We start from the raw sequence: 115,343 nt of genomic DNA, 5'->3' as shown, positions 1-115,343 counted from the left end.
TTATCTCCCTTAATCAAACTTCATTCGCGTGGCTTTCAGGTTCACTATCGCCAGCGCACCCACCAGCAGGAAGATCAGCGTGGCAATCGCCGCCGCCAGACCGAAGTCCTGACCACCGCCGCCTTCAAAGGCGATACGGTAGGTGTAGTTAACGAGCAGGTCGGTATAACCGGCTGGCGTGGTGGTGCCAAGACGATCCGGGCCGCCGTTGGTCAACAGTTGAATCAGCACGAAGTTGTTAAAGTTAAAGGCGAAGCTGGCGATCATTAGCGGTGTGAGCGGCTTAATCAGCAGCGGTAGCGTAATCTTAAAGAAGTTCTGGAACGGACCTGCGCCATCCATTGCGGAGGCTTCATACAGATCGTCCGGAATCGCTTTCAACAAGCCCATGCAGAGGATCATCATGTACGGATAACCCAACCAGGTGTTGACGATAATCAGCATCGTCCGTGCAGTGGTCGGATCGCTGAACCAGGCGGGCTTCACGCCAAACAGCGCGCTCAACATCATGTTGATTTCACCAAAGCTCTGGTTGAACAATCCTTTGAAAATCAAAATTGAAATAAACGATGGCACCGCGTAGGGCAGAATCAGCAGGACACGATAGACAGCTTTGCCGCGCAACGCTTCCCACTGCACCAGACACGCCAGCACCATGCCGACCGCCACCGTTAAAAAAACGGTGATAAGTGAGAACACCACGGTCCAGACGAAAATTGCGAGGAACGGTTTTTGGATCCCTTCGTCGGTGAAGACGCGGGTAAAGTTTTTCCAGCCAGTAGTCACGGTATAGCCCGGACTGAGTTTTTCGTCACCCCAGTTGCCGTCAGCAGTGATGGACTGGTAAAAACCAATCTGGTCGTTTGGACGATATTTTACGCCACTCTGATTATTGGTCAGCGTACCGTCATCGCCTAATGTGTACAGCGGCTGAGTGCCGGAGAACTGGCGCAGGGAGCTCATCATCACTTTGTTACCATCCGGCAGAATGGCGGTAATGTTGCTCAGGGCTTGACGATTCTGGGTAATCACGCGCAGATTCGCACGCTCGCCTTCAGGCTGCGTGGTGCTTTCTTTCAATTGCAGTTTTTGCTCGTCGCCAAATTTGAAAGCGTCTGAGAGATAATTTTTGCCGGTTTCACCGTCGGTGAGCGCCAGTTGCCACTCATCACCCGCGGGATAAAGACCAAAGTTATAGGTTTTACCTGCCTGCCATGAGCGGTCCAACAGAACTTCCTGAGCGCGTTCAAAGGTAAGCTGGTTGGTGCTGCTGTAGTTGGTGAAGGCGATGGCGATGGTGCAGACCAGAGGGAAGAGGACGAATAGCCCCATCCCGGCCATTCCCGGATAAACATAGCGCCAGGCGTAGGCTTTACGATTGGCGAAAATATAGAGTCCCGCTGAACTTAAAATCAGCGTGGTAATGGCGAACAGGTATTCCCCTTGTGCGTACATTAAAACAACAAGGTAACCCACCAGCAGGCCGAGCAGACCTAACACTGACCATTTCAGCGCGTCGCTTTGCCACCAATGTTTCTTTTTAATGACATCCATGGGGTTCTTCCTCATTCCAGGACGGATAAAGCGTTCACGCCGCATCCGGCAACAACTGCCTGATGCGACGCTGGCGCGTCTTATCAGGCCTACATACGTTTCGGTTTCGTAGGCCGGATAAGGCGTTTATGCCGCATCCGGCAACAACTGCCTGATGCGACGCTGGCGCGTCTTATCAGGCCTACATACGTTTCGGTTTCGTAGGCCGGATAAGGCGTTACGCCGCATCCGGCAACAACTGCCTGATGCGACGCTGGCGCGTCTTATCGGGCCTACATACGTTTCAGTTTCGTAGGCCGGACAAGGCGTTTACGCCGCATCCGGCAATCAATGCCTGATGCGACGCTGGCGCGTCTTATCGGGCCTACATACGTTTCGGTTTCGTAGGCCGGATAAAGCGTTCACGCCGCATCCGGCAATCAATGCCTGATGCGACGCTGACGCGTCTTATCAGGCCTACATACGTTTCGGTTTCGTAGGCCGGACAAGGCATTTACGCCGCATCCGGCAATCAATGCCTGATGCGACGCTGACGCGTCTTATCGGGCCTGCATACGTTTCGGTTTCGTAGGCCGGACAAGGCGTTTACGCCGCATCCGGCATTTCAGGCATTACTTAGTGATACGACCCTGTGCATCTTTCAGCGCGTCATCAACGGATTGACGACCGCTGGCTGCATTGATTACTGCGGTACGCACGGCATACCAGAAGGCGGACATCTGCGGGATGTTCGGCATGATTTCACCGTTCTTGGCGTTATCCATGGTGGCGGCAATGCGTTGATCTTTCGCCAGCTGATCCTGGTAAGACTTCAGCGCCACTGCGCCCAGCGGTTTGTCTTTATTCACCGCTTCCAGACCTTCGTCAGTCAGCAGATAGTTTTCGAGGAACTCTTTCGCCAGCTCTTTGTTCGGACTGGCAGCGTTAATGCCTGCGCTCAGCACGCCAACGAACGGTTTGGATGGCTGTCCTTTAAAGGTTGGCAGCAGCGTCACACCGTAGTTCACTTTGCTGGTGTCGATGTTGGACCACGCCCACGGACCATTAATGGTCATCGCAGTTTCACCTTTGTTAAAGGCTGCCTCTGCGATGGAGTAGTCAGTATCCGCATTCATGTGTTTGTTTTTAATCAGATCAACCAGGAAGGTCAGACCCGCTTTCGCGCCAGCGTTATCCACGCCAACGTCTTTCACGTTGTATTTGTCGTTTTCATACTTGAACGCGTAACCACCGTCGGCAGCAATCAGCGGCCAGGTAAAGTACGGTTCTTGCAGGTTGAACATCAGCGCGCTCTTACCTTTCGCTTTCAGTTCTTTATCCAGCGCTGGGATCTCTTCCCAGGTTTTTGGCGGGTTCGGCAGCAGATCTTTGTTATAAATCAGTGATAACGCTTCAACTGCAATTGGGTAAGCAATGAGTTTGCCGTTAAAACGTACGGCATCCCAGGTGAACGGATAAATCTTGTCCTGGAGCGCTTTGTCCGGGGAAACTTCAGCCAGCAGACCTGACTGGGCGTAGCCGCCAAAGCGGTCGTGCGCCCAGAAGATGATGTCCGGACCATCGCCAGTTGCCGCAACTTGAGGGAATTTCTCTTCCAGTTTATCCGGGTGCTCAACGGTGACTTTAATTCCGGTATCTTTCTCGAATTTTTTACCGACTTCAGCGAGGCCGTTGTAGCCTTTATCGCCGTTAATCCAGATTACCAGTTTACCTTCTTCAATTTTGGCGAGAGCCGTGGCGGAAAACATCATCGTCGTTAATGCGGATAATGCGAGGATGCGTGCACCTGTTTTTATTTTCATAATCTCTGGTCCTTGTTGGTGAAGTGCTTGTGAAAACACCTATACGGACTCTAGTTTCTTTATACGGCAACCTCTTTCCATCCTCCTTGCCCCTACGCCCCACCTTCGCTTTGTGTGATCTCTGTCGCAGAAACAGCAGTATTGCGGGTTGGCGCACATAAAATCGCCATGATTTTTGCAAGCAACTTCACGAATTTCCGTACTTTTCATCGGATTAGTATGCAGATGCCTTCTTCTCGTCCTCCCGCCTCCTCCCCCATAAAAAAGCCTGGGGGTGGAGGATTTAAGCCATCAGTCGATCAAGCATAGTCACCGCATCATGAATGTTGCTGTCGATGACAGGTTGTAACGAAGGGAGAAGGGCATGGCGAGCGTACAGCTGCAAAATGTAACGAAAGCCTGGGGTGAGGTCGTGGTATCGAAAGATATCAATCTCGAGATCCACGAAGGCGAATTTGTGGTGTTTGTCGGGCCATCTGGCTGCGGTAAATCAACGTTACTGCGCATGATTGCCGGCCTTGAGACAATTACCAGCGGCGACCTGTTCATCGGTGAGAAACGAATGAACGACACCCCGCCAGCCGAACGCGGCGTTGGGATGGTGTTCCAGTCCTATGCGCTCTATCCCCATCTGTCTGTGGCAGAAAACATGTCCTTTGGCCTGAAACTGGCGGGCGCGAAGAAAGAGGTGATCAACCAGCGCGTTAACCAGGTGGCGGAAGTACTGCAACTGGCGCACTTGCTGGACCGCAAACCGAAGGCACTCTCCGGCGGGCAGCGTCAGCGAGTGGCGATTGGTCGAACGCTGGTGGCCGAGCCAAGCGTGTTTTTACTCGATGAACCGCTATCTAACCTTGATGCTGCGCTGCGTGTGCAGATGCGTATCGAAATCTCCCGCCTGCATAAACGTCTGGGCCGCACGATGATCTACGTCACCCACGATCAGGTCGAAGCGATGACGCTGGCCGACAAAATCGTGGTGCTGGATGCCGGGCGCGTGGCGCAGGTCGGGAAACCCCTTGAACTGTATCACTATCCGGCAGACCGCTTTGTCGCAGGTTTTATTGGTTCGCCGAAAATGAACTTCCTGCCGGTAAAAGTGACTGCCGTTGCAATCGATCAAGTCCAGGTTGAGCTGCCGATGCCAAATCTCCAGCAAGTCTGGCTTCCGGTTGAAAGTCACAACGTCCAGGTCGGAGCCAACATGTCACTGGGCATTCGCCCGGAACATCTACTGCCAAGTGATATTGCCGACGTCATCCTTGAAGGTGAAGTTCAGGTCGTCGAGCAACTCGGCAACGAAACCCAAATTCATATCCAGATCCCTTCCATTCGTCAAAACCTGGTGTACCGCCAGTCTGACGTGGTGTTGGTAGAAGAAGGTGCCACATTCGCTATCGGCCTGCCGCCAGAGCGTTGCCATCTGTTCCGTGAAGATGGCACTGCGTGTCGTCGACTGCATCAGGAGCCGGGCGTTTAAGCACCCTACAAAAGACACAAAACCTGTGAAAGGTGATGTGAAAAAAGAAAAGCAATGACTCAGGAGATAGAATGATGATTACTCTGCGCAAACTTCCTCTGGCGGTTGCCGTCGCAGCGGGCGTAATGTCTGCTCAGGCAATGGCTGTGGATTTCCACGGTTACGCTCGTTCCGGTATCGGCTGGACAGGGAGCGGCGGTGAACAACAGTGTTTCCAGACTACCGGTGCTCAAAGTAAATACCGTCTTGGCAACGAATGTGAAACTTATGCTGAATTGAAATTGGGTCAGGAAGTGTGGAAAGAGGGCGATAAGAGCTTCTATTTCGACACTAACGTGGCCTATTCCGTAGCACAACAGAATGACTGGGAAGCTACCGATCCGGCCTTCCGTGAAGCGAACGTGCAGGGTAAAAACCTGATTGAATGGCTGCCAGGTTCTACCATTTGGGCGGGTAAGCGTTTCTACCAACGCCATGACGTTCATATGATCGACTTCTACTACTGGGATATTTCTGGTCCTGGTGCCGGTCTGGAAAACATCGATGTTGGCTTCGGTAAACTCTCTCTGGCCGCAACCCGCTCTTCTGAAGCTGGTGGTTCTTCCTCTTTCGCCAGCAACAACATCTATGACTACACCAACGAAACCGCGAACGATGTCTTCGACGTGCGTTTAGCGCAGATGGAAATTAACCCAGGCGGCACGTTAGAACTGGGCGTCGACTACGGTCGCGCTAACCTGCGTGATAACTATCGTCTGGTTGATGGCGCATCGAAAGATGGCTGGTTATTCACCGCTGAACATACTCAGAGCATCCTGAAGGGCTTTAACAAGTTTGTTGTTCAGTACGCAACTGACTCGATGACCTCGCAGGGTAAAGGTCTGTCGCAGGGCTCTGGCGTCGCGTTTGATAACGAACACTTTGCCTACAACATCAACAACAACGGTCACATGCTGCGTATCCTCGACCACGGTGCGATCTCGATGGGCGACAACTGGGACATGATGTACGTGGGTATGTACCAGGATATCAACTGGGATAACGACAACGGCACCAAGTGGTGGACCGTCGGTATTCGCCCGATGTACAAGTGGACGCCAATCATGAGCACCTTGATGGAGATCGGCTACGACAACGTCGAATCCCAGCGCACTGGCGACAAAAACAATCAGTACAAAATCACTCTTGCACAACAATGGCAGGCTGGCGACAGCATCTGGTCACGCCCGGCTATTCGTGTCTTCGCAACCTACGCCAAGTGGGATGAGAAATGGGGCTATGACTACAACGGTAGTTCCTCTTCCAACCCGAACTACGGTAAAGCCGTTCCGGCGAACTTCGAAGGTGGTAGCTTCGGTCGTGGTGATAGCGACGAGTGGACCTTCGGCGCCCAGATGGAAATCTGGTGGTAATAACAAAGCGTAGGCCGGATAAGGCGTTCACGCCGCATCCGGCATAAAAACACGTTGTCATTATCTATAAGGGGCGCAAGCCCCTCTGATTATCGGTTTAGCGCGCTATTGCCTGGCTACCGCTGAACTCCAGATTTTGAGGTGAAAACAATGAAAATGAATAAAAGTCTCATCGCCCTCTGTTTATCAGCAGGGTTGCTGGCGAGCGCGCCTGGAATCAGCCTCGCCGACGTCAACTACGTACCGCAAAACACCAGTGACGCACCAGCTATTCCATCCGCCGCACTACAACAATTAACCTGGACACCCGTCGATCAATCCAAAACTCAGACTACCCAGTTAGCGACTGGCGGCCAACAGTTGAACGTTCCTGGTATCAGCGGCCCGGTTGCGGCATACAGCGTTCCGGCAAACATTGGCGAACTGACCCTTACGCTGACCAGCGAAGTGAACAAACAAACCAGTGTATTTGCGCCGAACGTGCTGATTCTTGATCAGAACATGGCTTCATCAGCTTTCTTCCCCAGCAGTTATTTCACCTACCAGGAACCCGGCGTCATGAGCGCAGATCGTCTGGAAGGGGTGATGCGCCTTACGCCAGCGTTGGGGCAGCAGAAACTGTATGTTCTGGTCTTTACCACGGAAAAAGATCTCCAGCAGACGACGCAACTGCTCGACCCGGCTAAAGCCTATGCCAAAGGTGTTGGTAACTCGATCCCGGATATTCCAGACCCGGTTGCTCGTCATACCACAGATGGCTTACTGAAACTGAAAGTAAAAACCAACTCCAGCTCCAGCGTGTTGGTAGGACCACTATTTGGTTCATCCGCTCCAGCTCCGGTTACGGTAGGTAACACGACGGCACCTGCCGTGGCTGCACCCGCTCCGGCACCGGTGAAGAAAAGCGAACCGATGCTCAACGACACGGAAAGTTATTTTAATACCGCGATCAAAAACGCTGTCGCGAAAGGTGATGTTGATAAGGCGTTAAAACTGCTTGATGAAGCTGAACGCCTGGGATCGACATCTGCCCGTTCCACCTTTATCAGCAGTGTAAAAGGCAAGGGGTAATTACGCCCCACAGTGCTGATTTTGCAACAACTGGTGCGTCTCCGGGCGCACCTTTTTTTCTCTCCTCATGTAATTGTTGCTTTTTTGTTGCGCATTAGATCACTTAATATGCTTTACATCTCCCGTTATCGCTTTTCTGCGATACAATGCCTTTACGTTATGTAACGGAGAGTTCGGCATGTCACACCCCGCGTTAACGCAACTGCGTGCGCTGCGCTATTTTGCAGAGATCCCTGCACTGGAACCGCAACTGCTCGACTGGTTGTTGCTGGAAGATTCCATGACTAAACGTTTTGAACAGCAGGGAAAAACGGTGAGCGTGACGATGATCCGCGAAGGGTTTGTCGAACAGAATGAAATCCCCGAAGAATTACCGCTGCTGCCGAAAGAATCCCGTTACTGGTTACGTGAAATTTTGCTATGTGCTGATGGGGAACCCTGGCTTGCCGGGCGTACCGTCGTCCCTGTATCAACATTAAGTGGCCCCGAGCTGGCGTTACAAAAGTTGGGTAAAACGCCATTAGGACGTTATCTGTTTACATCATCGACATTAACCCGGGACTTTATTGAGATAGGCCGTGATGCCGGACTTTGGGGGCGCCGTTCCCGCCTGCGATTAAGCGGTAAGCCGCTGTTGCTGACTGAACTGTTTTTACCGGCGTCACCGTTGTACTAAGAGGAAAAAAATATGGAGTGGAGTCTGACGCAGAATAAGCTGCTGGCGTTTCATCGCTTAATGCGTACGGATAAGCCAATAGGCGCGTTACTGCTGCTCTGGCCAACGTTGTGGGCGCTGTGGGTGGCAACGCCGGGTGTTCCCCAACTATGGATTCTGGCGGTGTTCGTCGCTGGCGTCTGGCTAATGCGCGCCGCCGGGTGCGTGGTGAATGACTACGCTGACCGTAAATTTGATGGTCATGTGAAGCGCACAGCAAACCGACCGCTTCCCAGCGGTGCGGTTACGGAGAAAGAGGCGCGAACGCTATTTGTGGTGCTGGTGCTGATTTCGTTCTTACTGGTATTGACGCTGAACACGATGACCATTCTGTTGTCGATTGCCGGACTGGTGCTGGCGTGGGTGTACCCCTTTATGAAGCGGTATACCCATTTACCGCAAGTGGTACTGGGGGCGGCGTTTGGCTGGTCGATTCCAATGGCTTTTGCCGCTGTGAGTGAATCGGTGCCGTTAAGCTGCTGGCTGATGTTCCTTGCCAATATTCTGTGGGCGGTGGCCTACGACACGCAATATGCGATGGTCGACCGTGACGATGACGTGAAGATTGGCATTAAGTCCACCGCTATCTTGTTCGGCCAATACGATAAGTTGATTATCGGTATTTTGCAGATTGGTGTGCTGGTACTGATGGCGATTGTCGGCGAGTTAAATGGCTTAGGCTGGGGATATTACTGGTCAATTCTGGTAGCGGGCGCGCTGTTTGTATATCAACAAAAACTGATTGCCAACCGCGAGCGCGAAGCCTGCTTTAAAGCATTTATGAATAATAACTATGTTGGTCTGGTACTGTTTTTAGGGCTGGCAATGAGTTACTGGCATTTCTGATGATGTAAAAAAGCCGGATGATGGACTGCACCCCAAAAGTTGGACATCCGGCTTTTTTTCTGGACTGTCTTATGCGCTGCGCTTATCAGGCCTACACAACACATCGCAATTTATTGAATTTGCAGATTATGGTAGGACAGATAAGGCGTTTGCACCGCATCCGGTAATTCTCACTGATTACCCTTCGCCCTGCGTCGCGCTCTCAATCGTCAAACGTACATCGGACGTAATCAACTCCGCCAGCAACTGATATACCTTCATCGTTTCTGCCGGTTCGGCGTCGCCGCTGTCGCTGATATACCCTTCATCACGCAGTGTCAGCACCAGAGAACTGAACACCGCCTTGTCGAAGAACTCCGGCGCGTTGATGCCGTGCAGCACGGAGAGACGTTGCGCCACGGTGCGGCTCTCTTTCTCCAGCGTACCGCGGTTGATCGACGGGTTGGCGCTCAATAACCAGAAGGTAATCGCATAACGTTGCAGCGTTTCGCGCGCGCCTGCGGCCAGCAGCTGAAGCGTGCGGGAGTGCGCTGGATTGATATGCAACTCGTCATTTTGCAGTGTAATTAGCCCCTGACGTTGCATTTCATTCGCCAGTGCGTCAATCACGCCCGGTAACTCGTCGCGATCCCAGCGCAAGAACAGCTCTGCTTTCAGCATTGGATACAGCACATTGACGTGCTCCATCAATACGTCACGGGAGATGTGGCGATGCTGGGTGACAATTGCCGCCATCAGCGAAGGCAGCACCAACATATGCGCAATGTTGTTGCGATAGTAGGTCATCAACACCGCTTGCTCACGCGGCAGAATGATGATGTCGCCGATAGTGTCTTTCTCAACTTCAAACTTGTTCATCTGCAGCGCGTGGTCGATAAGCTCGCTGGCGCTGGCCGAAGGAACGGTAGAGTCCGTGGAGTAAGGCACGTTGCGCATCAAATCCAGGTAGCAGTTGAGTTGCTCGGTTAACTGCTCGCGGGTGAGTGAGCGCTGACGTGACGCCAGAAGTGCAGTACAGCACAGGTTCATGGCGTTTGCCGCACCTGCGTTGTTAATGCGTACCATCAGATCGGCAGCAATGTTATTGACTGTCGGCGTTAACCAGGCCGGACGTACTGCTTCGATTGGGTCGATGGATTCACGCCAGTCTGGCACGTGCTGGTTAAGGTAGGTCATCAACGGCATCGGTTCACCGAAATTGACGTAACCCTGGCCGAGATTACGCAGCTTGCTTAAACCGCGCAGCATCTGCGGCAGGCTCTCTTTCTCTTTCGTCGCGCCGCGCAGTTCTTTGGCGTAAGTACCCACTTCCATGACGTGCTCATAACCGATGTAGATCGGAATCAGCGTAATCGGACGCGTGCCGCCACGCAGCATCGCCTGAATGGTCATCGACAGCGTACCGGTTTTCGGATCCAGCAAACGCCCCGTACGGGAACGACCGCCTTCTACGAAGTACTCGACGGAATAACCACGGCTGAACAGTTCGCCGAGATACTCACGGAAAACGGTGGAATAAAGTTTATTGCCTTTAAAAGTACGGCGAATAAAGAACGCACCCAGACGGCGGAAAATCGGCCCGGCCGGCCAGAAGTTCAGGTTGATCCCGGCGGCGATATGCGGCGGCACCAGCCCCTGGTGATACAGCACGTAAGAAAGCAGCAGGTAGTCCATGTGGCTTCGGTGGCAAGGCACATACACCAGCTCATGACCGTCGTGGGCCAACTGGCGAACGCGCTCGGCGTTATGGACGTTGATGCCCTGATAAAGTCGGTTCCAGGTGAAGCCCAGAATACGGTCAGTCAGGCGGATCATCTCGTAAGAGAAGTTCGCCGCAATCTCTTCCATCAGTGCAATGGCATTCTGCTGCGCTTTTTCATGGGAGATTTTTTTGCTGCGCGCTTCATCTTCTACCGCTTTGGCAATGGCGCGGGAGGCGAGCAGCTTGTTAAACAGATCCTGACGAGCTGGCAGGCGCGGCCCCACAGCAGCCAGACGCTGGCGGGCAAAGTGCATACGCGCCACGCGCGCCAGTTTCTGAGCGATAGTTTTATCCGTGCCGTGTTCATCCGCCATACGGCGCAGCGAAACTGACGGAGAAAAACGCACAAAACTGTCGCGACCGAGCCATAGCACGGCGAAAAATTTCTGTACGCCGTTGAGCATGCGCAGCGGCGGGTTAACTTCACCTTTTTCACGCCCTGGCGCACGACCAAACATCACCGATACTGGCACCATTTGCACATCCAGATTCGGGTTGCTACGGTGCAGATCGAGATAGTCATGGAAAAGCTTAATAGACTCTTCTTTCGGTGTGTAATAGGTGAAAACACGCGGCCCGCCATGAATAAACACATAGCGCGGCAGTAACGTGCCGTCTATCTCCAGCGGCTCTAATGGGTCAGGCAGGTCGTGCGCAAGGCACTGGGCGCGCAACGTCAGCAAATCCGCTTTTGAGTTGTACGGTAAAACGTACATAATTGGACGAGAGGTATCGAGTCCCAGTTCCGGGGCAGGATCTGCCGGAATAGACTTGCTTTTTACCAGGATGCTTAATGGTAAATTCAGTAATTTGTAGTAAATTCGTGGCCAGCCGGACATAAACGATGTAAAGCCTCTGGTTAATAATGCAAATGCGCCGCAAGGATAGCAGAAAGTCATGGGAAATTCTGTGGTATCCGCTCATGTTTCGCGCGGCGTTACGCTAACCGTAATCTTCGGATTCAACGGTACACTGATATTGACGCTCATAATGTAAAAAGGTTCTTTCGATGGCCAATAATACCACTGGATTCACCCGAATTATCAAAGCTGCCGGCTATTCCTGGAAAGGTTTACGTGCCGCATGGATCAACGAAGCGGCATTCCGTCAGGAAGGCGTTGCGGTATTGTTGGCGGTGATTATTGCCTGCTGGCTGGATGTGGACGCGATTACCCGCGTGCTGCTTATCAGTTCCGTCATGTTGGTGATGATTGTGGAAATTCTCAATAGTGCTATCGAAGCGGTGGTTGACCGTATTGGTTCTGAATACCATGAGCTTTCCGGGCGGGCGAAAGATATGGGCTCTGCCGCAGTGCTGATCGCCATTATCGTCGCCGTGATTACCTGGTGCATTCTGTTATGGTCGCATTTTGGATAACTCTTCCAGAATTCGATAAATCTCTGGTTTATTGTGCAGTTTATGGTTCCAAAATCACCTTTTGCTGTATATACTCACAGCATAACTGTATATACACCCAGGGGGCGGAATGAAAGCGTTAACGGCCAGGCAACAAGAGGTGTTTGATCTCATCCGTGATCACATCAGCCAGACAGGTATGCCGCCGACGCGTGCGGAAATCGCGCAGCGTTTGGGGTTCCGTTCCCCAAATGCGGCAGAAGAACATCTGAAGGCGCTGGCACGCAAAGGCGTTATTGAAATTGTTTCCGGCGCTTCGCGCGGGATTCGTCTGTTGCAGGAAGAGGAAGAAGGGTTGCCGCTGGTAGGTCGTGTGGCTGCCGGTGAACCGCTTCTGGCGCAGCAGCATATTGAAGGTCATTATCAGGTCGATCCTTCCCTGTTCAAACCGAATGCCGATTTCCTGCTGCGCGTCAGTGGGATGTCGATGAAAGATATCGGCATTATGGACGGCGACTTGCTGGCGGTGCATAAAACCCAGGATGTGCGTAATGGTCAGGTCGTTGTCGCGCGTATTGATGACGAAGTTACCGTTAAGCGTCTGAAAAAACAGGGTAATAAAGTCGAGCTTCTGCCAGAAAATAGCGAGTTTAAACCAATTGTCGTTGACCTTCGTCAGCAGAGCTTCAGCATTGAAGGGCTGGCAGTTGGGGTTATTCGCAACGGCGACTGGCTGTAACATATCTCTGAGACCGCGATGCCGCCTGGCGTCGCGGTTTGTTTTTCATCTCTCTTCATCAGGCTTGTCTGCATGGCATTCCTCACTTCATCTGATAAAGCACTTTGGCATCTCGCCTTACCCATGATTTTCTCCAATATCACCGTTCCGTTGCTGGGACTGGTCGATACGGCGGTTATTGGTCATCTTGATAGTCCGGTTTATTTGGGCGGCGTGGCGGTTGGTGCAACGGCGACCAGCTTTCTCTTTATGCTGTTGCTGTTTTTACGCATGAGCACCACCGGGCTGACTGCGCAGGCTTATGGTGCCAAAAATCCTCAGGCATTAGCCCGTGCGCTGGTGCAACCGTTGCTGTTGGCGTTGGGGGCTGGGGCGTTAATTGCGCTGCTGCGTACGCCGATTATCGATCTGGCGCTGCATATTGTTGGCGGTAGTGAAGCAGTCCTGGAACAGGCGCGGCGCTTTCTTGAAATCCGCTGGTTAAGCGCACCGGCGTCGCTGGCGAATCTGGTATTACTTGGTTGGTTACTCGGCGTGCAATATGCCCGTGCGCCAGTAATTTTGTTAGTGGTCGGCAATATCCTCAACATTGTGCTGGATGTCTGGCTGGTGATGGGACTGCATATGAACGTGCGGGGCGCGGCGCTGGCGACGGTTATTGCGGAATATGCAACATTGCTGATTGGTCTGCTAATGGTGCGTAAAATCCTCAAACTACGCGGAATCTCCGGCGAAATGCTGAAAACTGCCTGGCGAGGAAACTTCCGTCGCTTGCTGGCACTTAACCGCGATATCATGCTGCGCTCGCTGTTGTTGCAACTCTGTTTCGGCGCGATCACCGTACTTGGCGCGCGACTGGGGAGTGACATTATCGCTGTTAACGCGGTTCTGATGACGCTACTCACCTTTACCGCCTATGCGCTGGACGGTTTTGCCTACGCGGTTGAAGCGCATTCCGGTCAGGCGTACGGTGCGCGCGACGGTAGCCAGTTACTGGATGTCTGGCGCGCAGCCTGCCGCCAGTCGGGGATCGTGGCGTTACTGTTTTCGGTGGTTTATTTGCTGGCAGGGGAACACATCATTGCGTTACTGACGTCGTTAACCCAGATTCAGCAGCTGGCCGACCGCTATCTTATCTGGCAGGTGATTTTGCCGTTGGTTGGCGTCTGGTGTTATCTGCTGGACGGCATGTTTATAGGCGCAACGCGCGCAGCCGAAATGCGTAACAGTATGGCGGTGGCCGCAGCAGGTTTTGCGCTGACGCTCCTTACGCTGCCGTGGCTGGGTAATCATGGTTTATGGCTGGCGTTAACCGTCTTTCTGGCGTTGCGCGGGCTTTCTCTGGCGGCTATCTGGCGGCGTCACTGGCGCAACGGTACCTGGTTTGTCGCAACGTGACGGTTAAAAATTCTGAATAAATAATCCTAAGCCAAATTCCTGACTACACTTAATCCCACGTTCAGAAGAAAAGTGAGCGTACACTCATTCACCACCTAACGATGAGGATTTGAATATGAATAAAGACGAAGTCGGCGGCAACTGGAAACAGTTCAAAGGTAAAGTGAAAGAGCAATGGGGCAAACTGACCGATGATGATATGACGGTCATTGAAGGTAAGCGTGACCAGTTAGTGGGTAAAATCCAGGAACGTTACGGTTACCAGAAAGATCAGGCAGAAAAAGAGGTTGATAGCTGGGAAAAACGCAATGATTACCGTTGGTAATTAATCCCTCCTGCCCGACGTGTACAAGGATGTACGCCCTCTTAGCGAGGTTTCTTTTTCACCTGAAGAGAGTGGTCATGATGGCACTGTTCAGGATGACGACACGCTTCCACTTCCACGCATGCCGCACAGAGCCCGTGTGCTTCAATCACATTATGCCGCAGGGCAAAACCCATTTTTGCCGCCAGCGTATGCATGATGTCTTCCACACCTTCCGCACATTCTTCTTTCACTGCGCCGCAGCGATCGCAAATAAACATGGCTGAAGTATGTGTAGGCTGATCGAACAGATGGCAGAGCACATAGCTGTTGGTGGATTCAACCTTATGCACAAAACCTTGTTCAAGCAGAAAATCGAGCGCGCGATAAACCGTCGGCGGCTTGGCTTGCGGTTCGGCTTCGCGCAGCAAATCAAGTAGATCGTAAGCGCTGATAGCCCCTTCTTGCAGGCTCATCAGGCGCAGCACTTCGAGACGTTGTGGAGTCAGGCGCACATTACGCTGCGCGCAGAGTTTTTCAGCCTGCGCCAATAACTCCTGCGTTGTGGTCTTTTCCATTGTGCACCTCGAAAGTGGGGTTAAGAATGTCCTTACTTTACCATAATTCTCACTTAAACGCCGACAACCGGGCGTCGAAGCTGCCACATTGCCTGATCGCATATTCGTTATGCTATAGTAGCGCCCCCAATTCACCAGATGCTTAAAAAATCGCCATGTCAGCAGAATCACAAACCGCTTATCCCGCATACCGTTTCTCTATTGCTCCGATGCTCGACTGGACGGACAGACACTGCCGTTATTTCCTGCGTCTGCTCTCCCGTAATACGTTGCTCTATACCGAAATGGTGACCACAGGGGCGATTATTCACGGTAAAGGTGATTACCTGGCATACAGTGAAGAAGAGCATCCGGTGGCGTTACAGTTGGGCGGTAGCGATCCGGCGGCGCTGGCGCAGTGTGCGAAGCTGGCAGAAGCGCGCGGATATGATGAAATCAATCTGAACGTTGGTTGTCCCTCTGACCGGGTGCAGAACGGCATGTTTGGCGCGTGCCTGATGGGGAATGCGCAACTGGTGGCTGACTGCGTAAAAGCAATGCGCGATGTAGTGTCGATTCCAGTGACGGTGAAAACGCGTATTGGCATTGACGACCAGGACAGCTATGAATTTCTCTGTGATTTTATCGACACTGTTTCCGGCAAAGGCGAATGCGAGATGTTTATCATCCATGCACGTAAAGCCTGGCTTTCTGGTTTAAGCCCAAAAGAAAACCGTGAAATACCGCCTCTCGATTATCCGCGCGTCTATCAACTGAAGCGTGATTTCCCGCATCTGACTATGTCGATTAACGGTGGCATCAAGTCACTGGAAGAGGCTAAAGCGCACCTGCAACATATGGATGGCGTGATGGTTGGGCGTGAAGCGTATCAAAACCCAGGCATTCTGGCGGCGGTGGATCGAGAGATATTTGGTTCCTCGTATACCGATGCAGACCCGGTGGCAGTGGTGCGCGCCATGTACCCGTACATTGAGCGTGAGCTTAGCCAGGGGACGTATCTTGGCCATATCACCCGGCATATGCTGGGGCTGTTCCAGGGGATTCCTGGCGCGCGTCAGTGGCGGCGTTATTTAAGTGAAAATGCCCATAAAGCGGGTGCAGACATTAATGTGCTGGAACACGCGCTCAAACTGGTGGCGGATAAGCGTTAACTTTTCACCAAAAAATAGTCAAATTCACCACGCCCTGCGCACCGTCGCGGGGCGTTTTGCTGTTAAATCAATAGATTATTTTTGGCATGATTCTTGTAAAGCCAGCAAGAGATTTCATTTTTGGGAGAACATCATGCTGGAACTACTTTTTGTGATTGGCTTTTTTGTCATGTTGATGGTCACCGGCGTTTCGTTGCTGGGCATTATCGCCGCGCTGGTTGTGGCGACGGCCATTATGTTCCTCGGCGGTATGCTGGCATTGATGATTAAGTTGCTGCCGTGGCTGTTATTGGCGATTGCGATAGTGTGGGTGATCAAGGCGATTAAAGCGCCAAAAGTGCCTAAATATCAGCGTTATGACCGCTGGCGTTACTAAGGGATTGTGCGGATGATCACAACCTCAGGTTTTATCCTTAGAACAAAATAGGAATTGATAATCAAATCTGTCACTATTGCGCGTCAAACAAATTCATCGAGCTGTACCCTACATACAGCCGAACTATAAAAAGAAAGGGCTTCCCAGGTGGAAGCCCTATTTCTTTTATGGAATCAACAAGCTGGAACCTTGCGTCGCCCGGCTTTCCAGAATCTCATGCGCACGCCGCGCATCCTTCAGCGGATATTTCTGATGTTCTGCGACATCCACTTTAATTACGCCGCTGGCAATCAACGAAAACAGTTCATTACTGGCTTCGGTTAACTCTTCCCGCGTGGTGATATAGCCTTGGAGGGAAGGGCGTGTCACATACAACGAGCCTTTCTGATTGAGTATGCCTAAGTTCACGCCGGTAACCGCGCCTGATGAGTTGCCAAAACTGACCATTAAACCCCGACGTTGCAGGCAATCCAGCGACCGTTCCCAGGTGTCTCTACCCACAGAATCGTACACCACACGTACTTTTTTGCCGCCGGTAATCTCTTTTAACCGTTCGACCAGATTCTCTTCGCGATAGTTAATCACCTGCCACGCGCCTGCTTTTAAGGCGCTTTGTGCTTTTTGCGCGCTGCCGACGGTGCCAATAAGTTTTGCCCCTAAGGCTTTTGCCCACTGACAGGCAATTAAGCCAACGCCACCCGCCGCCGCATGGAATAAGAACTGTTCATCCGGTTTGATTTCATACGTTTTGCGTAGCAGATAATAAACTGTTAAGCCTTTCAGGAATGATGCGGCGGCTTGCTCAAAAGAGATCGCCGCAGGCAGAATTGCGGCTTTATCGGCATTGACGTTATGCACAGAACTGTAAGCGCCTAATGCCGACTGCGCATAGACCACGCGATCGCCTGCTTTGATATGCTTCACGCTACTGCCGACTTTACTTACGATGCCAGCTGCTTCTGTCCCTAATCCACTGGGCAGTGATGGCGGCGGATAAAGGCCGCTGCGGATATACGTGTCGATAAAATTAATGCCAATGGCTTTATTTTCGACCTGGATTTCATTCTCTGCCGGATCGACAGGAGTAAACTCCACGGCTTGTAGTACTTCCGGGCCACCGTGCTTGTGAAATTCAATTCGTGTTGCCATGTGTCCTCCAGAACGTATCGTCAGGGTCTGCTTCATATGGTAAAGTTTCGACCCATTCTTTATCTCGGTAACTCCATTCACTATGGCAGGAAATAAACCCTTCAACAAACAGCAGGCTGAACCCCGCGAACGCGATCCACAAGTTGCCGGGCTGAAAGTGCCTCCGCACTCGATCGAAGCGGAGCAGTCGGTGTTGGGCGGTTTAATGCTGGATAACGAACGCTGGGATGATGTAGCCGAGCGTGTAGTGGCAGACGATTTCTACACCCGTCCGCACCGCCATATCTTTACCGAAATGGCGCGTTTGCAGGAAGGCGGTAGCCCGATTGATCTGATAACACTGGCGGAATCGCTGGAGCGCCAGGGGCAACTTGATAGCGTCGGTGGTTTTGCTTATCTGGCGGAACTGTCAAAAAATACGCCAAGTGCGGCGAACATCAGTGCTTATGCGGACATCGTGCGTGAACGTGCCGTTGTTCGCGAGATGATCTCGGTTGCGAATGAGATTGCCGAAGCCGGTTTTGATCCACAGGGGCGCACCAGCGAAGATCTGCTGGATCTGGCTGAATCCCGCGTCTTTAAAATTGCCGAAAGTCGTGCGAACAAAGACGAAGGGCCGAAGAACATCGCCGATGTGCTCGACGCTACCGTCGCGCGTATTGAGCAACTGTTCCAGCAGCCGCACGATGGCGTGACCGGGGTAAACACCGGCTATGACGATCTCAACAAAAAAACAGCCGGTTTGCAGCCGTCGGACTTGATCATTGTCGCGGCGCGTCCGTCGATGGGTAAAACGACATTTGCGATGAACCTCGTCGAAAATGCGGCGATGTTGCAGGATAAACCGGTACTTATCTTCTCGCTGGAGATGCCATCGGAACAGATTATGATGCGTTCTCTGGCGTCGCTGTCGCGTGTCGACCAGACCAAAATCCGTACCGGGCAGCTGGATGATGAAGACTGGGCGCGTATTTCCGGTACCATGGGCATTTTGCTCGAAAAACGCAATATCTATATCGATGATTCCTCCGGTCTGACGCCAACGGAAGTGCGCTCGCGCGCGCGTCGTATTGCTCGTGAGCACGGCGGCATCGGGCTTATCATGATCGACTACCTGCAACTGATGCGCGTGCCGGCGCTTTCCGATAACCGTACGCTGGAAATTGCAGAAATCTCCCGCTCGCTGAAAGCTCTGGCGAAAGAACTGAACGTGCCGGTGGTGGCCCTGTCCCAGTTGAACCGTTCTCTGGAACAACGTGCCGACAAACGCCCGGTCAACTCCGACTTGCGTGAATCCGGCTCCATCGAGCAGGATGCGGACTTGATCATGTTTATCTATCGTGATGAGGTTTATCACGAGAACAGTGATTTGAAAGGCATTGCGGAAATTATTATCGGTAAACAACGTAACGGCCCAATCGGGACGGTACGCCTGACCTTTAACGGTCAATGGTCGCGCTTCGACAACTACGCGGGGCCGCAGTACGACGACGAATAATAATTATTTTATGTATTAGGTAATTAAAGCAAACACTTATCAAGGAACACAAATGCAAGCGGCAACTGTAGTGATTAACCGCCGCGCTCTGCGACACAACCTGCAACGTCTTCGTGAACTGGCGCCTGCCAGTAAAATGGTTGCGGTAGTGAAAGCGAACGCTTATGGTCACGGTCTTCTTGAAACCGCGCGAACGCTTCCTGATGCCGACGCCTTTGGCGTTGCCCGTCTCGAAGAAGCCCAGCGACTCCGGGCGGGAGGAATCACCAAACCTGTGTTGCTGCTCGAAGGCTTTTTTGACGCCAGAGATCTGCCGACAATTTCTGCGCAGCACTTTCATACTGCTGTGCATAACGAAGAACAGCTCACAGCCCTGGAAGAGGCTAGTCTGGAAGAGCCGGTTACCGTCTGGATGAAACTCGATACAGGTATGCACCGTCTGGGCGTCAGGCCGGAACAAGCCGAGGCGTTTTATCATCGTCTTACGCAATGTAAAAACGTGCGTCAGCCGGTGAATATTGTCAGCCACTTTGCTCGTGCGGATGAACCGCAATGTGGCGCAACCGAGAAACAACTCGATATCTTCAACACCTTTTGCGAAGGCAAACCGGGCCAGCGTTCGATTGCTGCGTCAGGTGGCATTCTGCTATGGCCACAGTCGCATTTTGACTGGGTGCGCCCGGGCATCATTCTTTACGGTGTGTCGCCACTGGAAGATCGTTCCACCGGTGCCGATTTCGGTTGCCAGCCGGTGATGTCACTGACCTCCAGCCTGATTGCCGTGCGCGAGCATAAAGCGGGTGAACCGGTAGGTTATGGCGGAACCTGGATTAGCGAACGTGATACCCGTCTTGGCGTGGTGGCAATGGGCTATGGCGATGGTTATCCGCGCGCTGCGCCGTCTGGTACTCCGGTGCTGGTCAATGGTCGCGAAGTGCCGATTGTCGGTCGCGTGGCGATGGATATGATCTGCGTTGATTTAGGCCCGCAGGCGCAGGATAAAGCCGGGGATCAGGTCATTTTATGGGGCGAAGGTTTGCCCGTAGAGCGTATCGCAGAAATAACAAAAGTGAGTGCTTACGAACTTATCACGCGCCTGACTTCAAGGGTCGCGATGAAATACGTGGATTAATCGTTCTGTAATATTTGATTGTCTGTGCCGGATGCGGCGTGAATGCCTTATCCGGCCAATAAAATCACCAATTCAATAAATTGATATTCTCGCATGGCTCTTATAAAGGCTGTGTATCTGCCGATTGTGCGTTTGTTATGAGTCTCACTCTGTTGCTAATTGCCGTTCGCCCCTAAACATCCTCTCGATCTTCGCCATCTTCCAGTTTATTGTGTTTTAACCACCTGCCCGTAAACCTGGAGAACCATCGCGTGTTTCAAAAAGTTGACGCCTATGCTGGCGACCCGATTCTTTCGCTTATGGAGCGTTTTAAAGAAGACACTCGCAGCGACAAAGTGAATTTGAGTATCGGTCTGTACTACAACGAAGACGGGATTATTCCGCAACTAAAAGCTGTCGCGGAAGCGGAAGCGCGTCTGAATGCACAACCTCATGGCGCTTCGCTTTATTTACCGATGGAAGGGCTGAACAGCTATCGCCATGCCATTGCGCCGCTGCTGTTTGGCACTGACCATCCGGTACTGCAACAACAGCGCGTAGCAACCATTCAAACGCTTGGTGGCTCGGGGGCATTGAAAGTGGGCGCTGACTTCCTGAAACGCTACTTCCCGGAATCAGGCGTCTGGGTCAGCGATCCCACCTGGGAAAACCATGTGGCAATATTCGCGGGTGCTGGATTCGAAGTGAGTACTTACCCCTGGTATGACGAAGCAACCAACGGTGTGCGCTTTAATGACTTGCTGGCGACGCTGAAAACATTACCAGCCCGTAGCATTGTGCTGCTGCATCCGTGCTGCCATAACCCAACGGGCGCCGATTTTGCCAACGACCAGTGGGACGCGGTGATTGAAATTCTCAAAGCACGCGAGCTTATCCCATTCCTCGATATTGCCTATCAAGGATTTGGTGCCGGTATGGAAGAAGATGCTTACGCCATTCGCGCGATCGCTAGCGCCGGATTACCTGCTCTGGTGAGCAATTCATTCTCGAAAATTTTCTCCCTTTACGGCGAGCGTGTCGGCGGTCTTTCTGTGGTGTGTGAGGATGCTGAAGCCGCAGGCCGCGTACTGGGGCAGTTGAAAGCAACAGTACGCCGCAACTACTCCAGCCCGCCAAATTTTGGTGCGCAGGTGGTGGCTACGGTGCTGAATGATGCGGCGTTAAAAGCTAGCTGGCTGGCAGAAGTGGAAGAAATGCGTACCCGTATTCTGGCGATGCGTCAGGAACTGGTGAAGGTATTGAGTAAAGAGATGCCAGAACGCAATTTTGATTATCTGCTTAAGCAGCGCGGCATGTTCAGCTATACCGGTTTAAGCGCTGCTCAGGTTGATCGACTGCGTGAAGAGTTTGGTGTTTACCTGATTGCCAGCGGCCGCATGTGTGTTGCCGGACTTAACGCGCAAAATGTGCATCGCGTGGCGAAGGCGTTTGCAGCAGTGATGTGATGTCGTTAGCAGGTGGTTGAACAGCCACCTGCTAAATTATAACTTATTGATATAATTAAATAGAGTGAAGGAAATATTCTGCCCCTCATATAAAATCGCTCACTTCTGGTAAGCGATATTAACCACGGACTAAATGGATATACCTACCCAATGGATAGACATTAAGTTATTAAAAAACACGAGCTTCTCTCATGTGATCCTGCTCCCTTTCTCTAACAAAACCGCAGATAATCCTTCCTTTCCCCCGCTGCTGGCGTTATGGTCAGATGGTTTTTTCAACAAATCTCACAATAAAAAGTTTTAACTTACTGACTATTTAGGGAAAAATATGCGCAAGATCACACAGGCATTGAGTGCCGTTTGCTTATTGTTCGCTCTAAACAGTTCCGCTGTTGCCCTGGCCTCATCACCTTCACCGCTTAATCCGGGTACTAACGTAGCCAAACTCGCTGAACAGGCGCCAATTCATTGGGTTTCAGTCGCCCAAATTGAAAACAGTCTGGCAGGACGCCCACAGATGGCTGTTGGGTTTGATATTGATGACACTGTTCTGTTTTCCAGCCCCGGATTCTGGCGCGGCAAAAAAACGTTCTCGCCAGAAAGCGAAGATTATCTAAAAAACCCGGAATTCTGGGAAAAGATGAACAACGGTTGGGATGAATTCAGTATTCCAAAAGAGGTCGCGCGTCAGCTGATTGATATGCATGTCCGCCGTGGCGACACCATTTTCTTTGTGACAGGTCGTAGCCCTACGAAAACTGAAACAGTGTCAAAAACGCTGGCTGATGACTTTCACATTCCTGCAACCAGTATGAACCCGGTGATTTTTGCGGGCGATAAAGCAGGACAAAATACCAAAACGCAGTGGCTACAGGATAAAAATATCCGAATTTTTTATGGTGATTCCGATAACGATATTACCGCTGCTCGTGATGTTGGCATCCGTGGCATCCGCATTCTGCGAGCTTCCAACTCCACTTACAAACCCTTGCCACAAGCGGGTGCATTCGATGAAGAGGTGATCATCAATTCAGAATACTGATAAGTCGGGAGAGTGCCTGACTCTCCCGAGTGCTGTTTTTTTAATCACACCTTTATCCTTTCGCTGTCTTGCTGCAAACTGATAAAGAGAGTTTTATCAAGGAGCAGCACATGTGGTTTCAAAAGACGCTCACGCTTAGCGCTAAATCTCGTGGGTTTCATTTGGTAACGGATGAAATCCTGACTCAACTAGCTGATATGCCGCGTGTTAATGTCGGTTTACTGCATCTGTTGCTGCAACACACTTCCGCCTCTCTAACACTTAATGAGAATTGCGACCCTACGGTACGCCATGACATGGAGCGTTTTTTTCTCCGCACCGTTCCCGACAACGGAAACTATGAGCATGACTATGAAGGGGCAGACGATATGCCTTCTCATATCAAATCCTCAATGCTGGGGGTATCGCTCGTATTGCCAGTGCATAAGGGGCGTATTCAGACCGGCACCTGGCAGGGAATATGGCTTGGGGAGCATCGCATCCACGGCGGTTCGCGTCGCATTATCGCGACACTACAAGGGGAGTAAAAAATGACCATTTCGGAGTTGCTACAATATTGCATGGCAAAACCAGGCGCAGAACAGAGTGTGCATAGTGACTGGAAAGCAACGCAGATCAAAGTGGAAGATGTGCTGTTTGCGATGGTGAAAGAAGTGGAAAATCGCCCAGCGGTTTCGCTGAAAACCAGCCCTGCGCTGGCCGAGCTTTTGCGACAGCAGCATAGCGATGTTCGCCCCAGCCGACATCTGAACAAAGCACACTGGAGCACCGTGTATCTCGACGGTTCGTTGCCGGATTCGCAAATCTATTATCTGGTCGATGCGTCTTATCAGCAGGCGGTGAATTTGCTGCCGGAAGAAAAACGTAAATTGCTGGTGCAACTCTGAAAGGAAAAGGCCGCTCAGAAAGCGGCCTTAACGATTACAGCATCGGCTTGAGGAAGCGTGCCGTGTGTGATGCTTCACACTCCGCGACGGTTTCTGGCGTACCGGAGACGAGGATCTCGCCGCCGCCGCTACCACCTTCCGGCCCCAGGTCGACAATCCAGTCTGCGGTTTTGATTACGTCAAGATTGTGCTCAATCACCACAATGGTGTTGCCCTGATCGCGCAGTTTATGCAGCACGTCGAGAAGTTGCTGAATATCTGCAAAGTGTAGGCCGGTGGTCGGCTCGTCGAGAATATACAGTGTCTGCCCGGTGCCGCGTTTTGACAGTTCACGCGCCAGCTTCACGCGCTGGGCTTCACCGCCGGAAAGGGTGGTTGCGGACTGCCCCAGACGAATGTACGTCAGGCCAACATCCATCAACGTTTGCAGCTTACGCGCCAGCGCAGGTACGGCATCGAAGAACTCTCGCGCCTCTTCTATGGTCATATCCAGCACTTCGTGGATGGTTTTGCCTTTGTACTTAATCTCCAGCGTTTCACGGTTATAGCGTTTACCTTTGCACTGGTCGCACGGCACGTAAATATCCGGCAGGAAGTGCATCTCCACTTTGATCACGCCGTCGCCCTGACAGGCCTCGCAGCGTCCGCCACGAACGTTAAAGCTGAAACGTCCTGGCGTATAGCCGCGCGCACGGGATTCCGGTACGCCCGCAAACAGTTCGCGTACAGGCGTAAACACGCCGGTATAGGTCGCCGGGTTAGAACGCGGAGTACGACCAATCGGACTTTGGTCGATATCGATGACTTTGTCGAAATGCTCCAGTCCCTGAATATCGCGATATGGTGCCGGTTCGGCGATGGTCGCGCCGTTCAACTGGCGTTGGGCAATCGGGAACAGCGTGTCGTTAATTAGGGTGGATTTACCGGAACCTGAAACACCTGTAATGCAGGTAAACAGACCGACCGGCAGCGTTAGCGTCACGTCTTTCAGGTTGTTGCCGCGCGCCCCTGTCAGCTTCAACACTTTTTCCGGATCTGCCGGAACGCGTTTCTTCGGCACTTCAATCTTGCGTTTACCGCTCATGTACTGCCCGGTTAACGACTCCGGCACGGCCATAATCGCTTCCAGCGGACCTTCCGCGACCACTTCACCACCGTGTACACCCGCGCCAGGACCGATATCGATAACGTGGTCAGCGGCGCGAATAGCGTCTTCGTCGTGCTCCACCACAATCACGGTATTACCGAGATCGCGCAGATGGATAAGCGTACCCAGCAGGCGTTCGTTATCGCGCTGGTGCAGGCCGATAGACGGTTCATCCAGAACGTACATAACGCCAACCAGCCCTGCGCCAATCTGGCTCGCCAGACGGATACGCTGGGCTTCACCGCCGGAAAGTGTCTCTGCCGAGCGGGAAAGCGTCAGGTAATTCAGGCCGACGTTAACGAGAAATTTCAGGCGATCGCCAATCTCTTTGAGGATTTTTTCCGCAATCTTCGCTCTTTGTCCGGCGAGTTTGAGATTGTTGAAGAATTCCATCGCATGACCAATGCTCATGTCGGAGATAGCAGGCAGCGGCGTATTCTCGACATACACGTGGCGTGCTTCCCGACGCAGACGTGTTCCGTCGCAGCTGGCACACGGACGATTGCTGATGAACTTGGCTAACTCTTCGCGTACCGCGCTGGATTCCGTCTCTTTATAACGGCGCTCCATATTATGCAGCACGCCCTCGAACGGATGGCGGCGGATGGAGGTATCGCCACGATCGTTCATGTATTTGAATTCGATGTTTTCTTTGCCAGACCCGTACAACACCACTTTATGCACGCTCGCGCTCAGGCTGCCCCACGGCGCTTCGACGTCGAACTTATAGTGATCTGCCAGCGATTTCAGCATCTGGAAGTAATAGAAGTTGCGGCGATCCCAGCCGCGGATCGCACCGCCAGCCAGCGACAGCTCCGGGTTTTGGATCACACGATCAGGATCGAAATATTGTTGTACGCCGAGGCCGTCACAGGTCGGGCAGGCCCCCGCCGGGTTGTTAAACGAAAACAGACGCGGTTCCAGTTCACGCATACTGTAGCCGCAAATCGGACAGGCGAAGTTGGCGGAGAAGAGCAGTTCTTCCGCTTTTGGATCGTCCATATCAGCGACGACCGCTGTACCGCCAGAAAGCTCCAGCGCCGTTTCAAACGACTCTGCCAGACGTTGGGTGAGATCGTCACGTACCTTGAAGCGATCAACCACCACTTCAATGGTGTGTTTCTTTTGCAGTTCCAGTTTGGGTGGATCGGAAAGATCGCAGACTTCGCCATCTATGCGCGCACGGATGTAGCCCTGACTTGCCAGATTCTCCAGCGTTTTCGTGTGTTCGCCTTTGCGCTCTTTAATAATCGGCGCCAGCAGCATCAGACGTTTGCCTTCCGGCTGCGACAGCACGTTATCCACCATCTGGCTGACGGTTTGTGCCGCCAGCGGAACATCGTGGTCCGGGCAGCGTGGCTCACCGACGCGAGCGTACAGCAGACGCAAATAGTCATGGATTTCGGTGATTGTCCCCACCGTGGAACGCGGGTTATGAGACGTCGATTTCTGTTCAATTGAGATGGCAGGAGAAAGCCCCTCAATATGATCGACGTCTGGCTTTTCCATCAGTGACAGAAACTGCCGCGCATAGGCAGAAAGGGATTCAACGTAACGACGCTGCCCTTCGGCATATAAGGTGTCGAAAGCGAGCGAGGATTTGCCAGAACCCGAAAGCCCGGTCACGACAATGAGTTTGTCGCGGGGGATAACGAGGTTGATGTTTTTGAGATTATGGGTGCGGGCGCCCCGAACTTCGATCTTATCCATTCACCTTTCCCGGATTAAACGCTTTTTTGCCCGGTGGCATGGTGCTACCGGCGATCACAAACGGTTAATTATGACACAGAATGACCTGAATGAATATACAGTGTTGGAATGCGAAACCCAGAGCGCTATGTAACAATGTTTGACCAGAATTGTTTAGCGGAACCGAGGTCACAACATAGTAAAACCGCTATTGGTAATGCTACAATCGCGCGTTTACACTTATTAGAACGTTTTTTTTCAGGAGACATGAACATGGCCAGCAGAGGCGTAAACAAGGTTATTCTCGTTGGTAATCTGGGTCAGGACCCGGAAGTACGCTACATGCCGAATGGTGGCGCAGTTGCCAACATTACGCTGGCTACTTCCGAATCCTGGCGTGATAAAGCGACCGGCGAGATGAAAGAGCAGACAGAATGGCACCGCGTTGTGCTGTTCGGCAAACTGGCAGAAGTAGCCAGCGAATATCTGCGTAAAGGTTCTCAGGTTTATATCGAAGGTCAGCTGCGTACCCGCAAATGGACCGATCAATCTGGCCAGGATCGCTACACCACAGAAGTCGTGGTGAACGTTGGCGGCACCATGCAGATGCTGGGTGGCCGTCAGGGCGGTGGCGCTCCTGCAGGTGGCAATATGGGCGGTGGTCAGCCCCAGGGCGGTTGGGGTCAGCCTCAGCAGCCGCAGGGTGGCAATCAGTTCAGCGGCGGCGCGCAGTCTCGCCCGCAGCAGTCCGCTCCGGCAGCGCCGTCTAACGAGCCGCCGATGGATTTCGATGACGATATCCCATTCTGATTCTATTTTAAAACAATAGATTATATTGTTTTAAGGTAGGTGATTAACGCATCTGCCAGGGATAACAAAGAAGCCTCCATAATGGAGGCTTCTGCATATCACACCAAAATCATCGGCCATTGTGGCGGTGCCTGATTTGTGGCTTCGACCACTACCGACTCAATGTTGTGCCAGATTGTGGCAATATCCATCATGGTAATTCCGAGCAGTCCCATCGCGAACCAGCAGGCGGAAACAACGCCCAGGCCACTACTGATCACCGCGAGTCCTACGTAATCAGACCGGCGAAAACGGATGTTGAGCGTACTTGCCAGAAACATCAGTACGGCGCTAAGAAGTTGCCAGCGAAGAAGAACCACGCCAGTGGTGAGGGTAGCCATCGAACATTTCCTCTGAAAATAACCGATACCCTGGACAGCACGGCTTTTCTCACGGGAGGCGTGATGCACTCTGGCTATCATGGGGCTTACATAATACCGAAATGAAACAATTATTGTGTTTCATTATTTTTGTGAACTATATCACAATTGGCTGTTTGTTAGCCAGATAGCATCGCTATTTTTATTAGCGTGCTTATTTTGTGGTTTTTCAGTGGCATCGCGAAAATACAACATATCGTATCTTTCTGACTGGCTCGCGTTTTTTAGTAAATTCTTTTTGATATCAGCGTGTTATTTCTTATTAAAACAACAATTATAAAGGTATCAATTTCAAATCAGGCAAAAGTGCTATTTATGCCGTAAGATTTATCTAACGTCGTCGGTGGCCAGGGTTTTCACCTTGCAATGACCAGCTATAACCAGACAGGGAATTGATAGAAATGAGTCATCGTGCACGACACAAATTGCTGGCGTTGCCGGGCATTATCTTTATAGCACTCCTCCCCATCATCCTGTCTCTATGGATTGCCTTCATTTGGGCAAAATCAGAAGTGAACAATCAGCTTCGTGTCTTTGCCCAGCTGGCGCTGGATAAATCCGAGCTGGTTATTCAACAGGCAGATTCAGCGAGCGATGAAGCGGAACGCTATCAGGGGCAAGTTTGTACTCAGGATCATCAAAAGCGAATGTTGAATATTATTCGTGGCTATCTTTATATCAATGAACTGATATATGCCCAGGATAACCGTTTTTTATGTTCTTCGCTTATCGCTCCAGTTGACGGATATATGATAGCCCCCGCGGATTATAAGCGCGACCCTGACATTTCTATCTATTATTACCGCGATACCCCTTTTTTCTCCGGTTATAAAATGACTTATATGCAGCGGGGTAATTATGTGGCGGTCATCAATCCTTTATTCTGGAGTGAGGTGATATCTGACGATCCGACGTTGCAATGGGGCGTGTATGATACGGTGACGAAAACCTTTTTTTCGTTAAGCAATCAGGCCTCGGCTGAAACGTTTACTCCGCTAATTCATCTGAATGATTTAACGGTGCAACGAAATGGTCATTTGTATGCAATGGTACATTCGACAAAACGCCCGATAGCGGCCATTGTTGCCACTTCAAATAAACGTCTTATCGCCCATTTTTATAATCATCTTATCTTTGCTTTGCCCGCAGGTATTTTTTGCAGTCTGGTACTGCTGTTACTCTGGTTGCGGATTAGCCAGGAGTACCAGTCACCCAAACGCAAATTGCAACGCGCCCTCGAAAAACGACAGCTTTGTCTTTATTACCAGCCAATTATCGATATCAAAACAGAAAAATGTATTGGCGCTGAAGCGTTGCTACGTTGGCCTGGTGGCCAGGGGCAAGTGATGAGTCCGGCAGAGTTTATCCCGTTGGCGGAAAAAGAGGGGATGATTGAGTTAGTCACTGATTATGTTATTGATAATGTATTCAGCGATCTGGGGGCGTATCTGGCAACACATGCCGATCGCTATATTTCTATTAACCTGTCGGCCTCCGATTTTCATACATCGCGTTTAATTGCACGAACCAATCAGAAAATAGAGCAATACGCGGTGCATCCGCAGCAAATTAAATTTGAAGTTACTGAACATGCGTTTCTTGATGTCACCAAAATGACGCCGATTATTCATGCTTTCCGTCGGGCCGGTTATGAAGTTGCGATTGATGACTTTGGCATTGGCTACTCCAACTTGCACAACCTTAATTCATTGAATATCGATATTTTGAAGATCGATAAATCGTTTGTTGAGACGCTGACCACGCACAAAACCAGCCATTTGATTGCGGAACACATCATTGAACTGGCACACAGTCTGGGGCTAAAAACGATAGCGGAAGGAGTAGAAACGTCGGAGCAGGTTAATTGGCTGCGCAAACGCGGCGTGCGTTATTGTCAGGGCTGGTACTTTGCAAAGGCGATGCCGCCGCAAATGTTTATGGAATGGACAGGGAAATTGCCCGCACATGAGTTAATGTGCGGGCAATAATTCTAGATACGGTGGCGATAATCGCTGGGAGTGCGATCAAACTGCCGACGGAAAACGCGGGAAAAGGTCTGCTGTGAGACATACCCAAGATCCATTGCGATATCAAAAATAGGACGCTCGGTGGTGCGCAACTCGACGGCAGCCAGTAACAGGCGGCGTTGACGAATGTAATCACCAAGTGTCTGATGCGTTACCGTGCGGAACATCCGCTGCAAGTACCACTTTGAATAACCTGATTTTTTCGCGACGACATCAATGTTCAGTGGCTGGTCAATATGCTCGTCAATCCATGCAATAAGATCCTGAATAATTTTCTGATGGGACATAAATCTGCCTCTTTTCAGTGTTCAGTTCGTTAATTCATCTTTTGGGGAGTATAATTCCTCAAGTTAACTTGAGGTAAAGCGATTTATGGAAAAGAAATTACCCCGCATTAAAGCCTTGCTCACCCCAGGCGAAGTGGCGAAACGCAGTGGGGTAGCGGTATCTGCACTGCATTTCTATGAGAGCAAAGGGCTGATTACCAGTATTCGAAATAGCGGCAATCAGCGACGATATAAGCGTGATGTGCTGCGATATGTGGCGATTATCAAAATTGCTCAACGTATTGGTATTCCATTGGCGACTATTGGTGAAGCATTTGGTGTGTTGCCTGAAGGGCATACATTAAGCGCCAAAGAGTGGAAGCAGCTTTCTTCGCAATGGCGAGAAGAATTAGATCGGCGCATTCATACCTTAGTGGCTCTGCGAGATGAACTGGACGGTTGTATTGGCTGCGGCTGCCTTTCGCGTAGTGACTGCCCGTTGCGTAACCCGGGCGACCGCTTAGGGGAAGAAGGTACTGGCGCGCGTTTGCTGGAAGACGAGCAAAACTAAAGCGCCACAAGGGCGCTTTAGTTTGTTTCCGGTCTTTGTCTTTCACTCTATCCCGCTGGTACACAGGAGGGTTTCCCCCGACGTCAACACACCTCATTCGAGCACGTGGTGGAGGTTCCGGTTGGTGTTGATACTTTAATTGTATGCCGCCCCCGTATCTTCGCCAGTGCAAAAAGACGCTTTTTAGCCGCAATGTTTTTGCCATGTTGCGCGATTTTTTACTGCAACCCTTCGCTACAAGCTACCTACAAATGCCGTAATTTTGCGCATCGACGATAACGTTTGCGCATCAATTGCCTGGTTTTTCATCGTCAATACAAGAAAAGGGAAAAAAGCAGCAAACTTAGGTTGAAAAAGCCGCTATGATCGCCGGATAATCGTTTGCTTTTTTTTACCACCCGTTTTGTATGCGCGGAGCTAAACGTTTGCTTTTTTGCGACGCCCCATATTGTCGCAAACCTGGAGCAGGAAGATAACGTTTCGCTGGCAGGGGATTGTCCGCCACGCATCTTGACGAAAAATAAACTCTCAGGGGATGTTTTCTATGTCTACGCCATCAGCGCGTACCGGCGGTTCACTCGACGCCTGGTTTAAAATTTCACAACGTGGAAGCACTGTCCGTCAGGAAGTGGTTGCCGGGTTAACAACGTTTCTGGCGATGGTCTACTCGGTAATCGTCGTTCCGGGCATGCTGGGTAAAGCGGGCTTCCCGCCAGCAGCAGTTTTTGTTGCGACCTGTCTGGTTGCCGGAATTGGTTCTATCGCGATGGGGCTGTGGGCCAATTTGCCGCTGGCTATCGGTTGCGCCATCTCCCTGACTGCGTTTACTGCATTCAGCCTGGTGCTGGGGCAGCATATTAGCGTTCCGGTTGCGCTGGGCGCCGTGTTCCTGATGGGGGTACTGTTTACAGTCATTTCTGCAACGGGTATCCGTAGCTGGATTTTGCGCAACTTGCCGCACGGTGTGGCGCATGGTACGGGGATTGGTATCGGCCTGTTCCTGCTGCTGATTGCTGCTAATGGTGTTGGCCTGGTCATTAAAAATCCGCTCGACGGTCTGCCGGTTGCGCTGGGTGATTTCGCAACCTTTCCGGTCATTATGTCGCTGGTAGGTCTGGCGGTGATCGTCGGTCTGGAAAAACTGAAAGTGCCGGGCGGCATTCTGCTGACCATTATCGGTATCTCGATTGTGGGCCTGATCTTCGATCCTAATGTCCATTTTTCCGGCGTTTTCGCTATGCCGTCACTGAGTGATGAAAATGGTAACTCGCTGATTGGTAGCCTGGACATTATGGGCGCGCTGAATCCGGTGGTACTGCCGAGCGTACTGGCGCTGGTGATGACTGCGGTCTTTGATGCGACCGGAACCATCCGTGCAGTCGCCGGTCAGGCGAACCTGCTGGATAAAGACGGGCAGATTATTGATGGCGGCAAAGCGCTGACCACCGACTCCCTGAGCAGCGTTTTCTCAGGCCTGGTGGGGGCGGCTCCGGCAGCGGTATACATCGAGTCTGCGGCGGGTACGGCCGCGGGCGGTAAAACAGGTCTGACGGCAATCACCGTCGGCGTATTGTTTCTGCTGATTCTGTTCCTCTCTCCGCTCTCTTACCTTGTTCCTGGTTACGCAACGGCTCCGGCTCTGATGTATGTTGGCCTGCTGATGTTGAGCAATGTGGCGAAAATCGACTTTGCTGATTTTGTTGATGCGATGGCGGGGCTGGTGACGGCGGTATTCATTGTACTGACCTGTAACATCGTGACCGGCATTATGATCGGTTTCGCGACCCTGGTCATTGGTCGTCTGGTTTCTGGCGAATGGCGTAAGTTGAATATTGGTACGGTCGTCATTGCTGTGGCGCTGGTCGCCTTCTATGCGGGTGGCTGGGCTATCTAAGCTTTAATAAGATTCTGAAAACGGGCGGTAATGGCTGCCCGTTTTTATTTTCTCCGTACATTGTGTGAGCTTTTGCGATATTCTGAAAAAACTGAGAATTCAGGCATAACGCCTTTCTCAAACCATAAAACATCGCAAACAGGGAACGCATGGAAATCTTCTTTACCATACTGATAATGACCCTCGTGGTTTCGCTGTCCGGGGTGGTCACTCGTGTCATGCCCTTTCAGATCCCGCTTCCGCTTATGCAAATCGCCATTGGTGCGCTACTGGCGTGGCCGACGTTTGGTTTGCATGTGGAGTTTGATCCTGAACTCTTTTTAGTTTTGTTTATCCCGCCGCTGCTGTTTGCTGATGGCTGGAAAACGCCGACCCGTGAATTTCTCGAACATGGTCGGGAGATCTTCGGTCTTGCGCTGGCGCTGGTGGTTGTCACCGTAGTCGGCATTGGCTTCCTCATTTATTGGGTAGTGCCAGGCATTCCGCTAATTCCGGCCTTTGCGCTGGCGGCGGTGCTCTCTCCGACCGATGCCGTGGCGCTCTCCGGGATTGTTGGTGAAGGGCGAATACCGAAAAAAATCATGGGAATTTTGCAGGGCGAAGCGTTGATGAATGACGCCTCCGGCCTGGTGTCGCTGAAGTTTGCCGTGGCAGTCGCGATGGGGACCATGATCTTCACTGTTGGCGGTGCGACGGTCGAATTTATGAAAGTCGCGATCGGCGGTATTCTCGCGGGGTTTGTAGTGAGTTGGCTGTATGGTCGCTCGCTGCGCTTCCTGAGCCGCTGGGGCGGCGATGAACCTGCGACACAGATCGTACTGCTGTTCCTGCTGCCGTTCGCCTCTTATCTGATTGCCGAACATATTGGCGTGTCCGGTATCCTTGCGGCGGTTGCTGCCGGGATGACCATCACCCGTTCAGGCGTGATGCGCCGTGCGCCGCTGGCGATGCGTCTGCGTGCGAACAGCACCTGGGCAATGCTGGAGTTTGTCTTTAACGGCATGGTGTTCTTGCTGTTGGGCCTGCAACTGCCGGGCATTCTGGAGACGTCGCTGATGGCGGCAGAGATCGACCCAAATGTCGAAATCTGGATGCTATTTACCGACATCATCTTGATTTACGCGGCGCTCATGCTGGTCCGTTTCGGCTGGCTGTGGACGATGAAAAAGTTCAGTAACCGCTTCCTGAAGAAGAAACCGATGGAGTTTGGTTCGTGGACCACACGAGAAATTCTTATCGCGTCTTTTGCTGGAGTTCGCGGGGCCATCACCCTGGCCGGTGTGCTCTCTATTCCGCTGCTGTTGCCGGACGGTAACGTCTTCCCGGCGCGTTATGAGCTGGTGTTCCTGGCGGCAGGCGTCATTCTTTTCTCGCTGTTTGTTGGCGTGGTGATGCTGCCTGTTCTGCTGCAACACATTGAAGTTGCAGACCATTCGCAGCAGTTGAAAGAGGAACGCATTGCGCGCGCGGCAACGGCAGAAGTAGCGATTGTGGCGATCCAGAAAATGGAAGAGCGACTGGCGGCGGACACTGAAGAGAATATCGACAACCAGCTGCTTACCGAAGTCAGCTCTCGCGTCATCGGTAACCTGCGTCGTCGCGCCGACGGCCGAAACGACGTTGAAAGTTCTGTCCAGGAAGAGAATCTGGAGCGTCGATTCCGTCTGGCGGCGTTGCGTTCTGAACGTGCGGAACTTTATCACCTGCGCGCCACGCGGGAGATCAGCAACGAAACGCTGCAAAAGTTGCTACACGATCTTGATTTGCTGGAAGCGTTGTTAATAGAAGAGAACCAATAACGCTTTGGCGGTGTAATCGGTAAAAAGGTGCAGTACATCGCACCTTTTTACCGTTGGTCTGGTGACCAGAGGCGAGTGGAGATTAATGCGCGCGGCCCTGCTCAACGCCAAAGCCGGTCTGGGAACGGATAAATTGCGCACGGAACAGTTCACGCTCGCGCGCCCCTTCCGCTGAGTTATCAGTTGCCGAGAAGAACCAGATGCCGAGGAATGCCACGGTGATAGAGAACAGCGCCGGGTATTCATACGGGAAGATAGCTTTTTCGTGACCGAGGATCTGTACCCAAATAGTCGGGCCGAGGATCATCAGCACCACCGCAGTAATCAGTCCTAACCAGCCGCCCATCATCGCGCCACGGGTAGTCAACTTTGACCAGTACATGGAAAGCAGAATGATTGGGAAGTTACAGCTTGCGGCGATGGCAAACGCCAGGCCCACCATGAAAGCGATGTTCTGATTCTCAAACAGCACGCCGAGGATAATGGCAATCACGCCGAGGATCAGCACGGTGATTTTCGATACTCGCAGCTCTTCACGTTCGGTTGCGCCTTTTTTGAAGACGTTAGCATACAGGTCGTGAGACACTGCCGATGCGCCCGCCAGCGTCAGACCCGCAACTACCGCGAGGATAGTGGCGAAAGCAACCGCTGAAATAAAGCCGAGGAACAGGTTACCGCCCACCGCATTGGCCAGGTGAACAGCCGCCATGTTGTTACCACCAATCAGATGGCCCGCCGCGTCTTTATATTCCGGATTTGCACCAACCAGCATGATCGCGCCAAAGCCGATAATAAAGGTCAGGATGTAGAAGTAGCCCATAAATCCGGTGGCGTAGAACACGCTCTTACGTGCTTCGCGGGCATCGCTGACCGTAAAGAAACGCATCAGAATATGCGGCAAGCCAGCCGTACCAAACATCAGCCCAAGCCCCAGCGACAGTGCTGAGATCGGATCTTTCACCAGTCCGCCCGGTTTCATGATGTCGACACCTTTCGGGTGTACCGCCATCGCTTCGCTGAACAGATTGTTAAAGCTAAAGCCGACGTGTTTCATCACCATAAAGGCCATAAAGCTGGCACCGAAAAGTAGCAGCACAGCTTTGATAATCTGTACCCAGGTGGTCGCCAGCATGCCGCCGAACAGAACGTACATCATCATCAGCACGCCGACCAGCACTACCGCAATGTGATAGTTAAGGCCGAACAGCAGTTCAATCAATTTACCGGCGCCGACCATCTGGGCGATAAGGTAAAGCGCCACCACCACCAGAGAACCACATGCCGAAAGAATACGAATCGGCCCTTGTTTCAGGCGGTAAGAGGCTACATCGGCAAAGGTGTAGCGACCGAGGTTACGCAGACGTTCGGCAATCAGGAACAGAATGATTGGCCAGCCTACCAGGAAGCCCAACGAGTAGATCAGCCCGTCATAGCCGGAGGTAAACACCAGTGCGGAGATCCCCAAAAATGAGGCGGCGGACATATAGTCACCGGCAATCGCCAGCCCGTTCTGAAAACCGGTGATATTGCCGCCTGCGGTGTAATAGTCATTACGCGAACGTACGCGTTTTGACGCCCAGTAGGTAATGCCGAGCGTAAACACGACGAAAATCAGGAACATAATAATCGCCTGCCAGTTCGTTGGCTGGCGCTCTACGGCCCCGCTAATAGCATCCGCGGCGTTAGCTGCGAAAGGGAGTGTGGCGGCAAGCGCCGTCAGAACTCTTTTCATGATGCTTGTACCTCATGCAGGACTTCATTATTAAGACGGTCGAATTCGCCGTTCGCCCGCCAGATGTAGATACCAGTGAGAACAAAGGAGATCACTATTACCCCAACGCCAACTGGAATACCGCGTGTGACGCTGGTGTTCGGATTCAGCGGGGTGCCCAGCCAGCCGGGCGCGAAGGCGATCAGTAAAATAAAGCCGATATAAACTGCCAGCATAATAATCGACAGGATGGTGGCAAACCGTTGCCGTTTTTCGACTAACTCCCTGAAATGCGCATTGTCTTCTATCCGCTGATAAATAGTGCCATTCATCACAGATTCTCCAGAGGTAATGTAGGGATTGTTTTAATTCCCGCTCCCTTATGGGAGAAGGTTAACGCTCGGGTAACCCTTGCCGAATGTAGGCCGGATAAGGCGTTATACGTCGCATCCGGCAATCAATGCCTGATGCGACGCTGTCGCGTCTTATCAGGCCTACAAACCGTTACCGACTCGCATCCGGCAATTGTGGGTTACGATGGCATCGCGATAGCCTGCTTCTCTTCAAGCAGCTTCTCGACTACGCCAGGATCGGCAAGCGTCGAGGTATCGCCCAGGTTGCTGGTATCGCCCGCCGCAATTTTGCGCAGAATACGGCGCATAATTTTGCCGGAGCGGGTTTTAGGCAGGGAGTCGGTCCAGTGCAGCACGTCTGGCGTCGCCAGCGGGCCAATCTCTTTACGCACCCAGTTGCGGACTTCTGCGTACAGTTCTGGTGACGGTTCCTCCCCGTGATTAAGCGTGACGTAGGCGTAGATCGCCTGACCTTTAATATTGTGCGGAATACCGACGACAGCGGCTTCGGCAATCTTCGGATGGGCCACCAGCGCCGACTCAATCTCCGCCGTCCCCAGACGGTGACCAGAGACGTTCAGCACGTCGTCTACGCGCCCGGTGATCCAGTAATAGCCATCTTCATCGCGCCGCGCGCCGTCGCCGCTGAAATACATATTTTTGAAGGTGGAGAAGTAGGTCTGCTCAAAACGTTCGTGATCGCCAAACAGCGTACGCGCCTGACCCGGCCAGGAGTCGGTGATCACCAGACTGCCTTCGGTGGCCCCTTCCAGCGGGTTACCTTCGTTATCGACCAGCGCCGGTTGCACGCCGAAGAACGGACGTGTTGCCGAACCGGCTTTCAGCTCGGTAGCGCCAGGCAGCGGGGTGATCATGAAACCGCCGGTTTCGGTCTGCCACCAGGTATCGACCACCGGGCATTTCTCGTTGCCGATTTTTTTCCAGTACCACTCCCACGCTTCTGGGTTAATTGGCTCGCCCACGGAACCGAGAATGCGCAGCGACGAACGATCGGTGCCTTCAATCGCTTTATCGCCTTCCGCCATCAGCGCGCGAATCGCCGTGGGCGCGGTATAGAGAATATTGACCTGATGCTTATCCACCACCTGCGCCATACGGGCAGGCGTCGGCCAGTTCGGTACGCCTTCAAACATCAGCGTGGTCGCGCCGCAGGCCAACGGGCCGTACAGCAAATAACTGTGTCCGGTAACCCAACCCACATCGGCGGTGCACCAGTAGATATCGCCCGGATGATAATCAAAGACATATTTAAAGGTCAGCGCCGCGTACACCAGATAACCGCCGGTAGTGTGCAGTACGCCTTTCGGCTTACCGGTAGAACCGGAGGTATAGAGAATAAACAGCGGATCTTCGGCGTTCATCTCTTCCGCCTGATGCTGATCGCTGGCTTGCTCAACCAGGTCGTGCCACCACAGGTCGCGCCCTTCCTGCCAGTCAATTTTTCCGCCAGTACGCTTCAGTACCACCACATGCTCTACGCTGGTGACGTTCGGGTTTTTTAGTGCGTCATCAACGTTTTTCTTCAGCGGAATACTACGCCCGGCGCGCACGCCTTCGTCGGAAGTGATCACCAACCGTGAGTTAGAATCGATAATGCGCCCGGCAACGGCTTCCGGCGAGAAGCCACCGAAAATTACCGAATGCACCGCGCCAATACGGGCGCAGGCCAGCATCGCAACCGCGGCTTCCGGCACCATCGGCATATAAATCGCCACCACATCACCTTTTTTAATGCCCAGCTCGAGCAGGGTATTGGCGAAGCGGCAGACGTCACGGTGCAGCTCTTTATAGCTAATATGTTTGCTCTGGCTGGCGTCGTCGCCTTCCCAGATGATGGCGGTACGATCGCCGTTTTCTTGCAGATGGCGGTCAAGGCAGTTTGCCGCCAGATTCAGCGTGCCGTCCTCGTACCATTTAATTGACACATTACCGGGGGCAAAGGAGGTGTTTTTCACCTTCTGGTAAGGTTTGATCCAGTCGAGAATTTTTCCCTGTTCGCCCCAGAAGATATCAGGTGCGTTAATAGATTGTTGATACATCGCCTCGTACTGCTGAGGGTTTATCAGGCAACGGTCTGCGATGTTGGCAGGAATGGTGTGTTTGTGAATTTGACTCATGCTTTTGTTCTCCTTGTAGGATGTTAATAATATGTGGCATAAGCGTTAAATGTAGGGGTATTGGCAGTTTTGTTTAGTATTTGGGCGACAGATCACGCAAAAGTAGAATTGTGCAAATAAACGGCAGGGTAATTTTTGAAGGTCAGCAACAAAAGTTGATTAATTCTTTGAGGAACATGCAGTTATGCATGCTGTTGAAAAAGAGGAAGATACTGACTAACTCTAAAGTGGTATTTTACATGCACTTACAATTGATTAAAGACAACATTCACAGTGTGGTTATTTGTTACACATAGGGGCGAGCAATGTCATGACAGTGTAGGTGCGGTTACTGTCGTGAAAAACAATAAAAACCGCCATTGCAACAATGGCGCAATTCGGATGAAGCCCCTATGACAAGGATAAAAATAAACGCACGCCGTATCTTCAGCTTATTGATTCCTTTTTTCTTTTTCACTTCTGTTCACGCTGAACAAACGGCTGCTCCCGCAAAACCTGTAACTGTGGAAGCGAAGAATGAAACCTTTGCCCCGCAGCATCCCGATCAATATCTCTCCTGGAAAGCCACCTCGGAACAGTCAGAGCGTGTTGACGCCCTGGCGGAAGATCCACGGCTGGTGATCCTGTGGGCGGGGTATCCCTTCTCGCGCGATTACAACAAGCCGCGTGGACATGCCTTTGCTGTGACCGATGTGCGTGAAACCCTGCGTACCGGTGCGCCGAAAAACGCTGAAGATGGTCCGCTACCGATGGCGTGCTGGAGTTGTAAAAGCCCGGATGTGGCGCGTCTGATCCAGAAAGACGGCGAAGATGGCTACTTCCACGGTAAATGGGCGCGCGGCGGCCCGGAAATCGTCAACAACTTAGGTTGTGCCGACTGCCATAACACCGCCTCACCAGAGTTCGCCAAAGGCAAACCGGAGTTAACCCTTTCCCGTCCGTATGCGGCTCGCGCGATGGAAGCCATTGGTAAACCTTTTGAGAAAGCCGGACGTTTCGACCAGCAATCGATGGTTTGCGGTCAGTGTCATGTGGAGTATTACTTCGACGGCAAAAACAAAGCGGTTAAATTCCCGTGGGATGACGGCATGAAAGTCGAAAATATGGAGCAGTATTACGACAAAATTGCCTTCTCCGACTGGACTAACTCCCTGTCGAAAACGCCAATGCTGAAAGCGCAGCACCCGGAATATGAAACCTGGACAGCGGGCATTCACGGTAAAAACAACGTGACCTGTATCGACTGCCATATGCCAAAAGTGCAGAACGCCGAAGGCAAACTCTACACCGACCATAAAATTGGTAATCCGTTTGATAACTTCGCCCAGACTTGTGCGAACTGCCATACCCAGGACAAAGCTGCCTTGCAAAAAGTAGTCGCGGAACGTAAGCAGTCGATTAACGACTTGAAAATCAAGGTTGAAGATCAACTGGTTCACGCTCACTTCGAAGCGAAAGCGGCGCTGGACGCAGGCGCGACGGAAGCCGAAATGAAGCCGATTCAGGACGATATCCGTCATGCCCAGTGGCGTTGGGATCTGGCGATCGCTTCCCACGGCATTCATATGCACGCACCGGAAGAAGGTCTGCGGATGCTCGGCACGGCGATGGATAAAGCCGCTGATGCGCGTACCAAACTGGCGCGTTTGCTGGCGACCAAAGGCATTACCCATGAAATCCAGATCCCGGATATCTCGACCAAAGAGAAAGCCCAGCAGGCAATTGGCCTGAACATGGAACAAATCAAGGCCGAGAAGCAGGACTTCATCAAAACGGTGATCCCGCAGTGGGAAGAGCAGGCACGTAAAAACGGTCTGTTAAGCCAATAACCCCGTTCCGCCTCGCAAGGGGCGGAAAACACAATGGAGTGAATATGAGCGTATTACGTTCGTTATTAACTGCCGGGGTGCTGGCGTCGGGCCTGTTGTGGAGCCTGAACGGAATTACCGCTACCCCTGCGGCGCAGGCATCTGATGATCGCTACGAAGTTACCCAGCAGCGTAACCCGGATGCCGCCTGTCTGGACTGTCATAAACCAGATACCGAAGGTATGCATGGCAAACATGCTTCCGTTATCAACCCGAATAACAAACTGCCGGTCACCTGCACCAACTGTCACGGCCAGCCATCACCGCAACACCGCGAAGGGGTGAAAGATGTGATGCGCTTTAACGAGCCGATGTACAAGGTTGGAGAGCAGAACAGCGTCTGTATGTCCTGCCATCTGCCGGAACAGTTGCAAAAAGCGTTCTGGCCGCACGATGTCCACGTAACCAAAGTGGCGTGCGCCAGCTGCCATTCCCTGCATCCACAGCAAGATACGATGCAGACGTTAAGTGACAAAGGACGGATTAAGATTTGCGTCGATTGCCACAGCGATCAGCGCACCAATCCGAACTTTAACCCGGCGTCTGTTCCGTTGCTTAAGGAGCAGCCATGACCTGGTCTCGTCGCCAGTTTCTCACCGGCGTCGGCGTGCTGGCAGCCGTCAGCGGCACCGCAGGACGCGTGGTGGCGAAAACGTTGAATATCAATGGGGTACGTTACGGCATGGTGCATGACGAGTCGTTATGCATCGGCTGTACCGCCTGTATGGATGCTTGTCGGGAAGTGAACAAGGTGCCGGAAGGCGTCTCGCGCCTGACGATTATTCGTAGCGAGCCGCAGGGCGAATTTCCTGATGTGAAATATCGCTTCTTCCGTAAGTCTTGCCAGCACTGCGATCATGCGCCGTGCGTTGACGTATGCCCGACCGGTGCGTCTTTTCGCGATGCTGCCAGTGGGATTGTCGATGTTAATCCGGATCTCTGCGTCGGTTGTCAGTACTGCATCGCCGCCTGTCCGTACCGCGTGCGCTTTATCCATCCGGTCACGAAGACGGCGGACAAATGCGATTTCTGCCGTAAGACCAATTTGCAGGCCGGTAAGCTTCCCGCGTGCGTTGAGGCTTGCCCGACGAAGGCGCTGACGTTTGGCAATCTGGACGATCCCAACAGTGAGATTTCGCAACTGCTGCGCCAGAAGCCCACTTACCGCTACAAGCTGGCGCTGGGAACCAAACCGAAGCTGTACCGCGTACCGTTTAAATACGGGGAGGTGAGCCAATGACGCAGACTTCCGCATTTCATTTTGAATCACTGGTGTGGGACTGGCCGATTGCCATCTACCTGTTTTTGATTGGTATTTCTGCCGGTCTGGTGACGCTGGCCGTGCTGTTACGTCGCTTCTATCCGCAGGCGGGCGGTGCAGACAGTACGTTGCTGCGCACCACGCTGATTGTCGGGCCTGGCGCGGTGATCCTCGGTCTGTTGATCCTCGTCTTCCACCTGACAAAGCCGTGGACCTTCTGGAAGCTGATGTTCCACTACAGTTTTACCTCGGTGATGTCGATGGGGGTGATGCTGTTTCAGCTCTACATGGTGGTGTTGGTGCTGTGGCTGGCGAAAATCTTTGAACAAGATTTGCTTGCCCTGCAACAACGCTGGTTGCCGAAGTTGGGGATCGTGCAAAAGGTTCTGAGCCTGCTGACGCCCGTTCATCGCGGACTGGAAACATTGATGCTGGTGCTGGCGGTGTTGTTGGGGGCTTATACCGGCTTTCTGCTGTCGGCGCTGAAATCGTATCCGTTCCTCAATAACCCGATCCTGCCGGTGCTGTTCCTCTTCTCCGGCATCTCGTCCGGTGCGGCGGTGGCGCTGATCGCCATGGCGATACGCCAACGCAGTAACCCGCATTCCACGGAAGCGCACTTTGTTCACCGGATGGAAATCCCTGTGGTATGGGGTGAAATCTTCCTGCTGGTGGCGTTTTTTGTCGGTCTGGCCCTGGGCGATGACGGTAAAGTGCGTGCGCTGGTGGCGGCATTGGGTGGCGGTTACTGGACGTGGTGGTTCTGGCTTGGTGTCGCCGGGCTGGGGCTGATTGTGCCAATGTTGCTCAAACCGTGGGTGAATCGCAGTTCCGGCATTCCTGCCGTGCTGGCGGCGTGTGGAGCCAGCCTGGTCGGCGTGTTGATGCTGCGCTTTTTCATTCTCTACGCCGGGCAGTTAACGGTGGCGTAAGCCAGAACAGAGGTGGTTTCTGGACGTATTCCTTCCTGAAGTCGGTTTTCTGGCGTTGTTGTTAAGCCTCGGGGTCAATGTGTTGACCCCGTTGACGACCTTCGCGGGAGTGCGGTTGTGCTGGCCTGCCATGATGCGACTCACTTGCATCGGCATTCTGGCGCAGTTCGCGCTCCTGCTGCTCGCCTTTGGCGTACTGACGTATTGTTTTCTCATCAGCGATTTCTCGGTCATTTATGTTGCCCAACATAGCTACAGCCTGCTGTCGTGGGAACTTAAACTGGCGGCGGTGTGGGGTGGTCATGAAGGTTCGCTGCTACTTTGGGTGCTGCTGCTTTCCGCGTGGAGCGCACTGTTTGCCTGGCATTATCGGCAGCAAACCGATCCGCTATTTCCGCTGACGCTAGCCGTTTTATCTCTCATGCTCGCCGCACTGCTACTGTTTGTGGTGCTGTGGTCCGATCCCTTCGTGCGGATATTTCCACCAGCAATCGAAGGCCGCGATCTCAATCCAATGCTGCAACATCCTGGTCTTATCTTCCATCCGCCGCTGCTTTATCTCGGCTATGGCGGTTTGATGGTAGCGGCGAGCGTGGCGCTGGCGAGTCTACTGCGCGGCGAGTTTGATGCGGCCAGCGCCCGAATTTGCTGGCGCTGGGCACTACCTGGCTGGAGCGCATTAACGGCGGGGATCATCCTCGGTTCCTGGTGGGCCTATTGCGAACTGGGCTGGGGCGGCTGGTGGTTCTGGGATCCGGTGGAAAACGCCTCTTTATTACCCTGGCTTTCTGCCACTGCGTTGCTGCACAGTTTGTCCCTGACACGCCAGCGGGGGACTTTCCGCCACTGGTCGCTGTTGCTGGCGATAGTTACTCTGATGCTGTCGCTGCTGGGCACCTTAATTGTCCGTTCTGGCATTCTGGTTTCGGTTCATGCGTTCGCGCTGGATAACGTCCGCGCCGTGCCGTTGTTCAGTCTGTTTGTACTGATTAGCCTTGCGTCTCTGGCTCTGTATGGCTGGCGAGCGCGGGACGGTGGCCCGGCGGTGCGTTTTTCGGGATTATCGCGAGAAATGTTAATCCTCGCTACGCTGTTGCTGTTTTGCGCAGTGCTACTGGTAGTGCTGGTGGGAACGCTTTATCCGATGATTTACGGCTTGCTGGGCTGGGGACGCCTCTCCGTTGGTGCGCCGTATTTCAACCGCGCGACGTTGCCGTTTGGTTTGCTGATGCTAGTGGTGATAGTGCTGGCGACGTTTGTCTCTGGCAAACGCGCGCAGCTTCCGGCGCTGGTAGCTCATGCGGGCGTGCTGTTATTTGCTGCGGGGATCGTGGTTTCCAGCGTCAGCCGTCAGGAGATCAGCCTGAATTTACAGCCGGGTCAGCAGGTGACGCTGGCAGGATACACCTTCCGCTTTGAGCGCCTCGATCTACAAGCCAAAGGTAATTACACCAGTGAAAAAGCGATAGTGGCACTGTTTGACCATCAGCAACGTATTGGTGAATTAACGCCGGAGCGGCGTTTTTATGAAGCACGTCGTCAGCAAATGATGGAGCCGTCAATTCGCTGGAACGGCATCCATGACTGGTATGCGGTCATGGGGGAGAAAACCGGGCCGGATCGCTACGCTTTTCGTTTGTATGTACAAAGCGGCGTGCGTTGGATCTGGGGGGGAGGATTGTTGATGATTGCAGGCGCATTATTAAGCGGATGGCGGGGGAGGAAGCGCGATGAATAAAGGACTTCTCACGCTACTGCTGTTATTTGCCTGTTTTGCGCGTGCTCAGGTTGTAGACACCTGGCAATTCGCCAATCCGCAACAACAGGAACAGGCGTTAAATATTGCCAGCCAGTTACGTTGTCCGCAGTGCCAGAATCAGAACTTACTGGAATCCAATGCGCCGGTGGCAGTCAGTATGCGCCATCAGGTTTACAGCATGGTGGCGGAGGGGAAAAGCGAAGTCGAAATCATTGGCTGGATGACCGAACGCTACGGAGATTTTGTTCGCTATAACCCACCGTTAACGGGTCAGACGCTGGTGTTGTGGGCGCTGCCAGTGGTGTTGTTACTGCTGATGGCACTGACCCTCTGGCGAGTGAGGGCGAAGCGATGAAACAGCCTCAAATACCGGTGAAAATGCTGACAACATTCACGATTTTGATGGTATTTCTCTGTGTCGGCAGTTATCTGTTAAGTCCAAAATGGCAGGCGGCGCGAGCAGAGTATCAGCGTCAGCACGATCCGCTACATCAGTTTGCCAGCCAGCAAACCCCGGAAGCGCAGCTTCAGGCATTGCAGGATAAAATCCGCGCTAATCCACAAAACAGCGAACAGTGGGCGTTACTGGGCGAGTACTATCTGTGGCAAAACGATTACAGCAATTCGCTGCTGGCGTACCGGCAAGCGTTACAGCTACGTGGTGAGAATGCTGAATTGTACGCGGCGCTGGCGACGGTGCTCTACTATCAGGCAAGCCAGCATATGACCGCCCAGACTCGCGCAATGATCGACAAAGCCCTCGCGCTGGACTCTAACGAAATCACTGCCCTGATGCTGCTGGCTTCCGATGCGTTTATGCAGGCGAATTACGCGCAAGCCATCGAACTATGGCAAAAAGTGATGGATCTTAACTCGCCCCGGGTCAACCGAACACAGCTGGTTGAGTCGATTAATATGGCAAAACTGCTACAGCGGCGATTGGATTAATCATCCTGCTTTGAAGATTATGTTATTGAGCTGCATAAAAAATAACCGAATGAACGCACTCAAAAAATAATCACTAGTGAGAATTATTGCAGATTAAACAAATAAAAATCTTTCCATAACAAATAGTTATTCATCAATCTTGCCATAAACTCGCGTTATTATGCATTAATACAGCGAAAAGCTCTGTTGTTAAAGGGTTGCGCAACATACCGCGCAAATGATACTGATCATAGGCGTTAAAAAAATCTACAAACCAACGCAACACAATCCATACCCTGCAGTTTATAACGTTCTTGCGTTTTTGAACGGGGAACGGCGTTCCACTGAGGAAGTCAATTGTATGAAAAATATAAAAATCAGCCTTGCCTGGCAGATACTCATTGCTATGGTGCTGGGCATTCTCCTGGGAAGTTACCTGCATTATCACAGCGACAGCCGTGACTGGTTAGTCGTTAATTTTCTCTCCCCGGCAGGTGATATCTTTATCCACCTGATTAAAATGATTGTTGTGCCGATCGTGATTTCCACGCTGGTGGTCGGTATCGCTGGAGTCGGCGATGCCAAACAGCTCGGGCGAATTGGTGCGAAAACTATTATCTACTTCGAGGTGATTACCACCATCGCCATCATTCTGGGGATCACTCTGGCGAACGTCTTCCAGCCCGGTGCCGGGGTGGATATGTCGCAGCTGGCGACCGTCGATATCTCGAAATATCAGAGTACTACGGAAGCCGTTCAAAGCAGTTCCCACGGCATTATGGGGACGATTTTGTCGCTGGTGCCGACGAACATTGTGGCGTCGATGGCGAAAGGCGAAATGCTGCCAATCATCTTCTTCTCGGTGCTGTTTGGTCTGGGGCTTTCCTCCCTGCCTGCGACGCATCGTGAACCGCTGGTCACTGTGTTCCGCTCCATCTCCGAAACCATGTTTAAAGTGACTCACATGGTGATGCGTTACGCGCCGGTGGGTGTGTTTGCGCTGATTGCGGTGACGGTGGCTAACTTTGGTTTCTCTTCTCTGTGGCCACTGGCGAAACTGGTGCTTCTGGTGCATTTCGCCATTCTGTTCTTCGCGCTGGCTGTGCTGGGAATTGTGGCGCGCCTGTGCGGGCTGAGTGTCTGGATCCTGATTCGTATTCTGAAAGATGAACTGATTCTGGCGTACTCTACTGCCAGCTCTGAAAGCGTATTGCCGCGAATTATTGAGAAGATGGAAGCCTACGGTGCACCGGCGTCGATCACCAGTTTCGTTGTGCCGACGGGGTACTCCTTTAACCTCGACGGTTCGACGCTGTATCAAAGTATTGCCGCTATCTTCATCGCGCAGTTGTATGGCATTGACCTGTCCATTTGGCAGGAAATCATTCTGGTGCTGACGCTGATGGTGACCTCGAAAGGGATTGCTGGCGTGCCGGGCGTGTCGTTTGTGGTGCTGCTGGCAACGCTGGGTAGCGTAGGTATTCCGCTGGAAGGTCTGGCGTTTATTGCCGGTGTTGACCGTATCCTCGATATGGCGCGTACTGCGCTGAACGTGGTGGGTAATGCGCTGGCGGTGCTGGTGATTGCCAAGTGGGAACACAAATTTGACCGTAAGAAAGCGCTGGCTTATGAGCGTGAAGTGCTGGGCAAATTTGATAAAACTGCGGATCAATAATTGAAGATTGCCGGGGATATCCACCCGGCAATGTGTGAATGCCAGACAGCGCAATAGCCTGATTTAGCGTGATTTTGTAGGTCGGATAAGGCGTTTACGCCGCATCCGACATCAATGCCTGATGCGACGCTTACCGCGTCTTATCAGGCCTACGCCAGACAGCGCAATAGCCTGATTTAGCATGATTTTGTAGGTCGGATAAGGCGTTTACGCCGCATCCGACATCAATGCCTGATGCGACGCTTACCGCGTCTTATCAGGCCTACGCCAGACAGCGCAATAGCCTGATTTAGCGTGATTTTTGTAGGTCGGATAAGGCGTTTACGCCGCATCCGACATCAATGCCTGATGCGACGCTTGCCGCGTCTTATCAGGCCTACGCCAGACAGCGCAATAGCCTGATTTAGCGTGATTTTTGTAGGTCGGATAAGGCGTTTACGCCGCATCCGACATCAATGCCTGATGCGACGCTGGCGCGTCTTATCAGGCCTACGCCAGACAGCGCAATAGCCTGATTTAGCGTGATTTTTGTAGGTCGGATAAGGCGTTTACGCCGCATCCGACATCAATGCCTGATGCGACGCTTACCGCGTCTTATCAGGCCTATCTTAACCGTTGGTTAATTTTTCAAACTCTTCACACCCGGTATCAAACCCTTCCATACAGCTCAGGTTCAACCAATGCAGCGCCTTCTGTTTGTTCTTCTCGATAAAGCCTTCTTCACCGTTTAAGAACATCATCCCCGCCCAGTACTCGGAATAACCGGTACGGGAAATTGCAGAGCTGCGTTTGAAATACCAGGTCGCTTTTTCATCGTCGGCCTTAATGCCTATGCCGTTGGCGTAAATCAAACCAAGCAGCATCTGGGCATCGACGGCGGAGTCGTTCTCCAGATCTTCCGAGGCGTTTTCTAACAGCGAAATCGCCTTCGGATAATCCGGTTTACCGGCCTGAGTATTCACCAGAATATGCGCCAGCGTCACTTCACCTTCTTTACTGCCCGCTTGCGCCGCTTTTTCGGCAAGAATTTTTGCTTGTGGATAGTCCAGACTAACCGGATTGGTGATTTTAATCTGTGCCAACAGCGCGCAAGCATCGGCATCACCACTGTCGGCGGCTTTCTGTGCCCAATATTCGGCTTTACTCAAATCGCCGGAGCTAAACCAGCTGTCGGCAAGAAAATATTGTGCGCGCCTGTCTCCGGCCTCTGCCGCCTTTACATACTGGCTACCAGGCTCAGAGTCATTCGCGTGGGCAAAGAATGTCAAAAACAACATCAATGCGATAATTTTTTTCATTTTGATAATACGATTGGGTAGGGTGTATCCAGTATAAAGAGTTCGAATGGATAAAAAAACAGCCTCCCAAAGGAGGCTGTAGAAGGGACTTATTTACGCCAGTGCCGCTTCGCGCAGGCGAGTTTTCAACTTGTTGTACTCGTCAATCACGTATTGCTCTGCGGCGCGCTGATCGGCGATCGGCTCGACGCGCACGGCGCAGTATTTGTACTCCGGCGTTTTGGTAATTGGGCTTAAGTTCTCGGTAACCAGCTCGTTACAGGCACCAATCCACCACTGGTAGGTCATGTAAATCGCCCCTTTGTTAGGACGATCGCTGACCTGCGCGCGAGTGATAATTTTGCCTTTACGCGAATGTACCCAAATCAGCGCTTCATCTTCAATACCCAAACGTTTTGCGTCTTCGGTATTGATTTGCGCATAGCCAGGTTCATCAGCCAACGCAGCCAGCGCCGCACAGTTACCGGTCATCGAACGGCAAGAGTAGTGGCCCACTTCACGCACCGTTGACAGCACCATCGGGTACTCGTCGGTGAGTTTGTCGATTGGCGCTACCCAGTCGCAGGTGAAGAACTGCGCCAGGCCGTTCGGGGTATCAAACTTCTCTTTAAACAGATAAGAAGTCCCCTGATCGGCATCTGAAGTATCGCGGCAAGGCCACTGAATGAAGCCCAGTTCGCCCATTTTCTCGTAAGTCGCACCGTAGAAATCCGGGCACAGATGACGCAACTCGTCCCAGATCTCCTGGGTGTTGTTGTAGTGCATCGGATAACCCATACGGGTGGCAATTTCACTGATAATCTGCCAGTCCGTTTTCAGATCCCACTTCGGTTCAACCGCCTTGAAGAAACGCTGGAAGCCACGGTCTGCCGCAGTAAATACGCCTTCATGCTCGCCCCACGAGGTTGACGGTAAAATTACATCCGCCGCCGACGCGGTTTTGGTCATAAAGATGTCCTGAACGATGACCAGTTCCAGATCTTCAAAGGCTTTACGTACTGCCGACAGTTCCGCGTCAGTTTGCAGCGGATCTTCGCCCATAATGTACGCGGCACGCACTTCGCCATGCGCCGCACGGTGCGGCAGTTCGCTGATACGATAACCGGTATGGGCCGGCAGGCTTTCTACGCCCCAGGCTTTGGCGAATTTCTCGCGGTTTTCCGGGAACTTAACGTACTGATAGCCCGGATACGTATCTGGCAGTGCGCCCATATCACAGGCGCCCTGCACGTTGTTCTGACCACGAACTGGGTTAACACCCGCATGCGGCTTACCGAGGTTACCGGTCAGCATCGCAAGGCTGGTCAGAGAACGTACGGTTTCCACGCCCTGATAGAACTGGGTAACACCCATGCCCCACAGAATGGATGCGCTTTCCGCCTGGGCATACATCCGCGCCGCCTGACGAATCTCACTGGCGCTAACGCCGGTGATATCTTCAACCGACTCCGGCGTGTAGCCTTCAACGATTTTACGATACTCTTCAAAGCCTTCCGTACGGGAAGCGACAAACGCTTTGTCGTACAGATTTTCTTCAATAATGACATGGCCCATCGCATTTAACAGCGCGATGTTCGAGCCGTTTTTCAGTGCGATGTGCATGTCAGCAATGCGCGCGGTTTCAATTTTGCGCGGATCGCAGACGATAATTTTCGCCCCGTTACGTTTAGCGTTAATTACATGATTCGCCACGATTGGGTGGGAATCCGCCGGGTTGTACCCGAAAACGAACACTAAATCGGTATTATCAATTTCGTTAATAGCATTGCTCATTGCGCCATTACCGACCGATTGGTGCAGACCTGCAACCGATGGGCCGTGTCAGACGCGAGCGCAGCAGTCAACGTTATTGGTACCAATAACGGCGCGCGCAAATTTTTGCATTACATAGTTGGTTTCGTTACCCGTACCACGCGAGGAGCCGGTCGTCTGGATGGCATCCGGACCGTACTTCTCTTTGATGGCGCTCAGGCGCTTGGCAACGTAATCCAGTGCCTCATCCCAGGAAACAGGTTCGAGTTTGCCGCCACGCTGGCGACGGATCATAGGGGTTTTCAGGCGCGGGGTCAGGATCTGGGTATCGTTAATAAAATCCCAGCCATAATAACCCTTCAGACACAGAGTACCCTGGTTGGTTTTCCCCTGCGCTGCCTCCGCCCGGACGATTTTGCCGTTATCGACGACCAGGTTGATTTTGCAACCTGATGCGCAATAGGGGCAAACCGTGACGACTTTTTTCATCAGTCTCGCTCCAGTTAATCAAATCACGCATACGCGCTCTCGACCACAGTATGCATCTTTTATGCCACATTTTATTTGAGGCTATTCCCTGATATTACGGGCACTATTTATTCAAAACTCTGACGAAAAACAGGCTGTCGTCAGTTTTGACGTGACGAAACGAAATACCGCGTGACAGCCATCACGCAGCAGACATTTTATTTTTTCTCGACGTCAGGAGCCGCCTGATATCCGCCGCCCAGCGATTTCATCAATTGAATACTTTGGATCACACGGCGGCTGTCCAGCATCAGTAATGACATCTCTTCGGAAAGCACAGGCAACTGGGCTTCGGTTGCCTGTAAGCGACTGGTTAGACCGCGTTTGTAGGCAGCGTCAGCGGCACGCTGCGTGAAGCGGGTCGCTTCCACGCGTTCGGCTTGCATCTCCCGCTCGTCATTGAGCGTTTGCAGACGCGTGCCATTGACTGCAACATCGCGCACTGCGTTCAGCACTGACTGGTTGTAACGTTCAATCATCATGTTGCTGGTGGCACGAGTACCTTCGAGATTGGCATTTAATCGCCCGCCATCAAACAGCGGTAATTTCAGACCCGGAATGAAGTTGAACTGACGACTGCTCTTTTTGAATAAAGTATCCAGGTGGATGGAGTCCAGACCGAAAAATGCTTTGATATCAAAGCTCGGATAGAACAGCGCTCGCGCGGAATCCACCTGATTTAATGACGCCTGAACATACCAGCGCATCGCTTGCAGATCCGGGCGTCTGGCGAGCAACTCATAAGAGAGCGTAGCCGGAATGCCGGTCTGGACTTGCGGTAATGCCACCGGTCTGATCTCCGGCATATCGCTGGCTCCTGCGCCAATCAATGCGCGAAGAGATTCTCGCGTTTCGGTGATTTGTCCTTTGACGGCAGCAATTTGTTTATCGACCGCCAGAATCTGCGCCCGTGCGCCGTGGAAAGGCACTTGCGCTTCCAGACCGTGCGTCACTTTGCTCTGGTGCGCTCTCACTGCGTAATCAATCACATCGCGAGTTTGCTCCAACAGATCGAGCATCTGGTAGCTGGCCTGCATGCTGTAATAAAGCTGCGCCACGCCCGTTGTGAGTGATAACTCCACTGCTGAGGTTTCTGCCAGAGCGGCATTATGCGCGCCAATGGCGGCGGCAACCGCCGAGCGATGTACACCCCACAAATCGAGATCCAGTCCGGCAAACAAACCTACTGTGGCTTCTGTATAGTACGGCCCGTCCATACCCAGCGCTGGCGCATCCATCGAATAAGGGCTTAAAAAGCCGTTCGCCGAGACACGTTGGCGGTTGAGCATCCCTAATGCCGCCACCTGCAATTGTGAACCGGCATCTAACAGATCGGCCTGTGATTGCGCTTTTTCTTCCCGCAGTTTCGCTTCAGCAAGCGTGTGTGAACCTTGCAGTGTACGCTGGATCAGGGCATCCAGTTGCGGGTCGTTAAATTGTTTCCACCACTGCGCCTGTGGCCAGCCAGAACTGGCCAGATGAATATCATCGGCAAGTTTGATCTGTTCCGGTTTAAGCTGTTGGTGAGGCGCAGAATCCTTACGCACCAACGCACAGCCAGACATTAGGGTCGCGCTGCCGAGAATGCTGCATAACAGCAGGCGTGAAAGTTGACGATTGATCATTGCGCGGCTCCTTGTGCCTGTTCCGTGGCGGGCGTTAATGCCGGGGCTGTCCAGTCTGGCAAGCGGGATATGAGCTGGCAGACCTGTTGTTCCTGTTTTACTAAAGTGGTGAGTGCGACCGACGAGTGCGATGTCTCTTCAGGCATTATTTGTGGAGAGAGACTGGAGGCCGTCGTCAGACCGGCGGTGTATTTCTCCAGCACATCGGCAAATTGACTGGCCCTGTCTGGATGTAGCGCGTGATCCAGCATTTGCGCCGAATTCCAGGTCGCGTCCCAGGCGTGCAGGATATCGCGCCCCTGACGAATGACGCTTTGCACACGAGCCACCAGTGTTGCACGTTCTTGGTCGTTCAGTTGACGTTCCAGCGCCACGCGGTCACACATCTCTTCGCAGGCATTAAACGCCGCATGTAGACCGATGCGAATTTGCAGATAACCTCGTAGAGTGGCGGTTTCCTGCTGGCGTGGAATACGCATCAGCTTGCTTAACATACCCAGAGCGCCAGCCAGTTTTTGCGGCAGTGCGCGAGCTTCACTTTCAGGCCAGACAAAGGTGTAAATCACCGCCGATACTGCCGTGCCGATAAGAATACCGATGGCGCGATCGCGAATTTCCACCAGGTCATACACCGGGCCAAAAACGTTTTCGAGTGTGGCCAATGCGAAGGTGACCACCATTTGTGTGCCTATATAGGAAGAGCGTTCAGAACTGGTGGCAATCCACGCGCCCAACAGGAATATCGGGGCAAGAACGAACAACAATTCGACAATACTATCCAGCCAGGGCATGACTAGCAGTGTGAATAACAGCGCCAGAATCGCACCGCAGAAGGCACCGCCAAAACGCAGCGCCATTTTCTGATACGACGAACCAACATTGGGGTTAGCGACGATCACGCAGGTCAGCATACAAGTGTGAATGCCTTCCCAGTCGACGCCGCTGTAGAAGGTGTAACAGATCAAACAGGCCAGCAGCGTTTTTACCGCGTAACGCATATAGTCAGGATTGGTAAAAGCATCGGCAACCATTGATGGTGGTTTGGCTGCTGGTGTTGGCGGAGTGTTGGGATCCATCTGACCCAACTGCATTAGCGCCTGGCAGATATTCTCCAGGTTGCATACCCGGGCCGCCACGGCTTCTTCTTCGCTAAGACGCCAGTCACTTTGCCAACTTTCACCTTGCGTAATAGCTTGCTGAAGTTTTCCGATTTCAGCCGCTAATTTTTGCCGCAGCTCTTTCGTGGCCTGTGATTCGGCAAAATCGGCGGGATGGTAACGATTTAGCGTAGAGTAAATGTAGGTCACCGTCGCTACGCAGCTCTGCCACCATGCGCTTTTTGCTCGCCAGTCAGCGTCGTCCGCGAGGCAAAATACGTTCAGCTTTTGCAGCGCCAATGCCTCTCTTTCAACCTGTTTTTCCGGCAAAGGCGTGAGATTTTCTGCCAGATGCCTTAAGGCATCGTCCAGTCTGTCATTAAGCGCCTGATGCATCTGCGTGATGGCGCGGCTGGGAAACCACAGCACGCCGATTAACGTCATCAATAACGTCGGGTAGAGGCCGACAACGATACACCACAGCGTTAAGCGCACGACCACTTCCGGATAGTCGAGCATGGCGGGGAAGGTTTGCCCGTAAATGGCGACAATGGCGACAGCGAAAAAGACCAGCCCCAGGCGATGGGTACGCATCAAAAACATACATCCCATCAGGATCGGTCCGGCGATGATCAGCCGGATCAGAGGCTCGCCATATGACCATTTGTAGATCAAAAACAGGCTGGCGATCTCCAGCACCGTGGCGACCACAAACAGGAACGCCACAAATTTGGTGTAAAACGCGTTCGACTGAATACCGTAAAACAGCACTGCCAGCGATAACGCCACAAAAGGGATCTCAAAAGTCATTGAGATCAGAATCACCAGCAGGCAGCCCACCCAGAGCTGTACGGTCTGCGGCACGCGGCCTGGTCGCCGCTCGCTTAACTCTTCATGAAAGAACGCCAGCAGCCTGACCACCGGTAATGGCAGGGAGTTGAGCGCGCTCATTATTGCGGCTCAAGATTAGCGACTGCCGAAGCGCCGATGCGGAACATTTCCGGGTCAGGTTTATCAACCATGATTTTGACCGGAAAACGCTGGGCAACGCGGACCCAGTTAATAGAACGAGAAACTTTCGGCAGGCCGCCCAGCACCAGGCCGCCGTCATCCGGTAGCACGCCGTAGCCAATTGAATCCACTTTACCCTCGAAGGTTTTGCCGCTGTCACTCATCAGGCGAATCGTTGCGGGTGTACCTGAGCGAATATTTTTCAGATCGGTTTCGCGGAAGTTGGCGATCACGTACCAGTGACGAGTGTCGATTAGGGTAAAAATAGGGCGCATGGCAGAAGCAAATTGCCCGACGGAGGTTTTGAGGGAAATGACCCGGCCATCAAACGGCGCGCGAACGGTCGCCATTTCCAGATGCAGTTTGGTCAGGGCAATATCCGCTTCGACCGCCGCACGTTGCGCCACCAGCGCATCGACGCCGCTGACGGCGCTGGCGGCTGACTGCGCCTGTAACAATACGGCATTAAGATCCGCTTCTGCGGCGCGCTGCGCCGTTCTTGCACGATCAACATCTTCTGCAGAAACAAAACCTTCTTTCAGCAGCGGCTCGGTGCGACGTAATGTATCGCTGGCCTGTTTCGCGGCAGCACGGGCTTTTTCTACCGTGGCATTAACCGAGTCGGCACCGAACTGTTGCGCGTCAACGCTACGTTGGGTGAGCATAATTTGCTTATCCAGCGCAGCGAGGGAGGCTTCGGCTTTTGCCAGATTGGCTTCGTACGGGCGCGGGTCGATGCGAAACAGCAAATCGCCCTGTTTGACTGCCTGGTTGTCGGTGACAGCCAGTTCCACAATGCGACCGCTGACTTCCGGCACCACATCAATGGTGTCGGCTGACGCGTAAGCGTCGTTAGTTGATGGCGCACTGTCTACGCGCCAGATAACGAAAACAAGGGCAACCAGCGCCAGCGCAACCACTAACAGGGCAGGGAACTTACTGCGAGGAGCTTTTTTCGGCGTACTTTCCATGAGCGCGTCTCAAACTAGATTAGAAAAATGCCAGCCAGAACAGCATGGCGTAGAGAGCAAAAAGGGCGGTATAAATAATTCCGACAAATGCCAGATTGATATTTGTCCGCTGAATAATTCGCCTCGTGATGAGCGTCAAAATAAGGCTGGCAATGGCGCAGAAAAACCAGCTGGGATAATAAGCGCCGATCACCGGGATTGCCGGAGATAATGAACATCCCGAAACCATGAAGACGGGAATTATCCAGGCTGTTTTTTTGAGTTGCATCGCCATGCGAGAGAGAACTGTTGGCATATTAAATACATCCTGTCTGCTGCGAACAATATCTGTAGTGAATATCAATATCCATTGAAGGCGTCAGTATGGCTATTTTCTTGATGAATAAAAATAGCTTTATTCAGCCACCGCATTCATAACTTATATATTTTATGTATTAATTGATTGTATGTATTTTTATAATAAATGCTTTTGGGGGCTTAAGCGCCCCCAAAAGTGAGTGACATTAATTTGGGGTTACGATATTCACCCACAAATCGAAATTATCCAGACAAGCAATAATTTCTTCCAGTTTCGCACCATTGCCAATAATTTTGGCTTTCTTCGCTTTTACCAGATCCGCCATTTTGGCTTGTCCGGTCAGCACGGCGTGCAGATCTTCACGGCTAATGTAGAAAGATGCGTTGGCTTGCGGTTGCAGCGTTTTACGGTAGTTAAGTACGCTATCGTTCAGCGTCAGGTTGAGGTTATCGCCGTTACTCATATTGAAGTTCAGGCTGATGTTTTTGCCCGCGGCTTTCGCACTGTCGAGACGAACGGCCATAAAGTCGAACAGCATTTCGACCGACATCCCGCGGATGGTGTCCGGGGAACCGGTGGTGCCATGGCTGAACTTATGTACCCCTTCGCGCAACTCTTTCGCGCCGGTTAGGTAGAAACCGCGCCAGGTGGCGGACTCGGCCTGATAGCCCAGCTGTTCAAAGTTATTCGCTTGCAGATTTTTCGCCACCTGGTCACCTGGATTGGCGGCAATCACCTGTTTCAGTAGTTCTGCCGACCAGCGGTAATCACCTTGCTTATTCGCTTCTTGCGCCAGGTTGATGACACGGGCAGAACCGCCCAGAGCCTGCACATAACGTTTACCCATCTCCACCTGACCATACGGATGCAGGTTTGCCGGATTACCGTCGTAATAGCCGAGATAGAAGTTATACACCGCGCGAGCGTTGTGGCTGACAGAACCGTAATAGCCGCGGCTAGCCCAGTTATTGGCAAGCGCAGGCGGCAGCTTAATCATGTCGCCGATTTCATTCATGGTGTAGCCCTGGTTCGCCAGATGCAGGGTTTGATCGTGAATATACTTGATAGTATCGCGATATTTACCAATATAATCATTGATATGCTTATTGCCCCAGACCGGCCAGGTGTGCGGCATAAACAGCACTTCCGCGTCGTTACCCCACATATCCAGCGTTTCGTTCAGGTACTCTGTCCACTTGCTGGTATCGCGAGTTTTTGCGCCGCGCAGGGTGTAGAAGTTGTGCAGGGTATGCGTGGCGTTCTCGGCGGTACACAGGGCTTTCAGGGCCGGAATATAGAAGTGCATTTCGGCTGGGGCTTCGCTGCCTGGGGTCATCAGGAAGTCAAACTCCAGGCCGTCGATAATCATCTTCTCGCCAGTTTTGACGATAGTTTTGGTTGGCGCAATAATGCTTGGGTCGCCGGTTGCCAGCGTCACGCCAAGGCCATTGCCCACGTTGCCTTGCGCGTTGTGCGGCAGTAACAGACCGTAAGAGTAGAGCGCACGGCGGCTCATGATGTTACCCGCCAGCACGTTTTCGCTGATGGCTTCGTCCATAAAGCCAGCAGGGGCAATCACCTGCACTTTGCCCGATTTCACATCAGCTTCAGAGATAATGCCTTTCACACCGCCATAATGGTCGGCGTGGCTGTGGGTGTAGATAACGGCAACAATCGGTTTTTGCGGACGATGCTGGAAGTAAAGGTCAAGTGCGGCTTTTGCGGCGGGCGGCGTTACCAGCGGGTCGATAACAATAATGCCTTTCTCGCCTTCTACGAACGTAATGTTAGAGATATCCTGGCCGCGCACCTGATACATTTTATCGGTGACTTTGAACAGGCCAGAAATGCCGTTGATCTGCGACTGACGCCACAGGCTGGGGTTTACGGTTTCCGGCGCTGCGGCATTAATATCAAATTTGTAATCGTCCGCGCGGTAGTAAACTTTACCGTTCGCATCACGCAGAATACCTTCATCCAGCAGCGGGGCGATAAATCCACGCTGGGCATCGTCAAAATCCTGACGATCGCTAAACGGTAATGATTTGGCGTAATTCTGATTAACCTGTTGCGTATATTGAGTGGCGGCTTTCGCTTCCTCTTTCGCATTAGCGGTATTTACCATCATGCCGCTGGCGGCAGTTAACGCAATAACAATCCTGCTCAAACGGAATAACCGAGAGTTATTCATATAAATCTCCATTTATCATTTATGTCGTAAATATGTAATCCATGCAAAATACGTCATTTAAAGCTGGCGTTATCATAATTGGGAAATTGCGACTTTAATAAGTGGAAGTGTGAGCGGAACGAGCCATTTTATTAGGCATTTGTGCTGAAGAGGGAAAAGTACGGCATATTTATTACTATCATCAATAATGTGACCTGACTTATATTTTTATTATTTATATTACTTTCAGCTTTCACTTCGACAAGAAGTACGCACAATGATTAATCAGATGAATGATGCGGAGTGTAACCATGAAACCCGTCGTGCTGGTGGTGGATGATGACACGGCTATCTGCGCACTGTTGCAGGATGTGTTAAGTGAACATGTCTTTACGGTTTCAGTCAGCCATACCGGACAGGAGGCCATATCGCGTATTGAGGGCGATCCTGACATTGCGCTGGTGGTGCTGGATATGATGCTACCTGATACCAACGGCCTGAGGGTATTGCAGCAAATCCAGAAACTGCGTCCGGCATTGCCGGTGGTGATGTTGACCGGCATGGGCAGTGAGTCTGATGTGGTGGTCGGGCTGGAAATGGGCGCGGATGATTACATCTGCAAACCGTTCACCCCGCGGGTGGTGGTCGCACGACTGAAAGCGGTGTTGCGACGGGTTGGCGCGCTGGCGGTTAATGAGGAGAAAAACGCCGGGCTGTCATTCAATGGCTGGTATCTCGATACCACGCGCTGCCAGCTGCATAATCCGCTTCAGCAACATGTCGAGTTAACTCAGGGCGAATATGGCTTGTTACTGGCTCTGGCGCAAAACGCACGTCGGGTATTGAGCCGCGAGCAGTTGCTGGCGTTCACCCACAGCGACAGCGTGGAGGTGTTTGATCGCACCATCGACGTATTAATCATGCGCTTACGACGCAAAATCGAACTCAACCCGCATCAGCCGATGTTGATTAAAACTCTGCGTGGTCTGGGGTATGTCTTCGCTGCCGACGTGCATTAATCCGACATTTCTGTTTGCAGCTCTTCCAGCGTTTTTGCCCCGTCGATGGCATTAGCGCATAACAGGCTTGCCCGCGCGCAGGCGTGTGCCAGTTTGATGCTCTCGGTAAGCGTCCAGCGTTCATGGCAGCCATATAAAAATCCGGCACAAAATGCATCGCCCGCACCGACGCTGCCGATAATTTCCCGTTGTTCTAACTTTTGCGAAGGGATCCACACGCCGCCCTGTTCCGGTGTCTCTCCCCAGGCACCTTCCGGACAGTGGATCACCACTCGCTGGCGTACGCCCGCATCTAACAGTTCACGCGCGGCGGCGGCAATATGCGCGATATGCGGTTCGCCGTTGGGCAGGCGAATCTCCAGCCCGCTAAACTCCCCGGCTTCCAGTTCGTTAATTACCAGATAATCCAGATGACGCAACGCGGGCAGCACCAGCGGCTGATAACGCGGATCGCCCTTGCGGGAGACCAGGTCGAGTGAGGTTTCAAAGCCAGTATCACGCATTTGCGCCAGCAAACGGGCGCTGCGGGTGCCGTAAACATCGTCCGGCATATCCAGGCTATCGAGCAACAGCAAATAGCCGAGATGGAAAATCTTCATGGTGTTATCAAGCTGATCGAACGCCGGAAGATCAAGCAGTCGGTTAGCGCCCGGCGAATGGAAAAAGGTGCGCTGCCCGCTTGGGTCGGTCATCACCTGCGACATTGACGTCGGTGCAAAGGTGGTGCGCTGCACATGCTGGCGATTGACGTGATATTGCTCAAGCATCGCCATAATGTAATCGCCATCGCTGTCCTGACCAATTAGCCCTACCGCCTGTAACGGCAGCCCGGTGCGCATTTTCGCCAGCGTCAGCAGGACATTAAGCGGCGCGCCGCCGGTGGAGCGTTCGCTGTGGGTGATCTCCGCCAGCCAGCCGCGCTCTGGCCACTGGATAATCTGATGGACGTGGTCAACCAGCATATTGCCTGCCGCGATAATCCCTTTACGCTCCATCATGCCTGCCCCGCACTACAGAAAATACGCATCTGTTGTGCAACCGTATCGCTGATGGCGGCTTCCACTGCCAGCAGTAACTCGGCAAACTCGTCATACATCGGCTGACGGTGCGCCATTCTGGCCTCAACGGCAGCCAGCGCTGCTTGCGACATGCCAGTGTAGAAATTGATTTTGTGGATACCCAGTTCGATGGCGCGGCGGAAATCGGCATCGCTAATCCCTGAGCCGCCGTGTAATACCAGCGGGATAGCAGCCTGCTGGCGGATAGCGTCGAGGCGCGGGAAATCGAGTTTCGGTTCGCCGCGATATTTGCCGTGTGCATTGCCAATCGCCACGGCCAACGCGTCAATGCCGGTACGGTCGACAAAATCACGCGCCAGTTGCGGATCGGTAAACAGGGATTCATCGGCATGACCATAGAGCGCACCGCCTTCGTCGCCACCCACCGCGCCCAGTTCAGCTTCTACCGATACGCCAACGGCATGGCACATTTTCACCACTTCCCGCGTCTGGCGGACATTTTCTTCATACCCCAGCGTGGAGCCATCAAACATTACTGAGCTGAATCCCAGCCGCAACGCCTGCACCACCGATTCAAAATGCAGTCCGTGATCGAGATTTAACACCACCGGAATGGCATGACGCGCCGCTTCAAATTTCACTGTCTCGACCAGGGAATCCAGCGAGATATATTTAAAATGTACTTCGGCAATGTTGATAATAAAGGGCGAACGTTCTTGTCTGGCAGCAGCAAACAAGGCGCGTAAAAAGTGCGAGTCCAGCACATTAAACGCACCTAACGCATAGTGATGTTCGCGGGCATGTGCCAGCCCTTCAGCGAGAGAAATCAATGGCATAACGTTATCCTTATTCAGCGGAACTGGCGGTATTCGTTACACAATACCAACTGTGCAGGTTCGTCTTCGTCAATCAGGTTGTAGCGGTCCAGTGGCTGTAAAAAGTGGTTATCGTGGTCGTCGTCATTGACAGAAGAGACTTCGCCAACCAGAACATCGCCAAAGCCGGTTTCCGCCCAAAAGCTGTGATACAGGCCGGGCGGCAGGCAGATACTTTCGCCGGGAGACAGGCGCAACTGAGTGCCTGCAGTATGTTTCTGGCGGCAGCCGTCGATCACCACCGTAACGTCACTATCAACCGTTTGCTCGTTGCTATCGGCATTCCATAGTTCAACAATCAAATTGCCGCCGCCGCGATTGATAATGTCCTCACGCTTACGCCAGTGAAAATGCATTGGCGTTACCTGCGCATCGCGCACATGCATGATCTTCTCGGCGTAACATTTCGCATACGGCATTCCTTTTGGCGAACCGTTACGTAGGGTAAACAGCGTCAGCCCCTGTGCTGCAAAGTTGTTGCCACCAAAAGCGGTAACATCCCAGCCGAGTTTGAGATCAAAAACCTCCTCCCACGCGGCGGTGTCGAGCTGCTGCCATTGGGCAGGCGTGAAACTGGCAAAGGGCGGCAGATGTACGTCATGTTGCGAAAAGAATTGCCGTGTATGGCCGAGAATGTCGTTTATAGCGGAGCGTTTCATCGAAAGCGTTCTCCTTAGCGGTGGCCGGGCAGCATCGCCGCCCGGCGTGTGGACTTATTTCACCGTCCAGCCTTTGTAATTGCCGACGTTGTTTTTGTCGATCATCGTCACCGGGATCAGCACCGGCTCTTTCGGCGCAGGTTTGCCCTGCAAAATGTCGTAGCCAATTTCCACCGCTTTCGCTGCCATCACCTGGGGATCTTGCGCCGGAGTAGCGACAAACAACGAGTTCTCACGCTTGAGCGCCTCTTCGGCGTCCGGGCTTCCGTCCACACCGACAATAAAGAACTCGTTACGTTGCGCCTGTTTTGCTGCCAGATCGGCACCGATTGCGGTGGGATCGTTAATCGCAAATACGCCGTCGATCTTCGGATTTGCCGCCAGCAGTCCGGTCATTACCTCCAGCCCGCCTTCACGACTGCCTTTGGCGTTCTGGTTGTCAGAGAGCACTTTGATGTCAGGATGGCGTTTAAATTCAGTCTGGCATCCTTCGACGCGGTTTTGCACGGCGGATACCGGCGGGCCGTTGATGATCACCACGTTGCCTTTGCCTTTCAGGCGATCGGTGATGTATTTACAGGCCATTTCGCCTGCCTGGGTGTTATCGGAAGTGATGGTGGCATCGGCACCTTCTGCCGCTACGTCAACCGCGACGACCACGATCCCGGCATCTTTCGCCCGTTTCACCGCCGGGCCGATCCCTTTTGAATCGGCAGCGTTAAGGATGATCATATCGACGTTAGCGGCGATAAAGTTGTCTATCTGCGAGACCTGCTGGCCCAGATCGTAGCCGCTGGAAACCAGCGTCACTTTGACGTTATCGCCTGCCAGTTTGCGTGCTTCCAGCTCCGCGCCTTTGGTGATCTGCACGAAGAACGGGTTCGCCAGATCGCCCACCGTTACGCCTATCGATTTCAGTTCTTTAGCCTGGGCGAACGGTGCTGCGGCCAGCAGCGCGCCTGCACAGAGCGCGGTCACTAAGGGCTTCAATCTCATGCTGTATTCCTCATGTGTTTATGCACTTTGATGGTGCCGGGTACGGTATTTGTCGATCAGCACCGCAATGATGATCACCGCCCCTTTGATCACCAGTTGCCAGAAGTAAGAGACGCCCATTAAGGTCATGCCGTTGTTTAGCGTGGCGATAATTAGCGCGCCGACCAGCGTGCCGGTGATGGTGCCGATGCCGCCGACAAAACTGGTGCCGCCGAGGATCACCGCCGCAATGGCGTCCAGCTCGTACCCCATACCTAAGTTGCCGTTGGCGCTGTACAGCCGTGAGGCGCTCATAATCCCGCCAAGCCCAGAAAGCAGGCCGCTCATGCCATAAACAAACAGCAGCACCAGCCAGACCTTAATGCCGGTAAGACGCGCCGCCTGCATATTGCCGCCGACGGCGTAGATATGAACGCCAAGCGTGGTGCGGCGCAGAATAAACCAGCACACCACGATCACCGCCAGCGCAATCACCACCAGCCATGGGACCGGCCCGAGATAGTTGTTGCCTATCCACTCGAAATTAATGTTGGAGTTGATAACCGTGGTGCCGTCCGCCAGCAGATACGCCGCCCCGCGCAGCGCCGTATAGGTGCCGAGTGTGACAATAAAGGGCGGCAATCCGGCAAAGGCCACCAGCGCGCCGTTGAACAGCCCCAGCAGTAGGCCGAGCATTAGCGCTGCCGGGATCGACAGCATGGCGAACTCAGGGCTAAGGGAGACGACCATCGCCGCCACCGCTGTGGTGCCGAGGATCGAACCCACGGAAAGATCGATCCCGCCGGTCAAAATGATGAAGGTCATCCCCGCCGCCAGAACAATGTTGATCGATGCCTGGCGGGTAATATTCAGTAAGTTACTTTCGGTAAAAAAGTTTGGCGCGATGAAGCCAAATACCGCCACGATCAGGATCAAAATGGGCAAGATGCCGACCGTTTGCATCAGATCGCTCATCAGCATTTTTTTGGCAGAGGTTTTTGCAGAGGTCGTCATGAGGTTACCGCCTGGGAATGGGCGTCGTTGACGCCAGTCGCTAAGGTCATAATGTTTTCCTGGGTGATGTTTTTGCCGTTTAACTCACCGGCAATGCTGCCTTCGCGCATCACATAGACGCGATCGCTCATTCCCACTATCTCCGGCAGTTCGCTGGAGATCATCAGGATCGCCACGCCCTTGCGCGCCATCTCGTTCATGATCCGGTAGATCTCACTTTTGGCGCCAACGTCCACGCCGCGGGTGGGTTCATCGAGCAGTAAAATGCGCGGGCCAATCGCCACCCAGCGGGATATCAACAGTTTTTGCTGATTGCCGCCGGAAAGCCCGCCCGCGCGTACCTGGGCATGAGGCACGCGAATGTTGAGCAACTTGATGGCGTCATCGGAAATGGTTTGCGCTTTTTTGCGATTGAGCATTCCCCAGCTGGCATCGCGCTCCAGGGTCGCCATGGTGATGTTTTCGGCTGCCGCCATTTCAAGGAACAGCCCCTGTTCTTTGCGATTTTCGGTGAGAAAACCAATGCCAAGATCGATGGCTTCGCGCGGGGAGTGGATCACCACCGGTTCACCATCGACTTCAATCATTCCGCCTGTCGCTTTCCGCACGCCGAAGATCAACTGCGCCAGTTCGGAACGTCCGGCACCTACCAGTCCGGCGAGGCCAACAATTTCGCCGGAACGCACCAGCAGGCTACTCGGCTGGACTTTGCCGCCGTCGGTCAGGTGGTGAACATTCAGGCGGGCTTTACCGAGCGGGATATCGCGCTCTTTATTGAACAGATCGCTCAGTGGCCTGCCGACCATCATCCGCACCAGCTCCCCGGCGTTGAGGTTATCGCGGGTCAGGCTGCCAACATATTGCCCGTCGCGCAGCACGCTGACGCGATCGGAAAGCTCATACACTTCCGCCATGCGGTGGCTAATGTAGATAATCGCCATCCCTTCGTCGCGCAGCCGCATAATCAGTTCAAACAGACGGTGAGTTTCACGGGAGGAGAGGGCAGCGGTGGGTTCGTCCATCACCAGAATGCGGCTGTTGCGATGCAGCGCGCGGGCGATTTCGACCTGCTGTTGCTCGGCAATGGTCAGCATCATGACTTTATCGCTGGCGTTAAACTGCGCGCCGAGGCGGTCGATCACTCTTTGCGCCTGCACCAGCATCTCTTTACGCTGCACCAGCCCGCCGTGGGAAAGCTCGCTACCGAGGAAAATGTTCTCTGCCACCGTCAAATTGGGTGCCAGCTGCATCTCCTGATAAATCAGTGTAATACCGGCACTTAAGGCATCTTTTGGCGTGCGAATGTGAAAGGGCTTGCCGTCTATCAGGATCTCGCCGCTGGTGGCGGTATACGCCCCCGCCAGCACCTTCATCAGCGTGCTTTTTCCCGCGCCGTTTTCCCCCATCAGGGCATGGATCTCGCCAGGGTAGACCGTCAAATCCACCCCTTTGAGCGCATAAAATTTGCCGAAGGCTTTGGCAATATTGCGCATCTCCAGAACTGGCGTGCTGTTCATGGCGGACTCCTGCGAGGTTGTCGATATCAGCACTCCATCACAGGAAAGTAAATGCAAAATGTCAGAAGCCGTTCATATTTGTCATATTGCGATTTTTCTTCACGGAGCGTGATATGGCGCACCCCGGACGTCACTTTTTTGCCAGCGCGCGCGGGCGATTGCTGCTTTTGAATTTGCTGGTGGTGGCGGTGACGTTGATGGTCAGCGGCGTGGCGGTAATGGGCTTTCGTCATGCCAGCCAGATGCAGGAGCAGGTGCAGCAGCAAACGGTGGATGATATGACCGGCAGCCTGAATCTGGCGCGCGACACGGCAAACGTGGCGACGGCGGCGGTGCGATTGTCACAGGTGGTGGGAGCGCTGGAATATAAAGGCGAAGCCGAGCGGTTGCAGGAGACACAGCGGGCATTAAAAAGCTCGCTTGCACAACTGGCGAACGCGCCTTTAGCGCAGCAGGAAGCCGGGCTGGTGACGCGCATCATCACGCGTAGCAACGAACTGCAAACCAGCGTCGGTGGAATGCTGGAGCGCGGGCAAAGGCGGCATCTGGAGCGCAACGCGCTGTTAAGTTCGCTATATCAAAACTTAAGTTATCTGCGGCATCTGCAAAAAGTCACTCACGCGCAAGATGATATTTTGCTTAACGAGATGAACCGACTGATTGTTGCCGCTATTGCCACGCCCGCGCCACAGGCGATTATTCATCAACTGGTCGGGGTGATGTCTGCATTACCGACCCACAGCGATACGCCGTTGGTTAATACGCTACTCACTGATTTTAATCGTGAACTGCGTAAACTCGCGCCGCTTTCAGCCGCTCTGGAGCAAAGCGATCTGGCAATCAGCTGGTATATGTTTCACATCAAAGCGCTGGTGGCGATCCTTAATGGCGACATCAACCGGTACGCCGAACAGGTGGCGACGCTCTCCGGTCAGCGGGTGGCGCAAAGTTACCAGGATCTGCGCTCCGGCGAGAGGGTGATCATGATTTTCGCCCTGTTAGCGGTGGTGATCACTGCGTTTGCAGGTTGGTATATCTATCGCAATCTCGGCTCTAACCTGACGGCGATTTCCCGCGCTATGAGCCGCCTGGCGCACGGCGAAGCGGACGTCACTTTTCCGGCGTTACAGCGGCGCGATGAGTTGGGTGAACTGGCGCGCGCCTTTAACGTTTTTGCCCGCAATACCGCGTCACTCGAACGAACCTCACGGCTGCTAAAAGAGAAGACCACGCAGATGGAGATTGCCCAAACTGAGCGGCAGGGGTTGGAAGAGGCGCTATTACACAGCCAGAAACTGAAAGCGGTCGGGCAACTGACGGGCGGGCTGGCCCATGATTTTAATAATCTGCTGGCGGTGATTATTGGCAGCCTGGAACTGGTGAATCCGGACTCGCCAGACGCGCCGCGAATACAGCGGGCGCTGCAAGCTGCCGAACGTGGGGCGCTACTGACACAACGACGGCTGGCGTTTTCCCGCAAGCAGTCCTTACATCCGCAAGCCGTTGAACTGAAAACATTGCTGGAAGAGTTAAGCGAATTAATGCGCCACTCCTTACCGGCAACGCTGGCGCTGGAGATTGAAGCGCAGTCTCCGGCGTGGCCCGCGTGGATTGACGTCAGCCAACTGGAAAATGCCATCATCAACCTGGTGATGAACGCCCGTGACGCGATGGAAGGGCAGACGGGAATCATCAAAATTCGTACCTGGAATCAGCGCGTTACTCGCAGCAGTGGGCAGCGTCAGGACATGGTGGCACTGGAGGTTATCGATCATGGCAGCGGTATGTCGCAGGCGGTGAAAAGCCAGGTATTTGAGCCGTTCTTTACCACCAAACAGACGGGGAGCGGCAGCGGGCTGGGCTTGTCGATGGTCTATGGTTTTGTGCGCCAGTCCGGTGGGCGCGTAGAAATCGAAAGCGCGCCGGGGCAGGGGACAACGGTCAGATTACAGCTTCCCCGCGCGCTGACGGCAGCGAAAAACCTATCGCCAGCGACGGTAGAACAGACAGCCGTCAGCGGCGATAAACTGGTGTTAGTGCTGGAAGATGAAGTGGCGGTGCGCCAGACCATCTGCGAGCAGTTGCATCTGCTGGGCTATTTGACACTGGAAGCGAGCAGCGGCGAACAGGCGCTGGATCTGTTGGCGGCATCAGCGGAAATCGATATCTTTATCAGTGATTTAATGCTTCCTGGCGGCATGAGCGGCGCAGAAGTAATCAATGCGGCCCGCAAACTTTACCCGCACCTGACGCTGCTACTCATCAGCGGTCAGGATTTACGTCCCAGCCATAACCCCGCGCTGCCCGATGTGGCGCAGCTGCGCAAACCCTTTACCCGTGCGCAGCTGGCGCAGGCGCTGGGGCAAATTGAGGGATGATTTTCAGAATTTATCAAGAGGCCTGGAGCAAACGTGCTGCTATTGTGAGCAATTCTGTTCAGAATTGAAGTGATTCACATATGATCGTGATGCCAACCACCTATAGCCCCATGACGGTTGCTCGTTCTTTTCGCGTGGTGGAAGAGATCGAGCTTTCCGGGCGTCTGTTACAGGTAATTTATGACAGCCAGACGCCCAGAGCGGCCATCATTGAAGCGGACATCGAAGTTTTTGCAGGCGTGCCGCGTCATCGGGTACTTGCCGCTCTCGATCTGCAGCGTAAAAAAGAGTTCGGCAGCGATATCATTGTCGTTGAACGCTGGTGGGAAGACTCGGATCTGGTACAGGTTGAAGGTATTTGTGTCTCTCTTGGTGAGCGCGATAAAGGTCTGGCAACGCGGCTGTATGAAGCGCTAATCCTGCAATGCGGTATCACGCTAATCAGCGATTTTGATCAATATGATGGCGGGAAGATGCTCTGGCAGAAGATCGCGCGCGAGTCCGATCAGATTTCCGTGTTTGTATTAGACACTGAACAAGGGGCATTTTGGCCTTACGATGGCACGAAAGTGATCTACGATGGCGGCTGTATTCCGGAAGAGCGTATCTGGAGTATTTCACCGGATCAAAAATGTCATGGCATTGTGCTGGTGGCGGAAAATAAACAGCGAGCTAACCGGCTAATGGAAGAGTCTGCGCCTTACCGAATTTGAGATTACTCCGCTACTCCGGTCATTCACACTCAATTAACGTTAAGCCAGTCCATTGCAGAGACTGGCTTATGAAACCTTACTCCACGCTCTTTCTTTTCACCCTGCTCACGCTGACCACCGTTCCGGCCCAGGCCGATATTATCGACGACACCATTGGCAATATTCAGCAGGCGATTAACGACGCTTATAACCCTGACCGTGGGCGAGACTATGAAGATTCGCGCGACGACGGCTGGCAGCGTGAAGTGAGCGACGATCGGCGCAGACAATATGACGACCGCCGCCGCCAGTTTGAAGATCGCCGCAGGCAGCTGGACGATCGCCAGCGCCAGCTTGATCAGGAGCGTCGGCAACTGGAAGATGAAGAGCGGAGAATGGAAGATGAGTATGGGCGGTGATGTAGGCTCGGGTACTGGCACTGCCCCTCACCCTAACCCTCTCCCCAGAGGGGCGAGGGGACCGATTGTGCCAGAGTTTAAGTTCAGAACCGAATGTCTGGTTGGGATCGATTGTGCTCGATATTAAAGTATGCGCTGGTTTTCTCCCTCGCCCCAATGGGGAGAGGGGCAGCGCGCAGATGGCCAACTCCATCACGCCATCCCCGGCCGTGCGCCGCCGGGAGGCTCATGTTACAGCACCTTAGTGAAGCGGAAATGGCTCTGCTCGTAGCCTTCGCGCAGATAAAACCGGTGCGCGTCGTGGCGTTTCACGTTGGTAGAAAGCTCGGTCATTTCGGCCCCGGCCTGGCGGGCTTCTTCTTCCGCCCACGCCAGCAACTTGCTACCAACGTTCAAACCACGTGCCTGTGGCATCACCACCAGCTCCTGGATTTCGCCAATCCAGTTGACATGATGCAGATGAAACTGCAAATGCAGGCCGATCATGCCGACAACTTCGCCATCCAGCAGCGCCAGATGGTAGCGCATATTCGGGTCGCGCAGGTTGGCGTTAAAGCCCACGCGAAAGGCGTGGTGGTCAATCTCCGCCTGTTTTAGCTCACAAATCAGCGCGTAAACCGCATCGGTGTCGTACTGCGTGGCCGGGCGAAGCTCGCATGCAGGCATGGTGTTTATCCTTCGGATGAATCAGCGTCAGTGGGCGCAGGCTGCTGTCATTGTTGTTTGACGACATTAATCATCCACGGCACGCCAAATTTATCGGTGACTTTGCCGAAGCCATGCGCCCAGAAGGTTTCCTGCCAGTCCATTTCGATTTTTCCGTTGGCGGCAAGGTTATCAAACCACTGTTTTCCTTCTTCGACCTGTTGCGAATCGAGCACCAACGTAAAGCCGGAGTAGCTGGCTTTTCCTGATGGTATGGCATCGCTCATCATGATATCGCTACCAGCAATGCGCACGTTAGCATGGGCGATGGCAGTATCGGGAAATTGCATACCAGAAGGGCAGCCTTCGGCGCTTTCCTGCGCTGATTTCGGCATTTCACCAAAGCTGATTTTATAGAGCAGTTCCGCGCCCAATGTGCGTTGATAATAAGCAATCGCGTCGGAACAGTTACCGGCAAAAGAGATGTAGGGACTTAACGGCATGATGGTGACCTCAGTTAAGAGAAGCCTGTTAAGTGTAGTTCGAAATTTGTACAGGTGAGGGGGAGGCCTGATAAGACGCGTCAAGCGTCGCATCAGGCATTTGGCACCGTTGCCGGATGCGGCGCGAGCGCCTTATCCGGCCTACGGATGGCGCGAGAATTTGTAGGCCTGATAAGACGCGTAAGCGTCGCATCAGGCATCTGGCACCGTTGCCGGATGCGGCGTAAACGCCTTATCCCGCCTACCGATCACAATACAATCAGTTCTTTTTAACGAACTCAGATTTCAGTTTCATCGGACCAAAACCGTCGATTTTGCAGTCGATGTTATGGTCGCCTTCAACCAGACGGATGTTTTTCACTTTGGTACCGATCTTCAGCATCGAAGAGCTACCCTTCACCTTCAGATCTTTAATGATGGTAACGCTGTCGCCGTCAGCCAGCAGGTTGCCGTTAGCATCTTTAACGATCAGCTCGTCACTTTCCTGTGCAGGTTCTGCGTCGTTCCATTCGTAGGCGCATTCCGGGCAGATGTACATGCCGTTATCTTCGTAAGTGTATTCGGAGTTGCATTTTGGGCAGTGTGGTAATGACATGTGGATTTCCTCAAAAGTCAGCGGGGCAAAAGCGCCAAAAAACGGCAGATTGCCGAAAAAGGCCGCAATTATACACAAAATCCCTGAGTTTGTCGGGGGTACTGCTGATTTTAGACGACGATCGTTTTCATTTGAAAGAGAAGTCAAAAAGAAAATAATATTTTTGCCTCAGTTTATTATTTGAGATAAGGTTAACTTTATTCTTGTTCTTTTTTTATTTAATTGTTTTTTATCTTTCTGACGTTTAAACGTGTCGGAAGAGGCTTCGTCATTCTAATAAAAACAACAAATTAAATATAAATTATTTCCCGTAGTAATTATAAAAGCCGAAAACAGAACTAAAAAACGATCTGGCTAAATAAAAGTAATAAAATTTGCTTTAAGGAAGAACTTTCCATGTGCACACAGACAATATATGAGTTAAGTCAGGAGGCAGAACGCCTGTTACTGCTTTCCCGACAACAGTTGCAGTTACTGGAAAAAATGCCTCTCACTGTACCTGGAGAAGAGGCACCGCCTCTGACTTTACCCTGGAGTCAGCATAATATCGTCGAGCGTCACGCGATGCTGAATAATGAGCTGCGTAAAATTTCCCGTCTCGAAATGGTGCTGGCGATTGTCGGCACTATGAAAGCAGGGAAATCAACTACCATTAATGCCATTGTTGGCACTGAAGTTCTTCCTAATCGCAATCGCCCTATGACTGCGCTGCCAACGCTTATTCGCCATACGCCGGGGCAAAAAGAACCGGTGCTGCATTTTTCGCATGTCACGCCAATTGACCGTTTAATCCAACAATTACAACAGCGCCTGCGTGATTACGATATTAAGCATCTGACCGATCTGCTGGAAATAGATAAAGATATGCGTGCACTTATGCAGCGGATCGAAAATGGTGTCGCTTTCGAAAAATATTACCTGGGCGCCCAGCCTATTTTTCATTGTCTGAAAAGTTTGAATGATTTGGTGCGCCTGGCGAAAGCGCTGGACGTCGATTTTCCTTTTTCTGCTTACGCCGCCATTGAACATATCCCGGTGATTGAAGTGGAGTTCGTCCATCTGGCGGGGCTGGAAAGTTATCCGGGGCAGTTAACATTACTGGATACTCCCGGGCCAAACGAAGCCGGGCAACCACATCTGCAAAAAATGCTTAATGAGCAGCTGGCGCGCGCTTCTGCGGTGCTGGTAGTGATGGATTATACGCAACTGAAATCGATCTCCGATGAAGAGGTGCGCGCGGCGGTTATGGCCGTCGGCAAGTCGGTGCCGCTGTATGTATTGGTCAATAAATTTGATCAGCAGGATCGTAACAGCGACGATGCCGAACAGGTGCGGGCGCTGATTTCCGGGACGTTGATGAAAGGCTGCGTTACGCCAGGGCAGATATTTCCGGTATCGTCGATGTGGGGCTATCTGGCGAATCGGGCTCGCCATGAGTTAGCTAACAGCGGCAGACTGCCGGACCCTCAACAGCAACGCTGGGTGGAGGATTTTGCCCATGCGGCGCTCGGCAGGCGCTGGCGTAACGCGGATCTGGAGGATATCGACCATATTCGCCATGCAGTTGAGCAATTGTGGGAAGACTCGTTATTCGAACAGCCGGTGCAGGCGTTGCTTCATGCCGCGTATGCTAACGCGTCGTTGTACGCTCTGCGTTCTGCCTCGCATAAATTGTTGAATTACGCTCAGCAGGCGCGGGAGTACCTTGATTTTCGCGCCCACGGCCTGACTGTCGCCTGCGAACAATTGCGGCAAAATATCCACCAACTCGAAGACAATTTGCAGCTATTGCAACTCAATCAGGCACAGGTGAGCGGTGAGGTTCAACATGAAATTGAGCTGGCCCTGGCATCAGCCAACGACTTTTTGCGTCAGCAGCAAGATGAGGTGAATGCCCAGTTAGCCGCGCTGTTTCAACATGATTCGTGGCCATTAAGCGAGATTCGTACTCGCTGCGAGACACTGTTACAGACGGCGCAGACCCAAATCAGCCGGGATTTCACGCTGCGTTTTGCTGAACTGGAATCAACCCTTTGCCGGGTACTAACCGATGTTATTCGTCCCATTGAGCAACGGATTAAACTGGCATTGAGTGAGTCTGGATTTCGCCCTGGATTTGAGTTTCCTGTTTTTCGCAGTGTGGTTCCCCACTTCAATACTCGTCAGCTATTCAGCGATGCAATATCACTCCAGGAAATACCAGATGAGCAGGTCACCCGTTTAGGTGTTGTACGTGAGACTTTCTCGCGCTGGTTGAATCAACCAGACTGGGGACGGAGTAGTGAGAAATCCCCGACGAAGACCGTTGATTACAGTGTGCTACAACGTACGTTAACCGCAGAAATTGACCTCTATTGCCAACAAATGGCTAAAGTTTTAGCGGTTCAGGTCGATGATTCTGTCACGGAAGGAATGAGCACATTTTTCGCTGATTTCGCTGTATGTTTGACGGAATTACACACGCGTTTACGCGAAAGTCTGGCTTTGCGACAGCAAAATGAATCCGTGGTGAAAATAATGCAGCAGCAATTGCAGCAGACTGCAACAACGCACGGCTGGATTTATACGGACTCTCAGTTGTTACGCGATGATATTCAAACTCTTTTCACGGCAGAACAGTATTGACAAAGACGTTACTGGACGGCCCCGGTCGCGTACTGGAGTCGGTTCATTCCCGCTTTTTAGTGGATTTGGCGCTGGGCGATGATACCCGCCATCCGCAAGCCCATCAGCAGCAGTTTCGCGAACGGCTGATGCAGGAGATCCTTGCTCGCACACAGCTTCAGACGTGGGCGAATGCCGGAATGTTAAACGCGCCGCTTAGTCTGCGCCTGGCATTGGTGGAAAAACTGGCGGCCATGCTTGATCCCGGTCATCTGGCGTTGACACAGATCGCACAGTATCTGGCGTTACTGCAAAAAAGGGATCTCCGCCCACAATCCGCTTTCCCGGAACTCCCGCAGCAAATTACCGCTTTATATGAGTGGTTTTCAGCTCGTTGTCACTGGAAGGAAAAAGCGTTAACGCAACGAGGGTTACTGGTGCAGGCCGGCGAACAGAGCGAGCAAATTCTTACTCGCTGGCGCGCCGGTGCGTATGACAGTTGGTCGCTGCCTGGACGTTGTTTCATCGTTCTGGAAGAACTGCGCTGGGGGGCGTTCGGCGATGCCTGCCGTCTGGGAAGTCCGCAAGCGGCAGCGTTGTTGCTTGATGATTTGCGCGTGAAAGCGACGCAATATCTGGCTGAAAGTATCAACGCGGCACCGACTACTCGTCATTATTATCACCAGTGGTTCACATCACCTACAGCTCTAAGCGGTGAGGAACATGCTGACTTTTTAGGTTGGTTGGGTAAGTGGTCCGATGCAGATAAACAGCCCGTTTGTTGGTCGGTGACCCAACGCTGGCAAACTGTCGCGGTGGGGATGCCACGACTCTGTTCAGCGCAACGTCTGGTGGATGCAATGGTCGAGGAAATCCTCTCTGTAAACCATGTGTAAATAATTGGTTACGTTAGTGGGTGTTTAACGAAATCCATGTGTGAAGTTGATCACAAATTTAAACGCTGGTAGGGTAAAAAGGTCATTAACTGCCCAATTCAGGCGTCAACTGGTTTGGTTGTACAATTCTTAATCGGAACGTGTAAGTAAACCCGCTACGCTTGTTACAGAGATTGCACCCTGCAATTCCCGCTTCCCTTTTGCGGGCGCCACGCCATTTGCCTGACGTGTGCGGAAATGGGCTTACTCTGCGAGGAAAGCTATGCTGAAAAGGAAAAAAGTAAAACCGATTACCCTTCGTGATGTCACTATTATTGATGACGGTAAACTGCGCAAAGCCATTACCGCAGCATCGCTGGGTAATGCGATGGAATGGTTCGATTTTGGTGTTTATGGTTTTGTTGCCTACGCATTAGGTAAAGTCTTTTTCCCGGGGGCTGACCCCAGCGTGCAGATGGTTGCTGCACTTGCCACTTTCTCCGTTCCCTTTCTGATTCGACCGCTTGGCGGGCTCTTCTTCGGTATGTTGGGCGATAAATATGGTCGCCAGAAGATCCTTGCGATCACCATTGTGATTATGTCGATCAGTACGTTCTGTATTGGCTTAATACCGTCCTACGCCTCTATTGGTATTTGGGCACCGATTCTGTTGTTGATCTGTAAGATGGCGCAAGGATTCTCGGTGGGGGGCGAATATACCGGGGCGTCGATATTTGTTGCGGAATACTCCCCTGACCGTAAACGCGGCTTTATGGGCAGTTGGCTGGATTTCGGTTCTATTGCCGGGTTTGTACTGGGTGCGGGCGTGGTGGTGTTAATTTCGACCATCGTTGGTGAAGAAAACTTCCTCGACTGGGGCTGGCGTATTCCGTTCTTTATCGCTCTGCCTTTAGGGATTATCGGGCTTTACTTGCGCCACGCTCTGGAAGAGACGCCTGCTTTCCAGCAACATGTTGAGAAACTGGAGCAGGGCGACCGAGAAGGTTTGCAGGATGGTCCGAAAGTCTCGTTTAAAGAGATTGCCACTAAACACTGGCGCAGTCTGTTGACGTGTATTGGCCTGGTGATTGCCACCAACGTCACTTACTACATGCTGCTGACCTATATGCCGAGTTATTTGTCGCACAACCTGCACTACTCCGAAGACCACGGAGTGCTGATTATTATCGCCATTATGATTGGTATGCTGTTTGTGCAACCGGTGATGGGGCTGCTTAGTGACCGTTTTGGCCGTCGTCCGTTTGTGATCCTCGGTAGTGTTGCGCTGTTTGCGTTGGCGATCCCCGCGTTCATCCTGATTAACAGTAATATCATCGGCTTGATTTTCGCCGGGTTGTTGATGCTGGCAGTGATCCTTAACTGCTTTACGGGTGTTATGGCCTCAACGCTGCCAGCGATGTTCCCGACGCATATCCGTTACAGTGCGCTGGCGGCGGCATTTAATATTTCGGTGCTGATTGCCGGTCTGACGCCAACACTGGCGGCCTGGCTGGTCGAAAGCTCGCAGAATCTGATGATGCCTGCCTATTACCTGATGGTGGTGGCGGTGATTGGTTTAATTACCGGCGTGACCATGAAAGAAACGGCGAATCGTCCATTGAAAGGCGCGACGCCAGCGGCATCGGATTTGCAGGAAGCGAAAGAAATTCTCGGTGAGCATTACGATAATATCGAGCAAAAAATCGAGAATATCGACCACGAGATTGCCGATTTGCAGGCGAAACGTTCTCGCCTGGTGCAGCAACATCCGCGTATTGATGAGTAACCTGAAATGGTTTTCCTGATGCGACGCTGTCTTATCAGGCCTGCAACTGAACTCTTAAGGTTCACTTAATCTCTGATGCGCATACTCTCCTCCAGGTTAACGGAGGAGAGTGCAATGAAAAACCATATTTATGAACGTTTAACTACTGTGTTCAGCGTGCTGGTAGTCAGCAGCTTTCTCTATATTTGGTTTGCCACGTACTGATCTTTCTTCAGCCGTACCCAGGCACGCGTGCCGGAAGTTTGTTCCCGGTTTTGCAGGAAAAACTGCCCGTGATGCAACTGTGTAATGCGGCTGACAATACTTAACCCCAGACCAATCCCGCCATAACGGCTGTCCATACGTACAAACGCTTTACTCAACTCCCCGCATTTACTCTCATCAATACCCGGTCCTTCATCTTCAACGGCCATTACCGCACCGCCATCTTCTTGCAGCTTAATCATAATGTTGCTGCCTTGTGGGCTGTAACGGTGGGCGTTTTCCACCAGGTTTCGCAATAACATCCGCAGCAGGGTTGCATCACCCTGAACGGTGATGTCGGCGGCGCTTTCTGGTAACAGCAAGGTTTGCTGACGCTGGTCGAGCATGGTACTTAACTCGTCATACGAGGGCAGAATCACATCTTCCAGCAGTTTTACATGCTGATAATTACCGGATGAAAATGACTGACCAGCACGCGCCAGTTGTAACAACTGGGAGACGCTCTCCATCATTTGATCAAGTCGCGCCACTAACGGCGCTACATCAATGTGATGCGTTTTCGCCAGCAACTCCAGATGCAAACGTACCCCCGCCAGCGGCGTTCGCAGTTCGTGAGCGACGTCAGCGGTAAACAACCGTTCGTTATCCAGCGTGCTGGTCAGGCGAGATACCAGATCGTTCAAAGCCGAAACCACCGATTCGATTTCGAGGGTGGCGCTGTGAATAGCAATGGGCGTTAAGTTGTCCGCGGTACGCGCTTCCAGCTCTTTTTGCAACTCCGCCAGCGGACGGGTGATGCGCCGTACCGCCTGATAGCAGATAAATAGCGTCAGGCTGACCATAAACACGCCGGGGACAATCAGACTGGCAACCGCTTCGCGGATCTCACGCATGATGTGGCGATCGTTGTTGCGATTGTCGCGTAACGCCTGCTCAAACAGTTGAATCTGCTCGGTACTCTCATGCCATAGCCAGAAGACGCTGATCAGCTCAAACACCAACAAAATGGCCCCGATGGTCAATATCAGCCGCTGGCGCAGCGATATTGGCCGACGCAGAAAACGCATCAGATTCAATTAGTTCTCCTCATTTACGACCAGCATATAGCCAAAACCGCGTACGGTGCGGATGCGCGACTTGCCCACTTTGTCGCGCAGGTTGTGAATATGCACTTCCAGAGTGTTGGTCGAGGGTTCATTGTCCCAGTTATAGATGTCGTTGTAGAGAATTTCCCGATGCACCGGGCTGCCGGCTTTGAGCATTAACCGCGACAGCAGAGCATATTCTTTCGGCGTCAGAATCAGTTCTTCACCGCCCATCCATACCTGACGGCGACCCATATTCAGCGTCAGGTTGCCAACAATCAACTCGCTTTCGCCCTGATTATTATGGCGTCGCAGCAGGGCGCGGATGCGGGCGTGTAACTCTTCCAGCGCAAAAGGTTTCACCAGATAGTCGTCGGCCCCGACATCCAGCCCGGCGATTTTGTCGGTCAGAGTGTCGCGGGCGGTGAGGATCAGCACCGGCAGGGTGTATTTTTTCTGTCGGATGCGGGCGAGAAAATGCAGCCCGTCTTCGTCAGGTAAACCTAAATCCAGCACCACCAGACTGTAATGACCAGCTTCAAGACTTTGCTCTGCCATCCGTGCGGTCGTGACGCCGTCGCAGGCGTAGCCTTCGGTTTGTGCCGCCAGAATCAGCCCCTGCAATAACAGCGTATCATCTTCAACAATTAGAATTTTCATTCAGTCACTCTCCTGCATGTTTGCAGAATATCATCCGCGGCCTGGTAATACTTCGTCTCAACACCGGTTAATCCCAACAGCGTTGAGAATAAATTGTCTTGTGAATAGTGCTGTGTTTGCGCCTGTTTTTGCAGGCAGTTCTGGTCAACCTGATACCGCTTTTGATAATCCTCCGACAGCCACAGCAGCATTGGCACCTGTTTTTGGCTATCCGGGGCGATGGCATAAGGCAAACCGTGCAGATAGATGCCATTTTCCCCTAACGATTCACCGTGATCAGAAAGATAAACCAGGCTGGTGGTAAATTTATCCTGATGTTCTTTCAGCAGATTAATTGCTTTATCAACAATATAGTCGACGTAGACTAGCGTGTTGTCGTAAGTGTTCACCAGTTGTTCTTTCGAGCAGGTTTGGATCTCGTTAGTGTCGCAAGTAGGGGTAAATTTCCTGAACTGCGGCGGATAACGGTTGTAATAGGTCGGGCCGTGGCTGCCGATGGTGTGTAAGACAATCACGCCATCACCCTGCAGGTTATTGATGTACTCTTCCAGCCCGTGGAACAGCACTTCGTCATAGCATTCGCCGTTGATGCACTGACCAGGTAAGTTCAGCGCAGTGACGTTCTGGTGAGGCACGCGGTCGCAGGCACCTTTACAGCCGCCATCGTTGTCATTCCACAGCACGTTGATGCCCGCTCGCTGAATGATATCCAGCACGCCTTCCTGGTGCTGTGCCAGCTCTTCTTTGTAATGCTCGCGCGGCATATCCGAGAACATGCATGGCACTGAAACTGCCGTTGCCGTGCCGCAAGATGCGGTATTAGGGAAATAGACCACGTTATCTTTCGCCAGACGCGGGTTAGTTTCACGCGGGTAGCCGTTGAGCGAGAAGTTCTCCGCCCGCGAGGTTTCGCCGACAATCAAAATGGTTAGATTTTTACGTTTCTCGTTTTGCATTAACGGGGCGCGGTGAGCATCCTCACCAATGCGCACCAGCGGCAGATTTGCCAGTCGCTGGTGGGAGTACCATGACCAGCTGGCGACAATGCTGTTAGACGGGCTTAAGGATTTCACCAGCTCTTTGTTATTGCGAAACAGCGAAGCATAGTCTTTATAAAACAGCGCGGCGACCAGCAGAATCAGCAGCACAGAAATCAGGATATTGGCCCCACGGAAAAGAACGCTGCGCAGGCGCGAGTTGGCAGGTTTGATTTTAATCCAGCAGGCTATCAGCGCCGCAAGTACGCCGCTTAACCCCAGCGTTAATAACATTTGTGGTGTCATCAGCGCATAACTTTCTGCCGGAGTGGTATCAATAATATTGGCAATCATCGAGCGGTCGATGACGATGCCATAGGTCATGATGAAATATTGCGCCGACGCGCCGACCAGAATAAACAGGCACGCCAGCGGGCGATTAAGCCATAAGAAAGAGCCTAGCGTCAGGACAATATTCATCACACTAAACGCGACAACTGGCATTGATAAGAAAACCAGTACGTTATGCAGTGAATCCAGCGGTAACGCCTGCAACACTTGTTTAAAAAAAGCAATATTCAGGCAGATAGAGATATAAAAAGCGGCCAGCAATAGCCAGGCGAGTAAATTCAAAGAGGGTCTTTTTAGAAGGCGCTTCAACATCACGGTGTTTCCATCGAACAAAGTGCGCATATGTTCGCAAAGCAAAGTTAAGCCAACCTTAAGTTCTTAAGGTTGGCTTATGCGTTTGCTGGATTAAGGGGGACTTAATTTTTACTGGTCGGTGCATCTAAAGGATAGGGGTTTTTATGCATCCGGTTGTAGTTCAGCGTGTACATGGCGGTGATCACCATCACAGTGACGAATGACCACATGACCTCTTGTGCGCCAGAACCGACCACCGCCCAGATACAGTAAAGAAAGGCGATAGTTGTGATGGTCAGGTACGCCGGGCGCGCTTTGCCAAAGTGACCGTGACCTAAAAGCAGTAAAGCGGCACAGGTATAAAGATAAGGTACGAGGGTAAAGATTACCGATACGGAAGACACCAGACCAAACTCTTTGGTTGCGTTTGGCGAGATGCTGCTGAACTGGAAGATAGTCATCAGAATACCAACGATAATCAACCCGGCAACCGGAGTACCCGCTTTATTAACGCGGGCAAAAATGGGGGGGAAAAGGCCGTCATCGGCAGCGGCCTTCGCCGTTTGCCCAGCCAGTAGTGTCCAGCCGCCCAGCGAGCCTAAGCAACCAGCCGCCGCGCAGAAGGAGACAATGGCCCCAGCGGTATCACCCAGCGCCATCCGCGCCGCATCGCCAAAAGGTGAGGCGGAAACGCGCAGCGCGGCATTAGGGATCATCCCCATAATTGCAGTGGTCGAGAGCACATAGCAGACGGCGGCAATCAACACCCCGCCAATGGTGGCGATAGGCACGTTGCGTTTCGGGTTTTTCACGACGCCCGCCGCAACGGAAGCACTTTCTACCCCGATAAACGACCACAACGTTACGTTTAAGGTACTTTGAATCGCACCGAAAGTACCCAGGCCACTCACGTTCCAGGCTGCCATATACGTTTCACTGTGGAACCAGAACCAGCCGAATACTGCAATCCCGACTATGGGGATCAGCGCCAGCACAGTGGCGACAGCCTGCACGCGGGTGATCATTTTTGGACCGACGATATTAAGCAGAACGAAGATCCACAGCACCACCACACAGGTGATGGTTAATACCAACGGATCTTTGAGGATGGGGAAGAAGTAGCTTAAATACCCTACGCCAATGACCACCATGGCAATATTGCCTATCCAGCAGGCCAACCAGTAGAGAACGTTTGTTTGATACCCGAGGAAAGGACCAAAGCAGCGGCGCGCGTAGGCATATGAACCGCCAGGGCTGGGATCAAGGAAAGACATTTTGGCGTAGACCATCGACAAAGCCAACGCACCAATAATCGTCACCAACCAACCATATATGGCTATCCCGCCAGTTGAGGCCAGGTTTGCAGGTAACAGAAAAACACCTGACCCCATAATATTCCCCGACACCATCAGGGTGACGGGGATTAAGCCCACTTTGTGAGCGTCAGCATCCGAAGACATAATTAAACTCCTGCGAAGGCGAGCTTCGTGACAATAAATTACGTCATATCATACGCCTACATTCGCGCGTTGAATTATCCTCAACCGGGTTATCGCTGATGCCGTTATTAATATAGCTCTTCGTTCAGGTTATAAATCAGGCAACAGAACGTTCTCTGTGCTGACTAACATAATGGAGAGGCGTCATACCATAGAAGTCTTTAAATACAGATATAAAATAGGAAGTGCTGTTGTAGCCGCAGGATTGTGATACCTGTGAGATATTTTTGCCGTCCATCATTAATTCATTTACGGCATAACGCATACGGCATGTTGTGATTATTTGGCTATAACTGGTGTTTTCACTTTTCAGTTTTTTCTTTAACAAGCTGGGGCTTAGACATAAACAGCTGGCTACCATACTAAGATTCCAGTCTTTATGAATATCGCTTTCAATTATTTGATAAACACTGTCGCTTACACAATTACGTAACATATACATCATAAGAGAAAGGAATTTTTTACTGTCGAGAAAGCGTGATAGCACAGTGAATAATAATGCACGAGTGCGCTCTTTTTCTGACTCTGTTTCAGCGGGCATCATGCTATGTTGGGCAGCGACGCGAAAGAGGTCTAATGTCAAGCATGGCAAGGCCAGGACAGGGGTTGCGCTTCGTTGCCAGACGGGTATTTTTGAGAGATCTTTATTCAGAAAACGGAGGTAATCTTTAATGATGTCATGACTAATATGCGCAACCAAAGTGTTATTAAGTGAGGAGACATCAATAATATTATTTTCACAACTTAATAACGCCATGTGGTTAGCTTTCAGGCTTATAGGTTCTTTCCCATTCACCCTTAACCAGACATCTTTTTCAGTCAATAAAACAATACAAGGTTGGTCGCTGCAAATCCTCATACATGTACTCCTGAATGCAAATAAAAGACCCGTTTTCGCCAGGAAGAGCGATACGGGGAAATGGTTATATAATTGTATGACGAATCAAAACATGCATAAAAATAACGTGTTTTACTAATATTACAAATTTTTATAGTAATTTCTCATGTACAAAAAATTTTACATGCTGAAAAAGTGTAAATAACAGGCAAAAAAAAGCGCGGGGTGGGACCGCGCAAAAAGTATGACATTTTTCTTTGCAGCAATTTTTATGAAAACGTTGCCATACTCAATAGGCCTCAGGCCAGGCGGCGTAATGTTATTTAACAATTACGCCTTCAGCGGAATAGTGGTTACGCTTTCACACACATCACGTGGTAAATACCGTCAATAATTTCGGTACCTTCAGTTTCGTGTTCAAAACCAGGGAAATGATGATCCCAGGATTGTAGTGAGCGTAAATAGCTTACCTGCGGACTGTTTTTATCGCCGAAGTTTTCACCAGACAGCAGCATTGGGATTCCTGGCGGATACGGGATGACAGAGTTCGCCGCAATTCGTCCCGGCAGGTTTTCAATGGATACCAGTTCGACGTTGTTATCGACAATTGCGTTGTAGGCTTCACGCGGGGTGATTTCAGCCACCGGCAGGCCAGAATAGGCTTCGTTCAACCGTGCTCCTGGGTTGTTTTCTTTCAGCCAGGCAAACATTTTGTCGCCCAGATCGTGAATACCCATATTCGCGTAAGTGTCAGGATATTGTTCAGCAAGTTCCGGCATCACCTGTGCCAGCGGTGTATTAGCGTCGTAGTGGCGTTTGAAAGAGCAAAGTGTGTTAACCAGAGTTCCCCATTTCCCACGGGTTACGCCCATAGAGAACAGGAACATAATCTGGAAGTCAGTGGTGCGGGTTGGCACAATGCCGTGGCGACCAAGCCAGGCAGTGACCAGCGCCGCCGGAACACCGGTTTCTTCCAGTTCACCTTCTTCACCCATTCCCGGAGCAAGGATGCTGACTTTAATCGGGTCGAGCATACTCCAGTTATCCGGAATATCTTTGAAGCCGTGCCAGCTTTCGCCCGGATGCATTACCCAGCAGTCCTGAACGGTGGTCAGCAGTTTGCTCGGCGCGTCGGCAAAGTCATAGGTTTTGCCAGTTTCCGGGTCGGTAACCACTTCTTTATTCCACGGTTTAAAGAACCAGCTTCCTTCATCGGTAAATTCTTTATACAACCGCGCCATTGCCTGACGGAAATCGACCGCTTCGTCGATAACTTCCTGCGTCAGCGACAGGCCACTGTTGCCGTCCATCATCGATACAGCCACATCGTTTGATGCGCAGATGGCATACAACGGGGAAGTGGTGGCATGCATCATGTATGCCTGATTAAAACGGGAGAAGTTAATCGCGCCACGGCCTTCACGCACATGAATGTAAGATGCCTGCGATAGCGCATTCAGCAGTTTGTGAGTGGAGTGGGTCGCAAAAACGGTTGGGCCGTTATGATCGCCCGGTTCACCGCGCATGGCATAGTGATCGGCATAGATCGGATTAAAGCGCGCATAACCGTACCAGGCTTCGTCGAAGTGCAGACGATCGGAGGTTTTTTCCAGCAGATCCTGTGCTTCTTTGGCGTTGTAGCATACGCCGTCGTAGGTGCAGTTGGTTACCACGCAGTAAGAGGGTTTTTGCCCAACTTTATCTTTGGTCAGCGGGCTTTCGCTGATTTTCTTCTGTAAAGTTTCAGGCTGCATTTCCTGCGGATAGATTGGCCCGATAATGCCGTAGCGGTTGCGGCTTGGCACCATGTAGACCGGTTTCGCGCCAGTCAGCATTAAGCCTTGTTCGATGGATTTGTGGCAGTTACGGTCAACGACCACCACATCGTTATCGGTCATGCAAGCTTGCATGATGGTGCGGTTAGAGCCGGAAGTCCCGACGACTACTGACCAGGAGCGATCGGCGCCAAATACGCGCGCGGCATATTTTTCGCTTTCGCCAAATGCGCCAGTATGGTCGAGTAAAGAACCGAGGGAAGTTCTTTCGATGCCCATGTCGGTACGGAACAGATTTTCACCATAATAGTCATGGTAGAAACGTCCGGCTGGCGTTTTGGTGAAGCCGACGCCGCCCTGGTGGCCTGGCGCTGCCCAGGAATATTCATGGATGTCGCTATATTTCATCAGCGCGCTGAACAGTGGCGGCAACAGCTGCTGGCGGTAGCGGGTCATCGCGGCAACGGCGCGTCCGGCGATAAAGTCGGCGGTATCTTCCAGAATCCAGGCGAATTCATCGACAAGCTCCAGCAGGTCGCGATCCATTGCGGCGAGGGCTTTTTCCCGATCGCCTAACAGGAATACCGGCACATTTTGCTGGCGCTCATGAAGCTTACCGATCAATTCTCTGACGTTTTGATGTTCGTCCGGATGTTCCATTTGATAGCTGAACATCAGACAATCTATGGCCTCATTTGAAGAGAGAATGGCAAAACCATCATCAAAGGAGGTGGATTTAATCACGGTAACATTTTGCTGGCTTAAAGCATTTGCCAGACGCTCAACGGCGTTACCAACCCAGGTGTCCTGATGGAGAAACTCGCTTTCAACAATTAATACTTTCATCATTGCTTACCCGGTTATGAAGGAATCTTCGCTGCGGGCAAGTATCTTCTGGGTATTTCAGGCTGTAAAGCGAGTAAAAAACAGGCGCTTTTGTTTTTTTATTTTTATAAACAAGTGATTACATTGATTTTTAAAGTTGTTTTCACTGCTTATTATCGACAGCTAAACTATTTTTTTGGCTGATACTGATATCATCTTTAATCGGGATGCGTCTGGCGGCGTTGTTGGCTAAGTTTGCGGTATTTTTGTGGCGACATGCCGACATATTTGCCGAACGTGCTGTAAAAGCGACTGCTCGAACGAAAGCCTGCAGTCAGGGCAATATCGAGAATACTTTTATCGGTATCGCTCAGTAACGCGCGAACGTGGTTAATGCGCATCGCCGTAATGTACTGTTTCATCGTCAGTTGCATTACCCGCTGGAAGATCCCCATTGCATAGTTGGCGTTAAGTTTGGCGTGCTCGGCTACGTCGTTGATGGTTAGCGCTTGATCATAGTTTTCGGCAATAAAGCCCAGCATCTGGCTGACATAAAATTGCGCATGGCGCGAGACGCTGTTTTTGTGCGTACGCGAGGTTTTATTGACCAGAATCGGCTCCCAACCAGAGAGGCTAAATCGCTTGAGCATCAGGCCAATTTCATCAATGGCGAGCTGGCGGATTTGCTCGTTTGGACTGTTGAGCTCCTGCTGCCAGCGACGCACTTCAAACGGACTAAGCTGCTGTGTCGCCAGTGATTTGATCACCATACCGTGAGTGACGTGGTTTATAAGGTCTTTATCCAGCGGCCAGGAGAGAAACAGATGCATCGGTAAATTAAAAATCGCCATGCTCTGACAAGTTCCGGTATCTGTTAGTTGGTGCGGCGTACAGGCCCAGAACAGCGTGATATGCCCCTGATTGATATTCACTTTTTCATTGTTGATCAGGTATTCCACATCACCATCGAAAGGCACATTCACTTCGACCTGACCATGCCAGTGGCTGGTGGGCATGACATGTGGTGCGCGAAACTCAATCTCCATTCGCTGATATTCCGAGTACAGAGATAGCGGGCTGCGGGTCTGCTTTTCATCGCTGCTGCACATAAAGGTATCAGTATTCATGGATGACTCTCTTTCCTGGATTATCAGAATTATGACATGAGTAGGTGAGGATGACTGCGAATGGGAGCACGGTTTTCACCCTCTTCCCAGAGGGGGCTGGGGACCGTCCGAGCATCAGGAGGCCGAAAACTCTGCTTTTCAGGTAATTTATTCCCATAAACTCAGATTTAACGATGCTTCACGCAGGATCTGAGTTTATGGGAATGCTCAACCTGGAAGCCGGAGGTTTTCTGCAGATTCGCCTGCCATGATGAAGACATTCAAGCAAGCCAGGAGATCTGCATGATGTCTGCACCTAAAATTACATTTATCGGCGCTGGTTCGACAATTTTCGTTAAAAATATTCTTGGTGATGTGTTCCATCGCGAGGCGCTGAAAACGGCGCATATTGCCCTGATGGACATTGATCCCACCCGCCTGGAAGAGTCGCATATTGTGGTGCGTAAGCTGATGGATTCAGCAGGGGCCAGCGGCAAAATCACCTGCCACACCCAACAGAAAGAAGCCTTACAGGATGCCGATTTTGTGGTGGTGGCATTTCAGATTGGCGGTTATGAACCCTGCACGGTGACTGATTTCGAAGTCTGTAAGCGCCACGGTCTGGAACAAACCATTGCCGATACGTTGGGACCGGGCGGTATTATGCGCGCGCTACGTACCATTCCGCACCTGTGGCAAATTTGCGAGGACATGACGGAAGTCTGCCCCGATGCCACCATGCTCAACTACGTTAACCCAATGGCGATGAATACCTGGGCGATGTATGCCCGTTATCCGCATATCAAACAGGTGGGGCTGTGCCACTCGGTGCAGGGAACGGCGGAAGAGCTGGCGCGTGACCTGAATATCGATCCATCCACGCTGCGTTATCGTTGCGCAGGTATCAACCATATGGCGTTTTACCTGGAGCTGGAGCGCAAAACCGCAGACGGCAGTTACGTGAATCTCTACCCGGAATTGCTGGCGGCTTATGAAGCAGGGCAGGCACCGAAGCCGAATATTCATGGTAATACTCGCTGCCAGAATATTGTGCGCTATGAGATGTTCAAAAAGCTGGGCTACTTCGTCACGGAATCCTCAGAACACTTTGCCGAATACACGCCGTGGTTTATTAAGCCTGGTCGCGAGGATTTGATTGAGCGTTATAAAGTGCCGTTAGATGAGTATCCGAAACGCTGTGTTGAACAGTTGGCGAACTGGAATAAAGAGCTGGAGGAGTATAAGAACGCCTCCCGGATTGATATTAAACCGTCGCGGGAATATGCCAGCACGATTATGAACGCTATCTGGACCGGTGAACCGAGTGTGATTTACGGCAACGTCCGTAACGATGGTTTGATTGATAACCTGCCGCAAGGATGCAGTGTGGAGGTGGCCTGTCTGGTTGACGCCAATGGTATTCAGCCAACCAAAGTCGGTACGCTACCTTCGCATCTGGCCGCCCTGATGCAAACTAACATCAACGTACAGACGCTGCTGACCGAAGCCATTCTCACCGAAAATCGTGACCGTGTTTACCACGCTGCAATGATGGACCCACACACCGCCGCCGTGCTGGGCATTGACGAAATTTATGCCCTTGTTGACGACCTGATTGCCGCCCACGGCGACTGGCTGCCTGGCTGGTTGCACCGCTAAGGTGTAGTCGCTTCCGGCGCTCTGGTGATAAGGCCAAAGCGCCGTAGCTGGCGGCAATGAAAGCGAGCGAGGAATATCACCGTCGTTAATGCGCCCAGCAGCGCGCAGAACATATCGGATTGCGTGTCCCACTGGTCGCCCTGGGTGCCGAGAAAATCATCCGCTCCCTGGCCCATTGCCAGCGCCGCCCACCACTCGATTAATTCATACATTGCGCTTATCGCCAGCGCCACGCAACAGACCAGAAACGCCACCATTTTACGTCCGCGAACGTACATCCCGCGAACAAGGATCTCTCGTGCCACCAGTGCAGGCACCAGCCCCTGGAAAAAATGCCCCAGCTTGTCATACGGATTACGGCTCAACCCTAACCATTCCTGCACGTCAAAACCGATGGGGACTTTCGCGTAGGTGTACTGCCCACCGACCATCAGGATGATGGCGTGAAAAAAAATCAGCGTATAAAGCAGCGGCGTTAACGGATAACGTTTCGCGGTGGCAAGGAGTAGCGGCACGACAATAATCACCGGTGTCACTTCCATCAGCCAGGTGAGTTTGTCATGGGCCGAAATGCCGGTATAAATCAGGATTAACGTTAGCGTCAGTGCGCCGGTGTTAAGAATTAACGGCTTGAGTGTGCGGGTCATGGTGAGTTCGCAAGTCAGGGAAAATACTGACTATTCACCAGCAAGCGTGAAATTACAATCGCAAAAGAGGTGGCCCAGGGGGATCACCTGGCAGCATGCTGCCAGGCGCTGGGCCGAAGAGGTTACTTAGTGCAGTTCGCGCACTGTTTGTTGACGATTTGCTGGAAGAAGTCGTTACCTTTGTCATCGACCAGGATAAACGCCGGGAAATCTTCTACTTCGATTTTCCAGATAGCTTCCATACCCAGCTCCGGATAAGCGACGCATTCCAGATGCTTGATGCTCTGCTGCGCCAGTACCGCCGCCGGACCGCCGATGCTACCGAGGTAGAAGCCGCCGTGTTTATGACACGCGTCGGTAACCTGCTGACTGCGGTTACCTTTCGCTAGCATGATCATGCTGCCGCCGTGGGATTGCAGCAGATCCACGTAGGAGTCCATACGACCTGCGGTGGTTGGGCCAAGTGAACCTGATGGATAACCGGCAGGCGTTTTCGCCGGACCCGCGTAGTAGATCGGGTGATCTTTGATGTACTGCGGCAGTTCTTTACCTGCGTCGATCAGCTCTTTCAGCTTGGCGTGCGCAATATCACGACCCACGATAATGGTGCCGGTGAGCGACAAACGAGTGGAAACCGGATATTGCGAAAGCTGGGCGAGGATCTCTTTCATTGGGCGGTTAAGGTCGACTTTCACCGCTTCGCCTTCACCAGCCTGGCGCAGTTCTTGTGGAATGTACTGGCCTGGATTGTGTTCCAGTTTTTCAATCCAGATACCTTCGCGGTTGATTTTCGCTTTAATGTTACGGTCAGCGGAGCAGGAGACGCCCATGCCTACCGGGCAGGATGCGCCGTGACGTGGCAGACGGATAACGCGAATGTCGTGCGCGAAGTATTTACCGCCAAACTGCGCGCCAAGACCGAGTTTCTGGGCCTCTTCCAGCAGTTCCTGTTCCAGCTGGACATCGCGGAACGCCTGACCATGTTCGTTCCCTTCCGTCGGCAGTTCATCGTAATAGTGAGCGCTTGCTAACTTGACGGTTTTCAGGTTGGTTTCCGCAGACGTACCGCCAATCACAAACGCGATATGGTACGGCGGGCAGGCTGCAGTACCGAGGGTACGCATTTTCTCGACGAGGAAGTTTTTCAGTTTGCCGGGAGTCAGCAGGGCTTTGGTTTCCTGGTAGAGATAGGTTTTGTTGGCAGAGCCGCCGCCTTTCGCGACGCAAAGGAATTTGTACTCATCGCCATCTACCGCGTACAGGTCGATTTGCGCAGGCAGGTTAGTACCGGTGTTGACCTCTTTGTACATGTCCAGCGCCGCGTTTTGTGAATAGCGCAGGTTATCTTCGATATAGGTGTTGTACACGCCTTTCGACAGCGCTTCTTCATCACCACCGCCGGTCCATACGCGCTGACCTTTTTTACCAACAATGATCGCGGTGCCGGTATCCTGGCAGGTCGGCAGCACGCCTTTGGCGGCGATTTCGGAGTTTCTCAAGAATTGCAGTGCTACGTACTTATCGTTCTCGCTGGCTTCTGGGTCGTGAAGAATAGCAGCAACCTGTTTCTGGTGTGCCGGGCGGAGCATGAAAGAAGCGTCGTGAAAGGCTTGCTGCGCCAGCAGGGTCAGGGCTTCTGGTTCCACTTTCAGGATGGTTTCGCCGTCGAATTCGGCAACGCTGACGTAATCGGAAGTGAGCAGATAGTATTCGGTATTGTCTTTCCCCATCGGGAAAGGTGCCTGATAGATAAATGGTTTGTTTGACATAGCTTCCAGCCTGTAACTCTGTATTTGTTATACGAAAATGGCGTGCCGCACAGCGACGGGCAGCACGCAGAGTGCAATTACAAGAACCCGTACATCGCGGCGAAGATCCAGCCAAAGACGCAGGATACGCTCACGCCAATCAATCCTGGCAGAATAAAGCTGTGGTTGATGACGAAGCGACCGATGTGGGTGGTGCCGGAACGGTCAAACTGAATCGCTGCCAGATCGCTCGGATAAGTTGGCAGGATGTAATAACCGTAGCAAGCCGGTGCTGAAGCCACGATGTAAGCCGGGTCAACGCCAATCGCCAGTGCGACAGGAACAATCGCCGCCAGCGCCGCGGCCTGGGAGTTTACAAACTTGGAAACCAGCAGCAGAACAATGGCATAGGCCCACGGATACTCTTTCACCATTTCGCCCAGTACGCCCTGAATTTCAGACATATGCGCACCGAACATGGTTTCCGCCATCCATGCAATACCGTACACCGCCACGATGGCGATCATACCGGAACGGAAGACTTCGTTTTTTGAGATAGACGCGGGATTGGTTTTGGTCAGGATAATAATCAGCGCCCCGGTCAGCAGCATAAACATCTGAATAACCAGTACCATCGACAGCGGTTTGCCGCCGAAGGACGGACGCAGGTCCGAATCAGCACCGAGGAGTGCGACCACGGCAATTGCCCCGAGGAAGATCCACATAGCCAGCCAGTTACTTTTCGGCAGCTTTTTATCCAGCAGCGTCGCGGTATCACCGTAAACGTATTCACGGTTTTCAGGTACGGAGATGAATTTCTGGAACTCTTCGTCTTTATCCAGATCTTTACCGCGGAACCAACTGAAGATACCGATCGCCAGGATACCTAACAAAGTAGATGGAATGGTGATAGCAAGCAGGTCGAGGAACTCAAGATGACGGCCATCAAAGGTGACATTACCCAGCATCGCAACCAGAGACACGACCGCAACCGACACCGGACTGGCGATGATCCCCATCTGTGCACCGATAGAACTTGCCGCCATCGGACGTTCCGGACGGATATTGTTCTTAATTGCCACGTCGTAGATGATTGGCAGGATGGTGTAAACCACGTGACCTGTACCGCAAAGAATGGTCAGCGTACAGGTAACAAACGGCGCGACAATAGAGACATATTTCGGATTGCGGCGTAGCAGTTTCTCGGCAATTTGCAGCATGACGTCAAGGCCGCCCGAGGCTTGCAACGTGGCCGATGCCGCCACCACCGCGATGATAACCAGCATAACATCAACCGGTGGTTTACCCGGCTGAAGGTGGAATACGAATACCAGAATGACGAGGCCGATACCGCCTAATAAACCTAGCGCGATACCGCCCTTTCTGGCGCCATAGAACAGACATATCAATATTATGATAAGTTGGATAGTAAATAACATTTGTGACCCCTCACGATAATCCCATTTAAATTTCTACTGAATAGAACGCAGTCTCGTTCTGTTTTGTATGAACTTTTTTCAGAGCCTGACTAAATATCCTTTTGGTCGTTACTGGCCTGAGTAATTACTTCACAGTGAATATTGGCTGATTCAGGCAGCGATAAATTAATACACTGTGATAAGCGACTTTTTCAGAGAAAAATACTCTCTGGCGATGGGGTTATAGTTTGTTTTGCGCAGATGTTAATGGTTTGTTTTCTACTATCTTATTGATATTTATCAGTATATTTTTTGTTCTATGGGCGGCTGTCATTTAGGTTATAGACTATTCTGATCTACCCATTTGTGGGTAAAAATACACATAATGCGGTTGACATAATAGTTAATTAACTTTTGTTAGCGTTTTGAAATTAAAAACACTATTTATCCTAAAGAATATTAAATCGCTGGGATGAGAGGGGGATAATTATATTTGATCTGGCACAAGTTTTACTGATGGACGATGTAACTTGTGCCAGTGCTCTTTTGCATTACTGCAATAATTGTTACTTGCGGATAACCAATGGTGCGTTATTGGCAATATTGTTTCAGCAATGAGTAATGTTCCGCTTGAATACGGTAACGGTAAACCGGACGACCAGTGACGCCATAATGGATGCTGGTAAATAAGATGTGGCAGTTGACCAGCCAGATCAGGTACTTGCGGCAGGAAACGCGCGAGATGTTCACCTCGTTGGCTAACTCGTCGGTTGAAAACTCATAATCCTGATGCGCGTCGATCCACTGGCACAGCGTGCGTAGGGTCTGCGGCGTTAGTCCTTTCGGCAGGCGACGGGTGTCCTGTTCGTTGGAGCTACTGCCGTGGATCAGCTGGTCCAGCTCGGCCTGGTCATAATATTGATGCTTCTCCAGCGCCATTTTCTTTTGTCGCCAGCCGGTGAGCGCCTCTTCAAAGCGTGATGCCTGGAAGGGTTTGATCAGGTAATCAACAACGCCGTAATGCAACGAATCTTTAATCGTCGCGGCATCCGCAGCGGAAGAAATGACAATCACATCGCTTTTGCAGCGAGCATTATGCAGTACCGGAAGTAAATCTAGCCCGTTCTCTTTCTGCATATAGATATCGAGCAATATCAGGTCAATAGGCGTGTCGCTGTTGAAAATAATCTCTTTGGCTTTTTCCAGTGTCGAGGCCGTTCCGCAGCATTGAAAGCCCGGGATCTGCGCCACGTATCGGCGATTCAGCTCCGCCACCATTGCGTCGTCATCGATAATTAATACATTGATCATTTGCTCGACTTCTCCCCGTCCCAGGGTATCTGGACAAAAAATTGTGTGAAAATCCCGGGTTCCGATTCTACGGCGATACTGCCGCCGAGATTTTCTACCTGTTGTTTGACAAGTGCTAAACCGACGCCTCGTTCGCTTCCTTTTGTCGAGACACCCTTGTCAAAAATGTGAGCGATTTTTTCGGGGGCGATCCCCGGTCCATCATCATTAACTTCACAGTGCAGCCAGCCGTGGCGGTAGTGCAATGTTACGCTGATTTCGCCACCGGGTTCCGGTCCTAATGCTTCCAGCGCGTTTTCTATCAGGTTTCCCAGCGTGGTAATCAGCGTCGCGACCTGGTCTTCACTGCCGCTGTCTGGCAATTGGCTTTCGCTGTTTAAAATCAGCGTATGGCCTAAATCGGTCGCGCGGTTAAGTTTGCTGATTAAAAAACCAGCGATAACCGGCGATTTGATCTTGCCCAGCAGAGAGCCAATCTCTTCCTGATAGTTATTGGCTGTTTTGAGAATGTAATCTTCCAACTGCTTATAACTCTTCAGATGCAATAATCCGAGAATCACGTGCAATTTATTCATAAATTCGTGGGAGCGTTCACGAAGTGCGTCGGCATAGTTGACCAGACCATCCAGTCGCTGCATCAGTTTACGTACTTCAGTTTTGTCCCTGAAGGTTGAAATGGCACCGATGATAACCCCATTACTGCGCACCGGAGCGGTGTTGATTAGTAATAGCCGATCTTTGACGGTAATCTCTTCGTCACGGCGCGACGTACCGTTGCGTAACACTTCCGAGACATCCACCACCTGCGACCATGCCTGACTTAGCGTTGAGAGACTCTCGTCATCCTGCGATTTGTGGTAGTTAAGCAACTCCTGCGCGGCATCGTTGATTAGCGTGACTTCGCCGCGATCGTCCACGGCCACAACGCCTTCTTTTATTGACTGCAACATGGCCTGGCGTTGTTCAAACAGGGTGGAGATCTCATAGGGTTCCAGACCGAAAAGCATTTTTTTCAGCACGTTAACCAGAATGCAGGTGCCGATCAGCCCTACCAGCATGCCAAATAACACCGACCAGATGATACTCCAGCGGCTGTCGTTGATCTGTTGAGTTACGCGGCTTAATTCAAGACCGATCGCCACCACGCCAATCTGTTTATTATTTTCATCATAGATGGGGGTAAATACGCGCAAGGCCTGCGCAAGGAAGCCGCGGTTGATAGCAACATTTTCTTCACCATTCAGCGCTTTAAGGATGTCATCACCTTTAAATGGCTGACCAATACGCTGGGGTTCAGGATGCGAGTAGCGAAGGCTTTGCATATCTGTAACGACAATAAACAGCAGATCGTTACGTTTGCGCACGGCTTCCGCGATGGTCTGGATATTGCTGTCCTGTGGTTTTTTCTGCAAGCCCTGACGGATTTCCGGCGAATCGGCAAGGGTACGTGCCACTGCCAGCGCCTTGTTGGCTAGTCCGTCACGCGTCATGTCACTGATTTGCGAGAAGTAAATCAGATGCACCACCAGCAGCACCGAGAACAGTACTGCGCTGACCATTAAGATCACCGTAGTACTCAATTTCATCGGATGTTTGCGCAACATGCGGTAGGGCCGTGAATGTCTCATCATCTTCCTTGTATGACAAATTTCTTAAGCATTATCTCTGATGAGGCAGGTAATTCAAAGGGAGTAAGAATAATTGGCTATATAGGTGAAGAGGCTCTGGCAACGAAACTGCCAGTGCTGGATGAAGATTCCGGGCTATGCTTATTGCGAAAACCATACTGATGAGAGGGGGAAGGTCATGGATCAGGAGCTACTGGACGGTGGTTATCGCTGCTATACCGGCGAAAAAATTGATGTCTATTTTAACTCCGCAATATGTCAGCATTCCGGCAATTGCGTACGTGGTAATGGCAAGTTGTTTAATCTCAAACGTAAGCCGTGGATTATGCCGGATGAAGTTGATGTCGCCACCGTGGTGAAAGTGATTGATACATGCCCGAGCGGCGCGCTGAAATACCGTCATAAATAAGTGAGGGGAAAATGGAAATACGCGAAGGCCATAATAAGTTTTACATTAATGACGAACAGGGAAAGCAAATTGCTGAAATTGTCTTTGTGCCTACAGGGGAAAGTTTAGCAATTATCGAACATACCGATGTTGATGAAAGTCTCAAAGGGCAGGGGATTGGTAAACAACTGGTGGCGAAAGTGGTGGAAAAAATGCGCCGGGAGAAACGGAAAATTATCCCACTATGCCCGTTTGCGAAACACGAATTTGATAAAACGCGCGAGTATGATGATATTCGTAGTTGATGGAGGAGTTCGGGGTGACGATATTTTTTATGCGCTCCGTGGTGTGATGCAGAGGAGTATCTGAAGGGTAGGGGGATGCACAAAGAATGTTCAGAGAGAGCGTTTTGTTGTCCCAAGTCATCCCCTCTACTGAGCAAAAAAAAATAATATCTCCTATATGAGAAGGATCAATCGTGGTTAATAAAATTTGCACCCCCAGGGCATTTAATATTGATAGGAGTCATATTATGGAAGGTAAAAAAACGTTCAATACTTATGTCGTTTCTTTTGATTATCCATCATCTTATTCCTCAGTCTTCTTAAGGTTAAGAACATTGATGTATGATATGAATTTCTCCTCTATAGTGGCTGATGAATATGGAATACCACGACAATTGAATGAGAATTCTTTCGCAATAACGACATCATTAGCCGCAAGTGAAATCGAAGATTTAATCAGGATCAAATGCTTAGACTTGCCAGATATTGATTTTGACCTCAACATTATGATAGTTGATGACTATTTCCGTCAGTTTTACAAATAGATGGAAAGGATAAGAAGTTATTCAAAATGACACTCTTCTCTAAAATATTAATTTTTTATGTGATTGGTGTGAACATATCCTTTGTCATTATCTGGTTTATCTCACATGAGAAAACACATATTCGTTTACTTAGTGCATTCCTGGTAGGAATAACCTGGCCAATGAGTCTACCTGTGGCATTACTTTTTTCTCTCTTTTAGGAGCTGTGGTTGAGTGGACCCGCTGGTTATCTTGAAACGAAGCGTCTCTCCTCAAAACTGGATTTGCGGAATGACGAACGAAGCAGTCGCCTGGCTGCTTCGTTCATTAAAGTGAAACTTATTTCTGTGGACGCATCGCCGGGAAGAGAATAACGTCGCGAATAGTATGACTGTTAGTAAACAGCATAATCATTCGGTCGATACCAATACCCAGACCAGCGGTTGGCGGCAGACCATATTCCAGCGCAGTCACGTAATCTTCGTCGTAGAACATAGCTTCGTCGTCACCTGCAGCTTTGGCGTTAACCTGTTCCTGGAAACGTTCAGCCTGATCTTCTGCGTCGTTTAATTCGCTAAAACCATTACCGATTTCACGACCACCGATGAAGAATTCAAAACGGTCGGTGATTTCCGGGTTAACATCATTACGGCGCGCCAGCGGTGACACTTCTGCCGGATACTCAGTAATAAAGGTTGGCTGAATCAGATGTGCTTCTGCCACTTCATCAAAGATTTCGGTGACAATACGTCCCAGCCCCCAGCTTTTCTCTACTGTAATACCGATAGATTCAGCTAATGCTTTAGCGGCATCAAAATTATCCAGATCGGCCATATCGGTTTCTGGACGATATTTTTTGATTGCTTCGCGCATGGTGAGTTTTTCAAACGGTTTGCCGAAATCAAACACATGCTCGCCATAAGTGACTTTAGTGGTACCCAGTACATCTTGTGCCAGGGTGCGGAACAGTGACTCCGTCAGTTCAATCAAATCGTGGTAATCCGCATACGCCATGTAGAGTTCCATCATCGTGAACTCAGGATTATGACGAACAGAAATACCTTCATTACGGAAGTTACGGTTGATTTCGAATACCCGTTCAAAACCGCCTACAACCAGACGTTTCAGATACAGCTCTGGCGCGATACGCAGATACATATCTAAATCCAGAGCATTATGATGGGTAATAAACGGGCGAGCAGATGCCCCACCTGGAATTACCTGCATCATCGGGGTTTCTACTTCCATAAAGCCGCGCGCGACCATGAACTGGCGGATAGCGGCCAGAATTTTTGAACGGACAACAAACGTTTGACGGGATTTATCGTTAGCGATGAGGTCCAGATAACGTTGACGATAACGGACTTCCTGATCCTGCAGACCATGGAATTTATCTGGTAAAGGACGTAGTGCTTTAGTCAGTAGGCGTAACTCAGTACAGTGAATGGAAAGCTCACCAGTTTGCGTCTTAAACAGCGTACCGCGGGCACCGATAATGTCACCCAGGTCCCATTTTTTGAACTGATCGTTATAAACACCTTCTGGCAGGCTATCCCGCGCAACGTACAGTTGAATACGTCCGCCGACATCCTGCAACGTTACAAAGGAGGCTTTCCCCATGATGCGACGGGTCATCATTCGACCAGCAACCGAAACTTCGATGTTTAAGGATTCAAGTTCCTGGTTATCCTTCGCATCAAACTCTTCGTGCAACTGGTCAGAGGTATGGTCGCGGCGAAAATCATTGGGAAATGCCACACCTTGCTGACGCAGTGCTGCCAGTTTTTCGCGACGATTTCTCAGTTCATCGTTAAAATCAATAGCCTCATTGGCTCCCTGTGTTTCTTGTTCAGACATTTTGGTTCCTCTAAATCCAGCTTTCAATTTAGCGTAGATAAAGAGACAGATCGGTACACTGTATTATCTGCCTCGACTATTAATAACTCAGGTTATCTTATCTAAACCAACGCTTACCTCAAGTTGATATCACTAATAAATAACCATAAAAATGGTTTAAATATCTTATTAATATTGATTTGCTAGTGTGATTAACTGAAAGCTAATTGATTCATAACTAATTGTTTTTACGGCAGTTAATCGTTGCTTTCCTGTATCATATTAGTCGGCGTGTTAAACAGAAATCGGCTAGCAAAGGCCAATACCACGATGAACGCGACACAAGCCAGCGTCCACTCCCCCATCTGAGAAAAGAATCGCTGGTAAGCTGCAATTGCCATGCCGCTAATTTGCGACTCTGTCGTCTGTTGTGCCACTACGCCTGCCAGCCAGTTGGCGACCGCGCCTGTTGCCAGCATATAAATACCGGTTAATACGCCAGACATTTTCAGACGCGTGATTTGCGCAATCGCCACCGGGTCAATAAAGAGTTCGGCAAAGCCCATTAGCGCCAGCCCGGATATCATCACGCCCATTGACGCTTGACCGCCAGCCGCTGCATGCCGGGCATCAAATGCCAGCAACATAAAGCCACAAGCCATCAGCAGTAAGCCAAAGGCAAACTTCAGCCAGACGCGCAATGTTGAGTTGCCGTGGCTTTCTGGCGACGCCAGCCAGGCAAGTACAACCCCAGCGAGCATCACCGCAATTGCGTTCACCGACTGGAATAGTGCTGTAGGTACTTCAATATTGAATGCCTGACGATTCACAAAGCGATCGATAAACAAGCTGATGGTACTGCCGCCCTGTTGTGCCAGTACCCAGAACAACGTCCCGACAAACATCAACAATACAATTTGCCAAAGAGCACGGCGGTGTTCGGGGAATTTGATCATCATGCGGGCAATGATTTGTGCGGCAATAAGGCAAACGATCGCCAGCAAATATCCGGACCAGTCGTTCTCCAGCAATAGGGTAAAAAATACTGGGGCTAAACAGAGCATCACCACTAACCAGCTCCATACCGGTAAGGCAAATTTCACGCTAGTGAGCGCTTTTTTATCCATACTACGCGTGGACTGGAAATGACGATGACCGCTTAAGAAAATCAACAACCCGATAAACATGCCGCCACCCGCAAGAGCAAAACCAACATGCCATCCATACCATTGTGCAGCCAGGCCGCAGGCGATGGGGGCTGCGATAGAACCGATATTGCCCGCGGCATACAGCAGCGAAAAACCGCCATCACGTCGATGATCGTTCTCGTCGTAGAGCTCGCCAAGCAAACAGCTGATGTTTGATTTGAATAAACCGTAGCCACAAATAATGATTGCCAGCGCCAGATACAGGCTAAAGGTTGAATTTGTATCAATGCCCAGCACCACATGGCCAAGAGTCATTAACAGCGCGCCGGCAATCACTGCAGTGCGGTTGCCGAGCAGGCGGTCGGCAAGCCAGCCGCCGAGAATAGGGGTAACGTAAACCAAAGAAGCGTATGCGCTGAACAGGCTGATGGCATGGTTATCATCAAAACCAAGCTGATGGGTGAGATAGAGAATGAGTAAGGCACGCATGCCGTAAAAACTGAAGTACTCCCAGATCTGGATCGCCACGATATAGTATATCGCGCGCGGCTGTGAGGGTGTTTTCATGTGTTCTCCTTATGAGCAAAAAAGGGAAGTGGCAAGCCACTTCCCTTGTACGAGCTAATTATTTTTTGCTTTCTTCTTTCAATACCTTAACGGTATAGCGGCCATCAGCCTGACGGTATGCACCGTGAATATCGGTTTCAAAGCCCGGATAGTGAGCGCCGATTTCACACAGCATCTGCAGGAACTCCAGAACCGGGCGGCTTTCTTCGGTGATCATTTCACCCGGCATTACCAGAGGAACTCCCGGCGGATACGGAAGGATCATATTGGCGTTAATACGACCTACCATTTCGTCGATGTAAACTTCTTCGGTCATACCGTGCAGCTCTTTCTGGAACGCAGCATACGGAGTCATTACCATCGTCGGCAGCACTTCAAATGCGCGATACATCAGATCCGGCAGATTGTGGTGAACAATCAGTTTGTGGATATTCTGAGCCAGTTCCTGAATACGCATGTTTTCATAGAATTCAGGATCTTCACGATACAGAGACGGCAGCATGTTTTTCACACGCAGGTTCAGGTCGAACGCACGTTTGAAGTCAGTCAGAGCACGCAGCAGGCTCAGTGCTTTGGTCTTATCGATACCGATGCTGAACAGGAACAGCAGGTTATACGGACCGGTTTTCTCAACAACGATGCCATGTTCGTCGAGGTATTTCGCCACGATGCTGGCAGGAATACCAAAGTCGCTCATGGTGCCGTCTTTTTCCATCCCCGGAGTCAGCAGGGTGACTTTGATCGGGTCAAGATACATGTGCTCGTTATCGATGTTTTTGAAGCCGTGCCAGGTGCTGTCAGAACGCAGCGGCCAGCATTCAGTCGTATCGATATGATCCGGCTGCCATACATCAAAGAACCAGCCATCAGATTCCGTTCTCAGACGTTTGATCTCTTTACGGAATTTGATCGCACGTTCAATGGAACCGTTGATCAGACGTTTACCTGCATTGCCTTTCATCATCGCCGCAGCGGTTTCAGTGGACGCCACGATACCGTAGTGCGGAGAAGTGGTGGTGTGCATCATGTAGGCTTCGTTAAAGGTTTCTTCGTTTACGTCACCTTTAACGTGGATCATGGAAGCCTGAGAGAACGCCGCCAGCAGTTTGTGAGTGGACTGGGTTTCGTAAATCACTTTCCCTTCTACACGGCCACCGCTCATACCGCATTTACCTTCGTAAATCGGTGAGAAGTTGGTGTAAGGCACCCACGCGGAGTCAAAGTGGATGGATTTCACATCCAGTGTTTTCTTGATGAAGTCGGTGTTGTACAGCAGACCATCATAGGTAGAGTTAGTAATTACAGCATGTACCGGCCAGGTTGCGTTTGGTGTTTCCTTCACGCGCTTAGCAATGGTAGCGTGCTGGAATTCACTCTGTGGGATACCACCAAGAATACCGTAAGCGTTACGGGTCGGGCGGAAATAGATTGGCGTAACATCGCTCATCATCATCAGGTGGGTCAGCGATTTGTGGCAGTTACGGTCAATCAGAATGGTGCTGCCTGCCGGAGCAGAGTACATACCAACAATTTTGTTCGCAGTGGAAGTACCGTTGGTCACCATGTAGCTGCGGTCTGCGTTAAAGACGCGAGCGATATACTGTTCTGCTTCTTTGTGTGGACCACTGTGATCCAGCAGAGAACCCAGTTCAGATACTGAAATGGAAATATCAGATTTCATGGTGTTCGGACCAAAGAAATCATAGAACAGGCTACCTACCGGGCTTTTCTGGAATGCGGTACCGCCCATGTGGCCAGGAGTACAGAAAGTATATTTACCTTCACGAACATATTTAAACAGTGCTTTGGTCAGCGGAGGCAGAATAGTATTGATATATTCGTCAGTGGTCTGCTTGATCTTGTTAGCAATATCATCAGCAGCACCCAGCGCATATTCAAAGAAGCTAATCTGTAAACGCAGGTCATTCAGGCTTACATCGAGTGTGGAATACGTATTAGCGAACGCGTACAATGGCAGGTTCTCGTTCATTTTGCTAATTTCTTCGCACAGCTCGAGATTATATTTATCCCAGTCAAAAATAACGCCGCACAGACGCGCATTGTTTTCGATCAGTTTTAATAAGTCGTCACGGTCGTTCGGGTAAACAATCTGGAAGTTCAGACGTTCAAGCGCGCGATGAAGTTCACGGATGGGTTCTTCTTTAAAATAAACCCCCATGTGATTCAATATTGCAATAACGTTCATAGTCATATCTCCAGGTAAAAAAGGCCCCTCCCAACACATGGGACAAAATGAAAGGAGGAGCCTCGGAAAATACTTTTAATTAATGTGCGTTAGATGCTGTGTGGTTATCCATTGAGTGGCTCTGGCGCTCGTGCATTTTGCGAGCGTAGAACATCAGGATAATCAGGCTGACGATGAAGGTACCTGCCAGCTCGAAGGAGCTTGCGCCCATCAGAGCGATGAAGCAGAACACGCAACCCAGTACAGAGCAGATCAGGCTGACAAAGTTGCGGATGTTAACGCCTTCAAAACGAATCAGGTCAACGCAAGAGTAGAAGTACGGCAGCATAGTCAGCAGTACTGCGATACCGGTCAGTTCACCGAACAGGTCAGATGCTTTACCACCAGCAGAGTTCATCAGAGTGATGAGGATCATCAGGGCCGTCATTTTCACTGCAGCCAGCAGCAGACCTTTTTTCGGAATACCGTTGCTATCGACTTCACCATAAACTTTCGGGAAGTTACCGTCGTTAGCGGCACGCACACCTGCCTGGCCTACCAGCATCATCCAGGAGCCCAGAGAAGTCAGGCACGCAAAGGCGGTGAATGCAGAAACCAGCGGCGCAGCCCAGTTACCCAGGATAGTAGAAGCACTGATTGCAAACGGAGCACCGGAAGCTGCCATTACAGAAGACGGATACATACCGGAAAGCACCTGAGTCGCAGCAATGTAAACAATACCTGCTAAACCAGTACCCAGCATGGTTGCCAGTGGAACGGTACGTTTCGGGTTTTTAACCATACCAGTACTTACAGCTGCGGATTCCACACCCACGAAAGCCCACAGGCAGAGCAGAATACTTTTAATGATCGCATGACCATCAGTGGTTCCTGCGGTATTCCAGTTAGCAGCATAAGTTGCAGCATCAAACCAATGCCAGCCAACAATAGCAGTCATAACCACAGGAATAAGAACCAGCACCAGGCCAATAGTGGTTAAACGGCTTACCCAGGTACCGCCGAGCATATTTACAAAGGTAAATACCCAGACGATAGCAATACAGGCAATACCTGCCGGAACAGGATCATTTAATACTGGGAAGAAGGTGGAAAGATAAGATACAGCGGTAATACCAATCGCCAGGTTACCAATCCAGTTAGCATGGTAATAAAGAACACCTGTCTGAAAACCAAATGCAGGGGAAATTTCTCCGGCATAAGCAATTGGGCCACCTTGTTGCGGGTTTTTGGTTGCCAGTCGGGCATATACGTAAGCCAGCGACATTGCACCAATAATAGAGATGATCCAACCCCAGATAGCAATACCACCGATACTTGCAAGGTTCGCAGGTAATAATGCAATACCGCTCCCCATCATATTACCGGCAACAACACCGGTACAGGCAAATAGCCCGATCTTCTTGGCAGAACTCATGCTCTTCTCCTAATTTCATTTTAGAATTTGGAGTCCGGGTCATGATGTATAACTATTTCCTGACCAGACCAAACTGGCGATAAGATTACTCACGAAAAAAGGATTAATCCTAAAGATTAGGTGAAATAACACAAAAGTTTCTGTAAGTGAGAACTTGAGGTTTTTTATTAACATATCAGGATTGCAAGTTGATATCATGAAAAGATAAATATTCAATGTTTACAATGAATTACGAGATGTTTGTTGGTTAAATTTATGTAATAAAAGGTGTTGCGGCAAATAAATTGCCGCAACACATCATACCAATAAAGACATACAAAAACTCAACACTCAAAAATCCCGTGAATGAATCAACCCAGGATTTTCTTATTCTGAAGCGAGAAATTTGTCGAGATAAGGAACAACATAAGAAGCAGAAGTCTGGAATATGCCATTTTCAATCCAGTAAAGGGTGTTTGCTCCTGGGCGTAAATTAAAAGCGGTGAGATATGCATCAGCTGCTTCTCGGTTCATCCCCTTCATCTCATAAACTTTGCCAAGCAACACATAATTTAGCCAGGACATTTCAAGATCAATGCCAGTATTTATAGCCTGATAAGATTCGTCTGTTTTACCTTTTGTCAAAGCACTGACGGCTTTTATTTGATAGATAATGGCAAGATTATTCATTTCTGGCAGTGTAGCAATGTTATCAATTTCTGTGTTCAGTGCTGCTAATTGTTTTTCATCTAAAGGATGCTGAGAATGACGCACTATATCAACTAATGCTTTCTCTGCTCTCGCATAGGTAAATTCGGGGGAGGATTGAATAATCTCACCTAATAACTCACTGGCACGATTCAATGATTTGTCATCGCCATGCATTAAATAATCATGTGCTTGATAAAAGTTAGTTAATAACGCACCACGATGAGGCAAAATTTGTTGGAGCATCTCCTGCATTCGTTGTGGCCACGGTTGATTTAACGCTTTTGACAAACTCTCCAGTAAATCATTTTGAATCGCCAGCTGATTACCGTTAGTGATGACATAACGTTTATCCAGCATGGTTGAACCATCTGCATTGTCTACCAATTTCACTGACATAAAGCACTGTTGAGCGCGGTATTGGCGCTGATTAACAAACGCAATAGATAATGTTTTACCGGAGCTGCTAGGTTCATCAATGTTGTAGTTGATTTTGTCATGAACCATAAAGGTGGAGAAGGTATTAAGTGAAGTCGCTACCAAATCACCCACGCCTATTGCATAGGAGAGCTGATATGGGGAAGTCCAGCTGTTACAACTCTTATTCACCATATTAATGTCAATATCGCGTGGATTGAGCAAAATACGCGATTTACTCATAGGAAGACGTGTTTCAAGACTTGAAAATGCGACCAGTGCTACACAGATACCTAATGACAACAGGAAAAAAAACCATACCCAAAAGGTAGTGAATCGTTTGCATTTTACTGGGGATTGTTCAGGTGGCGTGGCGGTGTTTGGAATGTTAAGACTGTGGGAGGGAGAATCTGTGTCAGGAACCGCCTCTGGTATAGGGGGAGGCGAAGATAGCATTATTTCTTCTCCTTCCTCTTCGCTGTACCAGATAACTGGCACCATTAATTTATAGCCGCGCTTTGGTACCGTAGCGATATAGACAGGACTATCTTCATCATTATCTTTTAATGACTTACGTAGTTCTGAGATACTCTGCGTCACAACGTGATTGGTGACAATACTTCTCTTCCAGACATTATCGATAAGTTCATCCCTGCTAAGTACTTCGCCACTGTGTTGAGCAAAGAAAACCAGAAGATCGATTAATCTCGGCTCAAGGGTAAGTTGACGCCCATTGCGGCTAATTTGGTTTATGGACGGAGTAACAAGCCATTCGCCAACGCGAACTACAGGTTGTTGCATAATAGAAACTCATTCGAAAAGGGAATGGTGCAATGATAATTGCCATAACCTATTTTTACCATCTATAGAATGGTTTATTTACATATTATTGGTGAATGTAAGACGTTATTTTTACCAGCCATAAACTTCTTGATTACATAGTATTACGAAAGGATTTTACTAAGAACCAGAAGTAATTTTCCTTACCATCAAAACTTATCATCTTTGGCAAAGAAAACGTTCAGAGAATAATCCCCGGAAAATTGCCCGGAATGCTTGCTATTTTAATGGATTGTTAGTCTTTACATGATCAAACGGACTGATACATTTCTCTTTGTTCGCATCCAGGATATCCCATCAGGCGGCGTTCAGACTGATGTTGTGCTTTATGGATGCGTTACGCTCCTGATGACGTCATTTAACGTTCAACAGCATAGCGGGGCCGCACGACATTTCGCGTCAGTCAGTGTCATAGCTCAGGGACAAATTTTCTCAAACAAGGGTATGCCCGCAAAATGCTGGTGATGTGGGGAAAATCTGGTTGAGTTCGGTAGAATTGTACTGGAGGCAGAATGCTTAAATCGTGGCGTCCTGAAACGAAAAACGGACCTCCGTGGAGGTCCGCTTATATGAATTTGGTGCCCGGACTCGGAATCGAACCAAGGACACGGGGATTTTCAATCCCCTGCTCTACCGACTGAGCTATCCGGGCAACGGGGCGCATTAAACCGTAATCTGCACATCTCGTCAACTCAATTTCACGTTTTGCTGTCTGGTTGCTTATCTTTACGGCAGTTTGTGCAGTTCTGGACCATTATTGTGGAAAATTACATCACTCCCATATCACCTTCCCGCTTTTTCCAGCCGCTTTGGATGGCGGTGACATGCCGTTTACCTGTAAGCAAATAGCCTGATATAAAACCGTCTTCTTGTCTCGGGGAGTTGATAATTATTTCTGCATCTACACCTTTTTGGTAGTAACCGTGATGGCTGGCAACGGTGCCTATGTAACAGTTGTTATTCAACCAGACAGGAATGACGGCAACACGTTCAAAGGTGTAATGCAGTGGCTCTCCAAAGCGGTAGTTATTAGCATCTGCGGCAGACGTGTTTGATGGAATTGGGCATATAGCAGCAGGAGGTTGATTTGAGGGCATATCTTTAATGAGATGGTCCTGCATCCGGGCGAGAGATTTCAACAGGCCTTTGCGGTCTTTATCACTGATTGCCGGGAGTTCTTTGCTGTCGGCTTTCATTATTTCTAATGCATAGCGGTAACGAATCGTCACAACAGGAACTTTGTCTGTGTTGATAAAAGGTCGCAGTAAATAAAGGTTATCTTCGCCAAACTGGCCGTTATACCAGAGCGCATAAACCTGGCCGTTTATGCGAACCCATTGGCTCCACTGGTTAGCACCACGTCCGGGTTCCGAGAACAACGCACCTGCTACGTCGACGATTTCATCGTCAGTGCTATTAACCGCATAAAACGTCTTATCTCCGCGTTTTAGTACGCCCGTGTAGCTGAAAAGCCCCGTACCACCAACATAACAGTTAATAATAAGATCACGTTTCCCGTCACCATCTAAATCAACCAACACATAGTCAGTTCGTCCATTTTCGGAAACTCCTTCGACAGGTGATTGTTTAAAGGCCTGCCATTCATCGTCACTGATTTCGGCTGAGGGTTTTTGATCGGGTAATGGATTATCTTGTTCATCGACGCTTTGCACTGAGAAATCCGTAGACTGCCCCATTAGTGGAAACTGGTCGGAAACTTTCTTCAGATTCAGTTCTGGGTTAATCGCTTTTTCTTTATTGATAGCATCAAGAAGGGACTTTAGCGCGGCATTATCTTTGTCGATGTCTTGTTGCGTGCGGACATGGCTCACGAACGTGGGCAGCGTCCAGACTCCATTAACAGAGAAAGTTCCCCGGCCACCGCTGCGGTATTCATCGGTTAATGCAAACTTTTTTCCGGTCCAGCGCCAGATTTGTATCGGCTCGGCAAATTTTCTTATCTCTCCGTCCTTATAGCCGCTTGCATCGTTGGTAATCAACTGCGGAGGGGCTGTTAGTGTGGAGTTAGTTAGCCACATAGCGTAACGGGAGATATCGAAACACGCTGTTTGAATTAACGTATGACTTTTATCAACCGGAATGGCGTAATAGCGGTTTTTGCCCCCCTCTGTCGGCCCGCTACAGTTCATCTCTGGTGTCAGTTGAAGCTGTGACTGGATATTTTGAAGCTGTATTTCCGATAATGGTGTCCTTTTCGGCGATGAGATAACGGGGCGTGTCGCGATAAGCGGTGTGGGAGATTCGGGGAGTGCTTCGAAAATGTTGTCAGGTCCTGGCTTAAGCAGGGCGCTTGCGGTATTGATACGTTTTTGGAACGCATCCATTTTCAGTAGTACGGCATCTGATCCTGCCAGAGAGAGCATTTTACGTTCGCCGTCGGCTTCAAATTCAATCACGTCATTATGTTGTAATGCCCGAATAAAGGCAGACCGGATGTCACTTCCCAGCAAAAAATAGCCATCCGAAACAGGAATAAGCGGCCTTTTTTTTTGATTATTAATAAAAAGCACGGCAGTGGAGATGGGGGAATGTCCTTGTTCTCGTTGGGAAAAAGTTACCTCTATTCTGGTATCAGGGGATATACCCGCTCGACGCGTCAGTAATGCACTGACGTTATCACCATAGCCCGCAGCGCGGCAGGTACCTGTGTTGTCGCAGGCGAGTTCCCAGTTTTTATGGCTGAAAGTAAGGCCACTTATGGCATTGGCAAAAAATGGTATAACGAAAAGACTGGCGAGTGTGGCGTGGTGAAGCAGGCGCATATAATTCCCTTTAACATATCCGTGTTGGCGGAATTATATGCGTATACGAAAGGGCCAGAAATCCGAATTACGTCAGTGCACCACCCTGGCGGCAGCGGGCGAAGCGCAGGATATCTTCCGCCAGCCGATGTGCGGTATCGACATCCGCCTGGCTACGATTCACCAGCATTCGGCTTAAACACCCTTCCAGTACCAGTTCCATCTGCTTTGCTACCATCGCCGGATCGTCAACTTCCAGCGTGGTTAACAGTTCGTGGGTAAAATCGTAGGCTGCGCTTTTTTGCTGATCGGCCAGTTGATGAATAGGGTGGCCTGGATCGGGATAAAACGTACAGGCGGCGATAAACAGACAGCCCGGATAGCGGTTGTTCTTAACGCACTCCGACAGTGCCTGATAACGCGCCAGCAGCTTTTGCTCGGCGGATTGCGTTTCGTCCAGCATCAGCTGACGACGCCAGACATCTATCTGTTGGCTAAGATAGCGCAGCGCATCGTAGAGGATTGCCTCTTTGTCTGGCCAGAAGCGGCGCAGCTCGTCCAGTGGATAATCCACACGTTCAGCAACCATCTCCAGCGTGGTGTTGGCAATCCCTTGTAACTCTAATAATTTCAGGGCTTCTCCCAGAACATCTTCACGTTGCACGCTATTTTCCTCCGTCTTTCCCACTGAAGTGTCGTTCACGGTTGGCGATCGCGCAAATGTGCGCTGAAGGTTTCTGCATCCATAAAGCCCGTGACGCGTGCTTGTGGATGCTCCTGACCTTGTCGGTCAAAAAACAGAATTGTCGGTAGGCCAAGGACATTTAGATGTTTTAACAGCGCCACATCCTGGGCGTCGTTGGCAGTGACGTTGGCTTGAAGTAAGACCGTGTCTGCTAACGCTTTTTGCACCTGCGGGTCGCTGAAGGTGTATTTCTCGAACTCTTTACAGGCGACGCACCAGTCGGCATAGAGATCCAACATTACCGATTTGCCTTTGGCTTCGGCGAGTGCCTGATTTAATTCATCCACCGTTTTGATTTGCGTAAAGTTGAGATGGGCCTGAGTTTGCGCAATGTTAGTTGCGCCAAATGCCCAATCCTGTAATGGACGCACGCTAACCAGCGCCGCCGCCAGCAGAATAATTTGTACAATGCGCATCCAGCTGCGTTTGGCCTGTAGGCTGGTGACAAAGGCCCAGCTAAAGAATGCGACACCAAGCGCCGACCACAAGCGTAATCCCCAGACATCACCAACTACTCGCTCCAGCAGGAACACCGGCAGTGCGAGGATAACAAAACCAAACGCGGTTTTAACTTGTTCCATCCACGGACCGCTTTTCGGTAGCAGACGGTTGCCAAAGACGGTAATTAGCATCAACGGCAGGCCCATGCCCAGCGCATAGAGATAAAGCGTGCCGCCGCCCAGCCACATGTTCCCGCTTTGGGCGATGTACAGCAGAATCGCGCTAAGTGGCGCGGTGGTACATGGTGAACAGATTAGCCCGGCAATCGCCCCCATAACAAACACACCACCGGGCGAGCCACCTTGTTGGCGATTGCTCATTAGCGTGAGGCGCGTTTGCAACGAAGAGGGAAGTTGCAGGGTGAATAGACCAAACATCGACATCGCCAGCAAGGTAAAGACGATAGCGAGGCCGATAAGCACGTAAGGATGTTGTAGCGCCGCCTGGAACTGTAATCCTGCGGCGGCAACTACCAGGCCCAGCGCCGTGTAGGTCAGCGCCATCCCCTGCACATAAATAAAGGTCAGCAATAATGCTCTGGCGGTGGAGAGGCGCTGTTTACCACCCAGCACGATGCCGGAAATTAGTGGGTACATTGGCAGCACGCATGGCGTGAAGGCGATACCGATACCAATCAACAACGCCCAGAGCGCGGAAAAGGGCAATTGCGCGGCGGGCTGCTCTTGCTGCGGAACAGACACAGGCTGTGGCGCTGCGTTGTTGGCGACCACTTCGCTTAACGGAACGGTTTTGGTTTCTGGTGGATAACAAAAACCGGCGTCAGCACAGCCCTGGTAAGTGACAGTCAATGTCGCACCAGCACTTGCCTGGTTGATGATCACAGGAAGCGTCAGTCGATCGCGGTAAATCTCGCTTTTGCCGTAAAACTCATCTTCATGCCAGACGCCTTGCGGCAGCTGCACGTCGGCAATTTTCGCCTGTTCCGGCGTAATGCGGATCTGTTTACGGTAAAGATAGTAACCGTCTTTGATCTGCCAGCTCAGATTAAGGTCATGTTGGTTTTGCTGAAAATCAAAAGCAAAGGCCTGATCTGCGGGGACAAATTGTGAGCGTCCCGGCGCGTCGAATAATCCGGCAAAAACGGAAGTGCTGCAAAGTAGCAGGATCAGCGTAAAGATGCGTTGAGCCATGAGAGGTAATCTGTGTCTCCGTGTGTAACAGGTAAAACCAGAAGCTCCGGGGTTTGATACGGATGGTGAGACTTCAGGCATTCCAGCAGTGCTTGCTGGTGAGATACGGTGGTTTTTAAAATCATCTGCACTTCGTATTCTTGTTCCAGTTTTCCCTCCCAGTAATAGAGAGAGGTAGCGCCAGGAATCAAGGTCGCGCAGGCCGCCAGTTTTTCCGCCAATACTTTGGCGGCTAATTCCTGGGCCGTCGCTTCATCCGGCGCGGTGCACAACACCACGACAGACGCGGTATTCGAACTTTTTTCATCAAGCATAAACACCTCGCAAGAACAGATGGAACCGCAAGAGAGAGGTCACTATACAACGGACGGGGAAAGGATGTTAGTCGGCGGGAAAGAAAGCGGGGCGTGAACGCCCCGCGATTTGTCATTACAGCATCACGCTGCCCAGCAAGAAGCCGAAGCAAACGGCCAGGGCAACACCCAGAGTGCCCGGGATGAAGAACGGATGGTTGAAGACGAATTTACCGATACGAGTGGTACCTGTGTCATCCATCTGTACCGCAGCAACCAGCGTCGGGTAGGTCGGCAGAATGAACAGACCAGACACGGCTGCGAAAGAAGCTACAGCGGTCAGCGGAGAAACGTTCAGCGCCAGAGCCATTGGCATCAGTGCTTTTGCAGTTGCAGCCTGAGAGTACAGCAGAGCAGAAGCAAAGAAGAAGATGACAGCCAGCAGCCACGGATGACCCTGAATGACTTCACCAGCGGTATCTTTGATCCAGTCGATGTTGTTGGAAACGAAAGTATCGCCCAGCCATGCAACACCCAGGATACAAATACAGGCGCTCATACCTGCTTTGAAGGTGCTGGAGTTGAGGATGTTGTCGGTGTCCACTTTGCAAAGAACAGTGGTCAGGGTTGCAACGCTCAGCATGATAATCAGGATAGCGTTGGTGGTGTTCATCAGCGGTTTTTCAACCAGGCCCATGCTCGGGCTGTTGATAATCGCATAGATAACCACGCCAACTACGCCCAGCAGGAACAGCCAGACGGATGCTTTCGCGCCTTGTTTGATTTCAATCTGCTTCTCACCGCGCAGTTCAACCAGACCTTCTTCCAGACGCTTGCGATAAATCGGATCGTCAGACAGTTTGGAGTTGAAAAGCATGGTTACCAGGAAGGACATCACCAGAACTGCCAGCAGGGTAGACGGGATGACCACAGAGAGCAGATGCAGGTAGCTGATGCCATGACCTTCCATCACGGAAGACATGTAAACCACCGCCGCAGAGATTGGCGATGCGGTGATCGCAATCTGCGCGGAAACTACCGCTGTTGATAGTGGACGGCAAGGTTTAACACCTTGTTCTTTCGCAACTTCAGCGATAACTGGCAGTGTTGCCAGAGAGATGTTGCCGGTACCAGCAAAGATGGTCAGGAAATAGGTCACGATCGGTGCAAGGATCGTAATGTATTTCGGGTTACGGCGCAGCAGCTTTTCTGTCTGGTGAACCAGATAGTCCAGACCGCCAGCAACCTGCATGGCAGAAATAGCAGCGATAACCGCCATGATAATGGAAATTACATCGAATGGGATGTTACCAGGCTTGACGCCGATAGCGGCAAGAACCAGCACCCCCAATCCACCTGCAAAACCAATACCAATTCCCCCCAGTCTGGCGCCCAAGAAGATCGCCAGCAAAACTATGATGAGTTCTACAACTAGCATATTAGCCTTCCTTGTTTTTTAACAAGTTGATATAAGGTTGTTATTTTTAAGTTACTACACACAAGAAAAAAGGCACGTCGTCTGACGTGCCTTTTTTATTTGTACTACCCTGTACGATTACTGTTCGCTTTCATCAGTATAGCGTTTTGCTTTGTAAGCCGGGTGCATCAGATTCTGTACGGAGAAAATATCGTCTAGTTCTGCTTCAGTCAACAGACCGCGCTCCAGAACGACTTCACGTACGCTCTTGCCGGTTTCGGCACAGATTTTACCCACGATGTCACCGTTGTGGTGGCCGATGAATGGGTTCAGGTAAGTGACGATACCGATAGAGTTGTAAACGTAACCTTCGCACACTTCTTTGTTAGCAGTGATGCCGTTAACGCATTTTTCCAGCAGGTTGTAGCAAGCGTTGGTCAGAATGTGAACGGATTCAAACATGGCCTGGCCAATGACCGGCTCCATGACGTTCAGCTGCAGCTGACCTGCTTCTGCCGCCATGGTAACAGTGGTGTCGTTACCGATGACTTTGAAGCAAACCTGGTTAACCACTTCCGGAACAACTGGGTTTACTTTAGCTGGCATGATGGAAGAGCCCGCCTGCAGTTCCGGCAGGTTGATCTCGTTCAGGCCGGCACGTGGGCCAGAAGAGAGCAAGCGCAGGTCGTTACAGATTTTGGACATCTTCACAGCCATGCGTTTCAGCGCGCCATGAACCATAACGTAAGCGCCGCAGTCAGAGGTCGCTTCGATCAGGTCTTCGGCAGGTACGCATGGGAAGCCAGTAACTTCAGCCAGTTTTTTCACTGCCAGCGGAGAGTACTCTTTTGGCGTGTTCAGGCCAGTACCGATTGCAGTTGCGCCGAGGTTAACTTCCAGCAGCAGCTCAGCGGTACGTTCGATGTTTTTCACTTCTTCTTTCAGCAGGATGCTGAAAGCGCGGAATTCCTGACCGAGGGTCATCGGTACTGCGTCCTGCAGCTGGGTACGACCCATTTTCAGGATGTCCTGGAATTCGACAGCTTTACGTTCAAAGCCTTCACGCAGTTGGTTAATAGCATCTACCAGTTTAATCAGAGAAGAGTAAACCGCGATGCGGAAACCGGTCGGGTAGGCGTCGTTAGTGGACTGACATTTGTTAACGTGGTCGTTCGGGTTCAGGTACTGATATTCACCTTTCTGGTGACCCATCAGTTCCAGACCGATATTGGCCAGCACTTCGTTGGTGTTCATGTTTACGGAAGTACCTGCGCCGCCCTGGTAGACGTCTACCGGGAACTGATCCATGCATTTTCCGTTGTTCAGGACTTCATCACATGCGGCAATGATTGCATTCGCTACACTTTTAGGAATGGTTTGCAGCTCTTTGTTTGCCATAGCTGCGGCTTTTTTAACCATTACCATACCGCGAACAAATTCAGGAATATCGCTGATTTTGTTGTTGCTGATATAGAAGTTTTCAATCGCTCTCAGAGTGTGAACACCATAGTAGGCATCAGCTGGAACTTCCCTGGTACCCAACAGATCTTCTTCGATACGAATGTTGTTTGACATGTGAACCTTCTTTTTCAAGCTGCCAATGATTTGCTTTAAACACACAGAATATATGTGGTTTCGAATGTTTTTCGACCGACGATTATCCCCTGCATCGGTCGAATACTCGAGATCATATGCTGCTTGAGGATTTCTACCGTAATCTGGATCACTTTAAGTGTCGGTTTTTACCCCTTAATTATTAATTTGTGAAATAGATCACCGCTTTGGGATTACTACCAAAAATAGTTGCGCAAACATCTTGAAATTTTGCTAATGACCACAATATAAGCTGAACGCGATTCGCAACCCATTCAGGCGGCCGGATTTAACCGGTTGCTATTACAGGAGAAACCTTTGCGCTGGTTACCTTTAATTGCCGTTTTCCTTTATGTCTATATTGAGATTTCAATCTTTATTCAGGTTGCTCATGTATTAGGTGTATTGCTAACTCTTATATTGGTTATATTCACATCAGTTATCGGTATGTCACTGGTACGTAATCAGGGCTTTAAGAATTTTGTTCTGATGCAACAAAAAATGGCGGCGGGTGAAAACCCGGCGGCGGAAATGATTAAAAGCGTTTCGTTGATCATTGCCGGTTTGCTGCTTTTATTACCGGGCTTTTTTACCGATTTCCTCGGTCTTCTTCTGTTATTACCGCCAGTGCAAAAGCACCTGACGGTGAAGCTGATGCCGCATTTGCGCTTTTCCCGTATGCCGGGCGGTGGTTTTAGCGCCGGAACCGGTGGCGGTAATACTTTTGATGGTGAGTATCAGCGTAAGGATGATGACCGCGAGCGCCTTGATCATAAAGACGATCGCAAGGATTAATGACGAAACGCCGGATTATGTGGTTATGCCATTTTCCGGCGTTTTTCGTTTTGGCAGAAACAGCCATAACCCCGCCAGCATGATCAGTGCATATAAACTTTTCCAGCCGACCATCGCCAGTAACAGAACGCATAACAGCCCGCCAATTACCGCCAGTAGCCGATAACGTCCTTGCAATAATTTACAGCCTGCCAGCATGCACAGCAGATAGATCATAATAAAGATGCCGTTGGCATAGATGATAAGTGCGTCCAGATTGATATCTAACATATGGATCGCCGACGTGCTCACCACGCAACAGCCGAGCACGGCATTAAGGGCATTAGTCGGGATATGGCGAGAAGAGAGGCGTGCCAGGTAGTGGTCAGGATTATGTTGTGCCTGCGACCAGACTAATCGGGCGAAACTCTGTATATAAATGTTGAGGCTGGCAAAGCAGGCCAGATAACCGATAACACAGGCAATCCACAACGCTCCTACACCAAACAGCTGCACCACAATTTTTGGAAGCGATGCTGCTGCCGCCATTTTTTCACCGTAGGCGTTGAAGTGTAATACCACCACCGTACAGCCCCAATACACTAATCCTGCCAGCAGCAGACCAATCATCAGAGCGCGGGGAAAATCACGCTCCGGATTTTTAAATTCCGAGGCGAGATGGGCAAATGCCTCCAGACCGACAAAGCACCAGAACATCACCGATAACGCAGCAAATAATCCGGTAAGTTCGATATTATCAGGCGCAGGGAAGGAGATATTTGCAGGTTTGATATCGCCCGCCCACCAGAGAGCGACAATCAGCGCAACGATAAGCCCGGCAATGACCGTTTGTAGATTAGCACTGGAACTGGCACCGCGAGTACCGATGTACCACACCAGCGCCAGCGTACCGAGTTCTGCCAACAACAGCTGCCAGCTATGCCAACCAAACATTGCCTGGCCAAAGCCGGCGGCAATTTGTAGCGCAGCGGGCAGGCCCACGGGAATGACCGATAAAAATAGCCAGCCAGTAACTCGCTCAAGCCGCGAGCCAAACGCCATGCCAACGAAATGCGCGACGCCACCCGCGCTGGGATAGTGGCGTCCCAGCAGAGCAAAGACGATAGCAATCGGGAACACTAAGATAATCAAAACGGGCCAGGCCCACAGGCTGGTATTGTCCGCTAGCAGGGCGGCTAATGCGGGAACGGCAAACACACCCGTGCCTAATAATGAGGTTGATAACAGGCCGATCCCCTGGGCTAATCCCAGTTCTTGTTTGAGTCCACTCATGGGTTAATGTCCAATTGTGCCCAAATTTTGGGCAACTGCGCAGGTTTTCGATGGTAGCACAATCAGATTCGCGTATGGCGGCGATGGAGAAATTGCGATGAAATGTGATGTGAATCAGGATTTTTACCCGATTTTGTACTGATCAGAATTTTTTTTCATTTGCCCCCTTGAAGGGGGAGAAGCCCATCCCCATTTCACTGGTCACCAGCCGGGAAACCACGTAAGGTCCGGCGTCACCCATAACAGATACGGACTTTCTCAAAGGAGAGTTATCAATGAATATTCGTCCATTGCATGATCGCGTGATCGTCAAGCGTAAAGAAGTTGAAACTAAATCTGCTGGCGGCATCGTTCTGACCGGCTCTGCAGCGGCAAAATCTACCCGTGGCGAAGTGCTGGCTGTTGGCAATGGCCGCATCCTTGAAAATGGCGAAGTGAAACCGCTGGACGTGAAAGTTGGCGACATCGTAATTTTCAATGATGGCTACGGTGTGAAGTCTGAGAAGATCGACAATGAAGAAGTGTTGATCATGTCCGAAAGCGACATTCTGGCAATTGTTGAAGCGTAATCCGCGCACGACACTGAACATACGAATTTAAGGAATAAAGATAATGGCAGCTAAAGACGTAAAATTCGGTAACGACGCTCGTGTGAAAATGCTGCGCGGCGTAAACGTACTGGCAGATGCAGTGAAAGTTACCCTCGGTCCGAAAGGCCGTAACGTAGTTCTGGATAAATCTTTCGGTGCACCGACCATCACCAAAGATGGTGTTTCCGTTGCTCGTGAAATCGAACTGGAAGACAAGTTCGAAAACATGGGTGCGCAGATGGTGAAAGAAGTTGCCTCTAAAGCGAACGACACTGCAGGCGACGGTACCACCACCGCAACCGTACTGGCTCAGGCTATCATCACTGAAGGTCTGAAAGCTGTTGCTGCGGGCATGAACCCGATGGACCTGAAACGTGGTATCGACAAAGCCGTTACCGCTGCAGTTGAAGAACTGAAAGCGCTGTCCGTACCGTGCTCCGACTCTAAAGCGATTGCTCAGGTTGGTACTATCTCCGCTAACTCCGACGAAACCGTAGGTAAACTGATCGCTGAAGCGATGGACAAAGTCGGTAAAGAAGGCGTTATCACCGTTGAAGACGGTACTGGTCTGCAGGACGAACTGGACGTGGTTGAAGGTATGCAGTTCGACCGTGGCTAC

The 115,343-nt window shown here is 51.3% G+C and carries 96 protein-coding genes, 1 tRNA gene and 2 pseudogenes (1 of these 99 cut by a window edge); 46 read left to right on the top strand and 53 right to left on the bottom strand.

The features are described from left to right. Positions 1-9: 9 nt before the first annotated feature. A complete protein-coding gene (gene malF / locus D9742_RS16570) occupies positions 10-1,554 on the bottom strand; it encodes a maltose ABC transporter permease MalF (protein ID WP_130237614.1) in 1,545 nt (514 codons plus the stop codon). Between the two features lie 611 nt (positions 1,555-2,165). Beyond that, entirely contained in the window at positions 2,166-3,356 is a 1,191-nt protein-coding gene (gene malE / locus D9742_RS16565) for a maltose/maltodextrin ABC transporter substrate-binding protein MalE (RefSeq protein ID WP_130237613.1), read from the bottom strand. Between the two features lie 364 nt (positions 3,357-3,720). On the opposite strand from malE, the gene malK reads away from it, so the two are divergent. The 5 genes from malK (at position 3,721) to ubiA (ending at position 8,880) form a co-directional block, all read left to right on the top strand. After that, a complete protein-coding gene (gene malK / locus D9742_RS16560; RefSeq protein WP_064525541.1) occupies positions 3,721-4,836 on the top strand; it encodes a maltose/maltodextrin ABC transporter ATP-binding protein MalK in 1,116 nt (371 codons plus the stop codon). Positions 4,837-4,907: 71 nt separating this feature from the next. Then, positions 4,908-6,248, top strand: a complete 1,341-nt coding sequence (lamB, locus tag D9742_RS16555; protein ID WP_130237612.1) for a maltoporin LamB — start codon at positions 4,908-4,910, stop codon at positions 6,246-6,248. 150 nt (positions 6,249-6,398) lie between these two features. Beyond that, positions 6,399-7,319, top strand: coding sequence for a maltose operon protein MalM (malM, locus tag D9742_RS16550; RefSeq protein WP_130237611.1), 921 nt, complete (start codon positions 6,399-6,401; stop codon positions 7,317-7,319). 178 nt (positions 7,320-7,497) lie between these two features. Then, entirely contained in the window at positions 7,498-7,995 is a 498-nt protein-coding gene (gene ubiC, locus D9742_RS16545; RefSeq protein WP_000019214.1) for a chorismate lyase, read from the top strand. A gap of 12 nt (positions 7,996-8,007) precedes the next feature. Further along, the gene (gene ubiA, locus D9742_RS16540) at positions 8,008-8,880 is read left to right on the top strand and encodes a 4-hydroxybenzoate octaprenyltransferase (RefSeq protein WP_130237610.1); all 873 of its coding nucleotides are present in this window, start codon (positions 8,008-8,010) and stop codon (positions 8,878-8,880) included. Between the two features lie 177 nt (positions 8,881-9,057). Here the strand turns inward: ubiA and plsB are convergent, their stop codons facing one another. Then, positions 9,058-11,481, bottom strand: a complete 2,424-nt coding sequence (gene plsB, locus D9742_RS16535; protein WP_130237609.1) for a glycerol-3-phosphate 1-O-acyltransferase PlsB — start codon at positions 11,479-11,481, stop codon at positions 9,058-9,060. Between the two features lie 170 nt (positions 11,482-11,651). Between plsB and dgkA the strand changes: the two genes are divergently transcribed. The 4 genes from dgkA (at position 11,652) to D9742_RS16515 (ending at position 14,461) form a co-directional block, all read left to right on the top strand. After that, a complete protein-coding gene (gene dgkA, locus D9742_RS16530; RefSeq protein WP_000002905.1) occupies positions 11,652-12,020 on the top strand; it encodes a diacylglycerol kinase in 369 nt (122 codons plus the stop codon). Positions 12,021-12,129: 109 nt separating this feature from the next. Continuing rightward, positions 12,130-12,738, top strand: coding sequence for a transcriptional repressor LexA (gene lexA / locus D9742_RS16525; protein ID WP_064525560.1), 609 nt, complete (start codon positions 12,130-12,132; stop codon positions 12,736-12,738). A gap of 72 nt (positions 12,739-12,810) precedes the next feature. After that, positions 12,811-14,136, top strand: coding sequence for an MATE family efflux transporter DinF (gene dinF / locus D9742_RS16520; RefSeq protein ID WP_130237608.1), 1,326 nt, complete (start codon positions 12,811-12,813; stop codon positions 14,134-14,136). 115 nt (positions 14,137-14,251) lie between these two features. Further along, positions 14,252-14,461, top strand: coding sequence for a CsbD family protein (locus D9742_RS16515; protein WP_130237607.1), 210 nt, complete (start codon positions 14,252-14,254; stop codon positions 14,459-14,461). 41 nt (positions 14,462-14,502) lie between these two features. On the opposite strand, the gene zur is transcribed toward D9742_RS16515, so the two are convergent. Further along, entirely contained in the window at positions 14,503-15,018 is a 516-nt protein-coding gene (gene zur, locus D9742_RS16510; RefSeq protein WP_064525566.1) for a zinc uptake transcriptional repressor Zur, read from the bottom strand. A gap of 155 nt (positions 15,019-15,173) precedes the next feature. Between zur and dusA the strand changes: the two genes are divergently transcribed. Then, positions 15,174-16,169, top strand: coding sequence for a tRNA dihydrouridine(20/20a) synthase DusA (gene dusA, locus D9742_RS16505; RefSeq protein WP_130237606.1), 996 nt, complete (start codon positions 15,174-15,176; stop codon positions 16,167-16,169). Between the two features lie 133 nt (positions 16,170-16,302). Next, positions 16,303-16,545, top strand: a complete 243-nt coding sequence (gene pspG, locus D9742_RS16500; protein WP_130237605.1) for an envelope stress response protein PspG — start codon at positions 16,303-16,305, stop codon at positions 16,543-16,545. A 165-nt stretch (positions 16,546-16,710) separates the two neighbouring features. Here the strand turns inward: pspG and D9742_RS16495 are convergent, their stop codons facing one another. Continuing rightward, complete coding sequence (locus D9742_RS16495; protein WP_130237604.1) at positions 16,711-17,694, bottom strand: quinone oxidoreductase; 984 nt, start codon at positions 17,692-17,694, stop codon at positions 16,711-16,713. Between the two features lie 82 nt (positions 17,695-17,776). Here D9742_RS16495 and dnaB point away from each other — a divergent pair, with 82 nt between their 5' ends. The 6 genes from dnaB (at position 17,777) to D9742_RS16460 (ending at position 23,698) form a co-directional block, all read left to right on the top strand. Continuing rightward, complete coding sequence (gene dnaB / locus D9742_RS16490) at positions 17,777-19,192, top strand: replicative DNA helicase (RefSeq protein WP_130237603.1); 1,416 nt, start codon at positions 17,777-17,779, stop codon at positions 19,190-19,192. A gap of 52 nt (positions 19,193-19,244) precedes the next feature. After that, positions 19,245-20,324, top strand: a complete 1,080-nt coding sequence (alr, locus tag D9742_RS16485) for an alanine racemase (RefSeq protein WP_130237602.1) — start codon at positions 19,245-19,247, stop codon at positions 20,322-20,324. A gap of 251 nt (positions 20,325-20,575) precedes the next feature. Next, positions 20,576-21,769 (top strand): aromatic amino acid transaminase, encoded by a 1,194-nt coding sequence (tyrB, locus tag D9742_RS16480; protein WP_130237601.1) that lies wholly within the window; start codon positions 20,576-20,578, stop codon positions 21,767-21,769. A gap of 328 nt (positions 21,770-22,097) precedes the next feature. Next, positions 22,098-22,811 carry an acid phosphatase AphA gene (gene aphA / locus D9742_RS16470; RefSeq protein WP_130237600.1) on the top strand — a complete coding sequence of 238 codons (714 nt, stop codon included), beginning with the start codon at positions 22,098-22,100 and terminating at the stop codon, positions 22,809-22,811. A gap of 110 nt (positions 22,812-22,921) precedes the next feature. Further along, positions 22,922-23,338, top strand: a complete 417-nt coding sequence (locus tag D9742_RS16465; RefSeq protein ID WP_130237599.1) for a secondary thiamine-phosphate synthase enzyme YjbQ — start codon at positions 22,922-22,924, stop codon at positions 23,336-23,338. 3 nt (positions 23,339-23,341) lie between these two features. After that, positions 23,342-23,698: an MmcQ/YjbR family DNA-binding protein gene (locus tag D9742_RS16460; protein ID WP_130218565.1), complete on the top strand. Its 357-nt coding sequence runs from the start codon at positions 23,342-23,344 to the stop codon at positions 23,696-23,698. Between the two features lie 34 nt (positions 23,699-23,732). On the opposite strand, the gene uvrA is transcribed toward D9742_RS16460, so the two are convergent. Beyond that, positions 23,733-26,555: an excinuclease ABC subunit UvrA gene (gene uvrA, locus D9742_RS16455; protein WP_130237598.1), complete on the bottom strand. Its 2,823-nt coding sequence runs from the start codon at positions 26,553-26,555 to the stop codon at positions 23,733-23,735. Positions 26,556-26,807: 252 nt separating this feature from the next. On the opposite strand from uvrA, the gene ssb1 reads away from it, so the two are divergent. Continuing rightward, positions 26,808-27,344, top strand: a complete 537-nt coding sequence (ssb1, locus tag D9742_RS16450; RefSeq protein WP_104919864.1) for a single-stranded DNA-binding protein SSB1 — start codon at positions 26,808-26,810, stop codon at positions 27,342-27,344. A gap of 98 nt (positions 27,345-27,442) precedes the next feature. Here the strand turns inward: ssb1 and D9742_RS16445 are convergent, their stop codons facing one another. Next, complete coding sequence (locus D9742_RS16445; protein ID WP_130237597.1) at positions 27,443-27,724, bottom strand: YjcB family protein; 282 nt, start codon at positions 27,722-27,724, stop codon at positions 27,443-27,445. Between the two features lie 440 nt (positions 27,725-28,164). Between D9742_RS16445 and D9742_RS16440 the strand changes: the two genes are divergently transcribed. After that, a complete protein-coding gene (locus D9742_RS16440; protein WP_130237596.1) occupies positions 28,165-29,751 on the top strand; it encodes an EAL domain-containing protein in 1,587 nt (528 codons plus the stop codon). A 2-nt stretch (positions 29,752-29,753) separates the two neighbouring features. Here the strand turns inward: D9742_RS16440 and soxS are convergent, their stop codons facing one another. Beyond that, positions 29,754-30,077 (bottom strand): superoxide response transcriptional regulator SoxS, encoded by a 324-nt coding sequence (gene soxS, locus D9742_RS16435; protein ID WP_000019357.1) that lies wholly within the window; start codon positions 30,075-30,077, stop codon positions 29,754-29,756. An 85-nt stretch (positions 30,078-30,162) separates the two neighbouring features. On the opposite strand from soxS, the gene soxR reads away from it, so the two are divergent. From soxR to D9742_RS16420, 3 genes are all read left to right on the top strand, one after another. Next, the gene (soxR, locus tag D9742_RS16430) at positions 30,163-30,627 is read left to right on the top strand and encodes a redox-sensitive transcriptional activator SoxR (protein WP_000412428.1); all 465 of its coding nucleotides are present in this window, start codon (positions 30,163-30,165) and stop codon (positions 30,625-30,627) included. 544 nt (positions 30,628-31,171) lie between these two features. Beyond that, positions 31,172-32,521, top strand: a complete 1,350-nt coding sequence (gene ghxP, locus D9742_RS16425) for a guanine/hypoxanthine transporter GhxP (protein WP_130237595.1) — start codon at positions 31,172-31,174, stop codon at positions 32,519-32,521. Between the two features lie 149 nt (positions 32,522-32,670). Further along, a complete protein-coding gene (locus tag D9742_RS16420; protein ID WP_130205832.1) occupies positions 32,671-34,320 on the top strand; it encodes a Na+/H+ antiporter in 1,650 nt (549 codons plus the stop codon). A gap of 82 nt (positions 34,321-34,402) precedes the next feature. Here the strand turns inward: D9742_RS16420 and actP are convergent, their stop codons facing one another. The 3 genes from actP to acs all read right to left on the bottom strand — a co-directional run bounded on the left by actP (position 34,403) and on the right by acs (position 38,522). Continuing rightward, the gene (gene actP, locus D9742_RS16415) at positions 34,403-36,052 is read right to left on the bottom strand and encodes a cation/acetate symporter ActP (protein ID WP_000832551.1); all 1,650 of its coding nucleotides are present in this window, start codon (positions 36,050-36,052) and stop codon (positions 34,403-34,405) included. After that, the gene (locus D9742_RS16410) at positions 36,049-36,363 is read right to left on the bottom strand and encodes a DUF485 domain-containing protein (protein WP_001296646.1); all 315 of its coding nucleotides are present in this window, start codon (positions 36,361-36,363) and stop codon (positions 36,049-36,051) included. The genes actP and D9742_RS16410 overlap by 4 nt, the downstream gene beginning before the upstream one ends. A gap of 200 nt (positions 36,364-36,563) precedes the next feature. Next, complete coding sequence (gene acs, locus D9742_RS16405) at positions 36,564-38,522, bottom strand: acetate--CoA ligase (RefSeq protein ID WP_130237594.1); 1,959 nt, start codon at positions 38,520-38,522, stop codon at positions 36,564-36,566. A 392-nt stretch (positions 38,523-38,914) separates the two neighbouring features. On the opposite strand from acs, the gene nrfA reads away from it, so the two are divergent. The 8 genes from nrfA to gltP all read left to right on the top strand — a co-directional run bounded on the left by nrfA (position 38,915) and on the right by gltP (position 46,944). Then, a complete protein-coding gene (nrfA, locus tag D9742_RS16400) occupies positions 38,915-40,351 on the top strand; it encodes an ammonia-forming nitrite reductase cytochrome c552 subunit (protein WP_000196875.1) in 1,437 nt (478 codons plus the stop codon). A gap of 44 nt (positions 40,352-40,395) precedes the next feature. Further along, positions 40,396-40,962, top strand: coding sequence for a cytochrome c nitrite reductase pentaheme subunit (nrfB, locus tag D9742_RS16395; protein ID WP_001295391.1), 567 nt, complete (start codon positions 40,396-40,398; stop codon positions 40,960-40,962). Beyond that, positions 40,959-41,630 (top strand): cytochrome c nitrite reductase Fe-S protein, encoded by a 672-nt coding sequence (nrfC, locus tag D9742_RS16390; protein WP_000220281.1) that lies wholly within the window; start codon positions 40,959-40,961, stop codon positions 41,628-41,630. Before nrfB ends, nrfC begins: the two co-directional genes overlap by 4 nt. Continuing rightward, positions 41,627-42,583: a cytochrome c nitrite reductase subunit NrfD gene (gene nrfD / locus D9742_RS16385; RefSeq protein WP_130237593.1), complete on the top strand. Its 957-nt coding sequence runs from the start codon at positions 41,627-41,629 to the stop codon at positions 42,581-42,583. Before nrfC ends, nrfD begins: the two co-directional genes overlap by 4 nt. Positions 42,584-42,602: 19 nt before the next feature. Further along, positions 42,603-44,321, top strand: a complete 1,719-nt coding sequence (locus tag D9742_RS16380; RefSeq protein ID WP_130237592.1) for a heme lyase CcmF/NrfE family subunit — start codon at positions 42,603-42,605, stop codon at positions 44,319-44,321. Continuing rightward, positions 44,314-44,697, top strand: a complete 384-nt coding sequence (gene nrfF / locus D9742_RS16375; protein ID WP_130237591.1) for a heme lyase NrfEFG subunit NrfF — start codon at positions 44,314-44,316, stop codon at positions 44,695-44,697. The genes D9742_RS16380 and nrfF overlap by 8 nt, the downstream gene beginning before the upstream one ends. Further along, positions 44,694-45,290: a heme lyase NrfEFG subunit NrfG gene (gene nrfG / locus D9742_RS16370; RefSeq protein WP_130237590.1), complete on the top strand. Its 597-nt coding sequence runs from the start codon at positions 44,694-44,696 to the stop codon at positions 45,288-45,290. Before nrfF ends, nrfG begins: the two co-directional genes overlap by 4 nt. A 340-nt stretch (positions 45,291-45,630) precedes the next feature. Then, positions 45,631-46,944, top strand: coding sequence for a glutamate/aspartate:proton symporter GltP (gene gltP, locus D9742_RS16365; protein WP_130237589.1), 1,314 nt, complete (start codon positions 45,631-45,633; stop codon positions 46,942-46,944). 608 nt (positions 46,945-47,552) lie between these two features. On the opposite strand, the gene yjcO is transcribed toward gltP, so the two are convergent. From yjcO to yjcS, 7 genes are all read right to left on the bottom strand, one after another. Beyond that, positions 47,553-48,242 carry a Sel1 family TPR-like repeat protein YjcO gene (gene yjcO, locus D9742_RS16360; RefSeq protein WP_064525643.1) on the bottom strand — a complete coding sequence of 230 codons (690 nt, stop codon included), beginning with the start codon at positions 48,240-48,242 and terminating at the stop codon, positions 47,553-47,555. Positions 48,243-48,335: 93 nt separating this feature from the next. Then, positions 48,336-50,483: a formate dehydrogenase subunit alpha gene (fdhF, locus tag D9742_RS16355; protein WP_130237588.1), complete on the bottom strand. Its 2,148-nt coding sequence runs from the start codon at positions 50,481-50,483 to the stop codon at positions 48,336-48,338. Between the two features lie 197 nt (positions 50,484-50,680). Next, the gene (gene mdtP, locus D9742_RS16350; RefSeq protein WP_130237587.1) at positions 50,681-52,147 is read right to left on the bottom strand and encodes a multidrug efflux transporter outer membrane subunit MdtP; all 1,467 of its coding nucleotides are present in this window, start codon (positions 52,145-52,147) and stop codon (positions 50,681-50,683) included. After that, entirely contained in the window at positions 52,144-54,195 is a 2,052-nt protein-coding gene (gene mdtO, locus D9742_RS16345) for a multidrug efflux transporter permease subunit MdtO (protein ID WP_130237586.1), read from the bottom strand. Before mdtO ends, mdtP begins: the two co-directional genes overlap by 4 nt. Further along, a complete protein-coding gene (mdtN, locus tag D9742_RS16340; RefSeq protein ID WP_000446360.1) occupies positions 54,195-55,226 on the bottom strand; it encodes a multidrug efflux transporter periplasmic adaptor subunit MdtN in 1,032 nt (343 codons plus the stop codon). The genes mdtO and mdtN overlap by 1 nt, the downstream gene beginning before the upstream one ends. A gap of 19 nt (positions 55,227-55,245) precedes the next feature. Then, positions 55,246-55,521: a YtcA family lipoprotein gene (locus tag D9742_RS16335; protein WP_001308208.1), complete on the bottom strand. Its 276-nt coding sequence runs from the start codon at positions 55,519-55,521 to the stop codon at positions 55,246-55,248. A 208-nt stretch (positions 55,522-55,729) separates the two neighbouring features. Beyond that, the gene (yjcS, locus tag D9742_RS16330; RefSeq protein WP_130237585.1) at positions 55,730-57,715 is read right to left on the bottom strand and encodes an alkyl sulfatase YjcS; all 1,986 of its coding nucleotides are present in this window, start codon (positions 57,713-57,715) and stop codon (positions 55,730-55,732) included. A 290-nt stretch (positions 57,716-58,005) separates the two neighbouring features. Here yjcS and D9742_RS16325 point away from each other — a divergent pair, with 290 nt between their 5' ends. Next, positions 58,006-58,713: a response regulator transcription factor gene (locus D9742_RS16325; RefSeq protein WP_130237584.1), complete on the top strand. Its 708-nt coding sequence runs from the start codon at positions 58,006-58,008 to the stop codon at positions 58,711-58,713. On the opposite strand, the gene D9742_RS16320 is transcribed toward D9742_RS16325, so the two are convergent. From D9742_RS16320 to D9742_RS16295, 6 genes are read right to left on the bottom strand one after another with little or no spacing between them, the layout of a single operon-like run. Next, positions 58,710-59,711, bottom strand: a complete 1,002-nt coding sequence (locus D9742_RS16320) for a carbohydrate kinase family protein (RefSeq protein WP_000970597.1) — start codon at positions 59,709-59,711, stop codon at positions 58,710-58,712. The genes D9742_RS16325 and D9742_RS16320 overlap by 4 nt on opposite strands. Further along, positions 59,708-60,568, bottom strand: a complete 861-nt coding sequence (locus tag D9742_RS16315) for a ketose 1,6-bisphosphate aldolase (RefSeq protein WP_130237583.1) — start codon at positions 60,566-60,568, stop codon at positions 59,708-59,710. The genes D9742_RS16320 and D9742_RS16315 overlap by 4 nt, the downstream gene beginning before the upstream one ends. A 14-nt stretch (positions 60,569-60,582) precedes the next feature. Continuing rightward, entirely contained in the window at positions 60,583-61,266 is a 684-nt protein-coding gene (locus D9742_RS16310; protein WP_130237582.1) for a D-lyxose/D-mannose family sugar isomerase, read from the bottom strand. 54 nt (positions 61,267-61,320) lie between these two features. After that, a complete protein-coding gene (locus tag D9742_RS16305) occupies positions 61,321-62,262 on the bottom strand; it encodes an ABC transporter substrate-binding protein (protein ID WP_001237475.1) in 942 nt (313 codons plus the stop codon). A gap of 18 nt (positions 62,263-62,280) precedes the next feature. After that, positions 62,281-63,255, bottom strand: coding sequence for a ribose ABC transporter permease (locus D9742_RS16300; RefSeq protein ID WP_000213467.1), 975 nt, complete (start codon positions 63,253-63,255; stop codon positions 62,281-62,283). After that, on the bottom strand, positions 63,252-64,772 hold the full coding sequence (locus D9742_RS16295; protein WP_001089398.1) for an ATP-binding cassette domain-containing protein: 1,521 nt from the start codon (positions 64,770-64,772) through the stop codon (positions 63,252-63,254). The genes D9742_RS16300 and D9742_RS16295 overlap by 4 nt, the downstream gene beginning before the upstream one ends. Before the next feature lie 113 nt (positions 64,773-64,885). Between D9742_RS16295 and D9742_RS16285 the strand changes: the two genes are divergently transcribed. The 3 genes from D9742_RS16285 (at position 64,886) to yjdP (ending at position 68,261) form a co-directional block, all read left to right on the top strand. Next, entirely contained in the window at positions 64,886-67,150 is a 2,265-nt protein-coding gene (locus D9742_RS16285) for a hybrid sensor histidine kinase/response regulator (protein ID WP_130237581.1), read from the top strand. 80 nt (positions 67,151-67,230) lie between these two features. Next, entirely contained in the window at positions 67,231-67,863 is a 633-nt protein-coding gene (locus tag D9742_RS16280) for a GNAT family N-acetyltransferase (RefSeq protein ID WP_130237580.1), read from the top strand. Between the two features lie 68 nt (positions 67,864-67,931). Continuing rightward, positions 67,932-68,261: a DDRRRQL repeat protein YjdP gene (gene yjdP, locus D9742_RS16275; protein ID WP_032282011.1), complete on the top strand. Its 330-nt coding sequence runs from the start codon at positions 67,932-67,934 to the stop codon at positions 68,259-68,261. 231 nt (positions 68,262-68,492) lie between these two features. Here yjdP and phnO read toward each other — a convergent pair whose 3' ends face one another. Both phnO and yjdN read right to left on the bottom strand, forming a co-directional pair. Then, complete coding sequence (gene phnO, locus D9742_RS16270) at positions 68,493-68,927, bottom strand: aminoalkylphosphonate N-acetyltransferase (RefSeq protein ID WP_130237579.1); 435 nt, start codon at positions 68,925-68,927, stop codon at positions 68,493-68,495. A gap of 47 nt (positions 68,928-68,974) precedes the next feature. Next, a complete protein-coding gene (yjdN, locus tag D9742_RS16265; protein WP_130237578.1) occupies positions 68,975-69,409 on the bottom strand; it encodes a VOC family metalloprotein YjdN in 435 nt (144 codons plus the stop codon). A 54-nt stretch (positions 69,410-69,463) separates the two neighbouring features. On the opposite strand from yjdN, the pseudogene D9742_RS23705 reads away from it, so the two are divergent. Beyond that, positions 69,464-69,583: pseudogene (locus tag D9742_RS23705) on the top strand (hypothetical protein); the annotation flags it as partial. Positions 69,584-69,668: 85 nt separating this feature from the next. Here the strand turns inward: D9742_RS23705 and D9742_RS16260 are convergent. Next, positions 69,669-70,004 carry a zinc ribbon domain-containing protein YjdM gene (locus tag D9742_RS16260; RefSeq protein WP_001300891.1) on the bottom strand — a complete coding sequence of 112 codons (336 nt, stop codon included), beginning with the start codon at positions 70,002-70,004 and terminating at the stop codon, positions 69,669-69,671. A gap of 396 nt (positions 70,005-70,400) precedes the next feature. Between D9742_RS16260 and crfC the strand changes: the two genes are divergently transcribed. The 3 genes from crfC (at position 70,401) to proP (ending at position 75,269) form a co-directional block, all read left to right on the top strand. Continuing rightward, the gene (gene crfC / locus D9742_RS16255) at positions 70,401-72,629 is read left to right on the top strand and encodes a clamp-binding protein CrfC (protein WP_130237577.1); all 2,229 of its coding nucleotides are present in this window, start codon (positions 70,401-70,403) and stop codon (positions 72,627-72,629) included. Beyond that, on the top strand, positions 72,626-73,504 hold the full coding sequence (locus D9742_RS16250; protein WP_130237576.1) for a diguanylate cyclase regulator RdcB family protein: 879 nt from the start codon (positions 72,626-72,628) through the stop codon (positions 73,502-73,504). Before crfC ends, D9742_RS16250 begins: the two co-directional genes overlap by 4 nt. Before the next feature lie 262 nt (positions 73,505-73,766). After that, on the top strand, positions 73,767-75,269 hold the full coding sequence (gene proP, locus D9742_RS16245; protein WP_130237575.1) for a glycine betaine/L-proline transporter ProP: 1,503 nt from the start codon (positions 73,767-73,769) through the stop codon (positions 75,267-75,269). Positions 75,270-75,448: 179 nt separating this feature from the next. Here proP and pmrB read toward each other — a convergent pair whose 3' ends face one another. From pmrB to melR, 7 genes are all read right to left on the bottom strand, one after another. Next, positions 75,449-76,549: a two-component system sensor histidine kinase PmrB gene (pmrB, locus tag D9742_RS16235; protein WP_165382783.1), complete on the bottom strand. Its 1,101-nt coding sequence runs from the start codon at positions 76,547-76,549 to the stop codon at positions 75,449-75,451. Then, complete coding sequence (basR, locus tag D9742_RS16230; RefSeq protein WP_064525700.1) at positions 76,550-77,218, bottom strand: two-component system response regulator BasR; 669 nt, start codon at positions 77,216-77,218, stop codon at positions 76,550-76,552. After that, on the bottom strand, positions 77,215-78,858 hold the full coding sequence (gene eptA, locus D9742_RS16225; protein ID WP_130237573.1) for a phosphoethanolamine transferase EptA: 1,644 nt from the start codon (positions 78,856-78,858) through the stop codon (positions 77,215-77,217). Before eptA ends, basR begins: the two co-directional genes overlap by 4 nt. 104 nt (positions 78,859-78,962) lie before the next feature. Then, the gene (gene adiC / locus D9742_RS16220; RefSeq protein WP_130237572.1) at positions 78,963-80,300 is read right to left on the bottom strand and encodes an arginine/agmatine antiporter; all 1,338 of its coding nucleotides are present in this window, start codon (positions 80,298-80,300) and stop codon (positions 78,963-78,965) included. Between the two features lie 136 nt (positions 80,301-80,436). Next, positions 80,437-81,198 (bottom strand): DNA-binding transcriptional activator AdiY, encoded by a 762-nt coding sequence (gene adiY, locus D9742_RS16215; protein WP_130237571.1) that lies wholly within the window; start codon positions 81,196-81,198, stop codon positions 80,437-80,439. A gap of 332 nt (positions 81,199-81,530) precedes the next feature. Continuing rightward, the gene (gene adiA, locus D9742_RS16210) at positions 81,531-83,798 is read right to left on the bottom strand and encodes an arginine decarboxylase (protein WP_130237627.1); all 2,268 of its coding nucleotides are present in this window, start codon (positions 83,796-83,798) and stop codon (positions 81,531-81,533) included. 197 nt (positions 83,799-83,995) lie between these two features. Then, entirely contained in the window at positions 83,996-84,925 is a 930-nt protein-coding gene (gene melR, locus D9742_RS16205; protein WP_276319715.1) for a transcriptional regulator MelR, read from the bottom strand. Positions 84,926-85,186: 261 nt separating this feature from the next. Here melR and melA point away from each other — a divergent pair, with 261 nt between their 5' ends. Then, positions 85,187-86,542, top strand: coding sequence for an alpha-galactosidase (gene melA / locus D9742_RS16200; RefSeq protein WP_130237569.1), 1,356 nt, complete (start codon positions 85,187-85,189; stop codon positions 86,540-86,542). Here the strand turns inward: melA and D9742_RS16195 are convergent. The 5 genes from D9742_RS16195 to D9742_RS16175 form a co-directional block, all read right to left on the bottom strand. After that, the gene (locus D9742_RS16195; protein ID WP_130237568.1) at positions 86,539-87,189 is read right to left on the bottom strand and encodes a DUF2238 domain-containing protein; all 651 of its coding nucleotides are present in this window, start codon (positions 87,187-87,189) and stop codon (positions 86,539-86,541) included. The genes melA and D9742_RS16195 overlap by 4 nt on opposite strands. Before the next feature lie 122 nt (positions 87,190-87,311). Beyond that, positions 87,312-88,958, bottom strand: coding sequence for a class I fumarate hydratase (fumB, locus tag D9742_RS16190; protein WP_130237567.1), 1,647 nt, complete (start codon positions 88,956-88,958; stop codon positions 87,312-87,314). 77 nt (positions 88,959-89,035) lie between these two features. Continuing rightward, positions 89,036-90,376, bottom strand: coding sequence for an anaerobic C4-dicarboxylate transporter DcuB (gene dcuB / locus D9742_RS16185; protein ID WP_000899528.1), 1,341 nt, complete (start codon positions 90,374-90,376; stop codon positions 89,036-89,038). A 570-nt stretch (positions 90,377-90,946) separates the two neighbouring features. Next, on the bottom strand, positions 90,947-91,666 hold the full coding sequence (gene dcuR, locus D9742_RS16180) for a two-component system response regulator DcuR (protein WP_064525723.1): 720 nt from the start codon (positions 91,664-91,666) through the stop codon (positions 90,947-90,949). Continuing rightward, positions 91,663-93,294 (bottom strand): sensor histidine kinase, encoded by a 1,632-nt coding sequence (locus tag D9742_RS16175; protein ID WP_130237566.1) that lies wholly within the window; start codon positions 93,292-93,294, stop codon positions 91,663-91,665. Before D9742_RS16175 ends, dcuR begins: the two co-directional genes overlap by 4 nt. 178 nt (positions 93,295-93,472) lie before the next feature. Between D9742_RS16175 and yjdI the strand changes: the two genes are divergently transcribed. From yjdI to ghoT, 4 genes are all read left to right on the top strand, one after another. Beyond that, on the top strand, positions 93,473-93,703 hold the full coding sequence (gene yjdI / locus D9742_RS16170; RefSeq protein ID WP_130237565.1) for a 4Fe-4S mono-cluster protein YjdI: 231 nt from the start codon (positions 93,473-93,475) through the stop codon (positions 93,701-93,703). Between the two features lie 11 nt (positions 93,704-93,714). Next, positions 93,715-93,987 (top strand): GNAT family N-acetyltransferase, encoded by a 273-nt coding sequence (locus D9742_RS16165; RefSeq protein WP_130237564.1) that lies wholly within the window; start codon positions 93,715-93,717, stop codon positions 93,985-93,987. Between the two features lie 227 nt (positions 93,988-94,214). After that, positions 94,215-94,511 (top strand): type V toxin-antitoxin system endoribonuclease antitoxin GhoS, encoded by a 297-nt coding sequence (ghoS, locus tag D9742_RS16160; protein ID WP_130237626.1) that lies wholly within the window; start codon positions 94,215-94,217, stop codon positions 94,509-94,511. 26 nt (positions 94,512-94,537) lie between these two features. Continuing rightward, complete coding sequence (ghoT, locus tag D9742_RS16155; protein ID WP_064525730.1) at positions 94,538-94,711, top strand: type V toxin-antitoxin system toxin GhoT; 174 nt, start codon at positions 94,538-94,540, stop codon at positions 94,709-94,711. Positions 94,712-94,829: 118 nt separating this feature from the next. On the opposite strand, the gene lysS is transcribed toward ghoT, so the two are convergent. The 13 genes and pseudogenes from lysS to aspA form a co-directional block, all read right to left on the bottom strand. After that, positions 94,830-96,347, bottom strand: a complete 1,518-nt coding sequence (lysS, locus tag D9742_RS16150; protein WP_130237563.1) for a lysine--tRNA ligase — start codon at positions 96,345-96,347, stop codon at positions 94,830-94,832. A gap of 236 nt (positions 96,348-96,583) precedes the next feature. Further along, entirely contained in the window at positions 96,584-98,041 is a 1,458-nt protein-coding gene (gene dtpC / locus D9742_RS16145) for a dipeptide/tripeptide permease DtpC (RefSeq protein WP_130237562.1), read from the bottom strand. A 58-nt stretch (positions 98,042-98,099) separates the two neighbouring features. Beyond that, positions 98,100-100,247: a lysine decarboxylase CadA gene (gene cadA, locus D9742_RS16140; RefSeq protein WP_130237561.1), complete on the bottom strand. Its 2,148-nt coding sequence runs from the start codon at positions 100,245-100,247 to the stop codon at positions 98,100-98,102. A gap of 79 nt (positions 100,248-100,326) precedes the next feature. After that, positions 100,327-101,661: a cadaverine/lysine antiporter gene (gene cadB, locus D9742_RS16135; RefSeq protein ID WP_130205939.1), complete on the bottom strand. Its 1,335-nt coding sequence runs from the start codon at positions 101,659-101,661 to the stop codon at positions 100,327-100,329. A 366-nt stretch (positions 101,662-102,027) separates the two neighbouring features. Next, positions 102,028-103,566: a lysine decarboxylation/transport transcriptional activator CadC gene (cadC, locus tag D9742_RS16130; RefSeq protein WP_130237560.1), complete on the bottom strand. Its 1,539-nt coding sequence runs from the start codon at positions 103,564-103,566 to the stop codon at positions 102,028-102,030. Between the two features lie 258 nt (positions 103,567-103,824). Beyond that, positions 103,825-103,939, bottom strand: a pseudogene (locus D9742_RS23510) (integrase); the annotation flags it as partial. A gap of 242 nt (positions 103,940-104,181) precedes the next feature. Continuing rightward, a tRNA-Phe gene (locus D9742_RS16125) sits at positions 104,182-104,257 on the bottom strand. A gap of 115 nt (positions 104,258-104,372) precedes the next feature. Beyond that, a complete protein-coding gene (locus D9742_RS16120; protein ID WP_130237559.1) occupies positions 104,373-106,388 on the bottom strand; it encodes a DUF1176 domain-containing protein in 2,016 nt (671 codons plus the stop codon). A gap of 67 nt (positions 106,389-106,455) precedes the next feature. Then, positions 106,456-107,031 (bottom strand): transcriptional regulator, encoded by a 576-nt coding sequence (locus D9742_RS16115; protein WP_024240009.1) that lies wholly within the window; start codon positions 107,029-107,031, stop codon positions 106,456-106,458. Between the two features lie 35 nt (positions 107,032-107,066). Beyond that, on the bottom strand, positions 107,067-108,764 hold the full coding sequence (gene dsbD / locus D9742_RS16110; RefSeq protein WP_130237558.1) for a protein-disulfide reductase DsbD: 1,698 nt from the start codon (positions 108,762-108,764) through the stop codon (positions 107,067-107,069). Beyond that, positions 108,740-109,078, bottom strand: coding sequence for a divalent cation tolerance protein CutA (gene cutA, locus D9742_RS16105; protein ID WP_064525746.1), 339 nt, complete (start codon positions 109,076-109,078; stop codon positions 108,740-108,742). The genes dsbD and cutA overlap by 25 nt, the downstream gene beginning before the upstream one ends. A 115-nt stretch (positions 109,079-109,193) precedes the next feature. Continuing rightward, positions 109,194-110,495, bottom strand: coding sequence for an anaerobic C4-dicarboxylate transporter DcuA (dcuA, locus tag D9742_RS16100; protein ID WP_064525748.1), 1,302 nt, complete (start codon positions 110,493-110,495; stop codon positions 109,194-109,196). A gap of 117 nt (positions 110,496-110,612) precedes the next feature. Then, complete coding sequence (aspA, locus tag D9742_RS16095) at positions 110,613-112,049, bottom strand: aspartate ammonia-lyase (RefSeq protein ID WP_130237557.1); 1,437 nt, start codon at positions 112,047-112,049, stop codon at positions 110,613-110,615. Between the two features lie 336 nt (positions 112,050-112,385). On the opposite strand from aspA, the gene D9742_RS16090 reads away from it, so the two are divergent. Next, positions 112,386-112,862 carry an FxsA family protein gene (locus tag D9742_RS16090; RefSeq protein ID WP_130237556.1) on the top strand — a complete coding sequence of 159 codons (477 nt, stop codon included), beginning with the start codon at positions 112,386-112,388 and terminating at the stop codon, positions 112,860-112,862. A gap of 15 nt (positions 112,863-112,877) precedes the next feature. Here D9742_RS16090 and yjeH read toward each other — a convergent pair whose 3' ends face one another. After that, a complete protein-coding gene (gene yjeH, locus D9742_RS16085; protein ID WP_130237555.1) occupies positions 112,878-114,134 on the bottom strand; it encodes an L-methionine/branched-chain amino acid transporter in 1,257 nt (418 codons plus the stop codon). A gap of 275 nt (positions 114,135-114,409) precedes the next feature. Between yjeH and D9742_RS16080 the strand changes: the two genes are divergently transcribed. Both D9742_RS16080 and groL read left to right on the top strand, forming a co-directional pair. Continuing rightward, the gene (locus D9742_RS16080) at positions 114,410-114,703 is read left to right on the top strand and encodes a co-chaperone GroES (RefSeq protein WP_001026276.1); all 294 of its coding nucleotides are present in this window, start codon (positions 114,410-114,412) and stop codon (positions 114,701-114,703) included. A 43-nt stretch (positions 114,704-114,746) separates the two neighbouring features. Then, positions 114,747-115,343, top strand: partial view of a chaperonin GroEL gene (gene groL, locus D9742_RS16075; RefSeq protein WP_000729132.1) — the 5' portion only. 1,050 nt of this gene lie beyond the right edge of the window; the window shows 597 of its 1,647 coding nt (coding positions 1-597); its start codon is at positions 114,747-114,749; the stop codon falls past the right edge of the window.

Origin of the sequence: Escherichia sp. E1V33, assembly GCF_004211955.1 — a bacterium.
In the GTDB taxonomy this organism is placed as follows: domain Bacteria; phylum Pseudomonadota; class Gammaproteobacteria; order Enterobacterales; family Enterobacteriaceae; genus Escherichia.
This window is presented reverse-complemented; position numbering and strand designations above follow the sequence as displayed.

Bases quoted from the DNA above. Each gene is read 5' to 3' on its own strand.
- nrfC (WP_000220281.1), top strand. From the start codon at position 40,959: ATGACCTGGTCTCGTCGCCAGTTTCTCACCGGCGTCGGCGTGCTGGCA.
- mdtN (WP_000446360.1), bottom strand. From the start codon at position 55,226: ATGGAAAGTACGCCGAAAAAAGCTCCTCGCAGTAAGTTCCCTGCCCTG.
- D9742_RS16515 (WP_130237607.1), top strand. From the start codon at position 14,252: ATGAATAAAGACGAAGTCGGCGGCAACTGGAAACAGTTCAAAGGTAAA.
- dnaB (WP_130237603.1), top strand. From the start codon at position 17,777: ATGGCAGGAAATAAACCCTTCAACAAACAGCAGGCTGAACCCCGCGAA.
- ghoS (WP_130237626.1), top strand. From the start codon at position 94,215: ATGGAAGGTAAAAAAACGTTCAATACTTATGTCGTTTCTTTTGATTAT.
- D9742_RS16175 (WP_130237566.1), bottom strand. From the start codon at position 93,294: ATGAGACATTCACGGCCCTACCGCATGTTGCGCAAACATCCGATGAAA.
- ghxP (WP_130237595.1), top strand. From the start codon at position 31,172: ATGTCTACGCCATCAGCGCGTACCGGCGGTTCACTCGACGCCTGGTTT.
- D9742_RS16310 (WP_130237582.1), bottom strand. From the start codon at position 61,266: ATGAAACGCTCCGCTATAAACGACATTCTCGGCCATACACGGCAATTC.
- adiY (WP_130237571.1), bottom strand. From the start codon at position 81,198: ATGAGGATTTGCAGCGACCAACCTTGTATTGTTTTATTGACTGAAAAA.
- yjcO (WP_064525643.1), bottom strand. From the start codon at position 48,242: ATGAAAAAAATTATCGCATTGATGTTGTTTTTGACATTCTTTGCCCAC.
- cadC (WP_130237560.1), bottom strand. From the start codon at position 103,566: ATGCAACAACCTGTAGTTCGCGTTGGCGAATGGCTTGTTACTCCGTCC.
- plsB (WP_130237609.1), bottom strand. From the start codon at position 11,481: ATGTCCGGCTGGCCACGAATTTACTACAAATTACTGAATTTACCATTA.
- adiA (WP_130237627.1), bottom strand. From the start codon at position 83,798: ATGAAAGTATTAATTGTTGAAAGCGAGTTTCTCCATCAGGACACCTGG.
- dcuB (WP_000899528.1), bottom strand. From the start codon at position 90,376: ATGTTATTTACTATCCAACTTATCATAATATTGATATGTCTGTTCTAT.
- ubiC (WP_000019214.1), top strand. From the start codon at position 7,498: ATGTCACACCCCGCGTTAACGCAACTGCGTGCGCTGCGCTATTTTGCA.
- pspG (WP_130237605.1), top strand. From the start codon at position 16,303: ATGCTGGAACTACTTTTTGTGATTGGCTTTTTTGTCATGTTGATGGTC.
- D9742_RS16460 (WP_130218565.1), top strand. From the start codon at position 23,342: ATGACCATTTCGGAGTTGCTACAATATTGCATGGCAAAACCAGGCGCA.
- D9742_RS16260 (WP_001300891.1), bottom strand. From the start codon at position 70,004: ATGTCATTACCACACTGCCCAAAATGCAACTCCGAATACACTTACGAA.
- aphA (WP_130237600.1), top strand. From the start codon at position 22,098: ATGCGCAAGATCACACAGGCATTGAGTGCCGTTTGCTTATTGTTCGCT.
- uvrA (WP_130237598.1), bottom strand. From the start codon at position 26,555: ATGGATAAGATCGAAGTTCGGGGCGCCCGCACCCATAATCTCAAAAAC.
- actP (WP_000832551.1), bottom strand. From the start codon at position 36,052: ATGAAAAGAGTTCTGACGGCGCTTGCCGCCACACTCCCTTTCGCAGCT.
- cadB (WP_130205939.1), bottom strand. From the start codon at position 101,661: ATGAGTTCTGCCAAGAAGATCGGGCTATTTGCCTGTACCGGTGTTGTT.
- malF (WP_130237614.1), bottom strand. From the start codon at position 1,554: ATGGATGTCATTAAAAAGAAACATTGGTGGCAAAGCGACGCGCTGAAA.
- D9742_RS16120 (WP_130237559.1), bottom strand. From the start codon at position 106,388: ATGCGCCTGCTTCACCACGCCACACTCGCCAGTCTTTTCGTTATACCA.
- D9742_RS16445 (WP_130237597.1), bottom strand. From the start codon at position 27,724: ATGGCTACCCTCACCACTGGCGTGGTTCTTCTTCGCTGGCAACTTCTT.
- lexA (WP_064525560.1), top strand. From the start codon at position 12,130: ATGAAAGCGTTAACGGCCAGGCAACAAGAGGTGTTTGATCTCATCCGT.
- phnO (WP_130237579.1), bottom strand. From the start codon at position 68,927: ATGCCTGCATGCGAGCTTCGCCCGGCCACGCAGTACGACACCGATGCG.
- yjcS (WP_130237585.1), bottom strand. From the start codon at position 57,715: ATGAATAACTCTCGGTTATTCCGTTTGAGCAGGATTGTTATTGCGTTA.
- dusA (WP_130237606.1), top strand. From the start codon at position 15,174: ATGTCAGCAGAATCACAAACCGCTTATCCCGCATACCGTTTCTCTATT.
- yjdP (WP_032282011.1), top strand. From the start codon at position 67,932: ATGAAACCTTACTCCACGCTCTTTCTTTTCACCCTGCTCACGCTGACC.
- malE (WP_130237613.1), bottom strand. From the start codon at position 3,356: ATGAAAATAAAAACAGGTGCACGCATCCTCGCATTATCCGCATTAACG.
- D9742_RS16165 (WP_130237564.1), top strand. From the start codon at position 93,715: ATGGAAATACGCGAAGGCCATAATAAGTTTTACATTAATGACGAACAG.
- D9742_RS16335 (WP_001308208.1), bottom strand. From the start codon at position 55,521: ATGCCAACAGTTCTCTCTCGCATGGCGATGCAACTCAAAAAAACAGCC.
- D9742_RS16495 (WP_130237604.1), bottom strand. From the start codon at position 17,694: ATGGCAACACGAATTGAATTTCACAAGCACGGTGGCCCGGAAGTACTA.
- adiC (WP_130237572.1), bottom strand. From the start codon at position 80,300: ATGTCTTCGGATGCTGACGCTCACAAAGTGGGCTTAATCCCCGTCACC.
- ssb1 (WP_104919864.1), top strand. From the start codon at position 26,808: ATGGCCAGCAGAGGCGTAAACAAGGTTATTCTCGTTGGTAATCTGGGT.
- dcuR (WP_064525723.1), bottom strand. From the start codon at position 91,666: ATGATCAATGTATTAATTATCGATGACGACGCAATGGTGGCGGAGCTG.
- nrfD (WP_130237593.1), top strand. From the start codon at position 41,627: ATGACGCAGACTTCCGCATTTCATTTTGAATCACTGGTGTGGGACTGG.
- soxS (WP_000019357.1), bottom strand. From the start codon at position 30,077: ATGTCCCATCAGAAAATTATTCAGGATCTTATTGCATGGATTGACGAG.
- fumB (WP_130237567.1), bottom strand. From the start codon at position 88,958: ATGTCAAACAAACCATTTATCTATCAGGCACCTTTCCCGATGGGGAAA.
- proP (WP_130237575.1), top strand. From the start codon at position 73,767: ATGCTGAAAAGGAAAAAAGTAAAACCGATTACCCTTCGTGATGTCACT.
- cadA (WP_130237561.1), bottom strand. From the start codon at position 100,247: ATGAACGTTATTGCAATATTGAATCACATGGGGGTTTATTTTAAAGAA.
- dtpC (WP_130237562.1), bottom strand. From the start codon at position 98,041: ATGAAAACACCCTCACAGCCGCGCGCGATATACTATATCGTGGCGATC.
- D9742_RS16285 (WP_130237581.1), top strand. From the start codon at position 64,886: ATGGCGCACCCCGGACGTCACTTTTTTGCCAGCGCGCGCGGGCGATTG.
- D9742_RS16420 (WP_130205832.1), top strand. From the start codon at position 32,671: ATGGAAATCTTCTTTACCATACTGATAATGACCCTCGTGGTTTCGCTG.
- D9742_RS16305 (WP_001237475.1), bottom strand. From the start codon at position 62,262: ATGAGATTGAAGCCCTTAGTGACCGCGCTCTGTGCAGGCGCGCTGCTG.
- malK (WP_064525541.1), top strand. From the start codon at position 3,721: ATGGCGAGCGTACAGCTGCAAAATGTAACGAAAGCCTGGGGTGAGGTC.
- D9742_RS16320 (WP_000970597.1), bottom strand. From the start codon at position 59,711: ATGATGGAGCGTAAAGGGATTATCGCGGCAGGCAATATGCTGGTTGAC.
- mdtO (WP_130237586.1), bottom strand. From the start codon at position 54,195: ATGAGCGCGCTCAACTCCCTGCCATTACCGGTGGTCAGGCTGCTGGCG.
- yjeH (WP_130237555.1), bottom strand. From the start codon at position 114,134: ATGAGTGGACTCAAACAAGAACTGGGATTAGCCCAGGGGATCGGCCTG.
- eptA (WP_130237573.1), bottom strand. From the start codon at position 78,858: ATGTTGAAGCGCCTTCTAAAAAGACCCTCTTTGAATTTACTCGCCTGG.
- mdtP (WP_130237587.1), bottom strand. From the start codon at position 52,147: ATGATCAATCGTCAACTTTCACGCCTGCTGTTATGCAGCATTCTCGGC.
- basR (WP_064525700.1), bottom strand. From the start codon at position 77,218: ATGAAAATTCTAATTGTTGAAGATGATACGCTGTTATTGCAGGGGCTG.
- melA (WP_130237569.1), top strand. From the start codon at position 85,187: ATGATGTCTGCACCTAAAATTACATTTATCGGCGCTGGTTCGACAATT.
- D9742_RS16315 (WP_130237583.1), bottom strand. From the start codon at position 60,568: ATGCCATTGATTTCTCTCGCTGAAGGGCTGGCACATGCCCGCGAACAT.
- D9742_RS16280 (WP_130237580.1), top strand. From the start codon at position 67,231: ATGATCGTGATGCCAACCACCTATAGCCCCATGACGGTTGCTCGTTCT.
- malM (WP_130237611.1), top strand. From the start codon at position 6,399: ATGAAAATGAATAAAAGTCTCATCGCCCTCTGTTTATCAGCAGGGTTG.
- yjdI (WP_130237565.1), top strand. From the start codon at position 93,473: ATGGATCAGGAGCTACTGGACGGTGGTTATCGCTGCTATACCGGCGAA.
- aspA (WP_130237557.1), bottom strand. From the start codon at position 112,049: ATGTCAAACAACATTCGTATCGAAGAAGATCTGTTGGGTACCAGGGAA.
- D9742_RS16325 (WP_130237584.1), top strand. From the start codon at position 58,006: ATGAAACCCGTCGTGCTGGTGGTGGATGATGACACGGCTATCTGCGCA.
- D9742_RS16295 (WP_001089398.1), bottom strand. From the start codon at position 64,772: ATGAACAGCACGCCAGTTCTGGAGATGCGCAATATTGCCAAAGCCTTC.
- dinF (WP_130237608.1), top strand. From the start codon at position 12,811: ATGGCATTCCTCACTTCATCTGATAAAGCACTTTGGCATCTCGCCTTA.
- D9742_RS16410 (WP_001296646.1), bottom strand. From the start codon at position 36,363: ATGAATGGCACTATTTATCAGCGGATAGAAGACAATGCGCATTTCAGG.
- nrfF (WP_130237591.1), top strand. From the start codon at position 44,314: ATGAATAAAGGACTTCTCACGCTACTGCTGTTATTTGCCTGTTTTGCG.
- D9742_RS16080 (WP_001026276.1), top strand. From the start codon at position 114,410: ATGAATATTCGTCCATTGCATGATCGCGTGATCGTCAAGCGTAAAGAA.
- dsbD (WP_130237558.1), bottom strand. From the start codon at position 108,764: ATGGCTCAACGCATCTTTACGCTGATCCTGCTACTTTGCAGCACTTCC.
- D9742_RS16300 (WP_000213467.1), bottom strand. From the start codon at position 63,255: ATGACGACCTCTGCAAAAACCTCTGCCAAAAAAATGCTGATGAGCGAT.
- acs (WP_130237594.1), bottom strand. From the start codon at position 38,522: ATGAGTCAAATTCACAAACACACCATTCCTGCCAACATCGCAGACCGT.
- D9742_RS16440 (WP_130237596.1), top strand. From the start codon at position 28,165: ATGAGTCATCGTGCACGACACAAATTGCTGGCGTTGCCGGGCATTATC.
- cutA (WP_064525746.1), bottom strand. From the start codon at position 109,078: ATGCTTGATGAAAAAAGTTCGAATACCGCGTCTGTCGTGGTGTTGTGC.
- soxR (WP_000412428.1), top strand. From the start codon at position 30,163: ATGGAAAAGAAATTACCCCGCATTAAAGCCTTGCTCACCCCAGGCGAA.
- lysS (WP_130237563.1), bottom strand. From the start codon at position 96,347: ATGTCTGAACAAGAAACACAGGGAGCCAATGAGGCTATTGATTTTAAC.
- dgkA (WP_000002905.1), top strand. From the start codon at position 11,652: ATGGCCAATAATACCACTGGATTCACCCGAATTATCAAAGCTGCCGGC.
- ubiA (WP_130237610.1), top strand. From the start codon at position 8,008: ATGGAGTGGAGTCTGACGCAGAATAAGCTGCTGGCGTTTCATCGCTTA.
- nrfB (WP_001295391.1), top strand. From the start codon at position 40,396: ATGAGCGTATTACGTTCGTTATTAACTGCCGGGGTGCTGGCGTCGGGC.
- nrfA (WP_000196875.1), top strand. From the start codon at position 38,915: ATGACAAGGATAAAAATAAACGCACGCCGTATCTTCAGCTTATTGATT.
- alr (WP_130237602.1), top strand. From the start codon at position 19,245: ATGCAAGCGGCAACTGTAGTGATTAACCGCCGCGCTCTGCGACACAAC.
- lamB (WP_130237612.1), top strand. From the start codon at position 4,908: ATGATGATTACTCTGCGCAAACTTCCTCTGGCGGTTGCCGTCGCAGCG.
- gltP (WP_130237589.1), top strand. From the start codon at position 45,631: ATGAAAAATATAAAAATCAGCCTTGCCTGGCAGATACTCATTGCTATG.
- D9742_RS16465 (WP_130237599.1), top strand. From the start codon at position 22,922: ATGTGGTTTCAAAAGACGCTCACGCTTAGCGCTAAATCTCGTGGGTTT.
- zur (WP_064525566.1), bottom strand. From the start codon at position 15,018: ATGGAAAAGACCACAACGCAGGAGTTATTGGCGCAGGCTGAAAAACTC.
- dcuA (WP_064525748.1), bottom strand. From the start codon at position 110,495: ATGCTAGTTGTAGAACTCATCATAGTTTTGCTGGCGATCTTCTTGGGC.
- ghoT (WP_064525730.1), top strand. From the start codon at position 94,538: ATGACACTCTTCTCTAAAATATTAATTTTTTATGTGATTGGTGTGAAC.
- nrfG (WP_130237590.1), top strand. From the start codon at position 44,694: ATGAAACAGCCTCAAATACCGGTGAAAATGCTGACAACATTCACGATT.
- crfC (WP_130237577.1), top strand. From the start codon at position 70,401: ATGTGCACACAGACAATATATGAGTTAAGTCAGGAGGCAGAACGCCTG.
- yjdN (WP_130237578.1), bottom strand. From the start codon at position 69,409: ATGCCGTTAAGTCCCTACATCTCTTTTGCCGGTAACTGTTCCGACGCG.
- D9742_RS16195 (WP_130237568.1), bottom strand. From the start codon at position 87,189: ATGACCCGCACACTCAAGCCGTTAATTCTTAACACCGGCGCACTGACG.